The organism is Pseudoscardovia suis, from assembly GCF_002797875.1.
Lineage (GTDB): Bacteria > Actinomycetota > Actinomycetes > Actinomycetales > Bifidobacteriaceae > Pseudoscardovia > Pseudoscardovia suis.
The window spans coordinates 1-86,150 of the sequence record NZ_PGFC01000007.1 but is presented as its reverse complement, the minus strand read 5'-3'; the positions used below and the strand labels follow the sequence as shown (position 1 = coordinate 86,150).

Annotated in this window: 91 protein-coding genes; 56 read left to right on the top strand and 35 right to left on the bottom strand. The window is 60.8% G+C overall.

The window, feature by feature from the left end; translation table 11 throughout:
* The 4 genes from CLV65_RS07890 to CLV65_RS07875 form a co-directional block, all read right to left on the bottom strand.
* On the bottom strand, positions 1-1,433 hold a 1,433-nt coding region (locus CLV65_RS07890; protein WP_157847267.1), incomplete at its 3' end, for an ICP22 family protein.
* Between the two features lie 74 nt (positions 1,434-1,507).
* Positions 1,508-3,304: a hypothetical protein gene (locus tag CLV65_RS07885; RefSeq protein WP_094691978.1), complete on the bottom strand. Its 1,797-nt coding sequence runs from the start codon at positions 3,302-3,304 to the stop codon at positions 1,508-1,510.
* Positions 3,305-3,342: 38 nt separating this feature from the next.
* Positions 3,343-6,639, bottom strand: coding sequence for an FtsK/SpoIIIE domain-containing protein (locus CLV65_RS07880; protein ID WP_157847266.1), 3,297 nt, complete (start codon positions 6,637-6,639; stop codon positions 3,343-3,345).
* Between the two features lie 23 nt (positions 6,640-6,662).
* Positions 6,663-6,938 (bottom strand): WhiB family transcriptional regulator, encoded by a 276-nt coding sequence (locus CLV65_RS07875; RefSeq protein WP_094692028.1) that lies wholly within the window; start codon positions 6,936-6,938, stop codon positions 6,663-6,665.
* A gap of 114 nt (positions 6,939-7,052) precedes the next feature.
* On the opposite strand from CLV65_RS07875, the gene CLV65_RS07870 reads away from it, so the two are divergent.
* The gene (locus CLV65_RS07870) at positions 7,053-7,268 is read left to right on the top strand and encodes a hypothetical protein (protein WP_094691976.1); all 216 of its coding nucleotides are present in this window, start codon (positions 7,053-7,055) and stop codon (positions 7,266-7,268) included.
* A gap of 140 nt (positions 7,269-7,408) precedes the next feature.
* Positions 7,409-7,642, top strand: a complete 234-nt coding sequence (locus tag CLV65_RS07865; RefSeq protein ID WP_144441929.1) for a nucleoside triphosphate pyrophosphohydrolase family protein — start codon at positions 7,409-7,411, stop codon at positions 7,640-7,642.
* A 107-nt stretch (positions 7,643-7,749) separates the two neighbouring features.
* Here the strand turns inward: CLV65_RS07865 and CLV65_RS07860 are convergent, their stop codons facing one another.
* Both CLV65_RS07860 and CLV65_RS07855 read right to left on the bottom strand, forming a co-directional pair.
* On the bottom strand, positions 7,750-8,715 hold the full coding sequence (locus tag CLV65_RS07860; RefSeq protein ID WP_144441928.1) for a hypothetical protein: 966 nt from the start codon (positions 8,713-8,715) through the stop codon (positions 7,750-7,752).
* A gap of 185 nt (positions 8,716-8,900) precedes the next feature.
* Entirely contained in the window at positions 8,901-10,649 is a 1,749-nt protein-coding gene (locus tag CLV65_RS07855; RefSeq protein WP_094691973.1) for a hypothetical protein, read from the bottom strand.
* Positions 10,650-10,858: 209 nt separating this feature from the next.
* On the opposite strand from CLV65_RS07855, the gene CLV65_RS07850 reads away from it, so the two are divergent.
* Positions 10,859-11,833, top strand: a complete 975-nt coding sequence (locus tag CLV65_RS07850; protein ID WP_094691972.1) for a hypothetical protein — start codon at positions 10,859-10,861, stop codon at positions 11,831-11,833.
* A gap of 123 nt (positions 11,834-11,956) precedes the next feature.
* Here the strand turns inward: CLV65_RS07850 and CLV65_RS07845 are convergent, their stop codons facing one another.
* Complete coding sequence (locus CLV65_RS07845; protein WP_094691971.1) at positions 11,957-13,291, bottom strand: phage tail tip lysozyme; 1,335 nt, start codon at positions 13,289-13,291, stop codon at positions 11,957-11,959.
* 210 nt (positions 13,292-13,501) lie between these two features.
* Between CLV65_RS07845 and CLV65_RS07840 the strand changes: the two genes are divergently transcribed.
* On the top strand, positions 13,502-13,756 hold the full coding sequence (locus CLV65_RS07840) for a hypothetical protein (protein WP_094691970.1): 255 nt from the start codon (positions 13,502-13,504) through the stop codon (positions 13,754-13,756).
* Between the two features lie 83 nt (positions 13,757-13,839).
* On the opposite strand, the gene CLV65_RS07835 is transcribed toward CLV65_RS07840, so the two are convergent.
* From CLV65_RS07835 to CLV65_RS08810, 12 genes are all read right to left on the bottom strand, one after another.
* Entirely contained in the window at positions 13,840-14,127 is a 288-nt protein-coding gene (locus CLV65_RS07835; protein ID WP_094691969.1) for a hypothetical protein, read from the bottom strand.
* Positions 14,128-14,208: 81 nt separating this feature from the next.
* Positions 14,209-14,979: a hypothetical protein gene (locus CLV65_RS07830; protein WP_144441927.1), complete on the bottom strand. Its 771-nt coding sequence runs from the start codon at positions 14,977-14,979 to the stop codon at positions 14,209-14,211.
* The gene (locus CLV65_RS07825) at positions 14,966-17,650 is read right to left on the bottom strand and encodes an ATP-binding protein (protein WP_094691967.1); all 2,685 of its coding nucleotides are present in this window, start codon (positions 17,648-17,650) and stop codon (positions 14,966-14,968) included. The genes CLV65_RS07830 and CLV65_RS07825 overlap by 14 nt, the downstream gene beginning before the upstream one ends.
* A gap of 22 nt (positions 17,651-17,672) precedes the next feature.
* Positions 17,673-18,020, bottom strand: a complete 348-nt coding sequence (locus CLV65_RS07820) for a hypothetical protein (protein WP_094691966.1) — start codon at positions 18,018-18,020, stop codon at positions 17,673-17,675.
* Positions 18,017-21,943 carry a TrbL/VirB6 family protein gene (locus tag CLV65_RS07815; RefSeq protein ID WP_094691965.1) on the bottom strand — a complete coding sequence of 1,309 codons (3,927 nt, stop codon included), beginning with the start codon at positions 21,941-21,943 and terminating at the stop codon, positions 18,017-18,019. The genes CLV65_RS07820 and CLV65_RS07815 overlap by 4 nt, the downstream gene beginning before the upstream one ends.
* Positions 21,940-22,338: a hypothetical protein gene (locus tag CLV65_RS07810; protein WP_094691964.1), complete on the bottom strand. Its 399-nt coding sequence runs from the start codon at positions 22,336-22,338 to the stop codon at positions 21,940-21,942. Before CLV65_RS07810 ends, CLV65_RS07815 begins: the two co-directional genes overlap by 4 nt.
* A 57-nt stretch (positions 22,339-22,395) precedes the next feature.
* Positions 22,396-22,785 carry a hypothetical protein gene (locus CLV65_RS07805; protein WP_144441926.1) on the bottom strand — a complete coding sequence of 130 codons (390 nt, stop codon included), beginning with the start codon at positions 22,783-22,785 and terminating at the stop codon, positions 22,396-22,398.
* A 103-nt stretch (positions 22,786-22,888) separates the two neighbouring features.
* The gene (locus tag CLV65_RS07800; RefSeq protein ID WP_094691962.1) at positions 22,889-25,465 is read right to left on the bottom strand and encodes an ATP-binding protein; all 2,577 of its coding nucleotides are present in this window, start codon (positions 25,463-25,465) and stop codon (positions 22,889-22,891) included.
* Positions 25,465-26,016 (bottom strand): hypothetical protein, encoded by a 552-nt coding sequence (locus tag CLV65_RS07795; protein ID WP_094691961.1) that lies wholly within the window; start codon positions 26,014-26,016, stop codon positions 25,465-25,467. The genes CLV65_RS07800 and CLV65_RS07795 overlap by 1 nt, the downstream gene beginning before the upstream one ends.
* A complete protein-coding gene (locus tag CLV65_RS07790) occupies positions 26,013-27,272 on the bottom strand; it encodes a hypothetical protein (RefSeq protein WP_094691960.1) in 1,260 nt (419 codons plus the stop codon). The genes CLV65_RS07795 and CLV65_RS07790 overlap by 4 nt, the downstream gene beginning before the upstream one ends.
* The gene (locus CLV65_RS07785) at positions 27,260-28,408 is read right to left on the bottom strand and encodes a P-loop NTPase family protein (protein ID WP_094691959.1); all 1,149 of its coding nucleotides are present in this window, start codon (positions 28,406-28,408) and stop codon (positions 27,260-27,262) included. Before CLV65_RS07785 ends, CLV65_RS07790 begins: the two co-directional genes overlap by 13 nt.
* 98 nt (positions 28,409-28,506) lie before the next feature.
* Complete coding sequence (locus CLV65_RS08810; RefSeq protein ID WP_144441925.1) at positions 28,507-29,019, bottom strand: hypothetical protein; 513 nt, start codon at positions 29,017-29,019, stop codon at positions 28,507-28,509.
* 30 nt (positions 29,020-29,049) lie between these two features.
* Between CLV65_RS08810 and CLV65_RS07780 the strand changes: the two genes are divergently transcribed.
* Positions 29,050-29,676, top strand: coding sequence for a hypothetical protein (locus CLV65_RS07780; RefSeq protein ID WP_094691958.1), 627 nt, complete (start codon positions 29,050-29,052; stop codon positions 29,674-29,676).
* A gap of 92 nt (positions 29,677-29,768) precedes the next feature.
* Here the strand turns inward: CLV65_RS07780 and CLV65_RS07775 are convergent, their stop codons facing one another.
* The gene (locus CLV65_RS07775; protein ID WP_094691957.1) at positions 29,769-30,494 is read right to left on the bottom strand and encodes a hypothetical protein; all 726 of its coding nucleotides are present in this window, start codon (positions 30,492-30,494) and stop codon (positions 29,769-29,771) included.
* Positions 30,495-30,740: 246 nt separating this feature from the next.
* On the opposite strand from CLV65_RS07775, the gene CLV65_RS07770 reads away from it, so the two are divergent.
* The 8 genes from CLV65_RS07770 (at position 30,741) to CLV65_RS07735 (ending at position 38,072) form a co-directional block, all read left to right on the top strand.
* The gene (locus CLV65_RS07770; protein WP_157847265.1) at positions 30,741-31,151 is read left to right on the top strand and encodes a single-stranded DNA-binding protein; all 411 of its coding nucleotides are present in this window, start codon (positions 30,741-30,743) and stop codon (positions 31,149-31,151) included.
* 416 nt (positions 31,152-31,567) lie between these two features.
* Positions 31,568-32,194, top strand: coding sequence for a ParA family protein (locus tag CLV65_RS07760; protein WP_094691954.1), 627 nt, complete (start codon positions 31,568-31,570; stop codon positions 32,192-32,194).
* Positions 32,194-32,514: a hypothetical protein gene (locus CLV65_RS07755; RefSeq protein ID WP_094691953.1), complete on the top strand. Its 321-nt coding sequence runs from the start codon at positions 32,194-32,196 to the stop codon at positions 32,512-32,514. The genes CLV65_RS07760 and CLV65_RS07755 overlap by 1 nt, the downstream gene beginning before the upstream one ends.
* A 77-nt stretch (positions 32,515-32,591) precedes the next feature.
* Positions 32,592-33,617 (top strand): hypothetical protein, encoded by a 1,026-nt coding sequence (locus CLV65_RS07750; protein WP_094691952.1) that lies wholly within the window; start codon positions 32,592-32,594, stop codon positions 33,615-33,617.
* A 16-nt stretch (positions 33,618-33,633) separates the two neighbouring features.
* Entirely contained in the window at positions 33,634-33,789 is a 156-nt protein-coding gene (locus CLV65_RS08805) for a hypothetical protein (protein ID WP_157847264.1), read from the top strand.
* Between the two features lie 313 nt (positions 33,790-34,102).
* Positions 34,103-35,113, top strand: coding sequence for an HNH endonuclease family protein (locus tag CLV65_RS07745; RefSeq protein WP_094691951.1), 1,011 nt, complete (start codon positions 34,103-34,105; stop codon positions 35,111-35,113).
* Between the two features lie 263 nt (positions 35,114-35,376).
* A complete protein-coding gene (locus CLV65_RS07740) occupies positions 35,377-36,438 on the top strand; it encodes a DNA cytosine methyltransferase (protein ID WP_094691950.1) in 1,062 nt (353 codons plus the stop codon).
* A 56-nt stretch (positions 36,439-36,494) separates the two neighbouring features.
* Positions 36,495-38,072 carry a PDDEXK family nuclease gene (locus tag CLV65_RS07735; RefSeq protein WP_094691949.1) on the top strand — a complete coding sequence of 526 codons (1,578 nt, stop codon included), beginning with the start codon at positions 36,495-36,497 and terminating at the stop codon, positions 38,070-38,072.
* Positions 38,073-38,216: 144 nt separating this feature from the next.
* On the opposite strand, the gene CLV65_RS07730 is transcribed toward CLV65_RS07735, so the two are convergent.
* The gene (locus tag CLV65_RS07730) at positions 38,217-38,789 is read right to left on the bottom strand and encodes a hypothetical protein (RefSeq protein ID WP_144441924.1); all 573 of its coding nucleotides are present in this window, start codon (positions 38,787-38,789) and stop codon (positions 38,217-38,219) included.
* 784 nt (positions 38,790-39,573) lie between these two features.
* Between CLV65_RS07730 and CLV65_RS08800 the strand changes: the two genes are divergently transcribed.
* Positions 39,574-39,822: a hypothetical protein gene (locus CLV65_RS08800; RefSeq protein WP_157847263.1), complete on the top strand. Its 249-nt coding sequence runs from the start codon at positions 39,574-39,576 to the stop codon at positions 39,820-39,822.
* A gap of 234 nt (positions 39,823-40,056) precedes the next feature.
* Here CLV65_RS08800 and CLV65_RS07720 read toward each other — a convergent pair whose 3' ends face one another.
* Together CLV65_RS07720 and CLV65_RS07715 are read right to left on the bottom strand one after the other, a co-directional pair.
* The gene (locus CLV65_RS07720) at positions 40,057-40,467 is read right to left on the bottom strand and encodes a hypothetical protein (RefSeq protein WP_144441923.1); all 411 of its coding nucleotides are present in this window, start codon (positions 40,465-40,467) and stop codon (positions 40,057-40,059) included.
* Positions 40,464-40,895, bottom strand: a complete 432-nt coding sequence (locus CLV65_RS07715) for a hypothetical protein (protein ID WP_094691945.1) — start codon at positions 40,893-40,895, stop codon at positions 40,464-40,466. The genes CLV65_RS07720 and CLV65_RS07715 overlap by 4 nt, the downstream gene beginning before the upstream one ends.
* Positions 40,896-41,103: 208 nt before the next feature.
* Here CLV65_RS07715 and CLV65_RS09130 point away from each other — a divergent pair, with 208 nt between their 5' ends.
* The 25 genes from CLV65_RS09130 (at position 41,104) to CLV65_RS07595 (ending at position 62,412) form a co-directional block, all read left to right on the top strand.
* Positions 41,104-41,226 carry a hypothetical protein gene (locus CLV65_RS09130; RefSeq protein ID WP_275542130.1) on the top strand — a complete coding sequence of 41 codons (123 nt, stop codon included), beginning with the start codon at positions 41,104-41,106 and terminating at the stop codon, positions 41,224-41,226.
* 1 nt (position 41,227) lies between these two features.
* Positions 41,228-41,407 (top strand): hypothetical protein, encoded by a 180-nt coding sequence (locus CLV65_RS07710; RefSeq protein WP_094691944.1) that lies wholly within the window; start codon positions 41,228-41,230, stop codon positions 41,405-41,407.
* Positions 41,408-41,505: 98 nt separating this feature from the next.
* Positions 41,506-44,298, top strand: a complete 2,793-nt coding sequence (locus CLV65_RS07705) for a cadherin-like beta sandwich domain-containing protein (protein ID WP_100346295.1) — start codon at positions 41,506-41,508, stop codon at positions 44,296-44,298.
* A 13-nt stretch (positions 44,299-44,311) separates the two neighbouring features.
* Complete coding sequence (locus CLV65_RS07700; RefSeq protein WP_144441940.1) at positions 44,312-48,085, top strand: prealbumin-like fold domain-containing protein; 3,774 nt, start codon at positions 44,312-44,314, stop codon at positions 48,083-48,085.
* Positions 48,086-48,114: 29 nt separating this feature from the next.
* Positions 48,115-50,565 (top strand): SpaA isopeptide-forming pilin-related protein, encoded by a 2,451-nt coding sequence (locus CLV65_RS07695; RefSeq protein ID WP_094692025.1) that lies wholly within the window; start codon positions 48,115-48,117, stop codon positions 50,563-50,565.
* A gap of 2 nt (positions 50,566-50,567) precedes the next feature.
* Entirely contained in the window at positions 50,568-51,491 is a 924-nt protein-coding gene (locus tag CLV65_RS07690; protein WP_094692024.1) for a sortase, read from the top strand.
* 113 nt (positions 51,492-51,604) lie between these two features.
* A complete protein-coding gene (locus CLV65_RS07685; protein ID WP_094692023.1) occupies positions 51,605-52,987 on the top strand; it encodes an AAA family ATPase in 1,383 nt (460 codons plus the stop codon).
* Entirely contained in the window at positions 52,984-53,208 is a 225-nt protein-coding gene (locus CLV65_RS07680; protein WP_094692022.1) for a hypothetical protein, read from the top strand. The genes CLV65_RS07685 and CLV65_RS07680 overlap by 4 nt, the downstream gene beginning before the upstream one ends.
* A gap of 137 nt (positions 53,209-53,345) precedes the next feature.
* Positions 53,346-53,906 (top strand): Panacea domain-containing protein, encoded by a 561-nt coding sequence (locus CLV65_RS07675; protein WP_157847262.1) that lies wholly within the window; start codon positions 53,346-53,348, stop codon positions 53,904-53,906.
* Positions 53,907-53,917: 11 nt separating this feature from the next.
* Positions 53,918-54,250 carry a type II toxin-antitoxin system PemK/MazF family toxin gene (locus tag CLV65_RS07670; protein WP_157847261.1) on the top strand — a complete coding sequence of 111 codons (333 nt, stop codon included), beginning with the start codon at positions 53,918-53,920 and terminating at the stop codon, positions 54,248-54,250.
* A gap of 300 nt (positions 54,251-54,550) precedes the next feature.
* A complete protein-coding gene (locus tag CLV65_RS07660; RefSeq protein ID WP_094692018.1) occupies positions 54,551-54,889 on the top strand; it encodes a type II toxin-antitoxin system HicB family antitoxin in 339 nt (112 codons plus the stop codon).
* Positions 54,890-55,711: 822 nt separating this feature from the next.
* Positions 55,712-57,475 (top strand): hypothetical protein, encoded by a 1,764-nt coding sequence (locus CLV65_RS07655; RefSeq protein WP_094692017.1) that lies wholly within the window; start codon positions 55,712-55,714, stop codon positions 57,473-57,475.
* 422 nt (positions 57,476-57,897) lie between these two features.
* Complete coding sequence (locus CLV65_RS07650; protein WP_094692016.1) at positions 57,898-58,215, top strand: hypothetical protein; 318 nt, start codon at positions 57,898-57,900, stop codon at positions 58,213-58,215.
* A 52-nt stretch (positions 58,216-58,267) separates the two neighbouring features.
* Positions 58,268-58,609 carry a hypothetical protein gene (locus CLV65_RS07645; protein ID WP_094692015.1) on the top strand — a complete coding sequence of 114 codons (342 nt, stop codon included), beginning with the start codon at positions 58,268-58,270 and terminating at the stop codon, positions 58,607-58,609.
* Complete coding sequence (locus tag CLV65_RS07640; protein WP_094692014.1) at positions 58,609-58,845, top strand: hypothetical protein; 237 nt, start codon at positions 58,609-58,611, stop codon at positions 58,843-58,845. Before CLV65_RS07645 ends, CLV65_RS07640 begins: the two co-directional genes overlap by 1 nt.
* On the top strand, positions 58,842-59,054 hold the full coding sequence (locus CLV65_RS07635; RefSeq protein ID WP_094692013.1) for a hypothetical protein: 213 nt from the start codon (positions 58,842-58,844) through the stop codon (positions 59,052-59,054). Before CLV65_RS07640 ends, CLV65_RS07635 begins: the two co-directional genes overlap by 4 nt.
* Positions 59,051-59,308 carry a hypothetical protein gene (locus tag CLV65_RS07630; protein WP_094692012.1) on the top strand — a complete coding sequence of 86 codons (258 nt, stop codon included), beginning with the start codon at positions 59,051-59,053 and terminating at the stop codon, positions 59,306-59,308. Before CLV65_RS07635 ends, CLV65_RS07630 begins: the two co-directional genes overlap by 4 nt.
* Before the next feature lie 65 nt (positions 59,309-59,373).
* Positions 59,374-59,658, top strand: a complete 285-nt coding sequence (locus CLV65_RS07625; protein ID WP_094692011.1) for a hypothetical protein — start codon at positions 59,374-59,376, stop codon at positions 59,656-59,658.
* A gap of 188 nt (positions 59,659-59,846) precedes the next feature.
* Positions 59,847-60,275 carry a hypothetical protein gene (locus tag CLV65_RS07620; protein WP_158216113.1) on the top strand — a complete coding sequence of 143 codons (429 nt, stop codon included), beginning with the start codon at positions 59,847-59,849 and terminating at the stop codon, positions 60,273-60,275.
* A 173-nt stretch (positions 60,276-60,448) separates the two neighbouring features.
* On the top strand, positions 60,449-60,685 hold the full coding sequence (locus CLV65_RS07615; protein ID WP_144441936.1) for a hypothetical protein: 237 nt from the start codon (positions 60,449-60,451) through the stop codon (positions 60,683-60,685).
* Positions 60,682-60,897, top strand: a complete 216-nt coding sequence (locus tag CLV65_RS07610) for a hypothetical protein (protein WP_094692008.1) — start codon at positions 60,682-60,684, stop codon at positions 60,895-60,897. The genes CLV65_RS07615 and CLV65_RS07610 overlap by 4 nt, the downstream gene beginning before the upstream one ends.
* An 11-nt stretch (positions 60,898-60,908) precedes the next feature.
* A complete protein-coding gene (locus CLV65_RS08795; RefSeq protein ID WP_158216112.1) occupies positions 60,909-61,049 on the top strand; it encodes a hypothetical protein in 141 nt (46 codons plus the stop codon).
* Positions 61,050-61,170: 121 nt separating this feature from the next.
* Positions 61,171-61,548, top strand: coding sequence for a hypothetical protein (locus tag CLV65_RS07605; RefSeq protein ID WP_094692007.1), 378 nt, complete (start codon positions 61,171-61,173; stop codon positions 61,546-61,548).
* 90 nt (positions 61,549-61,638) lie between these two features.
* On the top strand, positions 61,639-61,875 hold the full coding sequence (locus CLV65_RS07600) for a hypothetical protein (protein ID WP_094692006.1): 237 nt from the start codon (positions 61,639-61,641) through the stop codon (positions 61,873-61,875).
* 51 nt (positions 61,876-61,926) lie between these two features.
* Positions 61,927-62,412 carry a hypothetical protein gene (locus CLV65_RS07595; protein ID WP_094692005.1) on the top strand — a complete coding sequence of 162 codons (486 nt, stop codon included), beginning with the start codon at positions 61,927-61,929 and terminating at the stop codon, positions 62,410-62,412.
* Positions 62,413-62,606: 194 nt separating this feature from the next.
* On the opposite strand, the gene CLV65_RS08790 is transcribed toward CLV65_RS07595, so the two are convergent.
* From CLV65_RS08790 to CLV65_RS07580, 3 genes are all read right to left on the bottom strand, one after another.
* Entirely contained in the window at positions 62,607-63,557 is a 951-nt protein-coding gene (locus tag CLV65_RS08790) for a BRO family protein (RefSeq protein WP_157847259.1), read from the bottom strand.
* Between the two features lie 331 nt (positions 63,558-63,888).
* Complete coding sequence (locus CLV65_RS07585; protein ID WP_094692004.1) at positions 63,889-64,272, bottom strand: hypothetical protein; 384 nt, start codon at positions 64,270-64,272, stop codon at positions 63,889-63,891.
* Positions 64,273-64,361: 89 nt separating this feature from the next.
* Complete coding sequence (locus tag CLV65_RS07580; RefSeq protein ID WP_094692003.1) at positions 64,362-65,306, bottom strand: replication protein RepA; 945 nt, start codon at positions 65,304-65,306, stop codon at positions 64,362-64,364.
* 118 nt (positions 65,307-65,424) lie between these two features.
* Between CLV65_RS07580 and CLV65_RS07575 the strand changes: the two genes are divergently transcribed.
* The 4 genes from CLV65_RS07575 to CLV65_RS07560 all read left to right on the top strand — a co-directional run bounded on the left by CLV65_RS07575 (position 65,425) and on the right by CLV65_RS07560 (position 69,378).
* Positions 65,425-66,426, top strand: a complete 1,002-nt coding sequence (locus CLV65_RS07575; RefSeq protein WP_094692002.1) for a hypothetical protein — start codon at positions 65,425-65,427, stop codon at positions 66,424-66,426.
* A gap of 105 nt (positions 66,427-66,531) precedes the next feature.
* Entirely contained in the window at positions 66,532-67,392 is an 861-nt protein-coding gene (locus CLV65_RS07570) for a hypothetical protein (RefSeq protein WP_094692001.1), read from the top strand.
* Complete coding sequence (locus CLV65_RS07565) at positions 67,392-68,900, top strand: hypothetical protein (RefSeq protein ID WP_094692000.1); 1,509 nt, start codon at positions 67,392-67,394, stop codon at positions 68,898-68,900. Before CLV65_RS07570 ends, CLV65_RS07565 begins: the two co-directional genes overlap by 1 nt.
* Positions 68,890-69,378 (top strand): hypothetical protein, encoded by a 489-nt coding sequence (locus CLV65_RS07560; protein ID WP_094691999.1) that lies wholly within the window; start codon positions 68,890-68,892, stop codon positions 69,376-69,378. The genes CLV65_RS07565 and CLV65_RS07560 overlap by 11 nt, the downstream gene beginning before the upstream one ends.
* Positions 69,379-69,460: 82 nt before the next feature.
* On the opposite strand, the gene CLV65_RS07555 is transcribed toward CLV65_RS07560, so the two are convergent.
* The gene (locus CLV65_RS07555; protein WP_094691998.1) at positions 69,461-70,009 is read right to left on the bottom strand and encodes a hypothetical protein; all 549 of its coding nucleotides are present in this window, start codon (positions 70,007-70,009) and stop codon (positions 69,461-69,463) included.
* Between the two features lie 103 nt (positions 70,010-70,112).
* Positions 70,113-70,427, bottom strand: coding sequence for a hypothetical protein (locus CLV65_RS07550; RefSeq protein ID WP_094691997.1), 315 nt, complete (start codon positions 70,425-70,427; stop codon positions 70,113-70,115).
* 340 nt (positions 70,428-70,767) lie between these two features.
* Here CLV65_RS07550 and CLV65_RS07545 point away from each other — a divergent pair, with 340 nt between their 5' ends.
* From CLV65_RS07545 to CLV65_RS07495, 12 genes are all read left to right on the top strand, one after another.
* Positions 70,768-71,088, top strand: coding sequence for a hypothetical protein (locus CLV65_RS07545; protein ID WP_094691996.1), 321 nt, complete (start codon positions 70,768-70,770; stop codon positions 71,086-71,088).
* A gap of 118 nt (positions 71,089-71,206) precedes the next feature.
* Positions 71,207-71,467: a hypothetical protein gene (locus CLV65_RS07540; RefSeq protein WP_094691995.1), complete on the top strand. Its 261-nt coding sequence runs from the start codon at positions 71,207-71,209 to the stop codon at positions 71,465-71,467.
* Between the two features lie 30 nt (positions 71,468-71,497).
* Entirely contained in the window at positions 71,498-71,869 is a 372-nt protein-coding gene (locus tag CLV65_RS07535) for a hypothetical protein (protein ID WP_094691994.1), read from the top strand.
* 103 nt (positions 71,870-71,972) lie between these two features.
* Positions 71,973-72,176, top strand: a complete 204-nt coding sequence (locus CLV65_RS07530) for a hypothetical protein (protein WP_094691993.1) — start codon at positions 71,973-71,975, stop codon at positions 72,174-72,176.
* Positions 72,169-72,492, top strand: a complete 324-nt coding sequence (locus CLV65_RS08785; RefSeq protein ID WP_144441934.1) for a hypothetical protein — start codon at positions 72,169-72,171, stop codon at positions 72,490-72,492. The genes CLV65_RS07530 and CLV65_RS08785 overlap by 8 nt, the downstream gene beginning before the upstream one ends.
* A gap of 94 nt (positions 72,493-72,586) precedes the next feature.
* Positions 72,587-74,824, top strand: coding sequence for a DNA (cytosine-5-)-methyltransferase (gene dcm, locus CLV65_RS07525; RefSeq protein ID WP_157847258.1), 2,238 nt, complete (start codon positions 72,587-72,589; stop codon positions 74,822-74,824).
* 473 nt (positions 74,825-75,297) lie between these two features.
* On the top strand, positions 75,298-75,849 hold the full coding sequence (locus tag CLV65_RS07520) for a hypothetical protein (RefSeq protein ID WP_094691991.1): 552 nt from the start codon (positions 75,298-75,300) through the stop codon (positions 75,847-75,849).
* 34 nt (positions 75,850-75,883) lie between these two features.
* A complete protein-coding gene (locus CLV65_RS07515) occupies positions 75,884-76,234 on the top strand; it encodes a hypothetical protein (RefSeq protein ID WP_144441933.1) in 351 nt (116 codons plus the stop codon).
* 84 nt (positions 76,235-76,318) lie between these two features.
* Positions 76,319-76,561, top strand: a complete 243-nt coding sequence (locus CLV65_RS07510) for a hypothetical protein (RefSeq protein ID WP_094691989.1) — start codon at positions 76,319-76,321, stop codon at positions 76,559-76,561.
* Between the two features lie 220 nt (positions 76,562-76,781).
* Complete coding sequence (locus CLV65_RS07505; protein ID WP_094691988.1) at positions 76,782-76,991, top strand: hypothetical protein; 210 nt, start codon at positions 76,782-76,784, stop codon at positions 76,989-76,991.
* A 50-nt stretch (positions 76,992-77,041) separates the two neighbouring features.
* A complete protein-coding gene (locus tag CLV65_RS07500) occupies positions 77,042-77,398 on the top strand; it encodes a hypothetical protein (protein WP_094691987.1) in 357 nt (118 codons plus the stop codon).
* A 1,042-nt stretch (positions 77,399-78,440) separates the two neighbouring features.
* Positions 78,441-78,887, top strand: a complete 447-nt coding sequence (locus CLV65_RS07495; protein WP_094691986.1) for a hypothetical protein — start codon at positions 78,441-78,443, stop codon at positions 78,885-78,887.
* A gap of 27 nt (positions 78,888-78,914) precedes the next feature.
* On the opposite strand, the gene CLV65_RS07490 is transcribed toward CLV65_RS07495, so the two are convergent.
* The 6 genes from CLV65_RS07490 to CLV65_RS07465 all read right to left on the bottom strand — a co-directional run bounded on the left by CLV65_RS07490 (position 78,915) and on the right by CLV65_RS07465 (position 83,681).
* Positions 78,915-79,316: a hypothetical protein gene (locus CLV65_RS07490; protein WP_094691985.1), complete on the bottom strand. Its 402-nt coding sequence runs from the start codon at positions 79,314-79,316 to the stop codon at positions 78,915-78,917.
* A 152-nt stretch (positions 79,317-79,468) separates the two neighbouring features.
* Positions 79,469-79,684 carry a hypothetical protein gene (locus tag CLV65_RS07485; protein WP_157847257.1) on the bottom strand — a complete coding sequence of 72 codons (216 nt, stop codon included), beginning with the start codon at positions 79,682-79,684 and terminating at the stop codon, positions 79,469-79,471.
* A 38-nt stretch (positions 79,685-79,722) separates the two neighbouring features.
* Positions 79,723-80,775, bottom strand: a complete 1,053-nt coding sequence (locus CLV65_RS07480) for a hypothetical protein (RefSeq protein WP_144441932.1) — start codon at positions 80,773-80,775, stop codon at positions 79,723-79,725.
* On the bottom strand, positions 80,772-81,674 hold the full coding sequence (locus CLV65_RS07475; protein WP_094691982.1) for a PD-(D/E)XK nuclease-like domain-containing protein: 903 nt from the start codon (positions 81,672-81,674) through the stop codon (positions 80,772-80,774). The genes CLV65_RS07480 and CLV65_RS07475 overlap by 4 nt, the downstream gene beginning before the upstream one ends.
* Before the next feature lie 82 nt (positions 81,675-81,756).
* A complete protein-coding gene (locus CLV65_RS07470) occupies positions 81,757-82,704 on the bottom strand; it encodes a hypothetical protein (protein ID WP_094691981.1) in 948 nt (315 codons plus the stop codon).
* A gap of 149 nt (positions 82,705-82,853) precedes the next feature.
* Positions 82,854-83,681 (bottom strand): helix-turn-helix domain-containing protein, encoded by an 828-nt coding sequence (locus CLV65_RS07465; protein WP_094691980.1) that lies wholly within the window; start codon positions 83,679-83,681, stop codon positions 82,854-82,856.
* A 215-nt stretch (positions 83,682-83,896) separates the two neighbouring features.
* Between CLV65_RS07465 and CLV65_RS07460 the strand changes: the two genes are divergently transcribed.
* Positions 83,897-84,682: an ssDNA-binding protein gene (locus CLV65_RS07460; protein WP_157847256.1), complete on the top strand. Its 786-nt coding sequence runs from the start codon at positions 83,897-83,899 to the stop codon at positions 84,680-84,682.
* 64 nt (positions 84,683-84,746) lie between these two features.
* On the opposite strand, the gene CLV65_RS08780 is transcribed toward CLV65_RS07460, so the two are convergent.
* Positions 84,747-86,150 (bottom strand): hypothetical protein (locus tag CLV65_RS08780; protein WP_211287611.1); only part of this gene is annotated, 1,404 nt, incomplete at its 5' end.

The window sequence follows — 86,150 nt, the reverse complement described above, 5'->3', positions numbered from 1 at the left end:
GGAGGCTCAACGCCCGACCGGGAGCTTTCCATGGGCGCATGAACGTCTGAACGCACGGGCAATGGTGCGGGGGTGGACTTGTCCTCCTGCGTGTCCTGCCGGGGCTGCGCATCCTCACGCCGGTCGGCGGCATCCGTGGACCCGTCATCCCACGGGTTCCATTCCTCTGGGGTCGCGTCCTGCGTTTCCATGCCGGGCGTGCCACCCGGCTCATCATCCCACGGGTTCCACGTTGCGTCCGCATCCGTGGGGCTTGGAGTCGCGGAGACCGTATGCTGCGTCGCGTGCGGGGCAGCGCCCCCATTCCCTCCTGCGTCTGGGTTGCCGTCCATTCGGACTCCGGGCGTAGCGGGTTCACTGTCCCACGGGTTCCACTCCTCCGCACTGTCGGTGGGCTTTGCCTCATGGGAGCCTTTCGTCTTCGGTTCACTATCGGCGGTGCCCTCTGCCTCACGTCCGTCCGTGTCATCGGTGCGCGGTTCGGTCCGTGCGCCCGTGCTCTCGTGCACACCATCTCCGCTGTTCGCAATTGGTTTGGGAGCCGGCGCATCCGGCATGCGTGTATCCGACGGCGTATCATCCCACGGGTTCCACTCCTCTTCGCCGTCTGTGCGCATGGACTCATTGGAGTCGAACCCCTTTGGCGCAAGGTCGGCGGGGTGAGCTTCGGATTGTGCGCCCATGCTCTCACGCTCATCGCCGTCCATGCTATCCGTGGGCGTGGGTTCCTGGGAGCCGGTGCCCATCGGCATACGGTCGGCGGTGCTTCCGTCCTCCTCTGCAGTTCGGCTGTCCGAGCGTTCGTCCGTCCCCGCGCGCGTACTCTCGTGCCCACCGTCTCCAGTTGCGTCCGTGGGGGCGGGAGCCTTAATGGCATGACCGCCCGTATCCTTGGGCGCATCATCCCACGGGTTCCACGTCGCGTCCGCGTCCGTGAGATTCCAATCCGCGTCAATGGACGGTGGGGCGGCTGGCGCGGCGTGAGCCTGGGATGGCTGTTCGTCCCACGGATTCCAATCGTCCGTATCCACCGCGCTGTCCCCGGGAATGCCGGACACGGGTGTGGGCGTGCCCTCAGCGAGATTCCAGTCGCCATCCACGGACTCGGGTTCCATGCGTGTCGCGGATGGGGGAGCGGGATCATCCCACGGGTTCCAGTCATCCGCTTGCACGGCCGGCTTCGGTTCCATGTCCGTGCCGGCTGGCTTCCCGGGCTTGGCTGGTTCGGCCGCCGGTCCCGGTGTTCGCACGAGCGCAGGAGCTTTCGCACGAACACGCGCATCATCATCAGGACGCCCATGCGCATCATCGGCGGGACGCGCATGCCCACGCACGGCGGGACGCTCCACGTCATGGGACGGCGCATCGTCCGCCCGTGACACGATGAGATTCGGGTCGATCCGGTTGCCGCCCGTCAGCCAATCCGCAGCCACAAACACTCCCTCCAGCATCCAACTGATACATTCAGTCTAGCCGAAACACCCGCCGGAAGGCGACGCGGACAAGCTCAGATGCCGTCACGCTCCAATTCACGCGCAGTGCGACGCGCCAACTCCAACGCACTCACATGGGCTGCGGCGGCCGCACCCTTCAACGGGGCGTCACGATCCGCGACATCCCTGCCATCCACGCCGAACCCCTCCACCGGGGAACCGTCCAGACTCTCCACACCATCCCCCGAGAAATCCGGCTTGTCGGCAGCGGCAGGCACCAACGCGACCACATCCTGCCATGCGATCGCGCCACGCGACATGTCCATCACCGTGGGACGCTCCCTCTCCAACCGTTCGCGCAGAATGTCCGCCCACTCCAAGCCATGCGCGGGATCATCCTCATAAAACGATTTGAACACGCACGTTTCCTGACCCGGGGTTTCGCTCACACCGCACCCCTTGCCGACGCCTTCCTTGATGACGTTCTGCGGAACCCGGGGCGAATGCTTCGCATCATTGAGCACATTGTCGTAGATGCTTTCCTGAACCTTCTCACCGATGACGAGTTTCGTCGTCAGGTTCAGCCTCACCTTCGGGTCGAGACCCGCCTGCTGCGTCGCGGACTGCGCGGCATACAAAAAGCAGATACCGGCGAAACGCGCCTTCTGGCTGATTTTCAGCAGGCTGATGTACGAGCTGGAGCAAATCGCGTTCTCATACTTCGCCTCTATCAGATCCGGATTGTCCTTGTCCAATCCCATCGGCACCTTCGGTGCGACCGCCCATTGGCTTATCTCATCGCATACGAGCAGCAGGAGCGGGTTATCGCGTTTCACGTCGTCCGGCAGACCCCACCAGTTCATCTTGCCCGCGTCGTTGATGATGCGCGCACGCTCATCGCATATCCTCAGTATGTTGCGCAGCACTGCGGCGCTCGACTCCAAGCCGTCGCACCCCCAGCCCTTGTCCATCACCCATGGGCGCACCCACTGGAAGTCGGCGCTCTTTCCTTTCTCATCCACGACGGCGAGCATGCCGCCGCCCGCGACGAACCCGTACACGAGGCTGTTGATGAGGACGCTCTTGCCGCCGTTCGACGCGCCCGCCACGAGCACGCCGGGCGAATCCTTCCAATCGTTGTACAGCATGTCGCCGGTCTTGCGTCCCTTGTCCGGCAGGCGCATGCCATAGTACCCGTGTCTGAGGTTCGGGTGTTCCACGACCGTGCGCGGCATGGGTATCGCCTTGGGGAACGTGGGCAATTCCCCCGGATACACCATGATGACGTTCGCCTTCGGATTCGCTTTGAAGAACCAGCCGGGCGCGCCTATGGTATCGACGGCTTCCTGAACCGCCTTGTCGTACTTGCTGGCGACATAGGTGCGCGCCGTCTTGTTGATGCGGATCTTCCACCCGCCTTCCGGCGTGCGCGTGACACGCACCTTCCACGGGTCGACCTTGAGCACGTCCGCGAACAGGCGGCGCACGGTGAGGGTCTTCTCATCGAGCTGCTCCATGGTGACGAGCCTTTGCACCATGTTGATATCCACGACGAACCAACCGGGGTTGTTCTGCTCGTACTCCTGCGCGGTGCGCTTCTGGTTCGCTGCACGTCCCGCGTCCACGGTGAAATACCGGGGTTCCGGCGTGCTTCCCGCGACCGCGTCCACTTGGTCGATGGGTGCGTATATCGCGTACCCGGATTGCTCGTCTATGCTGTACAGGCTGTAGTCCGAGAGTTCCGGCATACGGCTTGCGGCGAGTTCCTGCACTTGCATGGTGAGTTTCTTCATGTGCTGTTCGTTGGTGGGGTCGAACCCGTGGGGGAGGCGGATTTTCTTGAATCCGCCGTCATGCGTCGTATCCGTCAAGATGTGTGTCCTTCCTTGTAGGGTGTTCCACTGGTTTTTCAGAAGTCCCAGTCGACGTCGATTTCCTCCGCCTCCTGGACTTCACGGCTGATTTCCCGTTCGCGCGCCTCGGTCTCCTGCGTCGCCTGCTCGGCCTGGCGCGTGACTTCGCCCAGCATGGCTGCGCGTTCCGGCATGAACGGGGTGATGTCGATGGGTTGGGGCGGCGTGATGCCTTCCACGGTTTCCTTCAACGCGTCCTGCCCGCCGCCATACCATGTCTGGATGCAGGTCATGCGGCCGTCCATGTCCTCCCACAGTCCGCGTCCCTTCGGCACCTGCCCGCCTTCGCCTTTCATCGCCGCCTGCTGCCGGTGCGCTTCCTTCACGTTGCCGGGGCTGATGACGCCTTCGGGCGTGTCATTGCCGAGGAGAAGGCGTCCGAGGGTGCGGTAGAACTGCGTGCCGCCGGGGAATTTCTCGAAGTCCTTGATGCCGAGCCTCTGACCGCCGATGAGGAGGCTGATGCCCGCCGTGCGACCCTGCAATGCGATTTTGCTGAGCGCGCTCATGGTGCGCGTGATGCTGTTGTTCCGCGCTTGGATGCGCGCATTGTCGTTCGCAATGCTGATGTCACGGTTCGGATTGGGCGCGGTCTTGCCCATCTTCGTCAAATATCCGTTGAACTCATCGAACACGATGAGGAGACGGTCGGGGCGGGTCCCTTCGGGCAGGTCGAGGATGTTCCCCGCACCGTGTTCGCTGAGCATGCGCACACGCTTGTTCATCTCATCCTCGACCCACCGTATGGTCGCCTCGGTTTCGTCCAACTGCCCGTTGCCCACGTAGGCGAGGCTGAGCGGTCGCGCCCATTGCGTGAAGTCTATCGCGCCTTTGCTGGGGTCGATGATGATGATGCGCCACCCGTGGAGGAGCGCGTCCGCGACAACGATCTGCGCGGCGCTGCTCTTGCCCGTGCCGCTCTTGCCCATGACGGCGATGTGATACGTGTCATGCACGTTCCATGCGACGGGTTCGCCCATGTCGTCCACGCCAAGGGGAAGCGTGAGACCGTCCGAGTGACGCACGTAATCCCAGTCGGCTTTCACCATCGTGGGGAACGGGCTTCCCTTGCTGAGCGCCATGTCCCACAGGTCCGCGCCATGCTCGTCGCCGCGCGGCAGGATACGCCCGTACCCGTAGCCTGCTGCGGTGCGGAACTTGTCCTGGTTCGCGTCGATGCGACTCATGCTCATGCCCGCCGGAATGCGGAAACGCACTTTCAGCAGACTGTGGTTGCGGGGGAACACGCCTAGGTCCACGACCTTCGGCGTGCGCCCGCTGTCATCACTCACCCCGGCGACCCCCCATGCGTCGCTCAACGCGAGGGGTAGTATCTCTTTCTGACGGCGGCGCTGTTTGAAATGCTGTGCGTCCTCCACGCCGGTCAACCGTCCCGGCATGAACCAGAGGGTCGTTTCGCTGGGGTTGCGCCAATTCCACAATACGAGTTTCGAACCGGTCTGCGCTTGGATTGCGGGCGCGCGTTTGCGCAGGTCGGCTACGGTCGCGCCTTCCCCGGTGGTGACGTTCGCACGCCACACGCTCACATCCTTGCCTTCCTGCGTGCACGAGTCCAGGGAGACGGTGCCTTTCGACGCGGGCAGTGCGTTGACGAGCGCGCGGAACACGATGGCCCGCGCATAATACCGTTGCTGGGGACCGCCGCCGTTCAGCATGCCCAGCCCGTCGGGCGCACCGCCTTTCACCCGCACCAGGTCGAACGACGAGCCGTCCGTACCGGGGTTGACTCCCGTGAACCGTGCCTCCGGGTCGAGGCGGCTCAAATCGATTTTCGCATAGTCGGCTGGCGTGGCGGGCGGTTCCAGTGCGAACGGTGTGAGGGTGAGGCTCCACCCGTCGCCGGTGAGGGTTTCCTCCCTGTCGTAGTCGGGGATGGGCGGTTTGAGTTTCGCGGGCAGCAGTCCGACCCACATGTTCTGCATGCTGCGGTAGCGTGCGCTGAGCAGCACATAATCGTTGAAATGCCGTGTGTCGGTGAGCCTGCCTTTCGGACGCCACTTGTTGCCCGTGTCGGACACGGGCGTGCCGGGTTGCATGGCGAGATAGTAGGCGTCGTACAAATCGGCTTCGACGGGCAACCGGAGGGTCGCCTGGGGGCCTGTCTGCGGGTCGGCCAGCCAGTTGAGGCTGATGAGGTCGGGTGTGCTTCCCCCTTCGGGTGGGAGCGTGAGGGTGATGAGCCATGCGCAGTCCCCGTCGTTTTGCGCGACCTGATGCGCTTTTGTCAGTGGTGCGCGTTTGTTCCATGTGCGGGCTGTGCGTGCGAACGCAATGTCGGTGACGAGGGTTGCGAGGCGTTCGTCGATGCGTCTGGTGGTGTCCGGGATGGCTTTCTCATCGTGGGCGAGGACGAGCCTGAGCGCGTTCGGATCGTATGCGTCGCCGTGCCGCGCTTCAAGCAGTTCGGTGATGTTGTGCCCGGCTTGCGTGGCGAGGGGACGTATTGCGGTGACACCGAGTTTCAAAGCGTTCTGGTTGCCTTGCGGGTAGCGTATGCGGATGACGGTGAGCGGATCGTCCTTGTCGCCGAGGACGCTCACCTGGCTGACCGTCGCACCCTGCCATGCTTTGCCGATGGGGCTGGCATCCTCGTTGACCCAGCCGTCGAGCGTATGCTGCCATTCGACGCGCCGACGCCACGGCGTGGATTGGCGTGTGCGGTCGAGGATGGTGACGAGGAGGAGGTGGAGGAGGATGGGAATGCCGATAAGCATGTTCCATGGTGCGTCGGTGAGCATGTACGCGGGGACGACGGGTATCAGGGGCGCGCATATGGCGGTGATGCGTTTCCATGGTGCGGCTTTCGCATGGAATGCGGTGACGCTCACCCCGGTGTACGGGTGGCGCATGTCCTTCCGCCTGTCGAGCATGCGGGTGACGCCTATGACGGTCATGAACCCTGCCATCGTGTCCAATGGTTGGAGGGGGAGAGGGTGGAGGTGCATGGTCGGGAGGGTGCAGGTCAGTGCGACCCACCATGAGACGCGCCGCCATCGTGTCCAATCCTTGTTGGGCAGGAGTCCGCGTTTCAACGCCTTCCACCTGTCGTAGCGACGCTGGTCGCGCGGGTCGATGGGATCGGTGCGCCGTCCGCTTCGCGGCTGCGGGGGTTTCGCCGTGATGCCGCTTGCGAGCATGCCGAGCCAGACGACTGGGAGTGCGGGGAGTGCGCGTGTGAGCATGAGAGTGCCTGCGGCGATGCCCAGGAGCGTCCATATGACGGGCGGAATGGGGTGTGGCGACTGGCTGGTGCGGTTCCTTGTGGATGCCATGTGTCTTCCTGATCGGGGGGGGGTCATGCGATGCGATGGTGTGTGCGGCGCATGCGTGCGCGGAACGTGTTGCGTCGTTCGGTGGGCGTCATGCCACCCCATATGCCGTATTCGTCGTGGAGTCTGAGCGCTTCTTCGAGGCATTGGGTGCGGACGGGGCAATCCTGGCAGATGTGTTTCGCATACCGCGTGTCCTGCGCCGTGTATGTCTCGGGGTAGAAGGCGTCCGTGTCGATGCCTTGCCGGGCGCATGCGGCTTGGCTACGCCATTCGTCGGACGTGTAGACGGGTTGTATCATGTTTCCCAGCTTAGGCGCGGGCGGGCTGTGAGTCCAGCATACAGGGGTTTTGACGTGACGCGGACGGGGTATTAGGGTATGTGGATACTGGTTTTTTAATGAAGGAAGGCAATCATGGTTGTTGATGGCATCGAGTTCCTCGGGGAGCGTGTGAACGGCGTCCCCCGGGGTGCGCATGGCAAGTGGATCATCGTGAGGCGTGCTCGCGGCGGCTGGTGGTATTGGGGTTCGTTTGAGTCGTATGCGGATGCGGTGGCGCACCTGTCGGAGGCGGGGCATGCCGCTGAAGTGCTCACCCCGTCGAGCACGTCGGGGAGGTGCGACCGTTGAAGGCGTGTGGTTTCCCGGGTTGCGTTGAACCTGCCACGATGGGCGATTGGTGTACCGTACATGCGCGGTTTGCGCGGCGGATCGTGTTTTCGGCTGTCGCGTTCCATCCGTCTATGCAACGCTTGGACAAGGCGCAGGCGGTGAAGGTGTTGGAGGAGGCGGCGGAACTGTCGGTTGCGGTGAACGAGTATCGGAAGGGGCAGGGGAGCCGCATGGCTGCTTTGGACGAGTTGGCGGATTTGGTGCAGACGCTTGCGAACCTTTGCGACGCCTACGGATTCACTGATGAGGAAATCCGGGAAGCGTCGGAACGTGTGCAACGTCGGAACGTGGAACGCGGACGGTATGCCGACGGGGAGCGACGCATGTTCTAGACCATCCGGGCACCCCGGCGGGTGTCCCCGGCCTTGGTTGTGGGGGAGGAAGTCAAAAGGGCCAAACGTGACGGTCACACCGGCATGTTTGGTCCTTTCCCATCCGATCAGGCTTGACTCTCCTTTGCTCCAGTCGCACCGCGCAAAACGTTCACGGTGTCCTTCACACGCAACGGCTTGTCCGCCGGGCCTTTGACGAACGGGGGAATCCACTGCCTGCGCCTGAGTTTGCGTTCCGGCCCGTATGGTTGATTCCGGTAGAATCCGCGCACGATGAAACGGTACGAGTATTCACGCCGCTTGCCGTCGTTCCCACTACTGTCATCAATGTTTTCCCGTTCGCGCCCGTCCGGCGCATCCAGGTTTTCGCGTACATCCACCAGCCTCACACGATTGCTCGGCAAATCCGGGTCATATTTGCGCGGCACCCTGTCCAACGGTTTCGTCCGGTAATCCCGTGTGTGCGTCACCGTAGGGATGTTTGCAAGCGCGAACACGGCGCGGAGCACACCTTCCCAGAACACGCACCAGTCAGCGCCCCCCTGCACGTCGTTGATGTCCAGCACGCCCGGTGTCGCCTCCACGAAATCCGGCGCATCGGCCAGGCCTTTCCACAATGGGATGTTGTGCGCCGCCCGCGTATTCGAGTATGTGTTGATGTCGAAATATATGCGCCCGTCCTCGCCACGCGACCACTTGTCTTGGTTGTCCCAGCAGACGATGCCTATGTCCGCGATGCCTTCAGGCATTCCATCCAGGTGGATGCCGCCCTCGAACCCGACGATCCCGGTCTGCGAAGGCAGCCTTGTCTCCGACGGGGCGCCGCCGTGCAACGCGGTATCCACTGCCAGCAGCGTCATGTCATGGGATACGAAGTACATGGGCGCTTGGGCGAGCCGTTCATACGCGGCACGCACGCCGTTCATCCGCCCTAGCATGTCCGTGCCTATGAACCGTTCGGCGGCCAGTGCGTCCGCTACCGTGGACTGTTTCAGTCCGAATCCTGTGATGCTGTGCCGTATGAGTGGCATATGCGCCGCGCATAATCTCAGTCCTTGTTTGCGTTTGCTCATACGTGTCTGCCTTTCCGATGGTTTCGCGTTTCGTGTCGATTGCCGGTTTCTTCCTATAGGGAAGCTAACCATCAAATTACCGCGTTCGCTTTGATATGCAAAAAGCCGACGGACGACATAGGCGGGCCCGCCGCACCTAATCCTCAGTGCGACGGGCCCGCCTGCATTCTCTCAAAACGGTGAAACTAATTCGTGTCCGGGCGCACGTCCACACGCTCACCCGACAGACGCTGACGGTCACGCACCTTCCCATGATCATCGTAATAATGCACCGTCTGCGAATCCGCCGACGACACCCATTCACCCGCAAGCTCCCGGCCATCCGGCGCGAAATACGCATACCTCGCGCTGTTCCTGCCCTTCGCCGGATCATACACGCTCGCACGGTAACAGCCATCCGACAGGCGCATGGTACGTCCCGGTACGACCGCAGACTTCAAACGCTTCCCGGCACCGTCACGCATGATGCGCCGATTATACAAGCGTTCGAACCCCTTCGACGTCTTCGCCACGCCGCCCGTCCACTCACCGTTCGCGTCGAACCTTATGTCGCAATCCGGCTTGTGCCACGCGCCCACGCCCTTCGCCGCATCATACGAGACATCCTTCGCGCCGACGGTCGTCAAAGCGTGACGCATGCCGAGGAGCATCACCGCGCCATTCACATCCTTCGGATTACGGTAGGGTGCCGCGAGCTTGATGCGGCGCATCTCACGGCGCCTCACGCTCTCACCATACCCGGCCTTGTCCAGATTCCCATGCTTCAGATAACGCGTGGGGCTTTCCTCGGAACGCCATGCCGTGACACCACCCGCGTTCTTCGACGAGCCGGGACGCGCAGTGACACTGCCCCACGCGGTGACGCTCCTGCCGTTCGCATCATCGAAATCGGTACGCCAGTGGAGGGCGTTCATTTTGCTTCGCCCGGTCGAATACGTGTTGGGTCCGCCTGCGACGGTGAATTCCACGGGCTTGCGACCGTCCGCCTGCAATGCGCGGCATTGGCGGGTGAGGTCGCTCATGGTGACGCGGGCGAACGGACTGCCGCCCGTGTTGTGAGGGGGTCGCGTCTGCTTGCCCTCATTGTTTTCCGCTGGCACGATGACGGCGTTCCCATGCTTGTCGAATCCGACCCACACTTGTGTGCGGCGTGCGGCGGATTCGCTGATGTGGCGTTCCGATTGCAGTTTGCGACGGAGTTCGGCGGCCGTGTCGGCTATCATGCCGGGGTCAAGCGAATAGGTTTTCGCTTCGGGGGATTCGAACGCCTGGCGGTTGATGGCTTCGGCCTTGTTCACTTCGGGCGCCCTGTAGGCGCGTCCCGTGGAATTGCCTTTTGTCTTGTAGGTGGCTTCGGACTGGCCTTGGGAGCCGAAACCGTTGACATTGTACGGGTTGGTCTTGTCGTCGCCCTTGCCCAACGTGGGGTCGATCCCCTCAGGGCCAATCTCCAAGTCACGGCCCCCACCCTTGTCGCCGCCCTTGCCCCACGTGGGGTCGAGCCTGTGTTTCTTCGAATACGTGCCAGAGTCCGGCGCATCATACTGTTCGAACTGGCTGAACCGGGTGATGCTCATGGGTTCGGGGGGTGCGGGCACGTCATGGTAGGTGACGCCGGTGATGCTGCTGCGTGTCGCGCATGTGGCGAGCAGTTCGCCTTCGTCGTTCGGCTGCAGGTGCATGCGTTCCGCTTCCACGGATTCCCCGGCGAACCGGTTGGCGCTGCCGTCCGTGCCGGTGCCGAACGTAATGTAACTGCCTTTGCTGCCGTAGGTGAGGATGTTCTGGCATGCGTTGAGCTGGTTCATGTCGTTGAGCCAGTAGGAGCGGATCTTTCCCGCCCTGTCGGTGAGCATGTATGCGCCGGGGGCGAGGTTGACTTCGCGCCATCGTCCGTCCCACCAGCGCGGGTGGAGCGCGGGATTCCATACCATGTGGGTTCCTTTCCTCGAATGGTGTCATGGGGGTGTGGTGCGGGACGAATGCGTTGTTCCCTTGCGCGGGTGTCCCGTCTTTCCTCATCCTAGTCCGATGGATGCGTGTCCATGCCGTGCGAGTGCAGTGTCGCACGGGTATGCTTGGACAGGATAGGTTCGAGGAAAAACACCAAGCGTGTACGCCGACAGCGTGAAGGAGAAAAAGATTGAACGGTAGAAGGAAGAGGACCGCCATCATCATCGCAACAGTGCTCGCCATCGTGCTTGCCGTCGGCTGGACGGTGTGGAGGCGTTCCCCTGTGCATGACACGCAGCCCCAGACCACGCCAAGCGCCACACAATCCACGCCCACGCCAAACGCCACGCCAACACCATCCGCCGCGACACCCACGCCCACGCCAAGCGCATCACAACCCACCGTGGAAGAAACAGAAGCCCTCGCCAAACAGGCTTTCGAAGCACGACATTCATGGGGTGCCGACGCGGACACCGATCCCGCGACCCTCGTCGGACATCCCTGGAAGGACGTGGCGGCGGCGTATGCGATGGGAGAGGAACCCTCCGCACCCCGGATTCTGGCGAACCCACGGCAAGCATGGAACGCGAACCCACCCGAGGACAATTCCGACCCGACCCTCGCCACGTATGGGGAGGATTTGTGGGGGTATGTTCGGGACGTGAACCTCATAAGCGGTTTCCGCGCGCACGCGGAGAACGCGGAATGCACGGACACGGGGGAGTGCACGGTGACGGGCACTGTCAAATGGCTGTTGTGGAGCATGCCGACCGACTCGGGGTATCAGTCGCTGCCATTGGGGTATGACGGTCAACGGCATGACGACGTGTGGGCGTGGTGCCCGTTGTGGGGGTCGTTCACCGTGAAGGACACGATGAGCGTCGCTTCGGATGGTCGCGTGTCGATGGCGGATTCGGATACGGATTGGTGGCTTGCGGACCCGTATTATGTGACGGCTGACATGCATCCCGACCGTGTGCCGCCGAACCTGTCGTGGAGGCATGATGCGATTCCCGTGTTCGGTGAGAAGCCGTTGCCTCGTGAGGGTGCGTATGGGTGGCGTGCCGGGCGTGTGAGCGGGTCGAGCACGGGTGATAGCGCGTTGTGGTATGGGGGTCAGGGTGAGGTGATTCGGGTGAACATGCCGAAGCCGAACGTCTACTAGCTTGTTAAGCTAGGTTCTGACAGTGTTTCGCACGCCATTCCGGGCGAACCAGGCGAAGCCGTTCCCAAGGGGGTGTGACCCGGATTTGTCGGAGTCCGGGTCACACCCCCTTTCCCATGCCGTTCAGGCGGCCGTATCCCACGCCTCGTAATGCAGGTAACGGTAATGCACGTAATCACCCTTGCTGTGCAATTCACGCCGGTTGTACGTCGTCCACCCGCCCGCAGGCTCACCGTAATTGCCTTCGCTGATGACAAGCGTCCCATCATCCTTCACCTGTTCGATGAACGCGATATGCTCGCCCGCCGAGGCAAGCTCATCCGGCGTGCCATCGTTCGCCACGAGGTCACCCGCACGCGGCTGCGCATCGTATGACACGCCCTGCTGCCCGTCCCTGATCCCACTCGGATAGCCTGCACCCAAGTACGGTGACCATGCGCTCGTATTGCCATGCACCATCGCGGCACGCATATACGCATACCAAAAACATTGGTAGCCCAAACCGTTCATGTACTGTCGCATCCAAGTCTTCCACGCGGACGGCAGGGAGGATGCCTGCCCGTAATCCCCGTCCTTGCACACGCCCACCGCACCGCACATCCATGCGAACGTGCGTCCCGCTTCCTGCGCGTCGGGAGCCTCACCGTCTACCATGCCGCTCGTAGTGACGGCGGTCGCATCACATGAGCCTGTCATACTGACCATGGTCGCACTACCGCCGGCAAGGCTTTGAATGGCTGGCAGAAGGTTTTCCGCCGCTTGCGCACGCGCATCACCCGTCCCATTGTCCACTCCCTCGTACTGTCTGAGCCAGATGCGTGCCGCGTCACCCGCATCCGTGCTTTCCTTCAACCGTTCGTACACCCCATGGTAGGGGCCTGCGAGTTCGTTGACGACCATGCGCATCTGCACGTCGGGGTCATACCAGTTTTTGTTCATGCTTTCCGCAAGGTCGATGAGCGCGCACGCACGGTTGCCGTCCCCTCCCGCGTCCTTGCACCATGTCCATTGCGCGATGCCGAGACCGTATGCTCCGCGACGCGCCCATGAGCGGGCGAACTCGTTGGATTGTTTCGTCCCGTCGAGCCGCCCGCCGATATTCTCATCCTTGTGTTCGAGCTTGTCGAAGGTGATGCCTGATTCGATTGTCCAATTGCCGAGGATCCCGGCGACCATGACGGGTGTGAACGTCAGACTGCCGTTCGCCGGGTCAGGCATGTTGGAGAGAAGCGTTTGCGCGGCTTGGACGGCGTTCCTGTTGTTGTGGAACGTTTGGAGCGTGGTGTCGTCCACGGTGAGTTCCGTGCCCTCGCATTCACTGCCGCCGCTCGCAGTGTCGTCACCCGTGGTGTCGCTCGTGTTCATGAGCGTCGCGATGGTGCCCGTGGTCATCGTGTTGGTAAGCATGGCGAACAGCAGGAGGATGGCGGTGATGGCGAGGATTGGTTTGGTTTTCACTGTGCCCTCCGGGTGTGTCGCGTGTCCCTTGTCCTTTGCCTAGTTTAGTGCGATTGGCTTGTGTTAGGGCGGACTGTCTGGCGGTGTGTTGAGAGTTTCGACTTGACGTGGCAGGAGAGAGGATTGTTGACCATCCGAGATAGTGGAGTATAGAAAAACCCCGGAATGGTCATCGGACACATTCCGGGGTTTTGGTCTGAAAGGTTTTGAATGACCAAGAAAAAGTATAACGCAAACCGTGAAATCATGCAAGCCGACAGCGTGTCTTCCCTTGGTGGAGGCGTGTTCACCTACACGTTCGACTTGACGGATGGCATGTCGATGCCCGTGCGCGTATTGACAGGCGAGGATGGTGAACCGTTCAGTTTCCCGCCGGTCATGCGCGTGTCGAAGACCGGTTTGGCGAAAGCTTTCGAAAAACTCCACGGCATCGGGCTTGCCGTCATGCAACCGGCGGCACACTGAAACAACGGAGACGACAAAGGAGGGTGATGGGCTGCAAACCGTCACCCTCCTCTGTTTTTCTCCGTTTCCCCTTGCTCTACGATTCAGATGCCGGATAGTGAGCGGCGTGCCACGCTCAAACCACAGCATCTTGTTATGGCAGCCGCATACGCGCCCACGATCACCCAATCGGGGATAAGCGACCAGTCCACGACCTTATGCGCGGCAACCCATTCAGCGACAATCTCGGTCGCATACTCCATCACTCGGTCGAGCAAGCCGTTCGGGATAGGCAGGTCGAACCGGTCGAGGATCACAATGTTCACAATGTCGCCCAGCCGTTGGCCGTGCGTATCCACGCCCAGGCCTTGGAGTTCGGTGCTTTCGCCCATGCCGTGTCCTTTCGGTCGTGTTGTTAATCCTTGCCGACACCATTCACACTACGCGGTCACGCGGGAATGTCAAAACAACCTTCAGGATGCCACGCCCTCAGGCGCGGCAATATGCGCGAACACATCGAACTCCACGCCCGTCAGCAACTCATAGTCCGCCGCCAAACCACGCGCAGCCTCAAACCCCGCGCCAACCAGAAAATCCACCGAATCGTCAAACGAACCATCCGTCCACGACTCCACCAATCCACGGCACAACGGCATCACGTTCACATCACCCGACGCGGCGCACGCAATCACACGAAGCATGTTCACCGACATCAACTGCCCGCCATGCTCGCCAACCCACTCCTCAGCCAGACCCCACTGAGAGTCATCCACATGCACGCCATGAGGCTCATACGGTGCGAACACGCTACCCGACGCATCCTCCGACACCCTGCCCGTCAGAATCAACGCCACCATATGGGTCAGCACCCAAGCGTCGAACGACTCCACGTCAGGATCCCACTCATGCCCCTCCGGCGCGTGCATCAACGGCCAGCCCATCGCATCCACCCCGCACAGCATCTCATCACCCTGCAACACGGGCTGCACCCATGAGACGAGCGGGCTCACCAGCGTGCGTTCACCCAGCCAATCGTCCATGCCATCCTTGCCGACAGCAGTATCGTCCACCGGCTGCACGAGCATTCCCACGCCATGCATCATGCGCGGCATCAGCAAATCCGGCGTATCCAACAGCAGCGGGACACCCGATCCGAAACACGGGTACTCCACCATCTGCCCGCGTTCCGGCTGCATACGCGAATCCGCGTCCACAACACCATCCATGATTTCAATCCTTTCCATTGTTCCCATTACCGCGTTTCGCAGCTTCGCGCGCCAGCACATCCGTCGCCGTCGTACTGATCTGCTCCAGCAGACGCGGACTCACCGACACTTCCACAGGAAGCGGCGGATTCTTCAAATCAACGAAATACCCCACCGAACCGCGCACGACACGCTGACGCGCCACACCCGGGTGCGCCGGATCACGCACAGCCGTTCGAATCACCTTCAGGGAAGCGTAATTCGGTTCGCCGTTGCCCAGAACAGGGTCCTGCGTCATACGACCAAGGATACGCCCGCCCGCATCATCGATCTGCAACAGGCGCAACGCTTGCTTCGCGGGACTCACCGTCCCGTCACGTTCCGGCGGATTGTCCAATGCAAGCAGAAGCGCACGGCTGATGCCACCCACCAATCCCGCGTCGATGAACTCCTGCACTTTCTGACTCGCCAACACTGGTGTGAACCGTTGGGAGCGAGCCAATCGCGCCCACTGTTCCAACGTGCTGCCCGCACCCTTGTCACCACCCATCGCAACCCACGCCTCGTCCAAACCGACCATGCCGTCGCGTCCACGCACCGCAGCACCCGCACCCAGCACGGCCATGCGAAGCACCCATGATTGGATGCGGCCGGTCACCGTGCGTCCACCCTTGTCATCCGGCACGAGATTCTGCTCGCCCGCGTTGATCAACGTCAGGTTCTGGCTGACGCGCAACGGTTCCAGTTTGTCGCTCGTGCCGATGATGAGACGCAGCATACGGTAGGAGGACAGGCCGCGGCGGATGGAATCCCATACGGCTCCCGTTTCACGCGGCAAATCCAACGCATCCTCACGTTGCTCATGCCATGCTTCCCACGCCATGCGCAATGCGATGCCGCAGCAACGGGCGCCATGCCGGATACCATACGTGAGCATGGCTGCGATCGACGTTTCGAAATCCGCGCCACCCTCCGGGTTCAGGATGCTCGCAAGCATGATGGTCGCCATGTTCTTCGCCTGCTCCGGCTCGTCCAGCACGTTCAGAGGGTCGAACGTGCCGTCAGCCATGTCGGAATCCATGCGTCGCACGTCACCGCCCAACGCGCGCACCGCATCCTCGAAATCATTGCCTTGCTTCGGATTGATGAGAACGCACGGCGTGTTCCCGCCGCCCGAACGGCTCGGGATCATGCTCCATTGTGCGAACAGGCTCACCAACGCCATGCTCTTGCCCGTGCCCGTGTCACCGATGATGACGAAGAACGGTTTCCTGTCCTCGTCCTGAACGGTCGTCGTGCCGATGTACACGGGCTGCCGGTTCGCTTCCGTGAACCCCAGCAGCGCGCCCTGCGGGTCGCCGCCTTTCGCCATGCTCGCCACGCCCGCGCCCGCGAGCATGTTCGCACTCCAATGCATCTGGTACGGCGTGTATGTGACGGGCGAACACGGGCACATGCTCTTGAACCCCATCAACTGCTCGTATCCCGTGCTCATGTTCACGAAATCGATGCCCGGCACCGCTCCGAGGCTCCTTACAGCGTTTTTCGCAGGCTGCTCGTCGCTACCGGCTGCGAGCACGGCGACGCTCAGGTCAGTGAGGGTGGGCGGCACGTCACGGTGACGGTACACTCTTTTCTGCAAGTCGAGGTTCTCTGCCGCATCCTCCATGTCGCCCGTCGCCTCCTGCCCTTTGCTCCACCGTTCCCGCATTGTTTCGTTCACGGCGCGATCATTGCGGCGTATCTCCGATTCCGTTATCTTCGACGGTTCCACCGTGGCTCGCACGCTCACACCCACGGCGTTCGCGCCGCCGCCTGTCGCGACCTCCAATAATCGTCCCGCCCACAGGTTCCCCGGGTCGGACAGGCTGTTCGAATCGAAGTCGCTCGACTGTGCGAAGCATACGCTCGCTGGGTAACTGCGGGGGATGTGCCATTGGCTGCACGGAATGTCATCGTCGAACATGTTCTGCGCGCTGGCGGCGCTCAACGTGTCCGGGAACAAGTGCATGTGGTCGGTTTCGGCCATGACGGGCAGTGCGTTCGACGCGCTCAGGCACCACCATGATTTCATGCGCGCCACGTTTCGTTCGAACCGTCCCGGATCTGTCTCGTACATTTGCGTGAACGGCAGGAAGCCGGCGCGTAGCATGACCTGTTCGATTTCCTTCGCGTCGGCCAGGTATTCTTCGAATTGCGCTGCACCGTTCTGCAAGCCGTATGCCATGCGGTCGACGCTTCGCATGATGCGGCGCATGAGCCGCGGCTTGTGGTTGCCGTGCATGAGCGGGTCGCCGCCCGTGTACAGGGGTACGCCGATGAAAGCGCATGAGTCCTGTACCGTCATCCGCCGGTATGCCTCTGCCTGCCATTGTCCCAGTGCGCTTCCTCGCATGATGCGGGGAGGCTCGTACTGGCGTGGGAAGCTGCATGCGAGCATGTGGAAACGCCGGTATTGGCTTTTCAGCAGGCTTCTGTATCTCATGCCGCTGACGGTCACTTGGGATGCCAGGCCTTCGAAGAACACGCCGAACTGGTGGGCTGCGTTCACTCTCTGCGTGTCGGACGCGCCGTCCAGCAATGGCAGTTCCATGGGGATTTCCGCCCATAGCCATACGGTGCGCATGGGGTCGGTGGACCTGAGCAGCCCGTATTCCGTGTGCGGGCTGATGAACGATTCCGGGCTGTCGAACCCGTCGCCTCGTGCCATGATGGGATTGTTCCTTTCCTGTTCAGGCGATGCGGAACAACGTGCTGAACCATTGGAGGATGCTGTTCAGCAGGCCGGGCAGCCATCCGCCGACGAGGCTTATCGTTTCCCTTACGGGCACGCCCCATGCTTGCAGGATGCCGCCCAACACCCATGTGAGCCACATGACGAGCACGATGCGCATGGTGACGGTCACCCATCGCGAGCCCTTGCGTATGGCGGCGAGTACGCCGAACACGATGAGCATGAGGGTGAGTGTCGCGCCGGTGGGTGTGAATATCCAGCTGTTGAACACGCCGAGTCCCGTGTTTGCGGTGCCGGTGAGCGTGCCTGTCGCGGTGTCCGCGAGCGTGATGAGAGTGCCTGTCATCGTTGGTTCCTTTCCTGTTGTCCTCCGGGTGACGTCTGTTGTCCTTCGGGGGACAGTCGCCGCCCTTCGGGGGACGTCTGCTTGCCATCCACATGGATTTCGACGTCCGACGCGACGGACGGCTGCGCCTGCCGGTTGTGCTGGTCTTGCGCCTGCTGTTGGAATGTGCGCGCCCATCCGGGCATGGGCGGCGTATGCGGGTCCAACGGATCGTTGTAGGTTCCGTGGTCGTTCCCGTCCGGGTCAACCCACGCGGATTCCGTGGGGTCGATGCCCGGACCCGATGCGACCGTCTCATGGTGGACGGGGTGCGCGCCCATGTCCATGTAATCGCGTTCATCCACCTGTTCGCGTTCGTGACGTTCGTCCACGAGATGCTGCGCGTGCAGGATCTTGCGGTACATGTCCTGCTGTTCTTCGCGTCGAGCCTTGTACTCATCCTCCGACAGCCGGTCCGCCTTCTTGTGTTCGAGGTACCGGTGGTGGATTTCACCGGCGACGGTGGCTGTTCCGGCGGCTGCGAAGCTTCCCGTGGTTTTCGCAATGGTGCCGGCGGTTTTCACGACCGTGCCGACCGTCTTCCTGCCGTTGCGGCTGGTGAGCATCCTGCCGGCTGCGATCACACCCATTCCTGCGGTGATGGGGTTGCTGAGCATGAGCGCGGTCGCACCGAGTTTCACGGCCGTACCGGCATGCCGTGCGCCGAACCTCCATGCGGCTGGCACGGCTTTCCGCATGCCATGCCATGCGCGGGGGACGGCGGTGTGGAACATGAACCGTGCGCCGCCGGTCGTGAGGCTGCGTGCGACGAGCGCCGCCTTGCCTTCCGCCATGAGCGCTTCGCCCACCCAGCCGATGCCGCCGGGGAGTCTGAGCGCGAGGCGTGCCCTGTGTTGCATCACCTTGTTTTCCTGCTTGGAGTAGGTGCGTTTGCCACGGTCCACGGCGTCCTGTATGTCGTGCGCCACGGTGCCTTTCACTTTTCGGGCGAACGGGAGGGCTTTCCCGTCCATGAGGCTGCTTGCGGCGGTGACGGCGCGTGCGGCGGGGCGTGTCATGGCGAATGCGAGGTCACCGTGGCGGCCCATGGCGCGGTCGAAGCGTTGGCGGGCGGTCTGCTGCGCACCGGCCTGCTGCTGTGCGTCGGCATCCTGCTGCTGCGCATCCGTGTTTTCCTGTGCGGTCTGGTCGAGCGTATCGGCGGAGTCCAATGCGTCGCCTGAACCCTGCCCGTCATGTATGTCGTCGGGATTGGTGTCCGCCCCATCCACATCGGGGTTGACAGACGTGGTGTGCGGCATGCCGTTGATGGGCGTGGACATGTCCTCCATGTCGGGCGCGCCGCCATCGGTTTCGCCGTCCTGCGTGTCTGCATCCTCCTGTGCGGTCTGGTCGAGCGTATCGGCGGATTCCCGTGCATCCCCCGATCCCGTGGTCCCGCTGGTACGGTCGGCGGTCGCATCCGCGGCTTCCGTTCCGCCGGTGCCTTCGGCTTTGCCAGTGCCAGTGGTTCCACCACCCGGACCCGTGGTACCGCCGGTGCCTTTGGTACCGTTCGCTGCAGCCGCATCCTCCTGCGCGACCTCCCCCAGGCGCTCCGAACTGTCGGATTCGCCTCCCGACGGCTTGTCATGCGCAGCGTCCTTCGAATGATGCTCCTCACCGGCACCATCCTTGCCGGAACCCCTGCCTTTGCCGTTGTGCAGCATGTCCATGGCCTTGCCCATCACCATGCGACGGCCACGGCTCGTCAGACCGCCGTACAGGGCGCCGCCACCCACTCCGGCCATCACCGTGCGCAGGTCGAACGGGTTGCGCACCTTCAGCACGTGTTCGAAGAACATTTTGATGAGCAGCAGTGCGATGAGCATGCTGCAGCCTGAGAACACGTTGTAGAAGAACGTGCCGCTCATGCCGCTCGTCAGGTTCAGGCAGATGGCGCTGATGCCCGTGGCGACGTTGCCCAGTATGCTGTACAGGACGCCGACCATCGCCAGTTCCGTCAGGTATTTGAACCAGTTGCGCAATACGTTTGACACGGCTGTGCCGAATGGGAATGCGCGCACCATGAACGCGATGACGAGGAAGATGCCCATGAGGAGCATGGCGATCTTGCTCATGATGAGCGCGGCGCTCATCACCATGCTGATGCCACCGTCGCATATTGCGCCGATGAGGCTGCCTATCGCACCGCCTGTGTCCTTGCCTGCGCCGCCGTACATGCGTTCGAGGCTTGCGCGTACATGTGGGTATGAGGCGTCTGTGTTCGCTTCGGCCCATGTGGCGGATGCGTTGGGCGCGTCGAACCGCCAGCCGAGGGTCGCCATGTCGCCCATGTTCGTGCCGGACTGCTTGTCCGTGCCGCTGTTCTTGTCTTGGCTGCGATGCAACTGCTTCGTGCCGTTCCCGTTCAGCAACACCGTCTCGCACACGTCCGTCGTCGCATCCTGACGCGCCGTATCATCCGCACTGCTGCTGGTCGTGGCGCTGCGGATGCCTCCCGTCTCCGAATCCGGCGGCTCCACGCTCCTCAGCTCACCATCCTTGCTGGTCGCATTGCCACCCACACGAAGCGTGATACCACCATCGCCTTTGATGGGACCCGACCCGTTGTCACCCATGTTGTTCACGAACACACCCCAGCCGTCGCGCGCCGTCACATTGTCCTGACTGCCTTTCGACGTGCACGTCTCCCAGAATTCCGCGAGCCTCCAGATACGGTTGCCGGTGTTGTCACGCGCATCCGTCTCCGACCCGCCGCCATACACGCTGGGGGCGAGGGGATCAATCCAATTGTTCACATTGAAAATCCATGCGGCGGTCTTCGAATCAACCTGCAAACCCATCTGCTTGTTCACCAACTGGCGTTGCACTTCCGTCTGCGTGCCCGCCTTCGCCTCCAGCACGTGACAGTAGACGGCTTGCGCGTCCGCAGCCTCCTCCTTCGAACTTTGCGATCCGGCCGTCGGATTGCCGAACTGCATCGTCACCCAGTTGCGCAACGCGGTCTCCTCCCACAACTGGTTCACGGCGTTGAGCACCGCGCTGCTCGTGCCCGTGGAAGCCGTCGCATCCTTGTACTGCTTGTGCATCTGCCACAGGTAGTCCTGACAGTTGCGTTCCTCACTACCCTTGTGTTCGACGGCCATGAGGTTCGAATTGCCTTCGGTGAGCGCACCCCCTAGGTCGAGTCCCACGGTCATTTTGTTGACGGCGTTGTTCGCGGTCTGCACCACCCACCATGGGCTTCCTTTCGCCGGACCGTTCTCCGTGCTGTGCATCGCGGCGGTGCTGGTCACGGTGAGCGCCGTGATGCACAGGATGGTGGCTGCGAGGCGTTTGCTGCTGCTGGCGACGGTGCCTTTGCCCCATACGCTTGCCATGAGGATGCCGAAGATCGCGAGGATGGTGAACACTGCGGGCAGCGCGCCGTTGAGGAAGTTCTGTGCGAGCGTGCCCGCGCTTTTGTCGAGGCGCGCGTAGAACCCGTTCATGTTCGTGCCGCTGCTGCTGGTTCCGAAGCTTGCGGCGAAATCCGCGAAGCTGATGGCGCTGCGCCAGAAGATCTGCGTGAATTGCAGCACCATGTTCGGCAGGGCGAGTTTCATCGTCTGGGTGGTGTTGTACAGCGTTTTGCCGATGCTGCTGAACCCTTTCGCATCCTCGGTGCGGATGTCGACGGAGCTGACCTTGTCGCCCCACCGTCCTGATGGGAGGCACCACGTGGGGTCGGTGCTCGATCCGCTGCCGCCTGTCGCGCACAGGGCGGTGACCGTATGAGTGCCATCCTGCGTTGCCGGATCGCTGTGCGGGTCGGGTGCAGCCCATGCGGGTGGCGTGCAGACGGCTGTGAGCAGGGCGAGCAGCAGGAGGATGATGGGCAGATGCCATGCGCGCGGCATGCCGGGGGAGCGTCGGTTCATTTGACGAACACCGCCTTTTCCATGCGTGTGACGTTTTCCGCGTGCGTGCTGTTGGGGAGGAACACTTTGCCGTCCACGCGCGTGGATTGGAGGCGGCGGAGGGCTCGTTTCCACCTGAGTTCGTGTGTCGCGTCCTTGACGGTGCCGACTCCCATGAACGGTCCGAGTGCGCCTCCGGCGACGACGAAGATGGCGCCGTACTGGTGGAGGACGCCCCACAGGAGGATGGCTATGAGGAGTCCCGTGACGGCACCGCCGATGAGGAACAGGAGGGTTTTGGAGCGTATCTCCGTGTTTTTCGTCAGGCGTATGGTGTTGGTTTTCTCCATGCGTTCGGGGCAGCTGACGCTGGTGATGTCGTCCATTGTTTCGCTTGGCGGCGCGTAGTATCCCATGGGTTCCTTCTTGTGGTTGCGGCGTGTCCTCCTTGTGTGGGGCGGTGGCCCCGTGTCTCAGCTACCGAGCAGCTTGTTGCTGTCCGTGTTGAGGAAGTCGATGAGCTTGTCCACGACTCCGAGCGCCGGACCGAGGAGGGTTGGTGCGAGCAGTATGAGGATGAAGAGGATGGTGAAGAAGATCGTCTTGCCGTTGGAATATTGCATGACGAGCTGATTCTGCTTGCCCATTGCCTTCATGATGAGCGCGAGGATGAGCATGGCTGCGAGGACGATCGCGACGAGAGCCATGACGGTCTTGAGGAACTGGCCGATGCCGTTGGTCCAGAAACTCCCGAAGAACTTATCGTACGTGGTTTTCAGATTGCTGACATCGCCACCCGAACCGCCGGCCATCACCATCGTCTTCGCCGTGACTCCAAGCGCGGCATTCGAAACCATACCCATGATCGACTCCAATCATTCAAGGAAACAAGGAAATGCAAGACACCTTGCACACCACCAACAATACTACGGAAACCGGGTGTTACAGCCTGCCCGCACGGTAAAATCAAGCCGGGTCGGATTCGAAATCATGCACGTGCACGAGGAACGACGGCTGCGTCTGCTCCACGGTGCGCGTCCTCACCGCAGCCCAATGAGCCGGAAGGTTCACCACCGCGCCCCGCGTCCACCCGTCCGCGCCATCCGAATCCGTCAACCTGTCTGCGGCTGTCTGCGCGACCTCCGGGTCGCTCGTGTTGAACGTCACATACGTGCCGTACCCGGTGAAACTGCGCATCAGCCCCGGTGAGAACTGCTGTACGTACTGCGTGGCGAACACGAGGATCAGGCCGAACGACCTGCCCTGCTCATGCAACTGGCATAGTATGCGGTCGTCCGAGTTCGCAAGCATGCTCAGCTCGTCGCATACAAGCATCACATGCCTGCCTTGCGCCTGCCAGCCTTGGCACATGCCCGTCATCGTGTTCCACATGCGGTACATGAGCCATGCGCCGAGTATCCTGTCCATGCGTTCCGGCAGGCTCCGCCCGTCATGCGGGGCGAGCACGACATGGTATTCGCCGGGAGTGCCCAGCAGTCCACGCCATGTGAGTTTGCCGCGGCGTGGCGTGAACACGTGTTCGCATGCCATGAACTGGCGTACCTTGTTGCGGCTCGCGTTCGTCCTTTCCAACAGCGTGCGGTCGTTCACCGTGTTGCGACCCTTGCTGTCCGGACGCCCGTACAACTGTTCGGCGGCGCGCGCAGCCTGAACCGTGTCGTCGCACGGCTGTTCCACTGCGAGGGCGCGCATCACCTTGCCTAATGCGCGTGCGCTTCCCACCTGTCCGTCCGACCCGCACAAGGCCATGAGTGCCCATCCGATGGGGCTTTTCTGTTCGTGCGCTTGTTCGCAGCCGAAGCATTCCGTGTCCTGTGACAGGCGGCGGATGCGTTCCCCCAATGGCAGGGGTTGGTCGGGCGAGTGACTGGTGAGCTTGCCGTGCGCCAACTGGTAGCGTGTCGCTGTGATGGCTATCGTCATCGCGTTCGCTATCACGTCGAGGGAGTCATTGCGGATATCGCCGTCATCGAACGAATACTGCATGGCTGCTGCGATGCCTGTCGCGGTGCGCGCCGCATCCAACCCATCCAACAAGCCGCACATGTCGAGCGTCGCATACCGTTCGTCCGCCAAGTAGGTGACGGTGCGGGATGATGGCGTGCCGTGCTTGGCATGCCAGCGGTTCATCGCCGTGATAGCATGATCGTCCTTCATGGCGAAGTCGATGACACTGCTATCTTGTCCCCAGATGCTGCCGGGAGTGTCATCCCGGTGCGCCAACGCCCATTGCATGAAACCGTAGGTGAGGACGCTTTTGCCGCTGCCCTGTTCGCCGGTGATGGCGACACCCTTGTACAGTTGGTCGGCGGGAATATGCCCGGTGCGTCCCGTCTGGTCGGTTCCCAACGGCACGCCGTCGTGGGAGAGCACGTCCGGCACTGGATGTGTTTCCTGGCGTGCCGCGACACTGTCATCCACGGGCAGCGCGAGGCTCGTCACGATGCCGGGCGGGAGGATCAGCGTACTGCGTTGCAACGGGTAATCCTCGACCTGTCTCCTCATGTCAAGCATGCCGAGCCGTGTCTCCTTGTCACTGCCCGCAGCCTTGCGATGGCTTGGAGGGGTGATGCGTGTGCGGGGGCGTTCCATGATGTCATCCCACAGGCTGCGCCTCGACCATCGGAATACTGCGAACAAGAGGAAAGGAAGCAGGGGGAGGGGAAGCCAGATGGGTGGCGTCCATGCGACACCCAGCATGACCGCTCCTGCGAGCAATAGTGGTGGGAGGATCCACCAATCGGACGGGTGTACGCCCATGAGACGCATCACGCCTGTCACAAGCAAGTGGATGAGGGAGAACGCCAAGGGGATGAGCATGGGCTTCCGCCCCCATGGCGCGCACACCGTGAGCAGCACGCACAGCATTCCCCCCAGAGTGAGGGCGGCGGGCAGTCCCGCACACGGCAGGCTCGTCTTCTCACCCATGTCGCTCAGACTGCTGACCGCTTGTCCGACGTTCGCCGCGAATCCCTTCGCCTGATTCGGGTCAGCGCACCCGGTGGTGATGCGCGCGCACAAGGCGTTCGCTTTCACCAAGTCGTTCTCATCCTCCACGGTGTTGCCTTCGTCCGCCACCCAGTCGCGGATGCGTGATTGTTCCAATAGGCCGCGCCGGCGCATGGTGACGCTCACATACGAGTCGGGTGGCATGAGTGTTTCCACGCTGCGTCTCAGTTCGCTTCCGCGTTCCCGGATTTTCTCCAATCCGTTCACACTGTTGAGACGGGCACGCCATGGGACGGTCGCATGCCGTGCATGTCCCACGGCCGGTGGGAGCGGCGGATAGGCATCATCCTCCAGACGGGTCGTTTGGAAGCCGATGAGCCTGCCGGCTTTCTCCACTTGCTCCGTCTCCCCGTACAACCATTCCTCGGGTGGTTGGCTTCCCGTGCGTGTCAATAGGAGGGTCGTGCCGGCCATGAGCGCGCTTGCCGTGTTGGCGCGTGTTCGCGCCTGGTCTTCGTCCAACGTGAGGAGGGTGCGCGTCACCCGATGCCATGCTTTCGTCCTGCTGTCCATCAGCCGCGAGCCTCCCAATCCGTGTCGTCCATGGTGCCGTCCGTGTCCGGCTCGTCGTCATCCCAATCCGTGTCATCCGCCTGTTGCGCGTACTCGTCGTAAGCGGGATCCCAATTGTCGTAGATGAGGCTGTACGGGAATCCGCCGGGCACGCGGAAGGCTGTGAGCTTCTCCCTTTCCGCGAGCATCCACAGCCACAGGGTCATGCGCACCGTATGCTCCTGCGTGTCCAACGCCCACGCGATGTCGAGCCTGCCGTCCGTGAGATGCGTCGTGTCGTGGAGGCGTTCCCGCATACGCCGCACCCATCGTTTCGCCGTAATGTACTGTGTGCCGAACATGGCTTCGTCAAGCTGGATGAGATGAATCTGCCCGATGCGTTTCGGATCGTTCGCATAGTTTGCGATGAGCATGGGAAGCACCTTGTCCAAATGCCCTTCGTCCACGAGGCGTGCGGCTTGCGCGAGGACAGCGAGACGTATGCGACGGTTGGTTTCCTTAGCCACGCGGCTTTCCCTGATGCCGGGACGGTAGTCGTGTCCCATGGTCATATGGCTGCCTCCGGCGTATCCGTTTCACCGGGCGTCACGACATGCGGTGTGAAACCGTGGAAGCCTCCGCGCATGTCCGGGGGGAACGCCCAGCCGCTCATGTCCCACCCGTAGATCCTGAGCATTTCGTCACGCATGAAACGCCACCCCCAGTCCTGTACGGCTTTCACACCGTTCACATGCCGGGGCGTGTGTTCCTTCCACATGGGGTCGAAGACGCTGCGCCGCATGCCGCGCATGTCCGTGTACTCGCCCCAATGCGCGGTGGGCGTCCCGTGATCATACCATTCCTCCCATGTCGCCCACCCCATGCGGCTCGCCACATCCGGGTCACCGGCCGTCATCTCCGGCATGCCGGAAAGCGCATGCACCACAGGGAGGAAGTTCGGGTAAGCGTCCGCCGCACGGGATTGCACGAACAGCCAGACGCACAGCATGCCACGGCGTTCCATGGGACTGAACGCGAGGAAACGCGCCCACCTTTCGAGTTTCCGCATGAACGTTTCCGACGCCGTGGTCTGCACTTCGATGCCTGCGAGCACATTGTCCCGGGTGAGCATCACCGTGTCCATGCCTGCCGCCGCATGCGACCCTGATTCGCGTGTGGCCTGCGGGTCGATGAGACGGAACGCGCCCCAACCGTCGCCTGCGGTGAGCCTGACGCGCGTGTCACGGCATGCTGTCAGGCCGACGTGCGCGGCGAACGTGTTATGCCGTGCGTGCGTGTGCATGGCACGCCACAATGTGGAGGTCATCACCTGCGCCAGCCATGGGCGTCCCTGCCCGATGTAGTCGAGGACACGGCGTACGAGTTTCGCATCATCACCGACACCGACCCACACTTGGGGGAGGGTGATTCCCTCGATGCGTTCCCTCCGGCTGAACCCGACGTTGATGATGCCAAGCCGGTTGAGCGCACCCCACAGTCCGGGTTCGTGACGGTTGAACGCGGGCAATGGCATGTCGCACAATCCGGCGCGCAACTGGCTGACCGTCGCCGTCCTCCAGGCGAACAGGCTGCTGATGATCGCGTCCACGGTTTCGGGTTGGTCGCGTACCATTGCTTCCGCGACCTTCCAGTACGGCATCATCCATTCGTTGCCGTCGCGGGCGGCGACCTTCACGGGTTTTTCGAGGGTCGCCATGTGGCTTGCCCGCCACCAGTCCACGTCGGAATCGTAAGCGTAGAGCCTCTTGTCCGCAGGATCGAAGAACCCGGTCCACGGTCGTTCCGTCATGCCGCTCACAGTTTCCATCCTTTCGCTTTCTCCTTCACCCGATCAGGGTCGAAACCCATGCCGGGCAACGCCCAGTCGAGCACTTTCTCGCGTGTCCTGTCCAACCCCGGGTCGTTCCACCCGGATTCCCCTGCGGCGATGCGCATACCCGCTTCATGGGATTGGAATTCCACGCCCAGCCATGTCGCCCACCGCGTCCAGTCGATGCGTTTCCAATCGGCTTGCCTCATGCCTTCGGGAATGGTGTCCTTCACTCCGACCTGCTGCGGGTCGATGCCTGTCTGCGGTAGTGCGCTCAGCAATCCGACCGCATCACCTTGCGTCTGCACTCCGGCTTTCACGATGAACAGGATGTGCGCGCCTTCATGGGAGAGGGGCAGGAGGAAATCGTGTGCGGCGGTGCCCGGTCGGGTGAAGTCCACGGCGCTCACACGGTCAAGGTCGATGATTATGAACCCCCATGCGCGGCGTGCTGCGCGCACGTACTCGACGTACTCGTCCCACGTGACGGTCATGCCGGGTGGTGGTGCGAAACACACGTCGTAAGGCACATGGAGGGTCTTGCCTTGGTTCGCTCCGCGCGTGGGGTTTCCACCCCTCCACTCGTAGATGGTGCGCAGCGTCCGGGTGCGCGCGGGATCGAAGAAACTGCGTTGCGATGATTGGAGCATGTTGCCATCCACGAGCAGTGTCGGCACCTGTCGGCTTGCGCGTTCCGCGAGCCTGCGACTGGTGACGCTTTTGCCGACGCCACCCGTGCAGCTCGTCACGAACAGTATGCTCCCGGAGCGTCTGGCGTGCCCGGTCATGACGTCCGCGACCACCCGCGTGTCGGCTATGTCAACGTCCCAGAACAGGCGGATGAACGCGCCCAGTGTCATGGCCAGCGCCTTGCCGGGCAGGGGTTCGGTCCCCATGGGCGGCTGGTCGGGGCTGCACCAGTAGACGCGCCATCCGGCTTGCTGCGCCGGTTGCCATAGGGCGGGCTGGTCGGTGAGCATCGCACCATGCCGTCCGGGGGGAACGGGGTGGTGCTCGAGCCACCGGGCTTGCTCCCCGGGGTCGTTTCCGACGGGCGGGATGCCGGTGCCTGCTGGCAGGAGCCGGGTGACTTCGGTCAGCAATTGACCGTAACCTGACACGAAAACGACCATGAGTCCTCCGGGTTTGGCGGAATCGGGTGGTTTCGGGTGGTTTGGCACCTAGACGTTGCACGCGATTTTCGCCTTTGGGATTGAATTCTTGTCTTATCTTACATTGGTTGTGTTGTCTTTTCTTGTGTCAGGCATTTCAGTACTGTTTTTCTTGGGCGTTTTGTCTGTCTGGTTGTGTTGTTTTGCTTGTTTTTGTTTGCGTGGGGGCGTTTTTGTGCGTTTGTGTCTGCTTGTCTTGTTTTTTGTGTTTGGCTGGATTGTTGTTCGTACTGCGTTTGGGGTTTCTGCTTGTGCTGGCTTGCTGATTGTGCTTGCTTGTGTTGCTTGGCTCGGGGTGTGTCTGATTGTGATTGCGATGTCGTGTGTTTGTGTGGTTGTTGCGGTGTTTGCTTTTTGCTTGGGGTTTTGCTTGTGGTCGTTTGTTTTTCCGTTCGGGGTTTGCGAGAGGACGAAGGATTGCGATGCAATGTCGATGCGGTCAAAACGGTGAGCGCGCATGCCCCCGCGCAAGGTGTGTCGGAAAACATGCGCGAAGGCACGAGCGTGCAAGTGGCACGGCGGACGGCGGGCGTGCGCGGATGGCGCACACCGGGTATGATGGTGCATGACATCAACCGTTTGCTTGTTGAAAGGATTGGATCATGTCTTGGTTTTCGAATGAACCGGCTGCCGGTGTTTCGGATGCGGTGCGTCATGACGAGACGGTGGATGCTGATGGTGTGACGAAGGTGGAGGGCGACACTCGTTTCCCTGCGTTGAACGTCGTGCCGGATGCGGTGGATGAGCGTGCTGTGAAGAAGGCGGGCGGCGAGCCGAAGGTGAAGCAGGGGCGTGCGCCGAACAAGCGTCGTTCCGATCGTCCGACTGTTCCGGCTGCGGCTGTGCGGAGTCTGCTTGGCGTGGTGGATGCTTTGCGTGACGGTTATCTGCCTGTTGCGAAGCTTGTCGCTGAGTCGGGGTCGAATGATGAGATGGCTGTGGCGGCGGTGTTGACGGAGGTGAAGCCGCGTCGTCGCATGCAGCAGTTTGTGCAGCTTGTGGAGCGTTTTGATTCGGATGCGCCTGAGGATCGTTTGATTGACATGGCGTTGGCGATGCAGGGTGATGCGGGTTTGGCGCGTCGTTTGTTTGCGCTTGTGGAGGCTTCGCGTGGTGAGGGGGCGTTGGGCCGTCCGGCTGGTGCGGGTCATGAGCGTGATGATGCGAAGCGTGTTGCTGCGGAGTGGGATGCGGTGAGCGTGAATGGTTTGAAGGCGCTCGTGTACTAGTGGTGTGCGAGTGAACCGAAACGAGTGAGGGGTCCCGCCGTTCTTCAACCGGACGGCGGGACCCCTCACTCGTTGTCAAGCGTATGGATCGGTCAGGCGATGCGCAGCACGCTGCCGGGCGCGTCGATGCCCGTGTCGGTGCGCGCTGCGTCGAAACCATGGTCACGCTCGTACCTGTACTCCCAGCCGTTGCCGAGCGCGTTCAACTGTCGCGCGGCCGCCTCATAGTAACGGGATTGCGTGCGGCGCAAACTGTCCTGCGGAAGAAGCTCCCACAATGTCGATTCGGGAATGTGAAGCCGCTGACCTTCGGGCGTGTACAGGCAGCAGATGACGTACAGGTCGAGTGCGAAACCGGCTTGGGGGAGATGGTCGAAGCTGATGCGGTGCGGCGTGTAGTCGGTGATGAGACGCATGTAGTCTTCGCTGACGCGCATCCACCGTTGGCTGAGGGGCAGGTCGTGCATTTCGATGTTTTCCGCGACGCGGATCTCACCGTCGTAGACGGGCCATGGTTCGAGCAGGTAGGATTCGAGGAGCTGGTCGACGGATGAGCGGCTGTGTCCGCCGTTGACGACGTTGGTGAGTCGCGCGTAGCGTTGGAAGTCTCCGTTGAAGTGGAGTGTGCGTGTGCTGGCGTCCCAGCATGGCGAGTTATCGAGGATGAGCGTGTCGATGATCATGCTCATGAGGCGGACGGTTTTCCCGACGAATGCGCGTGGCCCGCTGTCGGGCATGACTTTGTAGGGTGCGAACAGTGGGTAGGTGGGGACTGTGATCCAACCGAGGGTGGGTTGGGGTTTCATGATGCTGGTCATGGTGTTTTCCTTCCGGGTGTTTTCTTGTTTTTTGTGTTTTTGTGTTGTGTGTGTGTCGTTGTGTTGTCTTGTCGTTGATTCTATTGGGCGTTCCGAGGGTTTGCAATGCGGGTGTGTCGCCCTTGCGATGGGTATTTTGGATGTCCCGTGTTGTGTTGGTAGAATGTGTCGTGTCGTCGAAAAACCTGCCGGGGGGTGGTTCGACGTGTAGTGCGATCCCGGTTGCAGTTGGAAGGACTGATGGTTATGGCTGCTGATTCGATTGTCGTGACGGGTCATGTGACCGCTGACGTTGAGGTGAAGAAGACACGGAAGGGGAAGAGTTTCGTGCGTTTCTGCGTGGCGAACACGCCGCGTCGTTTTGACGAGGCGCAGCATCAGTGGGTGGATGCCGGGGATACGGTGTTCATGGATTGTGTTGCGTGGGATGTTCTTGCGGAGTGCCTGCCGTCTCGCATTCGCAAGGGGTCGCGTGTCATTGTGGTGGGCATGCTGAAGTCTTCCTCGTGGGAGGGTGATGATGGTGGTAAGCGTCATCGTCTGGAGGTGCGTGCGAATGATGTCGCTGTGAGTGTGCGTGATGGTGTGAAGCGTGCTGCTGGTGCCGCGGGTCGGGGCGTGTTGGGGGATGAGTGGGCGCGTGACTCTGAGTTCTAGTTTTGTTGTTTCGCATGCCGGTATGGCGTATGGAGTGTTCTTATGATCCGGACTGTTTTGATTGTGTGCGGCGTGTTGTTCTTCGTAAGCGTGCTCATGTGCGTGTGGGGGTTGATGCGTATCAGTTCGATGGTGGACAGGATGGAGGAGTCGCAGAGGGAGCGTGATGCTGTGAGTGGATCGTGTGACGGTGATGGGGTTGCGCGAAACACCTGCAATGAGTAATATGGGCGGTGCGACCCTCGGGTAGCGTTTGGCCATTACCGAAATCCCGTTCCATCGGATCAGATTCTTAAGTCCGATGGGATGGGATTTTTCTGTGCTCCTGTGCTCTTGTGCTCTGTTCGGCGTGGCGCACGCGCGCATGATAGCGTGAACGGTGTCATGGAACGTTCCCACGTGCGGAGGTGAAGCGGATGGTTGGGACGAGGGTGATCACCGTCGCTTGTGCGAAAGGCGGTACGGCGAAGACGACGACGAGCATGATGCTTGCATGCTGTCTGTGCCGTCGCGGCTTGCGGGCGGTCGTGTTGGATGCTGACAATACGGGTGGTGCGACGAAATGGGCTGACGCGGTGGATGACATGCGTGTGGATGATCCGCATGCGCCCATGCTGCCGTTCGACGTGGTGCCGGTGAACCAAGCGGTGTTGGACAGGCGCCGGTTGGAGACACGATGGTCGGGCATGTGGATTGTGATTGATACGCCGCCGTCCGATACGGGCATGATTCAGAAGGCGATGGATGTCGCGGACGTGGTGGTGATTCCCACGCAGCCGGGTGAAGCGGACCTGCGGTTGGCGGGGGAGACGTATGCGGCGTGCCGTCATGGCGTGGTGTTGCTCACACGGGTGAAAGCGAACACGAGGAGTTTGCGGCGTGCGGTGGATGATTTGGATTCCGCGCATGTCACGCGGTTTGACACGATGGTCCCAGAACGTGAGTCGATTCGTGGCGCTTACGGTCGTGTGCGTGTGGATGCCTGGTATGCGGGTGTCGCGGGTGAGCTTGTTGATTTCGTGAATGGTTTGGAGGCACGGTGATGGTGAGGAATGCTTTTTTGGATGGTGCGGATGGTCGTGGTGTGAGGCGGCTTCCCGAGACGCCAACAGTGGACACGGTGGAGCCTGCTGTTGATAATAATGAGGGTCGTGCGTTGCGTGACGCGCACGGGGAGGAGTACAAGGCATACAGGCATAAGTTCTCGTGCCGCTTGTCGGATGAGGATTTCCTGTTGTTGCGTCGGCTGCGGTTTGAACTGGATGTGGATTCCACGACGTTGATGCATGAGATGATTCGCGTGTGTGTGCGTGAGAAGGGCGTGGACTGGTCGCAATTCCGTGGACCGTTGGCCGAAGAGTAGCGACGCGGGCGTGCCGTCAGGCCTGTTTCCCGAGTACGCTGGGAATCGTATGGTTCCGAGCGTAGGAAGGAGAAAGCATGTTCGGCAAACGTGATTCCGACATTGATCCGTTCGGCGCGGGCGCAAACCCTGACAGCGTGGAATGGGATGCGATACGGCAGGCGAGGAAAGCGCATCACGTCATGGGCGTGAAGATCCTCATGCTCCTCGTCGTGTTCATGAGCGTCCTGTCGATGGGCGTCGCATGGAAGTCGAGTCGCATGGCGTCGGACACGTTGAACGCGGTGAGCCAACGCATGTCGCAATCGCAATCGGACAGTCCGGGACGTGAGACAGCGTTGGACGCAGTGTACTCGTGGCTGTCGGGCAGCGGGTCGCCCGCGCCTGACGGGTATGCGAACCTCCAGTGGGCTGGCGTGCGCAATGTTGGTGCGGGCAAGGATGGTGGCGTGGAGTATGTGCATGATTTCACGTTCACCGGCTTGTCGGATGGGAGGACGCGCCGCTGCTCGCAGTTGGTGAGTGTCGCGGATGGTGTGGCGGATGCTGTGGGGTCGCCTAGCTTGTTTGCGATGCCTGTGGGTTCGTCGGGAGCGTCGGGGTCGGGTGCGCCTGACGGTTATCGGAGCGTGGGCGGTGGTTCGAACATCGAGGATGCGGTGGATGCGTGGGCGAAAGCGTGGATCGGTGGTGATTCAAAAGCTTTGACGGTGCTTGTGGGGGATCCGGATTCTTCGCACGCGTTCATGCCTGCCGGTTTTGGTGTGTTTGAGAGCGCGTCGGTGGATTGGAGTGTGTGGTGTGACTCGCAGGGAAATGTGTCGGATGCTGACAGTGGATGGAGTGCTGTTGGTGTGACGGTGCGTTTCACTCCGAATCGTGTCAGGCAGTCGGATGCGAGTGGGGTGGTGGGTGAGTCGTCTACGAGTGTGACTGTGCTGGTGCGTGACCCGTCTTCCGGTTCGGCGCGTGTGGTTGATTGGGGTGCGTTGGGTGTTGTGAAGGGTTTGCGTGAGTTTGGTGAGGCGTTGGATGCGGGTGTCGTGTCGGATGCTGGGTCACCGTCCGCTTCCGTGTCCGTGTCTGATTCGAACGTGGAGTGAGGAAAGGGGGTGTGTTTTGGCTGGGAAACAGGATGTTGATAAACGGCGTGACCGTGCGGGGTTGAGCATGGGTGAATGGCTGGGTGAGAATGGTACGCTGATTGGTTTTCTGATTGGCGTGGGTTTTCTCGTCGCGATGCTTGTCGCAATAGTGCAGATGATTCTCGCCTGAAAAAGAAAGAGGACGGCAGCGTGTGTGAAGGGGGTGGGCTGCCGTCCTATGGGTGAACCGGGGCACGGGGGTTGTGAAGGGTGGTGCGTGTCCCGGTGTTTTCGAGTATACGCGTTTGAATGTTGACACGCCCGGTGGTCTGCTTGTCAAATACCATGTGTGGGTGTGCTGATGTAACCCACGGCGGTAGTGTCGTACGATGAGGTCAACAACCGATCGTAGGAGAGGTTGACTTCCTCACCGTCCTGAAGGGCGGTGTACCCTCACACCAAAGGGTGTAGGGTGAGGAGCGGGTCGTAGGAAAGGGAGCAGTATGGCTGGCAGGGGACACGACAACGGGAACGCGTGGCAGGTCGTCATGGGAGTTGTATGCATCGTATGCGCGCTGGTGGCGATCGCGGGCAGCGGCGCGGGGCAGGACGCATTGTCTGTTCTTGGGGTGCGTGGCGCGAGCATTCCCGGCATGCGTGCGGGCGTGGAGGCGAGCAGCAGTCCGTCGGGTTTGCCTGAGGCGACCGCTCCCATGGAGGCGAGTGGCAGTCCGACTCCATTGTGGGGTGATGCCAGCCCGTTAGCCGGCATGCCGTCGGTGTCATCGCAGGCAACGCAAACGGATGGGCAAACGCAAGCGTCGCAACCATCACAATCACAAGCCACCACCAGCGACAGTCTGCCTGTGGCAAGCCGGGCGTCCATCAGCATGAGCGAAGCGCTCCAACAAGCGCAGAACATCCGCGTCCAACAACCCCACGTGCAAGACTATGATCGCGGTAGCATGTTCGGCGGATGGGCGAAGACCCACAACCAGTGCGGTGACGGGGGGAACACACGCGACCTCATCCTCGCCCGTGACCTGACCGATGTCACATGGACGAAAACCGGTTGCCACGTGCAATCCGGCACACTCCACGACCCATACACAGGACAGCGCATCAGCTTCCACCGGGGAAAGCAAAGCAGCATGAGCGTGCAAATCGACCACGTGGTCGCGCTACAGGACGCATGGGCGAGCGGCGCATGGCAGTGGACGCAAGCAAAACGAGTCGAATACGCGAACAGTCCCGACGTGCTCCTGGCGGTGGACGGTCCCGCGAACGAAGCGAAAGGCAGTGGCATCGCGTCGCTTGCCGGGGGGAAGGCGAACGCGAACCGGCAGGCGTGGGGTGGTGAAGTCTGGATGCCAGGAAACACGGCATACAAGTGCGATTACATGGCGAAACGCGTATGGATTAAAAACCAGTACGGGTTGAGCATGACACAAGCGGAGAAAACACAAACCGTCAGCACGCTCACAGCATGCTTGACACAAAAACAAGCACAGTGATTGTGAACCTCCTCGCCTGTAAGGGCGAGGAGGTTCACTCATCTCATCGGCTTGGACGAAGCCGGGCACGCCGAAACGGAGTCAGACACCCAACCCGCCTATCGCGGGAAGGATGCTTCCACCTTGACGTGCGAAACCTCAACACGATAACATCGTGTTGGAATCCCGGCGTGTGAACACCGGGAGGACGTCAAAGGACGCAACACCTGCGGCGGCAGGTCAATCCGCTGTGAACGTGGGACCACGTAAAGCCAAGGAGCAAAATGAAAAAGCATGAGTTCACGCTGGGAGAGCTGTACTGCGGGCCGGGAGGGTTGGCCTGCGGCGCATTGGATTCCACAAGCCAGGACGGCGCACTGTCCGTCCGACACGGGTGGGCGAGCGACTACGACCATGACACGTGCCTGACATACCGGCGGAACATCTGCCCCGGAGACCCCGGTTCGGTGCATGAGACGGACGTCCGGGACCTCGACATCGATTCCCTGGGGGAAATCGACGCCTTCGCATACGGATTCCCATGCAACAGCTTCTCCAACGTCGGCGAACACCAGGGCATCGCGAACGAAAAGTTCGGACAACTCTACTGGTTCGGCATCGAGGTGCTGCGCCGCTACAAGCCCGAGTGGTTCATCGCCGAGAACGTGTCGGGGATACGCTCGGCCGGCACGAACGACTTCCAGACGATCCTCACCGATATGACCGAATCCGGGTACACGCTCACGCCGCACCTGTACCGGGCGGAGGAATACGGCGTGCCGCAGACCCGCCACAGGGTCATCATCGTGGGAATCAGGAGCGACCTGCCGGTCGAGTTCCACGTCCCCAGCCCCGAACCCTACAAGGACACGGACATTTCCGCGCGCACCGCCTTGGCAGGCATCCCCGAGGACGCGGCGAACAACGACGTGAGGCAACTGTCCGCGAAGGTCGTCGAACGTCTCAGGCACATCCGGCCGGGACAGAACGTCTGGCAGGCGGAGGCGGCCGGGGAGATGCCGTCCGAGCTGTGTATCAAGACGAAAACCAGGATCTCGCAGATCTACCGGAAGCTGGATCCGGACAAACCGTCCTACACGATGACCGCGGCGGGCGGCGGCGGCACATTCGGCTACCACTGGGACAACAGGGAACTCACCAACAGGGAACGCGCCCGCATCCAGACATTCCCCGACACCTACGTATTCGAAGGCAAATACGCCTCGGTACGCCGCCAGATAGGCATGGCCGTCCCTTGCCAACTGGCCAAAGTCGTCACAACGGCCGTACTGAACTCCTTCGCCGGCATACCATACCCGTATGCCCGGCCAAGTCTCAAAGGCTGAGACCAGGCAGGAGAGAGGCACGACCCCAAACGAATGAGACAAGAGAGGAGCACGCCATGCCAAGACGATGCAACTACTGGTGGGTCACCCGTCCCAAGAGGAAGCTCAACAGCATCCCCGAGGTACTCTCCGTATTCGCCGCCGTCAGCCTCGAGAACCAATGGAACGGCGACCGGACGCTCCACATCCGATTCGAAGAGGAACTGGAGAAGGCCAAGCTGAAAAGCGTGGGCCGGAGACGCGACGCCTCCGGCTCCGGCGGACGCACCTACGCCGCATGGTTGCGATCCCTGGGTCTGTATTTCACCGACCCTGTCGGCAAAGTGTACCTGACGTTGGCCGGGCAAGCCATCGTCGACGGCAAACCGCCCGTCGACGTCCTGACCCGGCAGGTTCTGGAATACCAGTTCCCGTCCGCCTTTTCCCTCTCCGTCGGCGTCGACAGGCGATTCAGGATCAAGCCCTTCCGCTTCCTCCTGCGCCTGCTCATGGACGACAGGCTCAGCATGGGGGAGGGGCAGCCGCCAAGCCTCGGTCAGGACGAGGTGGGGAAGATCGTATGCACCGAGGCTGAATCGGAAAAGGACTACGAGCGCATGGTCGGACGCCTCCTGCGGTACCGCGAGGAAGGCGATGCCGCGCTGTCCGGCACGTTCTTCGAGGAATACCTCGGCCAGAGGGTCATCGACCTTCGCGATCCGTATGAGAAACTGCGGGAAATCGCCAACACCATGTTCAACTGGCTCGAATACACCCAGCTGATCGCCCGCGACAAAGACCGCATGTTCATTCCCGACGAAAAGAAGGCACGGGTCCGGCGGATACTCGACACGCCATCGCACTTGGTGGCGCGGCCGGAAGACGAGGAGACGTTCCAACGCCGTTATGGCCTGGACCCATGGCACATGAAGGACACGCGCAACCTCATCGCCACCGGTTCCGTGTCCAGCCGCGCCATCGACGTGCAACGCATACGGGCCGCCTTCATCCAGAAAGCGTCCAAGCACCCCGTCAGCCAGATTACGACAGATCTGGTGGATGCGATCGCGAGAGACACGGGAGCCGACAGGCGGCTCGTCGAGGACACCCTCATGACAACGTATCCGCACGGGGCGATCGGCGGATTCCTGGCCAACTACTACGAGATGGCGTTCAAAGGTACCGACAAGGCCACTGACTTCGAAAAAGCCACAACCGACCTCATGCGCGACGTTTTCCACTACGACGCCACCCACCTCGGGCAGACCGGCAGCAAATCCGCGCCCGACATCCTCCTCATATCCGACGACGAGGGCTACCAGGCCATCATCGACAACAAGGCATACTCGCGGTACAGCATCACGGGCGACCATCACAACAGGATGGTCCACAACTACATCGGGAAGCTCGACACCTACAGCTCCAGCGCCTATCCACTCGCGTTCTTCGCCTACGTCGCCGGCGGCTTCGCCCCCAGCATCGACAAGCAGCTACGCGCCGAAGTCAACGAAGGCGGCGTCCACGGCAGCGGCATCACCGTCAGCGTCTTCATCGACATGATCAAGAAATCCGAGCAGACCGCGTATACCCATGCGAGGCTTCGCGACATTTTCAGCCTTGACCGCCAGATCACGCTGGAGGACATAGAACCATAGTGCATCCACCACATGATGCGGAATCAAGGCGACCCGAACAAACGAGACACGCTATTTGTCCTATGAGCCTTTTCTTTTGTTGACCTTGACCGAATTGGCAACGCAAGCCCCGTCTTTCAAGACTGGGGTGAGCCGCCAATCCGGTCAATCACCCGCATCATCCAACGCCAAACGCGCCAAACGCCTATCCTTACGCACCAACAAAGCCTGACGCACCACCCCATCCGGCACAAGCATCGGATCACGCACATTGCATCCACGCATCCACGAGCGAACAACCGCACACACACTCGCATCCACACCCTCAAAACCCCGGGCAGCCAACGCCTCACGAATACCCGCATCAGCCTTCAACACGCGAATCATCCGACTCGCAGACTCACGGCTCACATGCCTGAGTTTCCCTTGCCGTGACCCTTGTTTCCTCCACGCGCTCCCACTCCTGTAATACAAGCCGACAAAACGATCAAACTCACGGTCACTCCAATTCCGCGTGAGAAACAGCAAATACCGTGCCTGCGCTTCAGTGCACAAGCCCTTCAACGGTCTACACGCATAACGACGAGCCATCGACGCCTCCCAGAAAAACGCTGTGAACGGTTCAAGCAACCCAAAAACAACCTGCATCCATTCTAATTTCCCACGGCGCGTCATGTCAAAACGCTCAAACGCGGCTGTTAAAAAAATCGGGTTGCCGTGCAAAGCACAAGCAGACACAACAAAAAATCCTCTCTCCTCAGACGGATCACCAAGATCCTTCCAAGGAGAGAGGAAACAAACTCAATTTCTAACCCTTGCAGCTCCTACCATCGCCAGCTCAATCAAGCTCAAGCTCTCACCGTCGCCAGCTCCTGCCGTTGCTCTGCAGTTGTCTCTGCCTCAGCCGTTGCTCAGCAGTTGTCTCTGCCTCAGCCGTTGTCTCTGCTTTTTAACCTCTGCTTTTGGGAGGGAATGGTTGAGGGAGCCGAGCAGAGCTAACCCTAAGCTGCTGGGGCTTAGGGAATACGAGTGCTTTCGGTCGGTCAGGCCTCGGTCGCTTCGCATCACTAACCAGGTGCGTTACTACACTGGGACGGCGGTATACTCCCCCAACGCCATTTTAGACCACGATGCTGGAATGCCTGCGTCGGCTGCCCGTTTATGCCGCAGACGGTTGGGAAATCTGTTGGAGAAACGCCTCTGACGCGTCTTCCCGATGACTAGTCGGGCCGGTAGTTTTATACACCCCGTTAAACCGGTAAATCAGGGTGTGTCCCCTTGGGGAACGCATTCATCGACGTTGCCCCCCAAGGGTGTTTTGTTCAGTTGTGTTCTGGGTTTGACAATATCACGTGCGGGGGAGTGTTGGCAAGACTGGCAGAGGGAAAGGGGAATCCCCGGCCTCAGACAGTATGAAAACCGCCAGAACAGTAGGAGACAACAGGACGACACGCCCGGAGGGACAGCACACCCCACGTGTATAGAATCAAAACCACAGTCAATCGACAAGAAAGGCAGACAAATGGGCTACGACACATACGAGCGACTGGACGACATCATGCAGCAGCGGTACGGCGTGGGTTTCAACCCCGACACCGAGGAGGACCTCATGCGTTTCTTCACGCGGCTCGCCGATCAGTTCGGTGAGGATGAGCTGCTCACCGCATGGGGCATGGCGTGCGCACAGTACGCCGATCCCATCGCGGCTTTCAGCAAGTTGAAGGGCATCCTGCTCAACCGCCGCCGTTTCACATCCTTCATCGACAGTTGATTATGCGTCATGCCTTGCACGTTGAGGTCTTCGATGCTGATGGACGGGTAGGTGGCCGCGAGCCATGCGGTGAGCTTGCCGACACGGTCGGCGCCGCATCCGGATTCTTGACACGACGACGCCATGTGGATAACATGAAGCCATAAATGGATTGGGGAGTCCCGGTCGGCGGCCGGTGCGAAAGGCCTGGGTACCTTCGCACCGGCCGCTTCTTTTCACATGTTGGCAATCCGTCTACCGGCGGGACGCAAGCACACGTTGGAAATCCAACACCACCTGCACCGTCACATCCAGCTCGCACGCCATCGGAAACACCTTGCCGCCCGTCGACGCCTCCGCACTCGCATACGCAGCCTCATCCACCAGCAGGCAAGCCGCCTCCCGCCTCGCGCGCGCCTCCTCACGGCACACCACGCCCGGCGAACACCCACGATCACCATAAGACCAATGCACAAGCTCATGCACCAGAGCGCACCGTTTCTGCCAGTCGCGCATGCCCGAATCCACCAGCACAAGCCCTGACGTTTCGTCGTACAAGCCGCACACACCGTCAGGCAACCGCACTTCCACGACGCGCACCACGCCGTCGCACGCTTCGAGCATCCGCTCCCAGTCCATCGACCCGTGCACGGGAATGCGTCTCACCGTCCCTCGCCCCCAGACGCTTCCACGTTTTTCAACGGATCGCGGTTCGCGGCGATCGTCAGGTCGCCCGCTTCGAAACGCCGGACGACGGCCTGCGCATCCTCCACATCCGATTTGTGGCGTGCGGCATCCAACCTGCGGGCCACTTCGCCTAGGAGCACGCCGTCGTCCACGCTTGCGAGCACCCCGGCCGACTCCTTGCCGGGGATCAGGTCCTCCCATTCCAAGCCCAAGGCACCTGCGACGGCGAGCACCTCATGCCATAGGGGCGCGCCTTTGTGACAGGCGAGCATGTCTCGCATCCTGCCGTAGGACATGCCAGCGAGGGCGGCGAGCGTGTGCACGGACAGTCCGCTGCGATGCCGTGCGTCATCCAACAGTCGGATGATCCGGGTGTCGTCCTCGTTCCAATGAGTCTCCGTCTTCATGCGTTCATTTTCGTCTTTGTGCGGGGGATGAGTCAAAACGCGACACGCTGGTGTTTGCGCCAGACCATGTGATGGACGTAACCTCACGCATGTCGCATACGCGACCAGCTGGACGCGCGGACGCGACATGTGCGCGACACGCCGCACACGCGGTCCGCAACATGACATAATGACCAAGGCAAGAGAAAACAACCGAAAGGACACAGGCATGGACACCAACACCCATGAGCAGACGAACACCACGAGCAGCGCGAAGCACGACGACACGCGCATCGTCACCCGGCACGGAACAGTCCGCGTCACCGTCCAACCCATCACGGACGGCGACTAGCATGCCGCCGACCCTCGAACGCCAGCCCGACGGCACGTTCGCCATCCGCATGGACGGCATCACATGGCGTGGATTGGACGCGCTCGGCGCATACGGTGTGCTCACCGGCCTGCAGGCGAACGGGCGCACCATCCGTCCCGGACAGGCGGAAAGCCTCCTCGACACCGTGCGCGCACGTTGAAACACCCTACGCGGGGTGTGCCGTAGACTATACTGGAATCAGAATCGCATACAGTCAACACGCCCCCACGGGGGCCTGTCATCGGAGGGAGTCGCGGAGTGCAGGAAGCCACGCAGGAAGCCATTCGGAAAACCATCGCAGCGGCATTGGCGGCGGTCGGCGTGAGCGTCGGCACGGGCATGCTCCTCACGGGCGTCGCGTCCGCGCAGCAACCGCAGGGGCAGGAGGCTGGGACGCCCGCGGCTTCCCAATCCGAGTCACCATCGGATCAGCCGTCCGCCGAGCCATCCGCATCATCGTCCGAAACCGCCACGCCAACCGACCAGTCATCCACCCAGCCTTCGGACGAGCCGACCGACGAGCCGGCCATCACATGGCAAGCCGACATCGACAGCACCCCCATCCCCCTCACCGCGCTCACCGACGGCGTCCTCACCGCGACACACAACACCCAGACCCCGCCGCCCGACAGCATCACCGCCACAAGCAACGACGGCACCAGCATCACCCTCACCAAACCCACTCAATACGACACGCGCGACGACACCGGCACACCCGGCACCGTCCGCCACACCAGCACACTCGACTACACCGCGGACGCAAACGGCACACAGCCAGCCATCCGCATCACCATCAACGCCGAATGGACCATCGGCACACCCCTCACCGTGACAAGCAGTGACGGGCACGCCAACGGTTTCACCAGCACCGGCCCCGACACCGCCGAAACCACCATCACCCTCACGGACCCCACCACCAAAACCATCACACTGAGCGACGGCACCACACTGCCCGTCGAATGGCAGGACACGCCCACCCTCACACCCAACCCCGATGGCAACGGTCTCACCATCACCCACACGGGCACAGCCACCGGCGACACGTCAAGCGTCGACGGACACCAATGGCGCGTCACCGTCCACACCACCAGCAGCACCCTCCAGACATGGACCGCCCACATCGACGGACACGACACGCGCGCCAACACGCTCGCTGACGGCACACAGACACTCACCACAAGCCTCACCCACCAGCCGCCCGCAACCATCACCATGACAAGCAGCGACGGACACACCCTCACCCTGCCCGGCACAACCACCGGCATGAACCTCACCGGCACAGGCATCCTCGGCGTCACACGCATCCAAGCCACCACCCGGTACACCCTGCCCGCCGACCCTGCGGACGGCACGCCCGGCATCGACATCAGCATCCCATGGACGCAAACCCAAGGCGAGGAAACCCTCCTCAACCTGTCCGACGGCAGCAGCATGAGCCTGACCGGCACCGGGACCGACGAAACCTACACGGCGGAAACCACCACCACCCTCGACGACAGCAACAAACCCGCCATCCAGACCCTCACATTGAGCGACGGCACCAGCATGCCCATCGAATGGCAAGGCACACCGCAAGCCACCACACGCACCGTCACCAACCCCGACGGCAGCACAAGCACCATCACCTACATGACGCTCCAAGGCACCGCCGACACCACTCTCACCAGCCGTGCGCCCGACGGGCAGACCCTCAGCCAGCATGCGCACATCACCATCTGGGCGAGCCGCGCACAAGACACGCACTTCACCCTCCTCAACGTGAAAACCACCAGCCCGCAAGGCGAAACAAGCAGCATCCCCCTACCCTCCGACCATGGGACCAGCATCACCCTCACCCTCCCGCACGCGCAACTCACCAACACGTTCACCCTCGAAACCGAACACGGCGTGGACGCCACCATCAGCCCCATCACGCAGACACTCAACACAGACGGCAGCCGCACCCTCAGCATCACCGCGAACAACACCCCGTGGACCGTCACACTCCGATTCCAAGCAGCCGACATCCAAGCCGACAGTCCCGCACGCCTCACCGGCATCCACGTGCAAGCGGACGGCAGGCACGCCACCGGACCCCTCATCGACAACTGGGACCCCAACCGCCTCTCCTACACGCTCACCATCGGGGAAAACCAGCCAAGCCCGTACATCCTCCCCACGTACGACCCGCAGCAGGTGACCGTCACGCCGCTCGGCGTCACCAAGACAGCGGACGCGACCAGCATGGAATGGAAAGTCACGAGCCTGTCCACACAGGAGACACGCACCTACCGTGTGACCGTAATCCGCCAGCATGCATGGAAGACAGCCGTCGAAACGTTCACGCCAGTCGATCCGACAGCCATCACACCCGACACGCAGCCTACGGACAGCAAGGACACCACGTTGGAAAGCGTCGGCTGGACCGCCGTGGACGGCACGTACACGCCCATGCAAGGCGACTCATGGCAGATACCCGAAGGCGGCGTGTTCGCATACAAGGCGAAGACCGGTCAGACAGTCAGCGTCAGCAGCCGCCGCACCACCGGCATGACGTTCGAATACACGCTCACCGTCCTGCCCGAAGACCATTCGCAGCCCGTCGGACAGCATACGGTCACCGTCACGTACATCACCGCGAAAACACACGAAGCTCTCTTGCAGGGGCTGTCGGTGAACGGGCGAACCATCAACGGTTTCGACCCCGGCAAGCATGAGTACACGGTCAGCGTGAACGACACGGACAAGTGGACGCTCGACGCCCTGTACGACAAGACCACGGGAATGACCGTCAGCGTCAGCAAGACAGGGCAGACAGCGACCGTCACCGTGACCAGCGGCGACGGGCTCACCAAGACCGTGTACACGGTGCACGCCGACAAAACCCCCCTGCCCCTGCCCACTGATGGCGTGGGCGGCACGATCGGCATGGGCGGCAGCACGCTCGCCAGCACGGGCAGCATGATCCGCGGCATTCTCATCGGCACGCTCGGCATGCTCGGCATGGGCGTCGGCCTGCATACGGGCGCCCGACGCATGCACGGCATGCGGCACACGGCACGACAGGATTAAGGAGGAGACGGGTTTGAAACACGCAGACACACTATTGCACGGGCAGAGACTGGCCGCGTTCACGATCACGATCGCACTCATCCTGACGAGCATCCTCACAGCAAGTAGCCTGTTCGTGCTCGCACAATCACGGGAAGGTGACGGCATGCCGGTCATCGGCACGCTTCCCGACGGCGAGCAGGGAAGCACGGTCACCATTCGCCCCGCGTTGGACGACGAGACGCTCATCGGACAGACCACATCATTCTGGACGCTTACCGACGGCATGGCGCGCGACAGTCTTGCCGACGTGGGAGTTCCCGCATCCGCTGACCCCGTCGGACAGCTCGCCGGCATGATGAAGACGGCGGACGCGTCCACCGTCATGCGCATCCTGTCCGCCGTGAAGGCCCGGGCGACTGACGGCACGCATGATCCCGTGGGCGTGTTCAAGGGCGAAGGGTCGGCGCGCATCATGGACGGCACGTATTTCGCGGCCGGTTCGCAAGGCACGATGACCGTATTCCGGGCGCCCGACACACTGTACATGGCCGGATTGGTGGATACGGGGCATGTGACGGAGCAGAATGCTGTGGAAGAGCAACAGCAGTTGGTCACGCCCGACACCACGGATAATGTGGATAGTGTGACGGCTGGTGATACTAGCGTGAATGCCAAGCCGTCCGATACGACGGCGGACGCAGTGTTTACTCCGGCCGTACTCAGGTCTGCCCCCACGGGCACGGCACGCAATGCCGGATACGATAACAATGATCTCAACAACAGCAAGTTCCAGGTGTACAGCGACTATACCATTAGCAGTGATGGTATGAACTACGGGGACTACTTCCTGTACGGTGCGACGGACAACGGCATGCGCATCGTGTGCATCGACCCGCTGAACAACACGCCAAATAACGGAGCATGGTACTATGCGCGGACGGTCACCGAGGCAGACTCGCTTGGAAGCTCCCAAGAACCGGCCGTCCCGGCCGTCCCTTTGAACGTCGTCATTGATTCCACAAACGGGCGCACCAGGTACACGCGTTTGCAGAACACCCTGTACTGGGGGTACGGCGGCCCCGGGTACACGAATGGCATACAGGTAGCCAAGCAGGGTGGCTCGTCGTACAAGGACGATGGTAAGACGCTCTACAGCGTTGTCAGGAAAGCCTATGGGCTCACGCAGGGAAAGGATGATGAGACGATCCAGCTGCTCGCCCAGTTCTACACGCACTTGTACATATGCGCACTCCTCGGACGCGGCAATATGAACAGCCATGCCTTCCCTAACGGCGTAACGGCGAAGTATCAGGGAACCCCCGAGTACAAAGCGATCATCACTGATTTCCTTGAACCCAAGTCCATTGATGATGCAGGAGGCCAGGCCAAGCACATGGAACTCGTGGAACTCCGGCCCGAAGATCCGAACAACGTCAACCATAACTACGCCAATTGGGGGTACACGAAGTACCCAACGGCCCAGTGGATGATCGGCTTCCGCTGGCACGATTACAACCTCTCCATCACCACGCAAACCTGGGCATCCCCCGTCACATGGGACAGGACCGGCAAGGAATCCGCAAACCCGAACACAGCGGACAAGAACGCTATATATGGTGAGAACCTACCTTGCACCACCAGCGAGGCGTCCGACGGAACATGGTCAAGCAACGACGACTGCTTCCACTTCTACGAATCGGTTCATGATGCCATCACCATCCACAACACGGGCGCGAGCGACAAACCCAATGACCATTGGAACCTCACGGTATGGTTCAACATGCTCACACCGAATGGCAAGGACCCGAAGACTGGCAGAGAAGGCACGCATTACAGCATGGCACTGAACTCGGTAGACTTCAGCGAAATAATCGGCGTCAACCAATCGTATACATTCAATTCAAGCGACGTCAAACCAAGTGAGGTGATAAAGAAAGGCAACACGAACCTACGCGACGATTACGGTCACCCATACAACGAAAACGAGGAAGGGCATTGGCCCAGGAACTCGAAGTTCTGGTTCGATGTGACCCTAGGACCGAAGGAAGGTGCGACCGTCTACGGTAACGCGGAATCGCTGCATGAAGGCGCCAGCCGCGACCCTAAAGAGGGGGTCACGAAGAAGGTCACGCTCAAGGACCCCGTGGAGGCGTTTTCCACTCCCGGTACCCGTCTTGGTTTGAAGACGGAGTTCCGTTCGGATTCCGGCAGGAAGGACAAGGACGGGGAAACGGTCTGGGACAAAGGGAAGGCTCCCGCATTGGGCAAGTCGCAGCCTGTCCTTGACCATCTGCGCATCAACCCGTTGGATAGCGTCCTGTCGGGCGGCCGGCTGGATTGTGAGTTCACGTTGAGATACTCGCCCACGGGTTACGGTCAGGACGTGAAGGCGTCCAAGACGCTGGAGAAGATCGAACCGATCAACGGCACATGGCTGCAGGGCGAGGATCATGAGACGGATTCCCCGCAGTTCACACCCACAGACCTGGGCATGAAAGCGTGGATGCCGGGCTACTACTGGTTCGACGTGACGGTGACGCGTGCGAGTGTCGCAACGGCACCGGGGTTGAAAGCGGACTCGTACTCGCATGAAGGCGCGCAGGACACAACCGAAAAATGGACGATTCAAAGAGTCCCGCCGGAAGGTGCCGCCAAGCCGTCCATCACATCGCAGACGGTCGACGCGAACGGCAAGACCCTCGGCAACACCACGCGCCTTCACGACGGCAAACCCAGCAAGGACAAGGTCACCGTCACCCTCAGGCCCACCACACCCGGCATCACCGTCAGCGGCGTCACCCTCATCGCCCGAGGCGAACTCTGGTGGTCGCCCACTCCAGGTGCGCAAGGCCAGCAACCACCCGTAGGTGCACGCAAGGTCACCGACCTCACACCCCTGCGCGCCACACCAGAGATGCTCGCCGACGGCACCGAGACCCTCACATACGACCCCGCATCCGACCCCAAGGTGAAGGGGCTGGAAGGACTCGGATCCGGCTACTACACGTACGTGTGGAGACTGTCCAAGGCGGACCTTGGCGGGCAGACGGCCACAATTTCATGGCAGGCCGCAGGCCGGACCGTGACCGTCACCAACCCCGCCGATCAGACCGTCCAGGGCTTTCCAATCAGCGGCATCATCCGCGACGGGTGGCAGCCCGCGCGCGAACAAATCCAACAGGACGCGCAATGGACCCTCAGCCTCACCAAGACCACATGCACCGGCGACACCAGCAGCGCATGCACATGGAACACGAAACAACCCATCCAAGGCGCCAAACTCACCCTCACCGAAACCGACGCCAGCTGGAAACCCAAGAAAGGCGGACAAACCATCACCCTCACCACCGGCAAGGACGGCAAGGCGAACACCGGCATCCAGCACATCGGCAGCGGCGAAACCCGCTACTACACGCTCACCGAAACCAGCGTGCCCAAACCCTACGCGAAACCCCGCAACGGCGCATGGCACGTGACCGTCACCCAGACCCCCGGAACCCGGGGCGCGCACATCACCATGCAAGCCACGGGCGACGCACTCCAAAACGGCACGCCCCACGCAGCCAGCGGCACCCTCACCGCGAACACCGCGACAGGCGTGCAAAACCAAGCCGAGGCATGGACGGCGGAAATCGGAAACCTCCGGCCCACGCTCACCATGCCACCCCAGACCGGGTGGACGCATGACGCGGGACGCCTCCTCGCCATCGGCATCATCACCACAATCGTGACGGGCATGGGAATCGCGTTCGCCCTGCACCGCCGCCACACCCATGCGACGAACATGGGACGGCACGAAGCATGAACGCACCATCAGAAGATCAAGGAGGACACATGCCCATCGCACGGCAAATGTTCACACGGGTCATGGCAAGCGCCGTGACCATGGCATGCCTCGCCACGCCATTCGCTTTCACGCGCACCGCGTGGGCGGGACAGACCAGCGCGGAAGCAGGCAATGCCACCAGCACGAGCAGCCAGAATCCCGTCGGCGCAGCCGCCACCGAAAACCTCGTGCAAGGCGGCGCGCTCGACATCATGGTCAACGCCGCCGGATCGCAGGAAGGCGGTTGGAACACTCTCGAAGGCAGGCAGCTCACCGCATACAAGCTCGCCGATTACGTGGACGGAACGTTCCACAACACGGGCGACAAGCAGGCGGACGGCGTCGCCGTCGACACACCCGATGCGCTCCGCACGCACCTCGACCGTGTGCTCGCCAAAACCACCAGCGTCAAGGACGGCAAGGTCGAGAACCTGCCCGGCTGGGAGGACGCGGGACGCGACCCCATCGCATGGATGGGCGGCTTCCGGCAGGCCACCGGCAAGAACGACCAGGCGGCAGGCACATGGGGATACGGTTGGAACGAAAGTGGCTACCAGAAGGACGGTGTGAACAGCCCTGGCAAAGCGCTTGTCGGTAGCGTGCGTGAATTCTCCGACAACCTCCTCATCGATTCCGCTGCGTTGAACGCCGTCAAGGGCCAGCCCCACTCCCAGACCGTCACATGCACGCACGCCGCCACCTGCAAGGTGACCGTGCCCAGCACAGGCGTGTACCTTATCATCGACAGTGGCGCGGGACTCGACAAAACCTACAAGAGCCCGAAGAAGGATGCGAACGGCAACGCTTGCGTCACCAAGAAGAACATCCTCTCCAGCCAGTCGATGATCGTGCCCACTCAGGCGGACGCGAAGGACAAGGCCGCAGGCACCACGGACGGCACGCGCCTCGGTTCCGTCGGCAAGCTCGGCGTCATCACCATCAAGAATCAGGCGGGCGAGGACGTGGAACCATGCGGACAGGCTAAGTCACTCGACGGAAGCAAGCCGGAAGGCATGGACGCGAATGATCACGGTAGCGACGTTGGCGACACCATCCCGTACATCGTGCATTACGATGTGCCCGACCTGAGCAAGTACAAGAACGCTTTCGATAATAAGGATAAGTGGGTGTACACATACCGTGTCATTGATACGACCAGCAAAGGCTTGAGGATTAACGACGGCACGCTCTCCATCACCATCCCCGGCACGTACGGCGACACCGTGACCATCACCCCCACCAAGGTCGACAAGCTGCCCGACGCATGGACGGACGTGTCCAAGTCCACGGGCGACGGTCAGCCGAACGAACCTGATGCATGGTATGCAGTCGAACGTGATTACCTCGGCAACAAGGATGCGACTCATCTCGTCATTGGCTTGGGACGCTGGCTCGTGAAGAATTACGGTGAGATTCGCGGCACGGACAATACGCACACCCTCTACCAGCATGAGATGACCATCAAGTACACGGCGACAGTCACGCCCGCCGCCCTCGACAATGGCAATAAGGTGTGGAACGATAATTACGTTAAGTACTCCGACCTGACGAACTCGGGTATTACGTTCGACACGCCGCACACGAAGATCAAGCAATGGCTGTATGACATCGACCTGACGAAGAAGAGCAGCACCAGCCTCGCCGGCTTGCAAGGCGCGAAGTTCACAGTTAAGTACAAGCGTCTGGACTATGGCAACAATCAGCATAATACCGACATGAAGAAGGAAGATACGCCCCTCTCATGGGTCGAGCTTGGCAGCGGCACAGGTATATACCGTCTGGCTACCGCAGAGGATAAGACTGGCACTACGACGATCGTCAAGAGCGGCAAGAACGGCAAGCTTGGTTTGCACGGTGTGGACCTCGGCACGTACACGCTCACCGAAACCGAAGCATACCCGAACTACCGTAAGCTCCAGAAGTCGGAGAGCATCATGGTGAACGCCACGTTCATCAACCACGGCTTTACGAGCGAAACCACGAAGGACGGGCATGTCATCGCAACGGACACGTATCCCGCCCACCAGACCGCCGCAGTGCTCACCATCAGCCAGGAAAACCAGGTGCTCGGCCAGAGCATGTTCACGTTCAGCAAGGGCGTGAAGAAGGAAGGCCTGTCGTTCCGCACATGGAGCGAGAACAAAAAGAATTTCGTCCCAGTGGACGAATCCAGCAAAGCGCTGAAAGCCATCTGGGGTGCCCCGACCGACCAGAAGGGCAATGTGTACCCTGATGCACAGGGCTTGATGCTCCAGACAAAGGACGGCGCGTATGTCGCGGATGACAAGACCAACTGGCTTGACATGCAGCTCACCTTGCGCAACCAGCCGAATAATGTGATGCTCGCCCAGACAGGCGCTCAGATCATGTTCGGCGTGACCGGCATGCTGGGCATCATCCTCGTCGGCACGGGTATTACCCTGCTCGTCCGTCGCCGCATGATGGAAAGCCGCGCGTGACCATGATCGACGCCGTAAGGAGCGGCAGTTCGGGGGCGGCATCGTGGAACATGATTCTGCGTGCCGCCCCCGCGCATATTCGCCGCCGCAAACGACTGACACGCCTCACCGTGCTTGGTGTTGCGTGCAGTCTCATGGGCGCGCTGTTGCTCCTCATGCCAGCGCTCATCCTGTATGCGCAAATGCCGCGCACGCCCCAGGCTACTGACGTGGAGTCCCTCGCACAGGACACGGACATGTTTGACCGTGCCAGCGCATACGACAACAAGCTGCTTCAGGATCCGACGGTGGCGACAGGAGAGGCACCGGACCCGTTCACCGATAGCCAGCAACCCGCCTACGAGTCGGACACGGATTACCAGTCGCAGCTCGGCATGGGCGACTCGATGGCAAGCATCCGCATCCCCAAGATTGGTGTGGACCTTAACATCGGGCATGGTACAGGCGCGGGCACGCTCACGCATGGCGCGGGCCATGTGTACGGGACGACGCTTCCCGTGGGTGATCCGGGCAACAGTGTCATTGCAGCGCACCGTGGTCTGGGCGTGAGCCTCCTGTTCTACCGGTTGGGTGAGCTTGGCGTGGGGGACATGGTGTACACGCAGGCGGGCGAGAGGTCGGTCGCATGGCGTGTGGTGCGCATCCTGCGCGTGGATCCAGGCAGCACGCAGGAGCATGAGGCGTTGCAAGCGGACGCGTCACATACCCTGCTGACCTTGTACACGTGTGATCCGCCGGGCTTGAACACAAGGCGTTTGCTGGTGGTGTGCGAGCGTGTGCCGTGGGTGGATGCTGTGAGCGTGCCCGGTCAGGTGGATTGGGGGCAGGGTGTGCTCGCGGGCGGTCTCGCGGGTGTGCTCGCACTGGGTTTCCTGCTGGTGAGCGTGCGCGCGGGTGTGCCGATGAGGCACGCGCGACGCCGGTGAAACGGGAACCCGCGTGCTTGCGTTCATAACGCCGCATGGCGTAGAATATCAGCCGAAACGGTAAAAAAATCACAAGATACCGTGAAAAAATCGCCGTTAGATTGGAATTCGCAATGATACGCCTCACCATGCTACGGCTCGACGGGACGAAAAACATCCGGCACGGCACCATCAGACTCACCCACGATCCGACCATCGGAAGCGTCACGGGAATCTACGGTCCGAACGGAACAGGCAAAACCACCGTCATCGAAACCATCCGCACCCTCCGCCTCCTCATGCTCGGCGCGCCACTCGACGGGGAACAGGCAAGCATGCTCGTGCAACGCACCCCCGACCCGCACGAGCCACGGCAGGCGACGATACACGCTGAATTCCTCATCGACGGCACGCCCACCGCATACACCGTGGTCCTCGCCACCGACGGCAGCGGGCTGAAACCCGAACGCGAAACCATCACCATCCGCAAGAACGGCGCACGCAAACGCACCCTCATCGACTGCTGGATGCTCCAGAACACGGAAACCGGGTTGCTCACACCCGTGACGGCACCGGCAGGCGCATGGAACAGCCTCACCGCGACAGCACACACAGGCGACTACCTCACGCAGGAAGCGGCACTCGCCCACAGCCAGCATCGCAGCCTCCTGTTCTCACCCGGTTTGCGCGACAGGCTCACCCGGTTGTCCGGGCTGCTCCACTCCCAGACCATGCTGCCAGCCGCACGGGGGAAAGCACTCGCCGATAACCTCGACCCGCTGCTGCACACGCTCACACGCCTCAACTCCTACGCCGAACACGGCATACGGACTGTTACCACACGGCAGGCCGCAAGCGTATGCTTCGGATACACGCCGTTCATGCACGACGGACGGTTCGACATCCTCGACATCGGCCGCCCATGCTTCGTGCCCGCCGGAATGCGCATGGAAATCGACCGCATGATACGGCAGGCGAACACCGTCCTACCCACGGTCATCCCCGGGCTCACCCTGCACTGCGACATGAAGGACGACACGGACGACGAGGGGCATGAAGGCGTGCGCGTGTTCCTCTACTCGCAGCATGACGGGACGCGCATACCGTTCTGGGCTGAATCGGAGGGAATCCGCCGCATCATCGGCATCCTGTCGCTGCTCGTCCGCATGTTCAATGAACCTGACACCCTCATAGCGGTGGACGAACTCGATTCGGGGATATTCGAAATACTGTTGGGCGACATGCTCCGCACTCTTGCGAACCGTGGGTTGGGGCAGCTTGTGTTCACTGCGCACAACCTGCGCGTGCTGGAGGTCCTCGACCGCAGGTCCATCGTGTTCTCCACGACGGATCCGGACGACCGTTTCGTCAATCCGACGGGCGTGCATGCGGGCAACAACCTCCGCGACATGTACATTCGGGCGGTGAGCATGGGTGACGGCAACGGTCTTGCGTCGCGTACCGTCAGGTCGCATCTTGCCGTCGCGCTCATGCAAGCGGGGGAGGATGCGGAGTGAACGCGCGTCAGGAGTGCGTTGACGGCAGGCATCGTCTGCTGGCGTTGTACCGGTTCGTCGAGGAGAGGTGCACGTTGGGTGAAGGCGCGTCATGTGAGGCGATGCGCCTGGCGGGCGTTTCGTATGATGGTGGGCGTGTGCGTTTCAGCGATCTGCCGGAGGATGTGAGGTCTGCCGTGCTTGCGTATGGCGTGGGCGTGTGCACGGATGCAGTCGGGTGACGATGGGGCGGTGCGCGCGTGGGCTGCGGGTTTGCGTGCGCACCATCTGCTGTGAAACAGGTGCCGACACACCCCTCTTCCCAAGACGGTTGGATCGGCGCATAATGGGAAAACAAGACGGAAGGGAGGACACTTCGATGCAACGACTCAACCCGACGGCCATAAGCGACTTCTACATCACCCTTGCGAACGCAGGGGATCCCGATGAAGACGACGGCATGACCAACCTCAAGCTCAACAAGCTCCTCTTCCTCACGCAAGCGGCAAGCCTCCAACGATACGGGCGCACATTGTTCGACACTCCCATCGAAGCATGGAAATACGGTCCCGTCGTCCGCCCCGTATACGAGAAATACAAGGAATACGGACGCGACAGCATACCCACCCCAAGGAGCGGATTCGACTGGAGGACGCTCGACCCGGACATCCTGAACCTGCTGTGCGACGTGTACGCCGCCTATGCCGTGGATTACACGGGGACCGGCCTGATGCGTCTCACGCACATGCCGGGCACACCATGGTCGGACGTGTACGAGCCGGGCGAGAACAGGACCATCAGCCCCCAGCGCATACTGCAATGGGTGTCGGCGCATCCATTGCGCACCAATACGCCGCCCATGCCGGAACGGATGGTGGAGCAGCCTTCCTTCACTCCGGATGGTGAGGTCATGCTGCCGGCCGATTGGATGGACGACTGACCGTGGATGGCATGCCGCGCGCATGGGATGTGTGGTTCTATCCGTTTCCATTCACGGAGGATCGGAAGTTGAGGAAAACACGACCGGTCGTCGTCAAATCCGTGTTGGGGGAGTCGTGCACCGTGTTGTATGTGACGTCCGTCGTGGAGAAGCAGGATTTCCCTGATTTTGTGTTGCTCCAGGAGTGGTGGAACGAGGGTTTGTCCAAGCCGAGTGCCGTGAGGTGTTTCCGTGGGCTTGCCATGCCTGTCGCGGAGTTGCGGCGTTCCGGGCGTAGGGTCGGCGTGCTGTCTCCCGTGGACAGGGTGGATGTGATTCATCGGCTTGGCCGGTTCAGCGTGTGAGCGTGCTGTCGTGTGTTGGACAACCAACTACAGTGGTACTATATTTGATACCATGACAAGCGTCGGGAAAATCATCGAGAACATGCGACGGAACCCCAACGGGATACCGTTCCAAGACCTATGCAAGGTATGCGAACGGTATTTCGGAACACCACGGTGCAACGGAACCTCGCATCGCGTATACCATACGCCTTGGAAAGGCACCCCATACGTCAATATCCAACCTACTCACGACGGAATGAGCAAACCCTACCAAGTGAAACAGGTGCTCGACGCATTGGAGAAGAAAGGAGCGCTCCGATGAACACCGTGGCACAATACGCCGATCATTACGCCTATCGCGTGCAATGGTCGGAGGAAGACGGGGAATACGTGGGAACGGTCGTGGAATTCCCGGGTCTCAGCTGGCTTTCACTGACACCGGGAGAAACACTCGACGGCATCCGTCGGGTTACGGGCGAATGCGTGGAGGACATGCTGGCGCACGGCGAACAGCCGCCGCAACCATTGTCCGACCGTTCGTATTCAGGACGTTTCAACGTGCGTATCACGCCTGACGCGCATAGGCGGCTCGCGTTGGAAGCTCAGGAGGAGGGTGTGAGCCTGAACCATCTGGTTGCCGAACGCCTTGCTGTCTGACCGGTTTGGCGACAGCTGTTGCCTGAGGCGCGGTCGGACTAGCGGTTTTCGTGTTGTTTTGGCGGAACCCATGTCGCGTTCCGCCAATATCCTTGGAATGTTAGCGTTTCGGATACTGTCAAGTAAGCATGGTCATGCCAAGCTCGAAGCGCCATCGGACAGCCGCACAGGAACCAGGATGGTCAGCGAGTCGGGTGCATGCGATGTGCGCAGACGTTGGACACCCGGGGGACGCGCGCATTGCACATGCGGTGTGCGTTCGGTATGCTTTTCTTTTGATGAAGCCGGGCGTCGCCCGGTTCGCAGAAGCCGCTCGTCGGATTGGTCCGATGGAGCGGCTTCTGCGCATCTGGCGGAGGCGACCGAACCAAGGCAATGGTTTGGAATCCGGACCGTCGGGGAATGGATGCTTGCCGTCCGCGTGTTGCAAATGCCCGTATCCTATGAGACGGTTTCAGATTCTGAACGCTCGCATGCCGCAGAATCTGAAACGGTCCGGCTTTCTATGTCGGCGATGAGCGTTATCTCAACGACTTGCCGGATGAATATAGGAAAGCCACTGAATCGTGAGACATGGAATGTCGGCGGGAAAAGCAAGGGCTGCTGCAGCGACCCGGGAGAACCCCTTCTACAACTGGGTAGAGGAACTGATTCCAATTATGCCAACCGAACAGCATGAATTGTGTCGTGGGATGCGTGTGTTTGCAAGGGTTTCCACACGTTTTTTGACAGCATGCGGTTTGCGGATAGTGTGGATTGTGATCAGCAAACGCGCGACAGGCTTGTTACCTCGCCTGTCGTGAAGAGAGAAAGGAACCCAAGATGGGAAGACGATCAAACACAGGCGGGACAGTCCGTCCTCTTGTGGTGATGCTGGCGGGTGTGCTCGCATGCGTATTGTGCGTGGGGGTTGTGCCCGTGCCCACCGCCACGGCAGGAACCGTGGATGACGCGCAGGCGGCGTATGACGCGGCGCTCGACGCGAAACGGGAGACGGACGCGCGGGTCACGTCGCTGAAAGCAGCGGGCGAAAGGGCCGTCGCACAGGAGGCGCTGGGATCCGTCGGCTATTTCAAGGACCGGCAGGGCGTGTCAGGCGGCGCATACCGCGTGTTGACCGATCCGACGGTGACGCGATCCAAGTACCTGGAGCAGATCCATGCGGGTGCGGAGGGGGATGCGACGAGCCTTGCGAACGTGGAGCGTGCGCTCGGGTACATGGAGCAGTTCGAGGCGATCCGCGCGTCGGAGGGCCTGTCGTCGGTCCCCGTGAGTGACGTAGTGATGGCTGTCGGCGAGGTGCACGCCGACTGGACGCGTTATTTGGTTGATACCACGGGCGTCATTTCTCATACGCATGAATACAACACTCGTGATATTCTAAGTGCAAGCTCCGACACGCCGAGTAGCCAACCGTACGATGTTTTGTATTACCAGGAGAAGGAACTGGCCCAGAATCCTACGGCTGACTTCGATGCCATCGGCCATTACTTGAACATCATCGTCGATCCGATTAAAGCTACCGGCATCGGCGTCCTTTCTAATAAGGACGACACAATCGTTTTCGCACAGGATTTTCTCGATGATGACGTCGTCGAATCGAACCTCGATCAGGAGGAGATCCGCTCCCAGTCCCTGAACGACCCCAACTCCTGCGAAAACAACTTGGTGCACGGCTGCAAGGAGTACGAGGCCACCGACCTCTCCAAGGGGAGCCGTACTATGTCTGTGGCTGACTGGAAGAAGGACTTCGAGGCCTACCGTGACGGCCTCGAGAAGGACGCGGTGCCGTACCGGCAGGCCCTGGACGCGCAGAAGCGTGCGGCGGACGCGCTGGACGCGGCGAGGAAGGCTTTGGACGCGGCCCGCAGGACCGCCGCGGACCCGTCGTCGAAGCCTTCTACTCAGCCCAGCAAGCCTTCCACGGAGCCTTCCAAGCCTTCTACTCACCCCAGCAAGCCGACTACGGAGCCTTCCAAGCCAAGCACGGAGCCTAGCAAGCCGAATACACAGCCGAGCAAGCCGGGCACTCAACCGTCCAAGCCGAGCAGTCAGCCGTCAACTCAGCCGTCGTCGGAGCCTTCCAAGCCCAGCAAGCCTTCCACGAAGCCGAGCAAGCCGAGCACACCGACCACGCAACCATCCAAGCCGTCTGCTTCAAGCACGCCCAGCGTGGCGCATCAAGACGTGTACCGCGTGTACAACCCCAACAGCGGCGAACACTTCTACACGGAAGTGCAGGGTGAACGCGACTGGCTCGTCCGCTTGGGCTGGCATGACGAGGGCGTGCTCATGCAAGCCGTCGTGAACGCAGCCGACGGGCAGCCGATGTACCGTCTCTACAATCCGAACAACGGTCTCCACCATTACACGGAGGTCGCGGGTGAACGCGACTGGCTCGTCCGCTTGGGCTGGAACTACGAGGGCATCGCCTACTATGCAAGCGAATCGGGCACGCCCGTGTACCGTCTCTACAATCCGAACAGCGGACAGCATCATTACACATGGAGCGCTTACGAGCGTGACGTGCTGTCCCGTTTGGACTGGAACTACGAGGGCATCGCCTGCTACGGGTACAAGGCGTAGCCTGTCGGCCGTCCGATGATGGGGCGGCGTGGGATTGGGAGGTTTGCTTCCTATCCCGCGCCACCCTTTTCTTTTGCCTTCCCGCGCGAAAAAGCGAGCATTGGCAAAAGCGGCGTATGAACGCGAACGCCAGCGCATGGCTGATGACCCAGCCTTCGCTGATCAGGTGCGTGCCAAAAGACATGCAAAGTACATGAGGCATCGTGCGAGGATGTGATTCCTCCCCACGGCCAAGGACGGGGGCACCCAACCGCGCCGCTCTGGTGGATTTGTTCAGGTTGACACGGGCGACGCGCAGGCGATTATCTTGCCGTCCGGCACCTCTTTTTTCCCGCATCCGTTAGGTTGTTTTGACATTCCGCTGGAGCAGGGTAGTGTTGATGCTGTCAAAAGGAAAGACAACACGACCAGAAGGACACACCATGATCGCCATCAACAACATCTATGACCTGCTCCACCTGCTCTATGACGTGCTTGGCGACGAGTACGACGAGGAAGTGACCAACGGTGAATGCCTCGACGACACCATCAAGGTGACCAAGCAGGGTTCCACGAACGCCATGTACATCGGCTTCGACGAACATTACCCGTCCGTCATCGACGCGACCGTGTGGGACGAACCCGAAGGCTATCACGACCGCTACGATGACTGGCCTGTCAGCGAAGGCATCTATTGGGACACGGAGGACGAGAATCTCACGCCTGAAACCATCGCAGCGGACATCGAAAAGGAGTTCTAGCCCGTAGCGGCGGCGGCAACCGCATAACCCGTCACTTTTGAAAGGAGCCACGATGGACGAAGACATGATATGTCCACGCTGCAAGCACGAGATGCTTCAACCGCACATGCACTACGGATACATCGACTGGTGGGAATGCGACTGGTGTGGATACTCGACCGATCAGCAGGAACACATCTTTGCGGCAAAGAAGACGAAAAGAGAAAGCGAGAAGACAATGGATGACAAGACTATCGACATGGTTGTGGCGAAGCTCCACGAGCACGCTGACATACTCCGCGCCATCTACTGCGATGTGAACGAGGAGAAGTGGGTGCGCAACGATGCGTTCAGGCTGATGGGCGGCTATGAGGACGCGGCGTCTTTCGTGTCCAACCTCAAGGAGGCGCATTGATGGCGGACAAGGAGGCAGGGGCAAGGGACGCGACGCTCCACGAAATCATGGCATGGTGTGAGCAGGAAGCGGACAAGCAGTACGACCTGTATCGCACGACTTATGGTGATGAGCGACTGAGCGCCGACGCTGCCGAATACGCTTTTGAGGCGGTCGCCGAGCACTGCTGGGAAATGCTCGGACATGGCGGCTCAATGCCTCTCGAAGTCGAGAATCAATCGGAGGACGCGAAATGAACACCGAGAAAGACAAGACGCTCCACGAGATCATCGACTGGTGCACCGAATGGGCGGAGCAGCTTTGCGATGCGAGGGAAGGCGATTTTTACGCCGACTTCCTCCAAGTCGATACGCTGACGCATGTCATCGACCACTGCAAGCACATGCTCGAATGCAGTGGAACCATGCCTTCAGAAGTCGAGAATCAAGCGGAGGACACAAAATGAAACAAGAATACGATGTCACCAATGATGAATCAAAAGTCAGCGTTGTCGTAGGGGTTGCATTACGCGAAGGCGACCAAGTGATTCCTGAAACATTCAACCCCGTGGCACTCACAAAGTTTGAGCGACTAATCGGCAATAAAGGCGTGACAAGCGTGCATATCAACCCTCAACCACCAAGCACGTACAAGTTAATAGCTGGATACCTCAGAATGATGGCTGACGATTTGGAAAAAGAAGCGGAGGACGCGCAATGAACACTGATACTGACGTGGAGGCGTTCGCCCAAACATGGTGATGCGGCAACGGAAAGGAACACTGTATGGATCCGGTGAAACGGTTGGAAGCGATCAGGGAACTATGGTCCGACCCGTTGGCGCGTCTCGAAGGCAAACGCAAAGGCGAGCATGGGTGGAAGCCGGTAAGCCGCAGCCGAGCATTGGATGCGCATGGCAAACCCGCTTACGATTCCTATAGGCTTGTACGCGACTATGACGGTGATTTTGATGGCAGGTTCCCTGGACTTGCCGATTATGTGGCCGAAGTCCGGCTCGTGTTCAAGCCGGCCGAACTGGAAGACGTGGTGTCCGGCGGGTTGGCGGGTTGAACGATTGCCGTTTCTGGGTGTTTTGTTTTGCCTTGCAATCTTGGATAGAATCAAGGGTGTTTCAACAAGACTTGCGAAAGGACACACAAAATGAGGAAACTTCCCGAAACCCTTGACCCCATCACGCAATTGCATGCGTTCCATGATGCCCCGACGCACATCTGATGGCGGGGGACACGGCATGGGACATGCATCCCATCGAATGGCAGGATGCCGTGGACGCGGACGGCATCAGCCGCTACCCGAGGTATGAGGTTCGCCTTTCCGACAGGGACGGCAAGCCGCGCGCATGGCTGTTCACCAGTTCGGAAATGGAACTCGCCCTGGGGTGCGACGGGCCGCGTCCGCATAGGCTCATCGACGTGTATCATGCGTTGCGCCTCCAGTTGTTTCCCGTGGATTGGATGGTGCATTTCACGCGCACGGGGATTCTTGTCGCGTGTGGTGCGGGGGATGCGCTGCGTGTCGTGGACACGATTCGCGTGGATGGTGACATGAGTGTGGTGGGTGTGCGGCATGCGGATGGGTTGCGTGTCGTAATACCGTCGGATGTGGGTGTGTGGGATGCGGCGCCCCGTCTGGTGGATGGCCTGGGGTTGGTTTCGTTGGGGGAGTGAGGTTTCCCGTCCGGCATGCATGCCGCCGGGTGTTCGCCGCGCGATACGCGCCCCGAAAAACCCGGGGACGCATGGCGCGCCGGGTTGAAACACCCTATCCGCGTATCATATAGTGGGGCGTGACGGCACACCCGTTCGGAAAGGAAACGACACCCCTTATGCTTGCACACCCCATGATCACTTCGACCGGCGTCACCATCACGTTCACCGACCCGACCGCACCCAGTGTCACGTTCACCACACGGCAACTCCTCCACCATTGGCATGGACACGGCATGCCCACGCCCTATGACTGGGATACGCTTCTCATCCACGCTTTGGACACCCGGCTCACCTGTCATCGGACAGGCGCGTGGGACGCGGCATGCCGCGCATACCACCTCGACCCCCTGGCCCAGGCGGACGCATGAGCACGCCAACGGGAACGCAACGGTACGCGATACGCCACAAGCCCACACGCAAGGAACGCCAACGGCAGGCAAAGGAAGAGCAGCGGCGTGCACTCGACCGGCAGGACGCGCAATGGGCGATGACGCACCTGCAAACGCAGATAACCGACATGCGTGCCACGACAGGCGACAGCATGCACGTGAAGGGAAGGAAGGCACGCCGTTGGGCGTAAGCAGACTACCGTTGGAAGGCATCATCGCGTTGGGGGCGAGGCATGTGCCGGATTCGGATACGTGCACGGCGGACGAATGGTCGCACGGCTTGGCTTATTTCGACGTGGCGCCCGCCGTCCCGCGCATACGCTTGCACTCCGATCGCCGTTAGCCGTTTCATGTGGCGTTCCGGCGTGTGGTCTCGCCTTTTTCCGCGTGTTTTGACAGTGCGTGGGAATCCACTAATGTTGATCATGTCAACGGGAAAGACAACACGACCGGAAGGACACGCCATGACCAGCAGCAAGCCCACACAGGAAATCACCATCACGGTGCCCATCACGTTCCGCGTGGACAAGTATGACCTTACGTACACGTACGCGGGAGAGACTCTCTCCTCCACGGTCGAGGAGAACATCGCCGGATACGTGCTCGACCACCTCGACACCACGGGAATCGCCCGGTACATCAAGGACTTCCTCGAATCCTACGAGGGCAAGGACATTCTGACTGACGCAATCAGCGCCAACGACGATTCCGTGGATGCCGCGCTGCCCGACGGTTACAAAGAAGCCCACGAGGCCGACATGCGCGCGGAAGAGGCGGATGGGAGCGGTTACGCCATCACCGACAACATCGAGCTTCTCGACAAGGCTCTCGCCAACGCCTGACACCAACGAGTGGCGTGCAATCCGCGGGATGGGACGCGGATTGCACGCCACCGTTTCCTGTTGTGGAAGAAACGGAACGGCCAGGACACCATGCTCGACCAGCTTGTCGAAACATTCCGCCAGCCCATCGGCTGGACAGCCTCCCTCACCCTCGCCATCATCCTCATACTCGACCTGCGCGCCATCCGCCAAAACCGCATGATGCGACGGCAAGCCACATGGAAACACGCGCGCCTCACCCACGACCCGCACGCAACCAGCCGACGCCACGGCCATCACCCACGGCACGCAGCCCACGGACCGCACACGCCATTGCACGCCGCCTGACCGACTATCATGAGGAGTGACAGAACACCCAATGGAAGGACACGCCACCCCATGACAGGCACACCCCAAACCACCATCCGCCAGACACTCGACGCGCACAACATCACCACCGAACCCACCGTCAGGCAGACACTCGACGCAATGGCAATCACCCTCGCCAGCCGACAGGCAACCATCGACCGCATCGACATGACACAAGCGGAACGCCTGTTCGTCGCATGGTGCGACGCCTACGACCGCAAGCCAAGCCAAGCATCATACACCGTCATCGCACGCATCCTCGCCGACTGCACGCCCAACCCCATCGCACGCATCGACCTATTGTGGAACAGCGGCTACGCACGCTTGCACGCCATGCAAAACCATCCGACGGCGACACGCGAGATCACCCGCCCGCAGGCACGCGTGGACACCGTCCGAAACCAGTACAGCATGTTCATGTTCACGCTTGACCTGCCGAACCCAGCGCACCCGGAGATCACGTCGCGCGTCTCCTACCCGGTTCACACCGGAGATTTAGACGAGTATCTCGATTGACATCCTCCCCCGCATGAATGCGGGGGATTCCCGAACCTTTTTCTGCGTCGAGTGCACAAAAGCCGCTCCATCGGACGGATCCGACGAGCGGCTTTTGCGAACCGGGCGTTGCCCAGCTTCATCATGAAGAAGTATACCAGATGCGCGCCGTTTCAGCAACACCGTTGTCGGCGGCGCGCACGACACGCGGTTTTTTACTCTTCCAAGAGTTTGAGCGTGAGATGCTTCACGCCATGCCGTGTCATGATGAGATTGTCGCCGTCCGGCAAGCCATAACCCACGCCATCATCATCAGCCTGGCTGTCAATGTCACGCAGGCGGGCGCGCAGTCGGTCAAAACCCCTGCGGGTCAACCGCATGACCGGCGGGAAATCGAACCTCATCCCATCCTTTTTCACGCCATGCGACTTGCATGGCACCAACACAAGCCACTCATGTTCTATGGAAGCGTAGGCGGTCGGCTGCCAGAATCCACTCGCCGACTTGTACGCCCACCCCCATTCCACGAGGAGCTGGCGGATCTGGCTTTCCTTGTACCTGTGTCCCGTGTGGCTGATTGTTTTCGCGGCTTCGCGGATGAGCATGGTGTCCTGGCCGTCGAGCCAATCGTCGTAGGCTTCGACTTTCGGTGCTTGCGCCTGCAATTGCTTGGCTTGTTGTGCGGCTTGTGTTTTCGCATCATGCCAGTCCTGTACGAGGCGGAGGAACGCGTCGGGATCATTGAGCATCGTGTCCATCGTCTGCGGCGTGGCGTACATTCCGGTCTTGCGAATCGACGGGAGCACGTCGGATGTGACCCAGTGTTTGAAGTCGTGTGCCTTGGGCAGTTTGCTGGAAAGCACGAGGCCGTACAGTCCGGATTCGTTGATGACAATGGGATTCTGTTGGCGTCCGATGGAGTCACGAATCGTTACCCCATCGGTTTTATCCTCGTCGTCCACATGATCGATGACAGCCTTTCGCGGATTGCTGTATCCGAGAATTGCGCACACGTCCTTTGCAACGAACCACGGTTCGCCGTCCTCGTCGGTCACGACCCGCACGGGCATCGGCTTGCCGTCGTCTCCTTTGAACGTGAACACGCTGTCCGACGCGCCGACGGTTGCGAGGGTATGCTCGTGCCCTGTATTCTGCTGAATGGCCATGGAAAATATCCTTTCTGCTGGCCGTGCCCCTTGCGGAGTTCCAGTCCGCTTGGGGCTTTTTCTGTTGTCCCCGGCTATCCCGGGCTTGCCAATCACACTACACACGTGCCGGGGAATGTCAAAAAACGTTGCGAAACCATGCTTTTGGACCCTTGGAAGCATGGCGGTCATGGGTGCGTGCAGTCTTGGGATGCGCGGAACGCACCCGCAAACGTGCACGCCATCATGCACGCCACACGCCAAGACGAAACGAAAAAGCCCTGCCGTCCGCTGCAACAGACGACAAGGCGCAATCAGGACTGATAGCCTGTCAAACAATACCCATCATACATCAGGCGGACGGCACATCCTCCAAATCGTAAACGGGATGACTCAACTCCACCGGCAGCGCGTCCTCCACAGCACACGCATCATACCCCAACCCACGGTCGGTCAGATCAGTCACATACGATTCCAGTTCCTTCACACCACCCTCCGTCAAGCCAAGGTGAAGGATAGCCGCCTCACACGCTTCCGTCTCGATTACACCGTTGGTGTATGCGTCGCAGAACGCGAGCACCGGCATCACCTCCTCCTCATGGAGGCACCTGCAGGAGTAATGCTTGTCGTACAAGCGTTGCACCTGCACGCCTATCCATTTGAGCTGACGGCGCGTCAACCCGTCGAACCCGGGATGCTGACGCAACGTAACCTGCCCACTGTCTGACTGTTGCATGATGGCTTTCCTTCCAACCAATGGCTGTTGCTGACACCCCCTAGAGTAAACCACCATGCAGGAATGTCAAAACACCCTATCAGCACCCATCACAACCACTTCGCATCATCATCCACACCCGGCAAACCACCCTGCGCACGACGCGGCACAGCAGCAGGCGACGGCAACAACAACACGCCATCCGACCCCACCTCCACACGCACACCCGGATACACCACACGCACCTTCCCCACAGCACGACGAAACTTCAAACGAAAATTCTTCATGCTCGACACACCATCACCAAACCGCGCATACAACCAATCCCAATCCAAACGCACAGGATGCCTCAACCCACCCATGCTGCCCGACAACCACACATACACGTCATACGGCAACACACTCCGCCCCGACAGCAAAAACGACGCAGCCCGCGTATCAAACGGCGCACTCTCACGCGACAAACGCACCCACACATCCTTCGTCAACACAAAAGCCGCACCACCCTTCGACGGATCATCCGACCCCTCCGCCAAACGCACAGCCTCCACCAACGGCAGGCTCACCGAATCCCGGTAAGTCACACCCCCATCCTCACTCACCACACGCACACTGATATGACTCGCCAACAGCAACCGCAACTGCTCCTGCAACAACAACGCCGTCGCACCACCATGCGACAACCCCAATTCACTCGCCAAACGGTGCATCGACGGAATCACCACCATACGCCGCTCAGGATCCACCGTCCCCGTGCGCCGCCCCGCGCTCATGCGAATCTGCTTCGCCATCCACGCCATGATGAGACGCGGATACTTCCCCGCGGGAAAACGCCGCTCATGCGTCGCCGGATCGATACCAGCCTCCAGCAAATACTCCACGCCACCCACACGCTTGCTCACATAATCCGTGCCCGCAGGCGGCTCCACCGCAGGAAACAGCGTGCTCGTCAGAATCGAATGCCCATACCACACCTCCTGAGGCGTGGGAGCGCGATCAATGATGCCCGCCACCGTCTGCAAAGCATCCAAACCATCCGAGTTCAAACCACCCATAGCAACCGAATACTAGCATCCCGCCCTGTTTTTTGACAGCACGCCCCACGCCACGTAGGTTGGACATCAGAAACAGCCAAGGAGCGACAACACGCCCCCGCAAGGAAAGGAAAACACAATGGGCGACTACAGGCTGTACAGACAGCAGGCGGACGGCAGCACCATGCGCGCCGACCACAGGGACGACGAGTACATCGCATGGGCGGCGACCCCGGGAAACACCCCTATCACAGACACGCGGCTCGCCCTCGACACTCTCGCGGATATCACCCTCAGCCGCCGCTATCTCGCATGGGCGGAACGCAGCCACACCACCATGCGCGGCATGTGGACGCATCCCGTGCGCACGCTCACCGCATACACGCGCACACGCCTCACATGCACACCCGATCCGGACACGCCACGCCATCCAAGCGCGTGGACGCCCCACACCCGTCTCGAAGGCGTGCGCGCACACCAGCTCGCCGCAAGCATGGACGCGCTCCACAGGAGCCTGAGCGTCGCACGCGAACACGGCATCATCGACCCGTGCGACATGCTCGCATCCGCACAGAACAAGGTGTATTCGGAATGGGTGCATGCGAACACGCCCGACAAAGCGGTCGGCATCCTCCTCGCCGTCGGGGATTCCGTCACCACGCTGCCAAGCATGGACGCGCCGCTCGCCAGCCTCGCACCCCGCATACAAGGAGCCATGGGATTGCTCGCCAGCACGTACATGACCCGGTGGGGCAACCACGGCATGGAACGCTGGGAGTACCTCAGCCGCGCGCAATTCGCATGGGAATGCCCCACACGATTCGAAACACAAGGAATGGGCGGCGCACGCATCCTACGCACGACCGTAAGCAGCATCGGCGGTGACCGCAGCGAACAACGGGTGCTCGCCGCACACGCCCCCGACCTGGGGTGCGCCGACAATCCCCGCATGCGCAGCACGCTCGCGGACACGCTGTGCACCCTGTGGGCGGTGCATGACGCGGGCAGCATGGTGGTCATACGCACCCTGTCGGGCGGACGCATGCTCGTCACCTGTGACGGCGATACGTTCCGCATCGACCTGCGTGGCGCCAGCCACCGCGTAGGCGAAACCGCGCGACTGCTATGCTGGACCGCTTGACGGTCTGACTTTTCTCATACCCTTCACGCGGGTGTTTCATCATGCCCGTCCGAGTAGAATCGAAAGTGGCATCCGCATCCCGTTCGGAAAGAAAGGCGGCGCATCATGACGTTCAGACCCGGGGAGCATCCGCGTGACCCGCAGGGACGTTTCCGCGACAAGGAAGCGTTGCGCAAGCAGCGGATCATCCCCCAGACCGTATGCACATACGAGCCTTGGAAAGGCCACGCCGTCCACGAGATAGCAGGCTGGGGGACGGTCAAGGACCCCAATACCCCGCGCAACAGGGAGAACGCGGAGATAACCGAACGCATGGAGGACTTCGGCCTGATGCCATGCACAAACAACGGCATGAGCCGCCCCGGCATGTACATGGGATACATGACGCAGGATGATGCGAAGGAAACGGTGGAGGCGTTGAACGAGGAGTTCCCCGACCGCACGTTCGAAACCATCGACCCGGATGAGCATGGGGAACTGTGGGACACGTTCGGCTTCTTGGAAGACGGTTCCGGACGGTATCCGAGCGGAGACAGGGAGCCGCAGGACCAAGACGTGGTGTTCGCCCTGACGGTCGAAGGTGAGCCCGTGGAGGAATGGAACGACGCTGGCATCGAGAATACGTATCGGAACGCGGGCGCCATCATGAGAAACACGAGGGCCATGGGAGGCCGTGGGAACCTGACGTTCGTCCGCGACACCACCATCCTGCACTCCAACACGCGCAAGGTCAGGGACGAACTCATGCGGCAAGGCTATCCGCAGGAAACGGCCGACGAGTATGCGGAGGACATCCTCATAGAGGACGAGTGGAACGAGGACGACCTGTACACCGACCGTTGGAACCGAAAGGAGATATCCGACGGGGACGCCAGGAACGCCATCAGCTCGTACGACCTGCCCAGGGTCCTCGAATTGGCTGAACGGCGGCGCAGGATGCACGCCGGCGGGAAGGAAGGCGAGTGATGTTCCGCGCATCCGATCATCCGCGTGACCCGCAGGGACGTTTCCGCGACAAGCCGCGACTTCCGGGCGTCGGCATGCCGGGGGCGCGGGACGGTGGCCTGCCCGACGGGTTGGACGAACGCCTGTCCGACCTTGGTTTCCAACAGACGCTCGCGCAAGGCGTGTACGGGGGTGTGATGGAACCCGTGGATGCCGTGGAGGCGGTGGACACGCTTACCGACGAGTATCCGGATGTGGATTTCGACTGGTATGACATGGAGGCCATGAACGATGGGGATTGGGATTGGGGGGATGCCATTCCGGGTGACGAGCACTCGTATTCCCTAATCCCCAGCAGCTTAGGGGGTGATTTGGATTGGGATTTGGATTGGGGGGACGCCATTCCGGGTGACGGCATCATCGAACCCACGCCCACGCCGGAGCCTACGCCCGCGCCTGAGACGGAACCCGCGTCCACACCCAAGCCCAAGCGCAAGACCACGCCGAAACCCACGCCGCACGCCACACCCGGCACGACACCCGGCTTGGAGGAATACCATACGCTCCCGCCCACGGACCTCAGCCACCTCGACCACCTGACCGTCAACCCCGGATTCGACAAACAAGCGGAATTCGAACTGGCGGACTTCATGCGCCACAACAAACGCGAACCCACCGACCTCGAACTCGACAGGTGGATGGAATTCGACGAATTCTACACCGAAGAACAATGGAGGCATGCGATGCTCCACCGGTGGAAGCACACACCCATCGACGTGGAGCAACGCGCACACAACCCCTACGGCTACAATTGCCCCATGGTCGCCGCCGCAGCGGAACTACGATGCCGTGGATACGATGTGACCGCCGCACCATCCAGCGCGAACAACATCTCGCAGAACCCCTGCGTCATCGCCGCGAACTGGCGTGACAAAAACGGCAGGGTCCGTCAGTTCACCGAAGCGGCCAGCAGGTGGAGCATGGAACACACGTTGGAATCCTATCCTGTCGGCGCACGGTTCTTCATCATGGGACGCCAGAAGAACAGCGGGCACATTTGGATCGCCCAAGTGGAGGATGACGGGCATGGCGGCAAACGCCTCCACGAATACGAGTTCCAGGAATCATCCCGCCGCGACGTGTACGAGTCGAAGCTGCGTGAAGCACGCAGGATACGCCCCGGATACGTGCCACGCCCCTCGAAGCCTGATGCCAACGACCCGCTCCAGCACATCATGTCCGGCGAACACGGTCTGCAATGGATGCGCGTGGACGACCTGCAACCCACGGACAGGCTGTTGAACGGCCCCAACCCCCGGTTGAGCGAATGGTCGCGCACACCGTGGGTGGTGGGCAAGGGGCAGGAGGATCCGCACATCGACAGGCATCCGCCGACGTCACGTTCCAAGCGTGTGAAAGCCGCCCAGGACAGTGACAGGTTCGTTATGATGGAGACTGTCGCAGAGGAATACACGGCAGGGGAGCCGACCCCCTTGCCGGATGGAAAGGAAGGCAAGCATGGCTGGTGAAGACGAAGAGAATAGGCGGGTTGATGAGATCCTCGCACGACTCAAAGCGGAGGGATACCTGCCGTTGGGTCATAGGACGGGCAACCTGTTCATGGACGAATGGTACCGGCAGGAATGGTCGAAACCGGCTGAGGACGTGCATTTGGATCCGTCCGACCCCGTCCAGAGGAAGTTCATCGACGTGCTTCTCGAGGGGGATTATGCGCAGCTCTTGTCCTTGTATGTGGATGGTTGCATGTCCGACAGGGTGTGGTCGCTGTGGAACGAGAATCATCCGGGTGCGGAAGATGAGTTCAAGGAGCAGGCGCGCGAGTATGCCGTGTGGCTTGCCGCGCATCCCGAGGCAGTTGCCGATAGTGGGTCGGATGATGAGCCGGGTGAGTCTGATGAGTCCGGTCCATTGGATGCCGGGCGGAAGCATCGCGTGGTGCTTGTCGCACGCCCACGATCCCATGATGCGACGCACGATGATGAATGAGCGGCGCGTCTGACAGGAAGCGAAAGGGGCGTGGAAGACGGTACGAATCGTCTTCCACACCCCTTTCGACTGCTAACCGCCGTTAGTCCGCTTCGACCAAATCCTCAAGATACCGCGGCTGAATGCGGAAACCAAGCGCCCTGCGAATCATCTGTGCAATCGACGGCGGCTCACCATCACCGGACTCTTCGAAAGCCTGCTGCACAGCGGTTTCCGCTGCGCTCGTCTCACCCAACGCCCAATACAAGTATGCGAGCATCGCGTCCACGTTCGCACACACCCACGAATCATCCTTGGCGTATGCCATCAGGGTGAAAAGCGCGTCCAAAGCATTGTCAAAACGTTCATGATCCGGCGTGTACCCGTTGTCGTTGAACAGTGCGGTGAGAGTGTCGTACACAGTCGTGTGGATTTCCTCACCATGCGGGTCAGCGCACGCGATAAGAACGTCCTCGCCCATCGGCTTGACACTGAGAGTGCTGACGAGCATCATGTCCCGCAAATGCCGATCCGTGTAAACGCTGCTGGTGAACGCTTCAGCCAGTTGCGGGCTTGGTTCCGTACCAGTGGTGAGAATGCCGACCCATTCGATGATGGCGGTCTTGTATGCGTCCTGCGTCATGACTGTCATGATGCATCCTTTCGGCTGTGCTGTCTTTCCTTATGACATTCCCAACACTAGTGGATATCAGCAGAGTGTCAAAACACGCATAGACAGGCGATTGGACACACTCTCACACCCCATCGGCTGTGGAATCCTCACGTGCCCACGCTTCGGCAAGCCGACGGCACAACGCGCCACGCACCTCAGCCAAAGCGTCCAGACACTGCTCCAATTCGACTACGCCCAAACCATCTCCGGTCCACGCCCAGAAACCATCCGGCTGTGACAGTGGGGGGTGGGATGCGCCCCGCATCGTGCGTCCTACGACACCGGCCACGGTACGCCCGTCCGATCGTCCTTCGCCGCGTATCACGACTTCGAGCTTCCACGGTTCCATCTTGTTCGCGTGTGATGATCTCACCGTCATGCGTTTGCCGTCTTTCAATTCGAATCGCCTTTCCGCTTGTGTTTATGTCTCTGATTTTACGCTTTTACGGTGTGCCGTCGGATTCGGGTGTGTTGTCTTGCCTCGTGGTATGCTGTTCGTGTGCGCGGGTCTTTCCTTCATCTCTTCCGCGTACGCGTCATGCCGGTTTTTCCTTTCGGCGGCATGATTGGAGCCGGATGGCGGTGGGCGATGATGTCCGCTTCCGTCCGGCTTTCCTTTTCTTTCATTGAGCTTGACGGGCTTGTTTCGCCTTTTCCTGCGTGTTTTGACACTCTATGGAAAGCCACTAATGTGAATCATGCCAACCGGAAAGACAACACAACCGAAAGGACACGAAATGATAGGCACAAGCACGGACGTCATCACCCCGTCGATGGTACGGCTTGCCATGTCGAACCTATGGGTGGAAGCCGCAAGCCAACTACCCGAAGACGAAGGCTGGCACACGGAACTCAGCAAGGACAATACGCTGCTTCACGTCTGGCATTCCGACGATCCCGGCAACAGGCTCGAAATCAGTCTTGACACACAGTCAGGGGATCTCATCGCAACACATACTGTGCACGGGACAGTGGAAACATCCCGGTGGGATGGTGCGACAGGCAGCGTGACCGACCGTTACAGGCTTGTCCGCCGGATGCTCCGCACGAACATCTGACCCGGCTCCACGCGGCGGCGGCAACCCCGGTGATGTGGCGTGCTGGTAGGGTGTTTTGACATTCCCGTAAAGCCGGGTAGTGTGATTGGTGACGCAATCAAAACCGAAAGGACACGTCATGCGCAAGGACAACAAGAACAGGTACTACGTCATCGGCGGACAGTACGAGCCCTACTGCTACGGCGGCACCCCCACCCTCTTGGGGGCGAAGCGTCTCGCCGGGCGCAACATGGAGCATTGGGACAACTGGCAAGGCTGGCACCGCCCCCACGTGTACAAGGCTGAGGATGTCATCGAGACGGAAGCCCACGGGTGCTTGACCCATGATGACGGCAGCATCATCATTATGCCGCGCGAGGACGCGACCCCAATGGCATGACCCGCCCCACGCAAAGGAAAACGGCACATCATGACAGCACTCAGGAACACGAGGAAGACCACGGACAGGCTCATCGACATGGCGCGCGATCTCAATTATGAGGACTGCGGGTTCGAATGGGCGGACGCGACGCCCATCATGGACGCCGACGAAATGCTCGACGGCGTGAAGCGGAGCGAAATCCTCCGCGCCATGTTCTTCGGAAGCATCGAGGATGGTGTTTCCTACTTGGACGCGATGGTGCGATGGAACGGTCTCGGGAACCTCGAAATCGTCAGCACGTTCGCTCTCGAAAACGAGGCGTGGAACGAGCGCGACGAAATCATCGGCGCATACCGGGAGGCGTTCGGCGTGGACAGGCTGGACGAAGCCATGCGCGGAATGGACACGGACGAAGCTTGATGTGGGATTCCGCCTGTTTTACGGTGTTTTGACATTCATGGATAGTCGGGTAGTGTGATTGGTGTCATAAGGAAAGACAACACACCTGAAAGGAAGCGCCAAAATGAAGAAGCTCACCATCAAGGAAGCATACGAACAGGCCGACGAAATCTACGGAAGTTTCGGAGCCGGCGTGTGGGAGCGCCTGAAGCGCGAACAGTGCTTCCACGAAGACGGCAAGCCCGGCTGGCCCATCTACAAGCTCATCGTCGACGGAACGGAATACGTCACCATCGACAGCGGCCTCTACGAAGCACTCATTGACTGACACGACGAAATGTCTCGATGACATGGCGTTGCGCGTCGCGTGGCGGCATTTCACCGACTGGTACAAGTTTGAGACAGGGTATCAGGGGCATGTGACGCGGCTGACGGTGCGCGACGGGCATCGGCGTGGCATGGTGCGCTTGTATCCGGCTTTCCGTTTCGGGGAGTCACCGGAAACGGCTTACGCGCGTGCCTTGCGATGCGAGTCGGTGCAATGGCTGCTGGGCGCGTCGAATGGTGTCGCCAGCCTGTGGATTCCCCGGTGGAAGCGATCGTGGCTCATTTACCCGGTGTGGTTGCGCGTGGATTTCCGTTGACCGGGTCAAAACATCGCATGGGGTTCCACGACACGCCCCGTTGTGGTTATACTGGGAAACGGCATACGGTGATGGTCTCCGAAAGGATCAGGAGTTGAAGTACGTTTCGCTTTTCAGCGGTATCGAGGCGGCCACGGTCGCATGGGAACCATTCGGATGGATGCCGGTAGCCTACGCGGAAATCGACCCATTCCCCAAAGCCGTCTTGGCGCACCATTACCCCGACGTGCCCGACCTGGGGGACATGACGAAAGTGGATTGGGAGGAATATCGTGGAACAGCCGACATTGTGGTCGGAGGCAGCCCATGTTTCCCCGCTGGGACGCTCGTATTAACCTCCGAACGATTGAAGCCAATCGAAGAAGTCAAAGCCGGAGATATGGTTCTCACGCACAGAAATCGCTGGCGTCGCGTCCTATCAGTGGGGTCAAAACAATCCGACACCATCATTCTCAGAGGACAAGGCGTAAACAGTCTGGAATGCACCGCCAACCACCCGTTCCTATCAGACGAGAAGCATCCGGTGTGGGATACGGCAAGCCGATCATACAAGCGGCATCTCACAGGTGAACCGACCTGGGTCCAGGCAAGCGCGATGGAAGGAAGATTCTGGCTTAATCTCAACGCTTCGGTTGAATCGTTGCCGGTACCTACATGCGAGGAAAACACGGCAAACCGAACGACATTCGACCTTAATGCGCCGTTCTTCTACTTCGTCGGCAGGTGGCTTGGCGATGGGTGGGCGAACATCCATATGCGAAGGAACCGCGTCAACTCACCGATGAAACGAACCTATGTCTGCTGTTCACGCGACTCAGCGGAAGACCTTGAATCCAAGTTGGCTGACACGGGATTGCATTGGGGACGCAGCGAGCAGGAAACCACCACAAGGTTTACATGCTCTTCGACGGCACTGTATGACTGGCTCGTTGACAATTTCGGAGTTCATGCCGAGGGGAAGAATCTTCCGGCATGGGTGTTCGGAATGAACCGTGAATGGCGTGAGCAACTGTTCCTCGGATACATGGAGTCGGACGGAATGCAAACCAGGAATGGGTACAGTTCGACTTCCATCAACAGGCGGCTGTGCATCGGCATGAAGATGCTGGCTTCTGGCCTTGGATACGCGGTTAGCATGATACGAACCGTCAACAAGAGAAGTCAATGCGTCATCGACGGTAGGCGAGTCAATGAACGCCCCTACTACAGGTTGCAATACACGAAGCACCCCAGAAGTGCAGTAATGAAACAAGACGGCTTCTGGGGATTGGTAAGAGGAAAATCCGAAGGCCGCAGAAACATAACGGTCTACAACATGGAAGTGGAAGATGACCACAGCTACACAGCAGATGGAATTGCAGTTCACAACTGCCAGGCCTTCTCGATCGCAGGATTGCGGAAGGCGTTGGACGATCCTCGCGGCCAGCTCATGCTCGAATATCTCCGAGCTTGTCACAAGATTGATCCGGAATGGATCGTCTGGGAGAACGTGCCCGGCGTATTATCCGCAGACAAAGGACGCGCTTTCGGCTCACTCCTCGCGGGCGTGGCCGAACTCTGGCCTGATGGCGGGGCCGCTTGGAGAGTGTTGGACGCTCAATTCTACGGAGTGGCACAAAGACGCAGACGTGTCTTCCTTGTCATCAATACTAGAGACTGGCGGCGTGCCGCCCCGGTTCTTTTTGAGCGCGAGAGCCTGCAGTGGGATTATCCGTCGAGCCGGGAAGCGCGGAAAGCCATTGCCCGCCGATCTGATGCAAGCGTTGGAGAGGCAGTTGGCGGCACTGACAGATGCGGGGCGATTGCCGGAAACATAATCAACAGGAAGCCGGGGAACGGGGGTAATGGTCCAGGCTACGAGGATGATGGAGCCATGTACACTCTCACTGCATCGGACGTGCATGGGGTCTGGTGCACTTCGGATAGTGGGACGAACATGGCCGTGGGGGAGGACGTGTCGCCTACATTGACCGTGCATGACAGTAAAAACGCTTGCTTTGTCAATGCTCCGAGCACGTGCATCATCCGAAGCGGGAAGGAAGGCGGCGGGAAGGGTGCGCTTGTGCAAAGGGACATGAGCGGGACCCTCACCACCGGGCAGCAGCAGACGCTGTTCGCGGGCGGTGATGATGCTTTCGCGGTGCGTCGGCTTACGCCCGTCGAATGCGAGCGGCTCCAAGGCTTCCCGGACGGGTATACGGACGTGCCGTGGCGTGGGGCCGATCATGCGCCGGATTCGAAACGGTACAAGGCCCTGGGCAACAGCATGGCGGTTCCCGTGATGCGGTGGATCGGCGAGGGAATCAGGCTGGTGAACAATTCCAAACTGTGATAAAGTACACGCGGGTGTGATGTTCGCGAGCATCATGCCCAATAGCTGGCCCACTTGATGTGGGGACAGTCACGGTGCCGTCCCTCGCGAATGCGGCACCAGTTTTGCTGACCTGCCTAGTTGCGGGTACGGTTTCTTGTCACGTTGAGACGTGGCTTGCTTGGCGGCATGTTTTAGGCGTGCCGCCTTTTCTTTTGTTTATCGGCGCGACGGATTCGAAACGGTGCAGGGCGTTGGTCAATAGCATGCCGGTTTCGTCTTTGCGTTCCGGGTGGCGCGGTCCATATGTCGCGCGGTCATGCTCCGCATGCGTCGCGCATCATGCGCCGCGCACCCCGGGCGTGCAATCCATGCGCATATAAGGCGTTCCAACGGACAAGTAGCCTGTTCCCCAGTGTTTTGACACTCATCGGATACCCACTAATGTTGATGGTGTCAGCAAGGAAAGACAACACAGCCGAAAGGACACGACAATGGGCACCCCCTGCATAATCGGCAAAAGGAACCAGGACGGCACCATCACCGCCATCTACTGCAACTTCGACGGATACCCCACCGGGGTGGGCCTCACCCTCGCCGCACACTACACCGACCCGATGAAAGTGGACAGGCTCCTCGAACTGGGCGACATTTGGAGCCTCGGAAACGAACCCGTGGACGTCATCACTCACATCGTGGCCGCGCTCGGTTGCAAGCACTGGTACGAGCTGACGTACCTGAACAAGCTCGATGAGAAGACGGTGGACGAACTCATGGATATGTACACGCGCCGCATCACAGGCAAAGGCGAACGCAAGGCACAGACATACGACAGCCTGGACGCGCTCATATACGACACCCCCACCGGATACCAGTATGTCCTCGACGCAGGCAAGTGGCGCGTACATGACGGCGAATCCGGCCGACGCTGGGTGAGCCTCGCCACAGCCGCACGCCACGAAATCACAGACATGCCAGAGGATCGCCGACACAACGCGGTGGAGGAATGCAAGACGGCTGGCGTGACCGTAACCCTCCAAGCCTAGGCAACCCACGCAACACTCCGAAAGGGCAGGAAAAATGATGGCAAAGCAGTATTACAAGGCTTTCAAGGCGACCGACGTGCGCGCCTACCTCGAAACCAACGAGGACCCCACGCCCGGCGACTGGCTGTTCATCGTCCGCTTCATGCTGCCCGACGGCACGCGCGCCACCATCAACGAGCTGGGCGACTGGCATGCGCCCGCAGACGACGACGGGGATTGCATCGTCCTCGACAATGATCACGAGGACGAGACGGGAATCCGCAACGAAGCGAACCTCTGCCTCCACAGCGAATATTCCGAGGCGTACTCCCTTGGCGAGTGGGACGAGGCGACGCAGAGCTTCACGGTCAAGGGCCCCGACAAGCGTGTGATTCTCAACGAGTAGGCGCACGGAGGGGCGGGCCTAGCCCCAGCCCCTTGCGGCGCGGCAACCGCTTGACCCTCCAACCCGACCAAAGGCAGAAAAACAATGGACGAAAACAAAGCCAACGCGCTAAAAATGATCGCGGCATTCGGCCTATTCCTGGTCATTGTCGCCGTTGCCATGTGCTGGGCGGTCAGCTATACGCATGGCGACGAATCCAGCTCGCAATGCACGGACGCGGGGCACGGTCTGACCGTGTGCAAGATACAGCAGCCGAACGGCGAAACAATCACATGCGTGAGAACCCACGGACAGGGTGGGGGCGTTTCGTGCGATTGGAACGACTAGCCGCAAGTATCCCGCCGTGCGCGTCCGTTACCCGACCGGCGTGTTTTCAGTGCAGCAACCTTATGCAGATTCGGTAGTCGAACCCGCGCCAGGGGACAGGAAAAAGGGGGCGCGTTCCGACCACCCAATCACCCTTCCCCTAGTGTTTTGACATTCACGAACAGGCGCGTAGTGTTGAAAATGTCTACAGGAAAGACAACACGACCGGAAGGAAAACGCCATGAAGAAAGTCACCCTCACCTACACGGAAACCAACAGCTACGAGGTCACCCTCAACGTCCCCGACGAAGCGACCGAGGACACCGTGCTTGACTACATCGACCTCGATGACGTGTGGAACGCGGTCGAATCCGGCCACGCCGAACCCATCGACACCCCGGACGAACAATGCTACTTGACCGATATCAGGTTCATCGAGGACACCAAGTAGCCGCGCGACACGCCCCACAAGCCCCGCCAAAAAAGAAAAGGAAACACGCCATGACCACCACAACCCACACCGACGAGCAGACGGCACGCCTCGACCTCACCAAGGCCATCGCCAGCGCACTCCGTCAAGACAACAAGACGCGCCTCCAGAAGCACGGCCTCCAGTACAAGGCAGTCACCAAGTGTGATGATGAAATCCTCGAAACCATCAGCACGCCATACCAAGGCGACCGCACGTCGTATATCGTGTTCCGTCTCGGCGTGGACGCTGACGGTCGCGCCTACGCTACGGGCTTCGAGTGCTATTCCGTGTCCGACACTCGTGGCGACTGGGTGGACGGCGTGGATTTCACCACCCGGTTGTACGACCCGTGGGATATCGCGCAAGCGTATGAAACCAACCGCTAGGCACAAAGGAAAGGGGAGACAATGCGACGGAACAGCGTGTGGCGCGTGACCAACCCGCTCATGGCCCAAGCCATGCGTGGATTGCGTCGGAGCAACGCGACCACGCCCCACGACCCACGTCCGCACAGGGAGCGAAGCCGGGGCGACGCGCGACGCAAGGCCATCGAGCGTAGCCTCCGGGACGAATAGGCCGTGTGGCGTGTCCCCGGTGAGACTGTGCGAGGCTCCATGATGGAGTGCGCACGGCTTCCCCGGTGACGGGCTATCTTATAGGAAGTATCAATTAGACGCGGCGTTCAATGGCGTGAACCGCGAAAATATGGGATTCCGGCGCACGCTATCTTATAGTTTCTATCAATTAGACGGTCGTGGGCACGCGGGTTCGACCGCCGGGCTTATGCAAATCCGGTAGTCAAACTTATGCAGATCCGGTAGTCGAATCTGCGCACGGCATAGGAAAAGAGGACGCACCCACGATAGGGCAAGCCCCTTTTCTGACATAATCCACATTATCGGCTAATGCCGGGGGCTTCCCACCCGCCTCCGAACAATCCCACAATGCAACGAAACATGGAGTATCGCAACCCGCCGCATGGAGAAAAGCAACCACACGACCCCGCAAACCCCACGCCACGCGCGCAAACACACCCAGGAAACCCACGGACATACGACACAACCCACTCCAAACCCCCTCAAAAACACAGGCGTTCCGACAAACCCCACCGCATGGAGTATCGCAACCAACCGCATGGAGTATCGCAACCAACCCCGAAAACCGCATGGAGTATCGCAACCCGCCGCATGGAGTATCGCAACCCGAAACGTGGAGAAACGCAACCGAAAGCATGGAGAAACGCAACCACACGACCCCGCAAACCCTAACAACCCCAACGCCCCACGCCATCCCCTCATAGTTCATAGAATCATAGAAATCATAGCGGTACGCCACCATGGAGAAACGCAACCACCCGCACAGTAAAAACACACGAACGGACAAAACAACCTAGGATAGGACAAAAGACAAGACAAACGGGAGACGGCAATGCGCAAAACCCTCACCAAGCTCATCCACCTCATCAATCAATGGCAGACACTCATGTGGGCGGGCGGAACAATCCTCGCCATCGGCACACCCCTCGTCGGATGGGTTGGCGGCATACTCACCACCATACGCCGCCGCAACACCCTCAGCGAAGACGATCCCGAACAAGCCACCGAAACCACCCTCCCATCCCCCACGCAATGGTTCACGACACTGCCCGACGGTTGGCGGCACATGTTCCGACTCATCATGCTCATCGGCGGTCTCGCGCTCCTCATAGCGGGAATCATGCTCATCATGCGGAATCTGCATGCGGAACCTGTGGAAGCGGACAGTCAGCCGTCCGCCACACCACACGACCAGTCGCCCGCCACACCGACCGGCATGGATCCGGACAACACGGACAGGGATGACACCAAGGAAGATGACTACGGCGCGGAACTCTAAACCACGCCACCAAGCAACACCAGCCGTTCAAACGACATAATGCACGCGACGATGCGCACGACGAGGCGGGAACGACGGCGGCACACCCTCCATTACACGCGTCTCCGGCACCTCCACCAGCACGGTCGGCGCATCCTCGACCGGATCATGCATTTCATCTACGCCATCCACGTCATCCATGTCACCACACCCGGACACCGGCACATGGGGGAAAAGCCATGCCAGCACGCCATACACGCTCATGCACACAAGCCACAAAACCAGCATCTCCCGGCATACAAGACACGTGGACGTCTCATCCCACCCGTTGAGCCACTCCACGAACACATAACCCCCGCCCACAAACCAGGCGACGCCCCACACGCATGAAAGCACGAGCGACAGCCACTTCAATCGACCTGACAGACCTTCGATGAGACGACGGAACATGAAAACTCCTTTCGGGATTGTCGGAACACCCGGCTGATGTTTCCAAGATTACCTGTCGCACCCGGCTTGTCAAAACGCCTGTTCGCTCGCGCGGCAGCACCACAGTCACCGGGGTTGCGCGGGAAGCCTCCGGCTTCAGCCGCGTGGAGGAATCACGTCTGCCGGTCACGGTAGGCGCGCCGCCCCGCACGACCCAACCGGCACCATGCGACGACCGCACGCACGACACCAAGCGTCACACCCACACCACCCATGAGAAGCAAACCGATGACCGTCATACTGTCCGCAGCACGCCACCAGCCGCGCACGCCCACCGCAACCCAGCATGCCATGCCCGTTGCGAGCAGCACGCCCCCGGCGCGCAGCATGCGCCGCGCATGCAACCATATGAAACGGATGAACGCTCTCACTTCTTCCCATGCCTCCCATCCCACTCATCCCACGAATCACGCACACTGTCCGCGAGACAGTCCAACCATTGCACGCCGCGCGGAATGCGCACCGCGTACAGTTTCACATCATGCATGCCCGGATCGGCTTTCCCCGCCAAACGGAAGAACACCACGGCTTTCAGCCTGTCCGGAGTGACGGCGGGAAGCATACGCGCCTCCACGCCCGCATGGAGGAGACGGTTCACCGTTTCCGCCGCATTGTCCGGGTCCGCGTTCACGTCACTCGCATACCCGACGCCCGCGAACACGATGTACGAATCCCATGGGACGGGCGGCATGCTGTTATGCTCCCATGCGACGCGCGCCCGCTTCCCCAAGGCGTCCGCCACATTCGCACGCACCCCATACGCTTTCCACGACCCCCATGTGGCGGCTTTCCTCCGCCCATGCTGACGTGCCACAAGATCACTGTCCGTCAGGTTCGACGTGACCCACAGGCGGAACGGAATGCGCATCGTAATACTGCCCGCACCATACCCCATGGGGTCGGTTGCGAGGATACGACGGTTGATGTCCCGTGGCGCTATATACGTGGGCGCTTTCGCGGGAACGGGAATGATGAGCACCGTCAGCATGTGCGCGTCACCCGCGCTCTCCCCTGGCATCAGATGGTAGATGGTCGAACACCTGTGCGCACTGTCATCATCCGACCACAAGCCCATGTCCGTGCCCGCATCAATGATCGGTTTCACCGTTTCCGCAGCCTCCGCAGGGAAACCATGCCGCCCGTGCGGGTATTGGACGCCGATGACCGCGAGGAACCTATCGACACGCCATGCGGCTCCCCTACGTGCCAATGCGCGCCACGTGTCACGCGCATGCACGCGCAATGTATGCCGTGTGCGGGCGCGCGCACGCTCCGACTGCACGCCGTTGGTCACCATCCACCATTGCGCGGGGATGGTGAACACAGCAGCATACCCTTCCCTGTCGTCCGGGTGGGATGGCATGGTGTGCGACGCACGCGCATTGCGTCGCACACCATGCCCCATTCTTCCACCCTTCACAGGATCTCCGCCTCACGCAACTGCCAGTCCGCGAACTGGATCTCCTCCACCTGCTTCGGATACCCCATGCGTTCCACGCACCAGCGGGCCGCACCATCCAAATCCGCGCCGTAACCCGCGTCACCGGCTTTCTCCACGCATTCCGCGATGCGAAGCAACGCCTGGCGGATGCTCGTACGCGCGCACGAGGCGATTTCGCTTGACGCGCGGATGCTCCACGGACGCCAATCGCACGCATCCTGCTTCTCGAACACCCAGAACTGCATGCCGAGACTGTCACGATGCTCCCTATGCAACAGCGCGGGATCGATCATCATGACGGCCGCACGATAAAACTCCGCTTGGATGTGATAGCCGTGGAGCCATGCGCTTCGTGCGAAATCCTCGGGTTGCGCGCTTGCCGCTGTCTTGATGTCCACGAGCCACAGGCTGTCACGGGGGATCAAATCGAGTTTCGCCTTCAACCGCAGGCCGGTCCGCTCGTCCGTCCATTCGATCGCCTGTTCGCGCAACCCTTCGTCGATCATGCGCGCACGCTCCTCGTCACGACGCAGGTTGTCGCGCATGCGGTCGAGCAACTGCATGTCCTGCTGGCTGACGATGAGAGCGCCCCGCGCTTCCTGTTCGGCTTTCCACTCCTTCGCCTCCTTGGTGCGCGGGTTCATGCCTTCGGGCATGGCGGTCACGTCGGCCGTGCCGAGCAGGTAGGCGTGGAACGCGGTGCCGAACTTCATTGCGGGCGTGGGTTCCATGCCGCCGTGCAAACGCTCCCACCCCCAGTCGGCGGGATTGTGCATGAACTTCTTCAACTGGCTTTGGTCGAGTGCGGGGCTTGCGAAATACTCTTCGTCGGTTTCATCGATGAGCGTCGCACCGGCTGTCCGTGTACTTCCTGTCATTTGAGTATCCTTCCACATCACGTTTCGACTTGACGCAATCCAGAATAATGGGTTGCGTCGGACTGTCAAAAAACGCTTGGTTTCAGGATTCCCGTGGCTGTTTGCGCCATTCGCCGGCATGGGCCTTCACCCATTCGGGGTCGTTCACGGGATTGTATTCGCAATACCATGTCGGGTGCATGTCCCAGTAGTCGTCTTCGCCATACCTGCCGTGCATGCCGTCCCGTGCGGCATGCTCGTTCATTTCCCTGAGCGCGGCGTCCACAGCCGCATCGGTGTCATACTCACGCCAGTGCAATCCGGCGTCTTCGAGATCGTCCTCCAACGCGCGCCTGTTGTCGCCAATGCTGTCGCATTCCTCATGCGCGTATTGGTAGCCGGGCACGCGCAGCGCGTCATCCATCTCGTCCCTCGTGTCACCGCTGTCGAATGTCATGTATGAGCGTTGCAGATCTTCGATGCCGATGCGATGCGTGTTCCAGTACCCGGGTTCCTCGCCGTCCGGGATGCACCGCATGTTGAATTTCGCATACCGTGTCCGGATGGCGCGATCCATGTCGAAGCATCCCTCGTCCCAGTCGTAGTCGCCGTCCGCAGGCGCATCCGACACCCAGGCGTCGAAATAACCGTCGTCTCCAGCGCCTTCCAACGTCAGCATGTTGTCCGCCTGCACGTCGGTCATGCCGTGTTGGGGCGGGCACAACCCGTATCGGGACAGGTCGATGGTCACGCGCGGGCGTTTCCTCCAATCGGTGTCCACGGTGAACGTGTCATCCGGGTAGTCCTGCCGGAGCCTGCCGACGGTCTTCTGCACGGTCGTGTCATCCATGCCGTCGTCTGCGACCCATACGCCGGGGAGGTTCTCGTTGCCTTCGAACCCGGCTTCCCCTAATGCGTTTTCCACTTCGCTGAGATGGGACAACGGTGGGACGGCGGGTGTCGCGTCGTGCGCGGCTGCCATGTCCATGCCGGGTTTGATGCGGAACCGTCCGTCGGGTTGGCGGGGATGCTGTTTCGGGTCGAATGCCATGATGATGCCTGCTTTCCGATGCCTGTCGTATCCCTTACGATTCTACCCGTGAGGGAAAGCCGAAACACCCGTGGCATGGGCAAAGGAAAAGGGATACCCGGATTTCGGGTATCCCTTGTCGATAAGCCAAACTGGTCGCGGTCCGACGGTCAGTCTTCGGAACCGTCCTTGTCCGACGGCGCGTCGCCCGCCTTCTTCTTCAGCATTGCGTCGAACGCCTCGTCCAACCCCGGGTAATCCTCCGGGTGGAGCATCTCGTCCATGCTCTGCTCCGCATACTCGTCGTCGTCCAGCGTGTCCTTCCACATCAGGTAGTCGCCCCAGTCGTAGTCCACGCCGTCGTCACCGTCCGCCTCGTCCGTTTCCTTTGTGTCGCCGTCCGCTTCCTTCGCGTCACCGTCGGGAACGGCCAGCGTCGCATCCCCGGACTGCGCGTCCACCACGACCTGCGGTTCGTCGTACTGGACAAGGTTGCCGTCCTCGTCCACGTCCTCGGACACGCCCGTGATCGCGTTGGGCAGCGTGAGGTATGTGTCGCCGTCCGCTTCCGCCTGGCGTTGGCGCACGTCCTCCCATGCGTCCTCCCAAGCCTCCAGTTCCTTCTCATACCCCGGGTAGGGTTCGGGTCCGCCCGTGGAGTAGCGGATGAGCTGTTCCTTCGTGCAGGGTTTCGACGGTTCGAACGTGTCCGTCAGCCCTTCGGGGATGGGCACCGTCCACTCGTCCTCGTCCTTGTACGCTTCGTCGCCGATGATGGCTTTCTTGCATTCGAAATGCTGTGCCATGCTGTTCTCCTTGGCTTGTATGGCGGTTTCGAGGTACGCCACCGCGTCGAGCCACATTCCGTGCGGCATGATGCGCGGGTCTTTCTCCCATGACCGCCATGTGTTGAGGGATACGTCGCACAGTTCACCCATGTCCTTCTGGGTTTTGCCTGCTTTGAGACGGAGCTTTTTCAGGCTTATGGTGCCGTCCATCCCGACCTCCCTTCGTTGTCCTGTCGTAAGACAACCATACACGCGACACGCCGAACACGCAGCAACATGCGTGCAAAAACATGCGAAGAATGCCGGAAAACGTTGCAAACACTAGGAAAACATGTTTTTTTGACATGTTCAGGAAACTGCGTATTGTGGAGCATGTCAGAAAAACCAAGGGACGACAAGCCCCAAAACGGAAAGGCAGACACATCATGAATCCCCATGTCAACGACACCCACGTGCGCACCGGAGTCGTCCGGCTCGGCAACCTCCACCTGTACAAGCCGCACGCATACAAGGAAAAGGATGCGAAGGAAACGTCCGGCGCACCCAAGTACGACCTCGTGCTCGCTTTCGACAAGACCGGAGACAAGCCCGACATCAAGGCGACGTCGCTCGCACAGCAGGCGGCTATCCAGCGTCTCGAAGCGCGCGGCGAATGGGACGACACCATCGGCGGACTCCTCGCGTTCAAGGACGCCGACGTGAGCAAGGTCGCGGAATCCGCGTCCAGCAAGAAGCTCGTCATCCTGTCCGAGAAACGCCCCCAGTTGAAAGGCAAGTGGAGCCTCAAGCTCACCGCGAAGGCGAACCGCCGCCCCACCGTCAAATACGTGGATTCCGACGGAATCATCCGTGACATGCCCGTGCCCATCATCGACCCCGACCCTTCGAACGCCGCGCAGGTCGCGGAGGCGGATGCGCGTCGCGCGTTGTGGGATTCGCTTGTGTACGCGGGTCAGAACGCCGTCGTGAGTTTCACGTTCACCGGCTGGCGCACGAACCTTGGCCAGGGTACAAGCGCGAACATCGACAACATCCTGATTCTGGGTGGCGGCACTCCGGCCGGCTTGGTGCCGTTCGAAGAGGATTTCGACGCGAAGACCCTGGATGAAGTGCATGAGTGGGTGGAGGGCAATGTGAACCGCCCTGAGTCCGATGTGCCTGATGCCGTGGATGAGCCGGGTGATGATGCGTTCGCGGTGCCCGCGTTCTGACGTGCGGTTCCGCTGAGGGGATCCGGACGGGAAACACCAACCGTCCGGGTTCCCTCTTTTTGTTTTAGCCGAGGTTCATTCCGCTGTCGCCTGTCTGCGTGGGGGTGGGGTGTTTTTGCTGTTGGGCTTTCTGCCGCGCCTGGGCTTGGGCTTGGGCTTGGGCTTGGGCTTGTGCCTGTGCTTGCTGCTGGGCTTGCGCCTGTTGCTCTGCCTGCTGCTGGGCTTGCGCCTGCGCTTGCTGCTGTGCTTGCTGCTGTGCTTGCTGCTGGGCTTGCGCCTGCGCTTGCTGCTGTGCTTGCTGCTGGGCTTGCGCCTGTTGCTCTGCCTGCTGCTGGGCTTGCGCCTGCTGTTGCTCTGCCTGCGCCTGCGTCTGATCGCGCTCACCACGAACAACCCCCACAAGACGTTGCAACTCCCTGGCATCAGACGCCGCAGCAGCATATGATTCCACATCCACCGTGCGCCCACCCCACTTCGCGGCAAGCGACACCATGCCCTTCTTCGAATCCGAATCCGGCGCATCCGCCAACCCGTTCGCATCATCTACAAGACCCGCCAGCGTATCCTGCACGGACTTGCACAAAGCCCCCATGCACGCACGCCACACCGACTCCAACGAATCACACGCGGCTTTCAAATCCGACGTGTCCTGGCTCAGCGTATTGTCTGACGGCTGCTTGCGAAGCAACCGCTCCACATCATCCCTCTTCTCTTTCACTTCCGGCGTGTCCTTCACCGGGCTTGCATCGATACGCTGGACGAGGGCGTTGCCCGTCGTCACCTGCGCATCCCACGCATCCCGCGCATCATCCTGCGCTTTCCGCGCCTGAGCCTGCTGCGCCTGTTCGGCTTGCCGACGCCTGACCATGCTCCATGTGCGCGTCCCGACGAAAGTGACGCTCGCACCGACGCCCATGACGAGAATGACGGCGAGCATGATGGCGAGGATACGCCGTGCTTTCGGATGCCGTGGCGTGTCATCGTCCGCCGTCGTATCCATGAGAGAGTCATCCCACGGGGGCGTGATGGGCGTTCCCGTGGGTGCGGTGTCCTGCATGTCGACCCTGCCGTCCGTTGGCTTGGCGGCTGGGTTTGCGGCTGGCTGGGCTGACGGACCGTCGGTGCCTCCGTCGGCGTCGCTGTCCCACGGGTTCCGCTCCCCTTGCACCGCGCGTGCATCACCCGCATCCGTCCCGCCTGCCGTGGGCGTGGTGGCTTGCGGCTGTTCCGTCTCACCGCCATCGGATGGGTTGGCTGCCTGCGTGTCTGAACCGGCTTGCGTATCGTCCCACGGGTTCCAGTCCTCCTCGCTGTTCGTGGGTTCAGCCGCCGGGACGGCGGTGGGCTGGTATGCCGGTGGGTCGGTGCTCACGGGAGGCTCAACGCCCGACCGGGAGCTTTCCATGGGCGCATGAACGTCTGAACGCACGGGCAATGGTGCGGGGGTGGACTTGTCCTCCTGCGTGTC

Excerpts from the sequence above, each read along its gene's own strand:
- CLV65_RS07880 (WP_157847266.1), bottom strand. The coding sequence starts at position 6,639 with ATGGCATCCACAAGGAACCGCACCAGCCAGTCGCCACACCCCATTCCG.
- CLV65_RS07875 (WP_094692028.1), bottom strand. The coding sequence starts at position 6,938 with ATGATACAACCCGTCTACACGTCCGACGAATGGCGTAGCCAAGCCGCA.
- CLV65_RS07870 (WP_094691976.1), top strand. The coding sequence starts at position 7,053 with ATGGTTGTTGATGGCATCGAGTTCCTCGGGGAGCGTGTGAACGGCGTC.
- CLV65_RS07860 (WP_144441928.1), bottom strand. The coding sequence starts at position 8,715 with ATGAGCAAACGCAAACAAGGACTGAGATTATGCGCGGCGCATATGCCA.
- CLV65_RS07855 (WP_094691973.1), bottom strand. The coding sequence starts at position 10,649 with ATGGTATGGAATCCCGCGCTCCACCCGCGCTGGTGGGACGGACGATGG.
- CLV65_RS07840 (WP_094691970.1), top strand. The coding sequence starts at position 13,502 with ATGACCAAGAAAAAGTATAACGCAAACCGTGAAATCATGCAAGCCGAC.
- CLV65_RS07835 (WP_094691969.1), bottom strand. The coding sequence starts at position 14,127 with ATGGGCGAAAGCACCGAACTCCAAGGCCTGGGCGTGGATACGCACGGC.
- CLV65_RS07830 (WP_144441927.1), bottom strand. The coding sequence starts at position 14,979 with ATGGAAAGGATTGAAATCATGGATGGTGTTGTGGACGCGGATTCGCGT.
- CLV65_RS07825 (WP_094691967.1), bottom strand. The coding sequence starts at position 17,650 with ATGGCACGAGGCGACGGGTTCGACAGCCCGGAATCGTTCATCAGCCCG.
- CLV65_RS07820 (WP_094691966.1), bottom strand. The coding sequence starts at position 18,020 with ATGACAGGCACTCTCATCACGCTCGCGGACACCGCGACAGGCACGCTC.
- CLV65_RS07815 (WP_094691965.1), bottom strand. The coding sequence starts at position 21,943 with ATGAACCGACGCTCCCCCGGCATGCCGCGCGCATGGCATCTGCCCATC.
- CLV65_RS07810 (WP_094691964.1), bottom strand. The coding sequence starts at position 22,338 with ATGGGATACTACGCGCCGCCAAGCGAAACAATGGACGACATCACCAGC.
- CLV65_RS07805 (WP_144441926.1), bottom strand. The coding sequence starts at position 22,785 with ATGGGTATGGTTTCGAATGCCGCGCTTGGAGTCACGGCGAAGACGATG.
- CLV65_RS07800 (WP_094691962.1), bottom strand. The coding sequence starts at position 25,465 with ATGGACAGCAGGACGAAAGCATGGCATCGGGTGACGCGCACCCTCCTC.
- CLV65_RS07795 (WP_094691961.1), bottom strand. The coding sequence starts at position 26,016 with ATGACCATGGGACACGACTACCGTCCCGGCATCAGGGAAAGCCGCGTG.
- CLV65_RS07790 (WP_094691960.1), bottom strand. The coding sequence starts at position 27,272 with ATGGAAACTGTGAGCGGCATGACGGAACGACCGTGGACCGGGTTCTTC.
- CLV65_RS07785 (WP_094691959.1), bottom strand. The coding sequence starts at position 28,408 with ATGGTCGTTTTCGTGTCAGGTTACGGTCAATTGCTGACCGAAGTCACC.
- CLV65_RS08810 (WP_144441925.1), bottom strand. The coding sequence starts at position 29,019 with ATGTCATGCACCATCATACCCGGTGTGCGCCATCCGCGCACGCCCGCC.
- CLV65_RS07780 (WP_094691958.1), top strand. The coding sequence starts at position 29,050 with ATGTCTTGGTTTTCGAATGAACCGGCTGCCGGTGTTTCGGATGCGGTG.
- CLV65_RS07775 (WP_094691957.1), bottom strand. The coding sequence starts at position 30,494 with ATGACCAGCATCATGAAACCCCAACCCACCCTCGGTTGGATCACAGTC.
- CLV65_RS07770 (WP_157847265.1), top strand. The coding sequence starts at position 30,741 with ATGGCTGCTGATTCGATTGTCGTGACGGGTCATGTGACCGCTGACGTT.
- CLV65_RS07760 (WP_094691954.1), top strand. The coding sequence starts at position 31,568 with ATGGTTGGGACGAGGGTGATCACCGTCGCTTGTGCGAAAGGCGGTACG.
- CLV65_RS07755 (WP_094691953.1), top strand. The coding sequence starts at position 32,194 with ATGGTGAGGAATGCTTTTTTGGATGGTGCGGATGGTCGTGGTGTGAGG.
- CLV65_RS07750 (WP_094691952.1), top strand. The coding sequence starts at position 32,592 with ATGTTCGGCAAACGTGATTCCGACATTGATCCGTTCGGCGCGGGCGCA.
- CLV65_RS07745 (WP_094691951.1), top strand. The coding sequence starts at position 34,103 with ATGGCTGGCAGGGGACACGACAACGGGAACGCGTGGCAGGTCGTCATG.
- CLV65_RS07740 (WP_094691950.1), top strand. The coding sequence starts at position 35,377 with ATGAAAAAGCATGAGTTCACGCTGGGAGAGCTGTACTGCGGGCCGGGA.
- CLV65_RS07735 (WP_094691949.1), top strand. The coding sequence starts at position 36,495 with ATGCCAAGACGATGCAACTACTGGTGGGTCACCCGTCCCAAGAGGAAG.
- CLV65_RS08800 (WP_157847263.1), top strand. The coding sequence starts at position 39,574 with ATGGGCTACGACACATACGAGCGACTGGACGACATCATGCAGCAGCGG.
- CLV65_RS07715 (WP_094691945.1), bottom strand. The coding sequence starts at position 40,895 with ATGAAGACGGAGACTCATTGGAACGAGGACGACACCCGGATCATCCGA.
- CLV65_RS09130 (WP_275542130.1), top strand. The coding sequence starts at position 41,104 with ATGGACACCAACACCCATGAGCAGACGAACACCACGAGCAGCGCGAAG.
- CLV65_RS07710 (WP_094691944.1), top strand. The coding sequence starts at position 41,228 with ATGCCGCCGACCCTCGAACGCCAGCCCGACGGCACGTTCGCCATCCGC.
- CLV65_RS07695 (WP_094692025.1), top strand. The coding sequence starts at position 48,115 with ATGCCCATCGCACGGCAAATGTTCACACGGGTCATGGCAAGCGCCGTG.
- CLV65_RS07690 (WP_094692024.1), top strand. The coding sequence starts at position 50,568 with ATGATCGACGCCGTAAGGAGCGGCAGTTCGGGGGCGGCATCGTGGAAC.
- CLV65_RS07685 (WP_094692023.1), top strand. The coding sequence starts at position 51,605 with ATGATACGCCTCACCATGCTACGGCTCGACGGGACGAAAAACATCCGG.
- CLV65_RS07675 (WP_157847262.1), top strand. The coding sequence starts at position 53,346 with ATGCAACGACTCAACCCGACGGCCATAAGCGACTTCTACATCACCCTT.
- CLV65_RS07670 (WP_157847261.1), top strand. The coding sequence starts at position 53,918 with ATGCCGCGCGCATGGGATGTGTGGTTCTATCCGTTTCCATTCACGGAG.
- CLV65_RS07660 (WP_094692018.1), top strand. The coding sequence starts at position 54,551 with ATGAACACCGTGGCACAATACGCCGATCATTACGCCTATCGCGTGCAA.
- CLV65_RS07655 (WP_094692017.1), top strand. The coding sequence starts at position 55,712 with ATGGGAAGACGATCAAACACAGGCGGGACAGTCCGTCCTCTTGTGGTG.
- CLV65_RS07650 (WP_094692016.1), top strand. The coding sequence starts at position 57,898 with ATGATCGCCATCAACAACATCTATGACCTGCTCCACCTGCTCTATGAC.
- CLV65_RS07645 (WP_094692015.1), top strand. The coding sequence starts at position 58,268 with ATGGACGAAGACATGATATGTCCACGCTGCAAGCACGAGATGCTTCAA.
- CLV65_RS07640 (WP_094692014.1), top strand. The coding sequence starts at position 58,609 with ATGGCGGACAAGGAGGCAGGGGCAAGGGACGCGACGCTCCACGAAATC.
- CLV65_RS07635 (WP_094692013.1), top strand. The coding sequence starts at position 58,842 with ATGAACACCGAGAAAGACAAGACGCTCCACGAGATCATCGACTGGTGC.
- CLV65_RS07630 (WP_094692012.1), top strand. The coding sequence starts at position 59,051 with ATGAAACAAGAATACGATGTCACCAATGATGAATCAAAAGTCAGCGTT.
- CLV65_RS07625 (WP_094692011.1), top strand. The coding sequence starts at position 59,374 with ATGGATCCGGTGAAACGGTTGGAAGCGATCAGGGAACTATGGTCCGAC.
- CLV65_RS07620 (WP_158216113.1), top strand. The coding sequence starts at position 59,847 with ATGCATCCCATCGAATGGCAGGATGCCGTGGACGCGGACGGCATCAGC.
- CLV65_RS07615 (WP_144441936.1), top strand. The coding sequence starts at position 60,449 with ATGATCACTTCGACCGGCGTCACCATCACGTTCACCGACCCGACCGCA.
- CLV65_RS07610 (WP_094692008.1), top strand. The coding sequence starts at position 60,682 with ATGAGCACGCCAACGGGAACGCAACGGTACGCGATACGCCACAAGCCC.
- CLV65_RS07605 (WP_094692007.1), top strand. The coding sequence starts at position 61,171 with ATGACCAGCAGCAAGCCCACACAGGAAATCACCATCACGGTGCCCATC.
- CLV65_RS07600 (WP_094692006.1), top strand. The coding sequence starts at position 61,639 with ATGCTCGACCAGCTTGTCGAAACATTCCGCCAGCCCATCGGCTGGACA.
- CLV65_RS07595 (WP_094692005.1), top strand. The coding sequence starts at position 61,927 with ATGACAGGCACACCCCAAACCACCATCCGCCAGACACTCGACGCGCAC.
- CLV65_RS08790 (WP_157847259.1), bottom strand. The coding sequence starts at position 63,557 with ATGGCCATTCAGCAGAATACAGGGCACGAGCATACCCTCGCAACCGTC.
- CLV65_RS07585 (WP_094692004.1), bottom strand. The coding sequence starts at position 64,272 with ATGCAACAGTCAGACAGTGGGCAGGTTACGTTGCGTCAGCATCCCGGG.
- CLV65_RS07580 (WP_094692003.1), bottom strand. The coding sequence starts at position 65,306 with ATGGGTGGTTTGAACTCGGATGGTTTGGATGCTTTGCAGACGGTGGCG.
- CLV65_RS07575 (WP_094692002.1), top strand. The coding sequence starts at position 65,425 with ATGGGCGACTACAGGCTGTACAGACAGCAGGCGGACGGCAGCACCATG.
- CLV65_RS07570 (WP_094692001.1), top strand. The coding sequence starts at position 66,532 with ATGACGTTCAGACCCGGGGAGCATCCGCGTGACCCGCAGGGACGTTTC.
- CLV65_RS07565 (WP_094692000.1), top strand. The coding sequence starts at position 67,392 with ATGTTCCGCGCATCCGATCATCCGCGTGACCCGCAGGGACGTTTCCGC.
- CLV65_RS07560 (WP_094691999.1), top strand. The coding sequence starts at position 68,890 with ATGGCTGGTGAAGACGAAGAGAATAGGCGGGTTGATGAGATCCTCGCA.
- CLV65_RS07555 (WP_094691998.1), bottom strand. The coding sequence starts at position 70,009 with ATGACAGTCATGACGCAGGACGCATACAAGACCGCCATCATCGAATGG.
- CLV65_RS07545 (WP_094691996.1), top strand. The coding sequence starts at position 70,768 with ATGATAGGCACAAGCACGGACGTCATCACCCCGTCGATGGTACGGCTT.
- CLV65_RS07540 (WP_094691995.1), top strand. The coding sequence starts at position 71,207 with ATGCGCAAGGACAACAAGAACAGGTACTACGTCATCGGCGGACAGTAC.
- CLV65_RS07535 (WP_094691994.1), top strand. The coding sequence starts at position 71,498 with ATGACAGCACTCAGGAACACGAGGAAGACCACGGACAGGCTCATCGAC.
- CLV65_RS07530 (WP_094691993.1), top strand. The coding sequence starts at position 71,973 with ATGAAGAAGCTCACCATCAAGGAAGCATACGAACAGGCCGACGAAATC.
- CLV65_RS07520 (WP_094691991.1), top strand. The coding sequence starts at position 75,298 with ATGGGCACCCCCTGCATAATCGGCAAAAGGAACCAGGACGGCACCATC.
- CLV65_RS07515 (WP_144441933.1), top strand. The coding sequence starts at position 75,884 with ATGATGGCAAAGCAGTATTACAAGGCTTTCAAGGCGACCGACGTGCGC.
- CLV65_RS07510 (WP_094691989.1), top strand. The coding sequence starts at position 76,319 with ATGGACGAAAACAAAGCCAACGCGCTAAAAATGATCGCGGCATTCGGC.
- CLV65_RS07505 (WP_094691988.1), top strand. The coding sequence starts at position 76,782 with ATGAAGAAAGTCACCCTCACCTACACGGAAACCAACAGCTACGAGGTC.
- CLV65_RS07500 (WP_094691987.1), top strand. The coding sequence starts at position 77,042 with ATGACCACCACAACCCACACCGACGAGCAGACGGCACGCCTCGACCTC.
- CLV65_RS07495 (WP_094691986.1), top strand. The coding sequence starts at position 78,441 with ATGCGCAAAACCCTCACCAAGCTCATCCACCTCATCAATCAATGGCAG.
- CLV65_RS07490 (WP_094691985.1), bottom strand. The coding sequence starts at position 79,316 with ATGTTCCGTCGTCTCATCGAAGGTCTGTCAGGTCGATTGAAGTGGCTG.
- CLV65_RS07485 (WP_157847257.1), bottom strand. The coding sequence starts at position 79,684 with ATGCTGCGCGCCGGGGGCGTGCTGCTCGCAACGGGCATGGCATGCTGG.
- CLV65_RS07475 (WP_094691982.1), bottom strand. The coding sequence starts at position 81,674 with ATGACAGGAAGTACACGGACAGCCGGTGCGACGCTCATCGATGAAACC.
- CLV65_RS07470 (WP_094691981.1), bottom strand. The coding sequence starts at position 82,704 with ATGGCATTCGACCCGAAACAGCATCCCCGCCAACCCGACGGACGGTTC.
- CLV65_RS07465 (WP_094691980.1), bottom strand. The coding sequence starts at position 83,681 with ATGGACGGCACCATAAGCCTGAAAAAGCTCCGTCTCAAAGCAGGCAAA.
- CLV65_RS07460 (WP_157847256.1), top strand. The coding sequence starts at position 83,897 with ATGAATCCCCATGTCAACGACACCCACGTGCGCACCGGAGTCGTCCGG.